Origin of the sequence: Mycolicibacterium gilvum, assembly GCF_900454025.1 — a bacterium.
GTDB classification, from domain to species: Bacteria; Actinomycetota; Actinomycetes; order Mycobacteriales; family Mycobacteriaceae; genus Mycobacterium; species Mycobacterium gilvum.
The window spans coordinates 3,612,931-3,728,273 of record NZ_UGQM01000001.1; the positions used below are offsets into that span (position 1 = coordinate 3,612,931).

Below are 115,343 nucleotides of genomic sequence, written 5' to 3' on the forward strand. Positions count from 1 at the left end.
TCAACGACGGCGCGCAGGAACTCCTCGACGTGACCGGCCCCGCCGTGGGCCGCCCGGTGGATTCGGTCGGCATCGACCCGGCGGTGGTGTCTCTGCTGACACCCGGCCAGGAAAGCGAGTCCGCCATGGACACCGTGATCGCGACGCGCACGCGGGTGCTCGCGCTGAGCCGCCGTCCGGCCACCAGCCAGGGCCGCAGGATCGGTACGGTGACGACGATGCGCGACAGTACCGAACTCGCTGCGCTGCAGGGACAGTTGTCGTCGCACAAGAGTGTGACCGACACCCTGCGCGCGCAGGCGCACGAGTTCGCCAACCAGTTACACACGATCTCCGGCCTGGTGCAGCTCGGTGAATTCGACGCGGTGCGTGATCTGGTGGGCACCCTGACCCGGCGGCGCGCCGAGATCAGCGACGCGGTGACACAACGGATCTCCGACCCGGCGGTGGCGGCGCTGCTGATCGCCAAGACCTCGCTGGCGGCCGAGAGCGGGGTGGCGCTGGATCTGGACCCGGCATCACACCTGGCGGCACTGGATCCCGCACTCGCCACCGACGTGATCACCCTGTTGGGCAACCTGATCGACAACGCCGTCGACGTCTCGGTCGGGTCGACGCCGGCGCGGGTGACCGTCGGCATCGATGACCGTGACGGCCTCTCGATCCTGGTGAGTGACACCGGACCCGGTGTGCCCGAACATCTTCGGGAGGCGATCTTCTCCCGCGGGGTGACGTTAAAGCCGGATGTGCCCGGCGGCCGGGGAATCGGCCTCGCGCTGGTGCGGTTGGTGACCGCCCAGCACGGGGGCACCGTGGAGGTCGCCGACGTCCCCGGTGGCGGGGCACGTTTCGAGGTCCGGCTGAAGGCGGCCACCCATGCGTGACGTGCTGGTGGTCGACGACGATTTCATGGTCGCCGAGATCCACCGCCGCTTCGTCGACCGCATCGACGGGTTCCGGGTGGTCGGGGTGGCGCGCACCGGGGCCGAGGCGCTGGAGGCGACGCGGCAGCTGCGGCCGCAACTGATCCTGCTCGATGTATACCTGCCCGACATGACCGGCCTGGAGGTTCTGCAGCAGCTGCGATCCGGCGGCGACCGGGTCGACGTCATCGTGATCACCGCGGCGCGCGAGCTCGACACCGTCCGCGGGGCGCTCGACGGCGGGGCGGCCGACTATCTGATCAAGCCGTTCGAATTCTCGCAACTGGAGACGAAACTCACCGCGTACGCCGCCCGCGCCGACGCTCTGCAGTCGGCCCGGGGAGCGGATCAGGACCTGATCGACGCGCTGTTCGGCGGTCCGTCGGTCGCTCCGGCGAAAACCATGCCCAAGGGGCTGGGCGCCGAGACAGGCGAGCTGGTGCTCGATGCGGTGCGCACCGCGGGCGAGGTGTCGGCGGCCGAATGCGCTGACCTGGTCGGCATCTCGCGGGTCAGCGCCCGCCGCTATCTGGAGCACTATCTCGGTACCGGCACCCTGGAGCTGCGTTTGCAATACGGGGTGGGCCGGCCGGAGCGCCGGTACCGGATAGCGGGTTAGACGATCGTGCGGTCCCTGATCGTGCCGGTGCCGGAACCATCGGCCAGTGTCGCGCCCGCCGGGCTCGACAGCGTCACCAGGAACGTCTCGTTGCCCTCCATCACCGTGTCTGCGAACACGACCACGGTGATCGTCTTGTGGGTCTCCCCCGGCTGGAAGGTCAGCGTGCCGATCGCCGGCGCGTAATCGCTGCCGGCACCCGCGGTCTGGTTCGACGTGGCGTACTGCACCGTCACCACCTGTGTGGAGGCCGCGGCGAGCGACACCACGAACTGCGCGAGCACGCCCGGGCTGCTGTCGTCGAAATCGAACTGGATGGCTTCCAGGTAGGCCATCTTGTTCGTGTTGACCGTCCTCCAGTCGTCGGCCAGGATTCCGCCGGTGTCCCGGGAATTGGGGTTCCACGACCAGAACGTCCACGACATGTCCTCGGTGCCGGCCGCGATGTCGACGGTGCCGTCGTTGTCGAAGTCGCCGGAGAGGTACGACGTGATGGCCTCGTACCAGACGACGTCCTTGGGATCGCTGAGCCGCGTGCCGAGTTCACCGAGGTAGATCGGGGCGATGTTCTGCTCGTAGATGTAGCCCCACATCTGTTCGAACTTGTCCGGTAGCGCGGCACCGAAGTTCGCGGTCTGGAACCAGGGCTGCGCGTACACCGAGTTCGGATAGTCGTGCGGGGAGTACACGACGCGGTTCGGCGTGTTCAGCACGATCGGGCGATCCTTGACACCCATCAGATTGCCACCCCACCAATAGGAATGCCCCTGGTAGTCGGCCACCCCCTCGACGAAGATGAGCCAGTTCGAATTCACCGACAGCACAGCGTTGCCCGCGCGTTCGGCGGCTGCGGCCCAGTCGGTGGCGCCGCCACCGCCCCAGGTTCCGGCATGAGGCTCGTTGTGCAGATCCGCGCCGATCACCGTCGGGGTGTTCGCATACCGCTGGGCGAGCATCGTCCAGTCGTCGATCCATGCCGCCTCGGTGTAGGAGCCCTCGTACCAGAGCCCGTTGCTGTTCGGGCCCGCGCCCTTGCTGCTGCGGTGGTGGTCGAGGATGACGCGCATCCCGATCTCGCCGGCGTAGCCGACGATCTTGTCCATGATCTGCAGCGCCGACAGTCCCGCGAGGTCCGGGTTCTTTCCGAAGTCGATGCCGTTGGGCGCCGCGCCGGTGTGCAGCATCTCGCTGGAGTACGCGAGTCGGATCGTGTTGAAATCCAACGCCGCCATCTCGTTCATCATCTCTTTGTAGTTGCGGGTCCAGAGGCCGTGTGGCGCAAAGGTTTCGCTCTCCATGCCGAACCAGTTGACGCCGGCGATCTGCACGGGACGTCCCGCCGAGTCGACGATCTGGTTGCCGGAGGTGGAGAACCAGCCCGGCGCGACGCCGACCCCCGGCGCGCCCTCGGTCACCGAGGCATCGGAGATGCTCAACGAGATGTTGGCCGGTACGGCGACGTCGTCGTTGACGATGGTGCCGAGCGCGGAGCCGTCGGATATCGTCGCGCCCGCGGGATTCGACAGCGTCAGGGTGAAGGTCTCGTTCGCCTCCACCGCGGCATCGCCGGTGACCGAGACCTGAATCTGCTGTGACAACACGCCGGGCGCGAACGTGACCGTCCCCGACTTCGCGGTGTAGTCGACGCCGGCCGTGGCCGTCCCGTTCGAGGTCGCGTACGCGACGGTGACCGGACTGGTCGACGATCTGGACAGCGTGACCACGAACGTCATCTGCGTCGTCCCGGAGTTCGATTCGCCGACCGACGCGTCGGCCACCGAGACGGTGGGCGGTTGCGCGGGAGCCGACTGCCCGTTGACCGTGAAGTTCGACGCGGTCGCCGACCCGCCGCCCGGGGACGCCTGGAACCCGAATGTCACGGTCTGGCCGGCGGCGATCTCGGGTTCCACGCCGCGTTGCGCACGACATAGTGATTGCCGACCCGGCTGACGATCTCGGCGTTCCAGATGTTGCCGATCTGCGCCGGGGTGTCGAACTCGACGGTCCAGCCGTTCAGCGCCGACGATCCGGCCTTGACGGTGACGGTGGCGGTGAAACCCGATCCCCAGTTGTCGTTCACGACCATCGTGGCTGACGCATTGCCCGGAGTGGGTGTGGCCACATCGTCGTTGGTGATGGTGCCGATCGCGCTGCCGTCGGCGATCGTCACGCCACTGGGATTCGACAGGGTCACCGTGAACGTCTCGTCGGCCTCCACCGTCGTGTCACCGAGCACCGGCACCGAGATCTGCTGGGAGGTCATCCCCGCCGCGAAGGTCACCACACCCGACGCCGCGGTGAAATCACCACCCGCGGTGGCTGTTCCGTTCGACGTCGCATACGCCACACTCACCGGTGAGGTCGCGGGTTTGTCCAACGTCAGCACGAACACGATGTTCTTCGTCCCGCTGTGGGACTCCACGACACCGGCATCGGCGATCGACACCTTCGGCGGCACCACGACCGGCTGACCGGTCGCCGCACCGTTGACGGTGAAGTTGGTCGCCGTCGCCGAACCGCCACCCGGGGAGGCCTGGAAGCCGAACGTGACGGTCTGCCCGGCAGCCACCTGCGCGTTGTACGACACGTTACGCACCACGTAGTGGTTGCCGACCCGGCTGACGATCTCGGCGTTCCAGATATTGCTGATCTGAGCCGGCGAGTCGAACTCGACCGTCCACCCGTTCATGCCGGACGCCCCGGCGGTGAGCGCGACCGACGCGGTGAACCCGGAGCCCCAGTTGTCGTTGACGGTGTACTTCACCGACGCGTTTGCGCCCGGCGTCGGCGTCACGCCGTCGTCGTCGGTGATCGCGCCGACGGCGGTGGCGTCGGCGATCGTCGCGCCCGTGGGGTTCGACAGGGTCACCGAGAAGGTTTCGGCGGACTCCGCGACGGTGTCACCGAGGATGCCGACGTGCACCGTCTGCGACGTCACACCGGGTGCGAATGTGACAGTGCCCGTGGCCGCCACGTAATCGGTGCCGGCGACCGCCGTGCCGTTCGACGTCGCGTACCGCACCGTTACCGTCTGGGTGGACGGCTTGTCGAGCGTGACGACGAACATCGCGTGCGCGCCGGCGCCGTTCCCTTCGGCCACCGTGAGGTCGGCGATCGAGATCGCCGGCGGCGGACCGGAGATCGGATTGACCGTGCCGTAGTCGTTGAACACGGCGCTGAAACCGCCTGTGGGCGTATTGGTCCCGGACGTGGTCGTGGTCGCCTGACCGATGTTGCCGGGATAGTCGCGGTTGAGCGACCACATCGACAGCATGCCCAGGCCGCGGGCGCGGGCGAAGTCCTCCAGCGCCTGCGAGTCGGCCACCGTGAACACCTCGGTCAGCACGTCGTTGACACCGATCATCGGCGTCACGCCGAGCTGGTTCCACGCGAAGGTCTGGCCGTATCCCGAATACAGGGTGCTCAGCTGCGCGTGGGTGGACTCCGCGGCCTGGATCGCCCAGGCGCCCATGGTCTTTGCGTTGGGTCCACTGGTGGGCGCCGCCGACTCGCCGTAGTCCATCGCCATGATGTTGACGCCGTCGAGCGTCACGCCGGCCTCGATCGCCTTACGCACGACGTTGAGGCCGTCGGCGGTCAGACCGCTGGGCAGCACCGGCAGGGTGTACCAGATCTCGAGGTCGGGCCGAAGCTGCTGAAGAAGGCGCAGCGCCTGTGCGTTCAGCGCGATCGACGCCGGCTCGGCCACCGCGGGACCCTCGATGTCGAAGTCGATGCGGTTGAGCTTGTAGGTGTCGGCGACAGCGGCGTACGCGTCGGCCAGCGCCTGCGGACCGAGGCCGTGCGCCGCATACCACTGGGCGAGGCTGGTGCCCGACGCCCCTCCCAGCGAGATCATCACGTCGCCGCCGGCGGCCTGCAGCGCCGCGATCGACTGGTTGATCGCCCTGGCCTGGTCGAAGTCCGAATCGGGGGTCAGCGCAGACAACCCCGCCCACGCCAGTTTCCCGTCAGGCGTGGCCTGCATGAAGCCCAGGGTGAGCAGCGAGATCCCCCGCTGCTGCGCCAGAGCCAGCAGGTTGGGCACGGGCCAGGCGCCCATGTCCACGTAGGGGGCGAAGAAGGCCTCGCCCCACAGTGCGTCGCCGGGGTTTCCGGAATTGACACCGCCGGTGCCCGGGGTGACGACCGTGTCGTCGTCAGTGATGGTGCCGGTGGCGACTCCGTCGCCGATGGTCGCTCCGGTGGGATTCGTCAGCGTCACGAAGAACGTCTCGTTCTGCTCGACCACGGTGTCGCCGAGGACGTCCACATGCACGAGTTGTGTGGTGACACCGGGCGCGAACGTGACGGTGCCGGTCGTCGCGGCGTAGTCCACACCGGCGGTCGCGGTGCCGTTGGACGTCGCGTACCGCACCGTCACCGTCTCCGTCGACGGCTTGCTCAGTGTGGCGACGAACATGAAGTGGCTGTGGTCGCCGTTGCCCTCGGTCACGGTGAGGTCGGCGATCGACACGGTCGGCGGTGTCGTCGGCGCCTGGTCCACGTCGTCGTTGCGGATCGTGCCGAGACCGGTGCCGTCGGCGATGGTCGCGTTCACCGGGGCGGACAGGGTGAGAGTGAGCTGTTCGTCGAATTCGACCAGCGTGTCACCGTTCACGGTGACGGCGACCGTCTTCGAGGTCTGGCCGGGGGTGAACGTCAGCGTCCCGACAGCCGGGACGTAGTCGCCGCCGGCTGCGGTCGCGCTGCCGTTGCTGGTGCTGTAGCTGACCGTGACCGTGTCGGTGGAGGCCTTCGACATCGTCACCGTGAAGGTGAGCGTCGAGGTGCCGGAGTTCCCCTCGGACACGACCGCGTCAGCGACCGACAGCTTCGGTTGCGAAACCGTCTGTCCGGCACCGTAGATCAGGTTGCTCCACTCGGTGCGGGCGCTGTCATCGAGGGCGATGATGTTGCTCGTCGTGAGCTCGCCGATCGCGACGCCGGCCAGCGTGTAGGTCTGGTTGTTGCCGGCGATGGCGATCTTGGTGGATCCGGCCACCTCGGTGACGTCGAACTCGTGCGCCTTGAACCAGCCGAAGTCCAGCTTGTCCCTGCCGGGATCGAAGTTCAGCGCGGTGTGGCTGCCGTACTGCCACGAGATCTTGGTCGTGGTGCCGGTCTGACCCGTCGGCGGCTGGCCGGTGCCGGCGGTGGTGGGCCAGGTGTCGGTCCCGGCGTAGGTGACGCCCTGCGGCAGTACCTGGGAATCGGGAACTGTGCCGATGCCGAGTTGCTGGTGCAACCGGTCCTCGCGCACCTGTGCGCTGTGGAAGACGAAGTTCTTCGCGGTGAGCTGACTTGTGGTCACTCCCTGCAGGATCAGCGCCTGCCCGGTCCCCGCGTTGGAGATCACGACCCCGTCGGGGGTGTCGGACATGTAGAGCTGTTCGCGGGTGCCGTAGTACCGGAAGTCGACGACGTCGGTCGCCGCGGTGAACGCGACCCGGTCGATCTGTCCGACCTCGTGTGAGCGCGCGTAGACGGTGTTGGCCTTCGGGGTGACTCCCTGCTCCCAGGCCAGTGCCCCGGAAAGGTCCTGGCGCAGATGGTCGTTGATGATCGGCACGAAGCTGTCGACGGTCAGCTGGCTCAGCGAGACGCCCTGCAGGACGGTGGTCTCGCCGGACCAGGGATTGCGGAATCCGACGCCTTCGGCGGTGTCGACGACGATGAAGTTGTGCACCGACACATCGCCGAGGTCGAGTTTGTCTCTGGCGGGATCGAATCCGACGATGTCGGGTCCGGAGGTGGTGATGTGGTGGATCGTCCCGGTCGCCGTCCCGGTCGCGGTCGTGGCCGCCGACGCGGTGGTGGCCCTGGCAGCCCTGGTCGAGATCGTCTGGGTGGCAACGCCGTCGGCGCCGAACGTGATGGTGACCGGAACCTGGGTCCTGGTGGGTGTGACGGAGATCAGGTGGAAGCCGGCGTCGCGGACGCCGATGACGAAGGTGTCGGCACCCGCGGCGGCCGCGGACGTGCCGGCGGTGTAGGTGAACCTCCCGGCGGCATCGACGGTGACGGTCCCCCGCGTGGGGGCTTCGACCACGGAGTAGACCAGGTCGTCCCCCTCGGGATCGGACGCGATCACCGTTCCGGTCACGACACCGGGAGCGGTCTGGCTGGTCGGGCCCAGCACCGCCGACGGGCCGTTGTTGGCGAAGAGCCTGTCCATCTCCCGTCGGATCGCCCCGAGCACCGCGGTGACGACCTCGTAGACGGGCAGTGGAGCCGAGCCGTCGCCGGCCGAGGAGCCGATCCCCAACACGCGCAGGAATGTCGTGACGATGTCGGTCAACCCCGTGGACACCGTGGCGGTCTGCCCGCTCGTCCGTGCGGGGGTGGAGGACACGGTCAGCGTCTGGACGTCTTGGTCGGCCGAGGTCGCCCGGTGCATGCCTCTGTCATCCGACGGTGCCACCGGCTCCGCCGCGTCCGCAGGACGGTCGGACACGGCGATCGCGGCGTCGTCGGGTTCGGCCGAGGGTTCCGTCGGGCCTGCGGCCGGGGTTTCGCGATCATTCTCCGGACGCGGCTCAGCGGAGTCGCCGTCGCGGCGGCTCACCTCGGAATCGGTGGCGTCGGGCACGTCCTCCACGGACGGATCCTCGACGTCGGATACCGGATCCGACTCCTCGTCGAGGGGTTCCCGGTCTCCGGAATCTATCTCCGGATCCTCGGAATCGTCTGTCGGACCGTCGCTGTCGCGGTCGGACCCGGCGGGTTCGCCGGCGTCGTCCGAGCGATCGGCAGATTCGGTCGCGCGCACACGATCGGGCTTTGCCGGGCCTCCCACGTCCGAGCCCCCCGACTGTGCACTGGAGTCGTCTGAGGGTTCTGCGGCAGCAACGGCGGGGACGGCAAGTCCGATCCCCAACGCCACAGCTAACGCACCGACGCGACCAACAAAACGTCCGTAGCCCATCAGCAACTCACTCCTGTCCATTCATCGCCGCCCGACCCATGGGATGTGGCAAACCCGACCCCGCATCACGAATGTGATATTGACGACTACGAAATGCATAGAACACGAGAAATCAATGATCGTCAAGCAAACCGGAATTCCCTGGAGCGCCCGTTGGTCACCCCTCCGAGGCAAATGGCGTGAGAATTACATTGTTAGCCAATCCACCTGTGTAAAGACGCTTTACACCGCGCAGCGGAGATGTCGCAGCGAACTGCGCTGAGAGCCCGTCCCGAGGGCTCCCAGCACACCTTGCACCGACAGCGCGCAGGCATACGCCCACAGCGTCGACATGAGAAACTGTGAAGCACAAACGCCAGACAGCCATACTGCAAACATTCATGCGCGCTCCCTACTTCGCCTGGCCGAATGATCGCAGGATGCGCCCGCAAATATCGGATCTGTGAGACAGGCGGGGGGTGGCATTGCTGAGCAAATGCTCAGACGGTATCTGCCCGCATCTGCCCGTACCTGACCGGCGATGCGGCGACGCGGCGCCCGGCGATAATGGCCCGTGTGACGTCAAAGGTTCTGTTCCTGCTCAACGAGCACATCGCCACCGAAGCGCTGCTCGGTGACGCCTTCGCCGAGCGCGGTTTCGACATCGACACCTTCGAGGTCGTCTCCGCGGCCCGCGCGCACAGCCCGGCCGGCGAGGTGACGTTTCCCGATCCGACGCGCTACGACGTGATCGTGCCGCTCGGCGCGACGTGGGCGGTGTACGACCAGACGCTTCTCGACACCTGGGTCAGCACCGAGATGCAGATGATGCGCGATGCCGCCGACGCCGGGGTCGCGCTACTGGGGGTCTGTTTCGGCGGACAGCTTCTCGCCCAGGCGTTCGGCGGCACGGTGGCGCGAGCACCGCGGCCCGAGATCGGCTGGTGCGAGGTCGCCTCCGACCGTCCCGATCTGGTGCCCGGAGGACCCTGGTTCCAATGGCATCACGACCGGTGGACCCTGCCACCCGGAGCGACCGAGATCGCGAGGACGGCCCATGCATCACAGGCCTTCGTCCTCGGCCGCACACTGGCGCTGCAGTTCCACCCGGAGGTCGACACCGACCTGCTCAAGATCTGGCTGGCGACCGACGACCACGGCGATGTCGACCGTGCCGGACTGACACACGACGAGATGCTTACTCGCACAGAACAACTCGCCGACGACGTGGCCTCCCGGATCCGGGTTCTGGTGCGCGGCTTCCTGACTCAGGTCGCCGGCCGCTCCTTACCGAGCTGATGGGCCAGTGCGTCACCGACGGTGGGGTGCCGGAACGGGTGGCCGAGCGCCAGTAGTTTCGCCGGCACCACGCGTTGGCTGGCTTCAGCCAGCTCACGTGCGCCCTGCTCCCCCAGCAGAATTCGCGGTCCCAACGAGGGCACCGGCACCAGCGCCGGCCGGTGCAGGGTCCGGGCCAGCTCCGCGGTGTACTCGGTGTTGCGCACCGGCGCCGGGCCGACCGCATTGACGGGTCCGGCCAGCGCGTCGTCATAGAGGGCGCGGTGGTAGATGTCGATGAGGTCGTCGAGCCCGATCCACGACAACCACTGTTGCCCGCTGCCGAGACGCCCGCCCACCCCCGCCGCGAACAGAGGTCGCAGCAGCCGCAGGGTCCCGCCGGCAGCCGCCTGAACGATCCCGGTCCGCACCTTCACCACCCGCAACCCGGCGTCCGACGCCGGGGTGGTCGCCGCCTCCCATTCTGCGACCACATCGGCGAGGAATCCGTCACCGCGCGTGCTGTCCTCGGTGAGTTGCGTGTCGCCCCGATCGGCGCCGTAGAAGCCGATGGCCGATGCGCTGACGAACGTCCCCGGCCCGTCGCCGGCCGATGCGGCCGCCGACGCGAGCAGCCTGGTGGGTTCGATGCGGCTGTCCCGGATCGCCGCGCGGTGGGCCTCGGTGAATCTCCCCGCGATCGACGCACCGGCCAGATGAACGACGGCGTCGACCCCGCTGAGCAGGTCCGGAGCGGGTGAGAACGGATCCCAGTGCCGCTCGTTCGCGCCCTGGGCGTCACCCCGGACCAGCCGGATCACCCGGTGACCACCGCTGGTCAGAAACGCCGCAAGGGCAGTCCCCACCAGACCCGAGGCGCCCGTCATCGCAATGACCTTCGGCGCCATCCCCGCGTCGGAGGCTCTGCGGTGCGTCGCGAGATCGTCGGCGATCTGACGGTGCCGGTAGACGAACGTCGGCCGCAACGCGGCCGCCGGGACCGGCGCCTCCACCTGATCGTGGATCCTGGTTCCCGCGCCCGCGTCGAAGAAGGAGTGGGTGTGCCGCCACCGCCCGATCACCCGCGGCGGCCAGGAAGTCGGGCCGCGCGAGGAAAGCTCGTCTGCGAACCGGCTTTCCGGCACGTACGCCGACGGGTCGTGGCGCGCCACCCACCGCAACCCGCCCGGCAGGCCGAGCACCGCGACGCCGTCGGCCAGCGACGCGGCCTCGACGAGTGCCGTCATCGGCTGCCAGGGCGGAACGAGTCGAGGCATCGCGCCCGGGCGGCTGAACCACGCCCACACCTCGCCACGGGGGTGGTCGACGATGCTCTCGTATTCGATGCCCATGATCCTCCTAGGTTTCCGATCAGGATTGCCCGATAATTCACCCGGGTACTCGCGCCCACCCAGGACCCTGCCATGAAAGCCTCCGCACGAACCTTCCCATCGGAGCTCTGGCCGGCGGCGGAGGCGTCGTGCTCAATAACGAACTCATCCGCAGTCTCGGTGTCGGCGAGGACCAGATCCGCGACATCGTCTGCCGCGAGACCGCCGAATTGCACCGGCGCGAGAAGGCCTACCGCGGTGATCGTGGTCCGGTCACGGTGTCGGGCCGGACGGTAGTCCTCGTCGACGACGGCATCGCCACGGGCGCCAGCATGATCGCCGCGGTGCGCTCGGTGCGTGAGGCCGGCGCCCGACGGATCATCGTCGGCGTGCCGGTCGGACCGCGCGCGGCGTGCCGGCTGCTGAGGTCCGAAGCCGATCTGGTGGTGTGTTCAACCACGCCCCCGAACTTCCGGGCGGTCGGCCAGGTGTACGCGGATTTCCATCAGGTCAGCGACGAGGAGGTCCGCGAGCTGCTCGCGGCCGGATGAGGAACGCGCCCTGCGGAGTCAGTTCCTGGGGGGATCTCCGTCGACCGGGTTCTCGCCGGTCCGCCCATCGTCACCGGTGGCCACGTCGACCTCCACCGTGTCCTCGCCGGGGGTCTCGCCGGGGGTCTCGTCGTACTCCTCGACGACGGGCGCCTCGTCGGGGTAGTCCTCGTAGTCGATCTCATCCTCGCCGGAATCCTCGCCGGAATCGGTTGTCCCGGAAACCGTTGTCCCGGAATCGGATTCGCCGGCATTCCGGTTGGAGCGGTCGCGGATCGCGTCGACGATCAGCAGGATGACGCCGACGAGGCTCGCGGCGATACAGACCCACGCGATCATTTCGTTGCTGGTCACGACGGCCAGCACCAGAGCTGCCAGGCCGATGACGGCCAGGACGAGCGCGACGATCAGCATGTGCCTGCTCCGCGATGAGTGAGGCGCACGTGCTTAGTTGTTGCCCCGGTTGAACTGGTTGACGCCACCGTCGTTGTTGGCGCCCGTGTCCACCGGCGCCGCCGACCCGCGCGTGCCGAGCTCCTCGAGCTGGGACTCCAGGTAGGTCTTGAGACGGGTGCGGTACTCGCGCTCGAAGGTGCGGAGCTGTTCGAGGCGACCCTCCAGCACGGTGCGCTGCTGGTTGATGGTGCCCATGATCTCGGAATGCTTGCGCTCGGCGTCGGCCTGCAGTGCGTCCGCCTTCTCCTGGGCCTGGCGCAGCTGGGTCTCCGAGCGGCTCTGCGCGTCGGCGAGCATCGCGTCGGCACGTTGACGCGCCTCGGTCACCGTGGTCTCGGCGGTCTGGCGTGCCTCGGTCACGAGCTGGTCGGCCTGGGCCCTGGCGTCGGCGAGCATCTTCTCCGACTCGGCCTTCGCGCTGCTGGTCAGGCGGTCCGCCGTGTCCTGCGCGAGGCTGAGCACCTTCGCGGCGCGCAGATGCTGGTCCTCGGTCGCCGGCGCAGCCTGCTGCGCCGCGGGCGCCGGGGCCTCGTACACGGGCTCGGGCTCCGGTTCGGGTGCGGGCTCGGGCTCCGGCTCGTAAGCTGGGATGGTCTGCGTCGGCTGGGCCGCCGCACCACCGGCGCGGGCCTGCCCCAGCTCGTGGTCGAGCTCGGAGATCCGCTGGCGCAGATCGGAGTTCTCCTCGATGAGGCGCGACAGCTCGTTCTCGACGAGGTCGAGGAAGGCGTCCACCTCGTCTTCGTTGTAGCCGCGTTTGCCAATGGGTGGCTTGCTGAATGCCACGTTGTGCACGTCGGCAGGAGTGAGCGGCATTGTCTGCCCCCTTGAGGTCTCGACCGTCAACTGATCACGAAGTGTAAAGCCTTGCTGGTACGTAACTGGAGCCCATCCTGTCACACCAGACCCGGCGGTTGCAGGAGAGGTCGACAATTAATGCCGAACGGCAACATTCCGGGCACTCCGCCCGGTGCCGCTCACACACGCTGACGAGCGTCGCCGGGTGGGGATTCCCAGGCTCGGCCGATCAGGACGCGGCAGCGCCGAATGCCAGTTGCATGCCGATGAACGCCAGCAGCAGCAGCACCATGATCGACAGATCGAACCGGATCGCACCTATGGTGAGCTGGGGAATCAGCCGGCGAAGCAGCTTCACCGGCGGATCGGTCAGCGTCATGATGATCTCCAGGATCACCACCGTCACGCCGCGGGGATGCCAGTCCCTGCTGAACGAGCGGATGAACTCGACCACGACCCGGGCGATCAGCAGCAGCCAGAAAATGAACAGCGCGAAACCCAGGATCGAAAAGAACTGCGCCAACGAAGCCGACCTCACTCAGGCAGATGTGTGACTTTGACTACAGGCCGCGAACCGACAGCGTCCGTGCGCCCCAGTCAGCCTACCCGGGCGACGCGCCCGCCCTACTGGTAGGAGTAGAAGCCGGCCTCGGCGATGCGGCGGCGCTGCTCGGCGGTGACGTCGACATCGGCCGGCGACAGCAGGAACACCTTGGTGGCGACCTTGTCGAAGGATCCACGGAGCGCGAACGCCAGCCCGGCCGCGAAATCGACGAGCCGCTTGGCGTCGGCGTTGTCCATCGAGACCAGGTCCATGATCACCGGGGTCCCGTCGCGGAAACGCTCGCCGATCGTGCGGGCCTCGCTGTAGTCCTTGGGGCGCAGCGTCGTGATCTTGGCCAGCGGGCTGCCCGCTTCGAACAACTCGGCCATGCCGCGCGGATCCATCGCGAGCGCACCCCGGGTCGAACCCCTCATCGCTCCGAAGCGCGGCGGGGTGCGGTCGAACTCCCGCGGCGCGCGCATCCGGGCCTCGAACCGGGCGTCGTCGAAACCACCGGGCATACCGCCGGCCAACCCGGCGCGGTACGCCGGCGGCTCGTCGTAGTCGCGGCGACGGTCCTCGGGATGGCCGTCGTATCCGCGGGGGGCATAGCCCTCGTCCTCGAACCGGTCCTCGCGGGGACGGCGGTATCCGCGGGGGGCGGGGCCGCGGTCGTCGTCCTCGTAGTAGTCGTCCTCGTACTCGTCCATCGGCGCCATACCGAAGTAGGCCTTGACTTTGTGCAGTGTGCTCATTGTTCGGACCCTTCTTGCGGTGACGCTGACTCGGGAAAGTCCAGCGGAGGTGTTGTCTGTGATGAAGGTGTGACTCGTGTGACTACTTCCGGTGACGTTAGCGGTCGAGATCCCATTAGCGCGGTACCGACACGCACACACGTGGATCCGTGTCGGACCGCCGCCTCGAGATCGCCGGACATCCCGGCCGACAGCCCCAGGCGTTGCTCGTAATCGCGTTGCACCCGGTCACGCTCCTGCCGCAACCGGGCGAACGCTTCGCCAGGATCGGCCCCCAGCGGCGGGATCGCCATCATGCCGGCGAACGTCAGGCCCCCCGCGCGGTCCATCGCGGCGCACAACTCGTCTACGCGCTCGGTCGCGTCGACGTCGACGCCGCCCCGCGCCTCGTCTCCGTCGAGGCTGAGCTGCGCAAACACCCGCAGCGGTTCGGTGCGCCGGCCCTCCTCGAGCGCGGTGGACGCCGACCGCTCGAGCGCGGCAACCACTTTGACGCTGTCCACCGAATGCGCCGCATACGCCCACTCGGCCACCGAGCGCGCTTTGTTGCGCTGGATCCGGCCCACCATGTGCCACCGGATCGGCGTGTCCTCACGCGAGCCGACCACCCGGGCCACGTCCTCGATCTTCGCCGTCGCCTCCTGGTCCCGCGATTCGGCGAACGCGTCGCAGCCCAGGCGGTACAGCGCGAGAACGTCGGAGGCCGGGAAGAACTTGGTGACCGGGAGCAGTTCGATCTCGGCGACGTCGCGCCCGGCGCTCTCCGCCGCGCGCGCGAGCCGGACGCGCAGCGCGTCGAGCGCAGCGCGCAGTTCGGCCTCCCGTTCCGAGGTCATCACCTGCGCTCCAGCCAGATCAACGACGCCACGCGCCCGGTCGGATTGTCACGGCGGTGACTGAACAGGTTGCGGTCCTCGACGGTGCAGCGCGGGTCGACGTCGATGGCCCGGACGCCGAGTCCCCGCAGTTGTGCGGCGATGCCGGCGCGCAGGTCCAGCCCGGCCGTTCCGCGGCGCGTGGTCGTGCGGCTTCCCGGCAACGCCTCCTCCACCTCGGCGGCCATCGCCTCGGGCACCTCGTAGTTGCGGCCGCTGACCGCGGGCCCCAGCAGCACCGACACGTCACCGGCGTCGGCGCCCGCGTCGACCATCGTCTCCAGCGCCCGCGCGACGATGCCGCCGGCCGCACCCACCCGGCCCGCGTGCACCGCGGCGACGACCCCGGCTCGCGCGTCGGCCATCAGGACCGGGACGCAGTCCGCGGTCACCACCACCAGCGCGAGTCCCGGTCTCGTCGTCACCAGACCGTCGGTGTCGTCCACGGTGTCACCCCCGTGGTCGACCACCGCGACCTCGGTGCTGTGCACCTGGTTCATCCACGCCAGGCCCGAGTCACCCAGCCCGGTGGCGGCCGCGAGCCGACGCCGGTTCGCGGCAACCGCCGCCGGATCATCGCCGACGTGGTCGCCGAGATTGAAGGTCGCGTACGGGGGCTTGGAGACCCCGCCCGCTCGGGTGGTCGTGACGCGCCGGACCCGGAAGCTCACAACGCGAACCTACGGGTCAGTGGCGCATGAACGGAGGCACGTCGACGTCGTCGTCGGAGATGCCGCCGTCGTCCGGGCCGCCGATCCGCACCGTCGCGCCGTTGGTGTTCCCGGCCGGCACCGAGGCCGGATCCGCCGGATCGAAGATCGAGTTCAGCCGGCCGGCCTTGCCCGGTGCGATCGGCTGGCCCGCCGCCGCGGGGGCGGCCGCCTGCTGGGCCTCCCCGGTCACCGGCTTGCGTCCCGGTCCGGCGGCGTCGAAGCCGGCGGCGATGACCGTCACCCGGACCTCGTCGCCGAGCGAGTCGTCGATCACGGTGCCGAAGATGATGTTGGCCTCGGGGTGTGCGGCCTCCTGAACGAGCGAGGCGGCCTCGTTGATCTCGAACAGCCCGAGGTCGCTACCGCCGGCGACCGACAGCAGCACGCCCTGGGCGCCCTCCATCGAGGCCTCCAGCAGCGGGGAGTTGATCGCGATCTCGGCGGCCTTGAGGGCGCGGCCGTCGCCGCGGGCCGAGCCGATGCCCATCAACGCGGTTCCGGCCGAGCTCATGACGCCCTTGACGTCGGCGAAGTCGACGTTGATCAGGCCGGGGGTGGTGATCAGGTCGGTGATGCCCTGCACGCCGTTGAGGAGCACCTCGTCGGCACTGCGGAACGCGTCCATCAGCGACACCGCGGCGTCGCCCATCTGCAGCAGCCGGTCGTTGGGGATCACGATCAGGGTGTCGCAGCTCTCGCGGAGCGCCTGGATGCCCTCGGCGGCCTGGTTGCTGCGCCGCTTGCCCTCGAACGAGAAGGGCCGCGTGACCACACCCACGGTCAGGGCGCCGAGCTTGCGCGCGATCGAGGCGACGACGGGTGCGCCACCGGTGCCGGTGCCGCCGCCCTCACCTGCGGTGACGAACACCATGTCGGCGCCGCGCAGCAGCTCCTCGATGTCGTCCTTGGCGTCCTCGGCCGCTTTCCTGCCGACCTCGGGGTCCGCGCCGGCGCCGAGACCGCGCGTCGAATCGCGCCCGACGTCGAGCTTGACGTCGGCATCGCTCATCAACAGCGCCTGGGCGTCGGTGTTGATCGCGATGAACTCGACGCCTTTGAGACCCTGTTCGATCATCCGGTTGACGGCGTTGACGCCACCGCCGCCGATGCCGACCACCTTGATCACAGCGAGGTAGTTATGCGGGGGGGTCATGGGGTGCCCTTCCTGCCTGGTTGCCTGTCGGATTACGGATAACCGCTGGAGCAAACCCTCAACCTCAACAAGAGGCTTAGAGTTATGTCAAGTTGTTCCGCGCAAACAGAACGGTAGGGCCGGCCACCGGACATGCCCTGCAGGCGCGCCGAAGCGACACGACAAATTCCTCGCGCCGTGCGCCGCTACTTGACCGTCGGCAGATCGGGGCTCGACACGTCGTAGACCCGACCGGGTTGGGTCAGCAGCGCGGCGAGCTTGAGTGCCTTCTCCTCGGTCCGGTCGGTGGTCCCCCACACCACGGTGCGGCCGTCGATCAGCGTCAGCGTGATCGCCGCGACCGACGGCGCCGACACCCGGCCCACCTGACCGGCCACATCCGGGCGCAACGACGTCATCACCTGCAACGCGGCCTCGGTCGCCGGATCCCCGGGCCCGGGGTTCTCGGTGTCCAGATACGGGATCCCCGGCGGCGGCGGACCGGTCGCGAAGTCGACACCGTCCTTGTCGAAGAGGTGCACGCCGTCGGGATAGTCCCGCAGCACCACCGGGACCCGCTCCACGACGGTGATCCGCAGCGTCGACGGGTACTGACGCTGCACCCGGGCCGAAGCGATCCGCCGGATGCCGGCCACCCGTCCGGCGACCGCGTCGGTGTCGACCTGCAACAGCGGCGTGCCCGGCGCGATCTGCGCCGCCGCGACCACCTCGTCCTGGGTCACCGCGCCGACCCCGACCACCACGATGCTGCGCGCCGACATGATCGGCGTGAAGTACAGCAGCAGGCCGAGTCCGACCACGACGACCGCGATCACCGCGGTCCACATCAGCATCTTCAGCCCGCGGACCGCGCCCCGGCCGAGCGTCTTGGTCTGCGGCGCGGGCGTGCCCATCACCTTGCGCTTGGCCTCGCGGCGCGCCGCCTCGATCGCCGTCGCCCTGGCCTGGGCCGCGCGGCGTTCCTCGCGTTCCCGCCTGGCCCGCCGCCGCGGTCCTTCGGCGTCCTCGGCCGTCTCGCCCGTCTCGCCCGGCTCGGCGCTCTGCACCGGTTCGGCGGCCTCGTCGACCGGCGGCTGGGCGGTCGGCTCGTCGGTGGGTTCGGTCATGCGCGCGCCCGTACCTCGGCGAGGATCTCCTGCCCGAGCATCGTCACATCGCCCGCGCCCATCGTCACCACTACATCGCCGGCGGACACGGCCGCGGCGACCCGCGCGGCCACCGCGGAGAAGTCGGCGATGTAGGTCACCGGGGCCGAGACGCCGTCGGCGATCGTCGCGCCGCTCACCCCGGGCAACGGCTGCTCCCGCGCCGCGTAGACGTCGAGGACGAACACCTCGTCGGCCGTGCTCAGCGACGCGGCGAACTCGGTCGCGAAAGTCTCTGTGCGCGAATACAGATGAGGCTGGAACACCGCCACCGTGCGCGCCCCGGGCGTCTGTTCGGCGACCGCGCGCAGCGCGGTGATCGCGGCACGGACCTCGGTCGGGTGGTGGGCGTAGTCGTCGAACACCCGCACCCCGCCGGCGGTCCCGACCAACTCGAAACGCCGCCGCACGCCGTCGAATCCGGCCAACCCGTCGAGGACCGCGTCGATATCGGCACCGGCCTGTGTGGCCGCCAGCAGCGCTCCGAGCGCGTTGAGCGCCATGTGCCTGCCCGGCACCGACAACCGCATGGTGCGCGGCCGGTCCTCGGCGCGCACACTGATCTCGGCGACCGCCCCCGTGCCCAGCTGCGACCAGTCCAGCAACGTCGCATCCAGTCCCGGCGCGCTGCCGTAGCGCAACACCCGGATGCCGAGTGCGGCGGTGCGCTCGGCCAGCGCCGCGGCACCGGGGTCGTCGACGCAGACCACAAGGGCGCCACCGGGTTTGATGCGGTCGACGAACTGGTCGAAGACCGCGGTGTAGTTCTCGACGGTGCCGTAGAAATCCAGGTGGTCGGCCTCGATGTTGGTCACGACCGCGACGTCCGGGCTGTACTCCAGCAGCGACCCGTCACTCTCGTCGGCCTCGGCGACGAACGTCGAACCGCTGCCGTGGTGGGCGTTGGTGCCCGCCTGGCCGAGGTCGCCGCCGACGGCGAACGACGGATCGAATCCGCAGTGCTGCAACGCCACGATGATCATCGACGTGGTGGACGTCTTGCCGTGGGTTCCGGTGACCAGCAGCGAGGTGCGGTCGTCCATGAGCCTGGCGAGAACGGCCGGCCGCAGGATCACCGGGATGCCGCGGCGCCGGGCCTCGACGAGCTCGGGGTTGGTCTTCGGGATCGCGGCGTGGGTGGTGACCACGGCGGTCGGTCCGCCGGGCAGCATGTCCAGTGCGGACGGGTCGTGCCCGATCCGTACCTGCGCGCCCCGGGCGCGCAGCGCGATCAGCCCGCGCGAGTCCTTCGCGTCGGATCCCGAGACCTGCCCGCCCCGGTCGAGCAGGATCCGCGCGACGCCCGACATCCCCGCACCGCCGATGCCGACCATGTGCACCCGTGCCAGCTCGGGAGGAAGAGACGCCGGCTGCTGACCCGTCATCGCCGGCTCCCGGTGCCCCGTGCGACGTCGAGGGCCACCTCGGCGACCCGCCGAGCGGCGTCGGGATGGCCGGCGAGCGCGGCCGCCGCGGTCATCGTCGCCAGCCGGTCCGGGTCGTTGAGCAGTCCGGCAACGGTGCCGGCGACGAATTGCGGTGTCAGAGAAGCATCGTCGACCACGAGGCCGCCACCGGCCTCGACCACCGGCAGCGCGTTGAGACGCTGTTCGCCGTTGCCGATCGGCAACGGCACATACACGGCGGGCAGACCGACCGCGGACACCTCGGCGACCGTCATCGCACCCGAGCGGCAGACCGCGAGATCGGCTGCGGCATAGGCCAGATCCATCCGTTCCAGATACGGCACCGCCACGTAGGGCGGATCGCCCGGCCGCGGGGCGCGCAGGTCGAGCGTGTTCTTGGGCCCGTGCGCGTGCAACACCGAGATCCCGGCGGCGGCAAGGCCTTCGGCGGCACCGGAGACAGCGCGGTTGAGTGACTGCGCCCCCTGCGACCCACCGAACACCAGCAACACCCGGGCGTCGTCGGCGAAGCCGAAATGTGCGCGCGCCTCGGCCCGCAACGCGGAACGGTCCAGCGACGTGATCGCCTCACGCACCGGCACACCCACCACGTCCACGTGACCGAGGCCCGGGTCGGGCACCGCGGACAACACCCGCGTCGCGACCCGCGCGCCGACCTTGTTGGCCCAGCCCGCGCTGGCGTTGGCCTCGTGCACCACCACCGGCACACGCCGCCGGGCGGCGAGGTAGGCGGGCAGCGCGACGTATCCACCGAACCCGATGACGACGTCGGCGTCGACGGCCTCGAACACCGCACGGGTCTCTCGGACGGCCCGCCGTACCCGCATCGGCAGACGCAGCAGATCGGCCGACAGCTTGCGCGGCAGTGGCACCGGGGTGATCAGCTCGAGGTCATAGCCGCGCTGCGGAACCAGCCGGGTCTCCAGACCGCGTGCCGTGCCCAGGGCGGTGATCCGCACGTTCGGCTCCAGCGCGGTCAGCGCGTCCGCGACCGCCATCGCGGGTTCGATGTGACCGGCCGTGCCACCGCCGGCCAGTACGACAGAGATTGCCCGGTCTCCCCGCGCCTGCCCCGCCGGAACCGAAATCCCCGTCACCCGTAACGCTGACCTTCCATTGTGCGGGCCCGACGGCCCTGATTACGCCGTCCATCACCGTAACCGTCCGACGACCGTCCCGACCGCACCGGGTGTCGTGCGCTCTGCGCCGCGCGGGCGCGCGCGGGCTTCTTCTCGGGCCGTTTACCGGCCTTCTTCTTCTCCGGCTTCGTGCGCAGCCTGTCGCGCAGCGCCTCGGTCCGGCTCGGGACATACGGCGCGGGCAACGGCAACCGCAGGATGCGGTTCACCCGGTCGTCGCGGCCTGCGCGCAGCGCGGCGACCGCCTCGGGTTCGTGCCGGGCCGCGTTGGCCATGATGCCGATCATCAGCAGTGTGGTCGCGGTCGAGGTGCCGCCCGAGGAGATCAACGGCAGCTGCAGGCCGGTGACCGGGAGCAGGCCCACGACATATCCGACGTTGATGAACACCTGCGACAGGATCCACAGCGTCGCGGTCGCGGTCAGCAGCCGCAGGAACGGATCGGCCGACCGCCGGGCGATCCGCATGCCCGTGTAGGCGAACAGTCCGAACAACAGCAGCAGACCGACGGCGCCGACGAACCCGAGTTCCTCACCGATGATCGCGAAGATGAAGTCGTTGTGGGCGTTGGGCAGATAGTTCCACTTCGCGGTGCTCTGGCCCAGCCCGTCGCCGAAGAACCCTCCGTTGGCCAGCGCGTACCGGGCCTGCCGGCCCTGATATCCGGATCCCTGGGCGTCGGCGGTCGGGTTCAGCCATGACTGCACCCGCGCGGAGCGGTACCCCTCGGCGAGTGCCAGGATCACGCCCGAGACCAGGACGGCGCCCAGCGAGGTCAGGAACACCCGCAGTGGAAGGCCGGCGTACCAGAGCAGGCCCAGCAGGATCACACCCATGGACAGTGTCTGGCCGAGGTCGGGCTGCAGCACGATCAGCGCGAGTGCGATGACCGCGGCCGGCACCAGCGGCACGAGCATCTCGCGCAGCGACGCGTGCTCCATGCGGCGGGCGGCCAGCAGATGGGCGCCCCAGATCGCCAGCGCGATCTTGGCCAGCTCCGACGGCTGCATCGAGAAGCCGGCGACGACGAACCAGCCGCGAGAACCGTTGGCCACCTTGCCGATTCCGGGGATCAGTACCAGCACCAGCAGCACGATGGAGAACGCGAAGCCGGTGAACGCGAACCTGCGCATCACCGCGACCGGGGTACGCAACGCGACGTAGAACGCGAACAGCCCGATCACCGTCCACAGCACCTGCTTGGTGAACACCGACCACGGCGAGCCGTCCTGGTCGTAGGAGTACACCCCGGACGCCGACAGCACCATCGTCAGGCCCATGGTGATCAGCAGCGCGGTGACCGCGACGATCAGGTGGAACGACGTCATCGGCCGGCCGAGCCAGGCGCCGACCCGGGTGCGCGGCAGGCGCAACGCCGCGTCAGAGGTCGCGGCGGCCCCGGAAGTAACTGTGGTGCCGGTGTCGGCGGCCGGATTCGCGCGGCGGTGGCGCAGCCGGCTCAGGATGTTGCTCACTGGATCCGCCCGCTACCGCAACGCTGCGCGCACCGCCGCGGCGAAGGTGTCGCCCCGGTGCCCGTAGCTGGTGAACTGGTCGAACGAGGCGCCCGCGGGCGCCAGCAGGATCGCGTCGCCCGGCGCGGCGAGGCTGCGCGCAGCACGCACCGCTGCGGCCATCACGGCGTCGGACAGCGATTCCGAGTCCGCTCGAACCACTCGAGTCACACGAGTAACACCTGACTCATCTTTCTCAAGCACCCCAGAATCCTCCCCCGTCACAAGCTCCACAACGGGGACATCCGGTGCGTGTCGCGCCAACGCCTCGGCGACGACCGCGCGGTCGCGGCCGATCAGCACGGCCCCGACCAGGTGATCGGCGCTGTCGGCGACGAGGTCCTCGACCGACGCGCCCTTGAGCATTCCGCCCGCGATCCACACCACGCGCGGGTACGCGTCGATCGAGGCCCGCGCGGCATGCGGATTGGTGGCCTTCGAATCGTCGACATACGTGATGCCGTCGGCGACCGCGACGACCTCGGCCCGGTGCCTGCCGACCTGGAACCCGGCCAGCGCCGTGGCGATCGCTTCGGCCGGCACGTCCACCGCGCGCGCCAGCGCCGCCGCGGCAAGCGCGTTGAGCACACCGACCGGTCCGGCCACCGGGATGGAGTCGACGGCGGCCAGCTCCAGACCGTCGGCGAACGCGTTGTCGATCAGGGCGCCGTCGCGGACCCCGAACTCCCCCGGTCCCGGCGCGCCGAGCCGGAAGCCGACCTTCACCGCGGCCGGCGCCGAGCCCATCAGGCCGGCGGCGATCTCGTCGTCGAGTCCGCCGACGGCGACCCGCCCGGTCAGGGCGCGCGCCTTGTCCGCGGCGTAGGCCGCCATCGAACCGTGCCAGTCGAGGTGGTCCTCGGCGACGTTGAGCACCGCGCCGGCCTCGGGCCGCAGCGACGGCGCCCAGTGCAACTGGAAGCTGGACAGCTCCACGGCGAATACGTCGGCGGGCTGCTCCAGCAGTGTCAGCACGGGGTCGCCGATGTTGCCGCACAGCACCGCGCGCCGGCCGGCGGACTCCAGCATGGCGTGCAGCATCGACGTCGTCGTGGTCTTGCCGTTGGTGCCGGTGACCACGAGCCACTGGCGCGGTGGCCCGAACCTGCCGGACCTGTCCAGCCTCCAGGCCAGCTCGACGTCACCCCAGATCGGGATCCCCGCGTCCGCCGCGGCGGCGAGCACGGGTGCGGTGGGCGGAAAGCCGGGGCTGGTGACGACGAGGTCGAACGCCGCGATCCGCTCGACCGCGGCGGCGGGGTCGAGCACCTCGACCCCCTGCTGGGCGAACGCGGTCAGCGCGGTGGGGCTGTCGTCGGTCAGGGTGGCGCGCGCCCCCAGCGGTGTCAGCGCGGCGAGGATCGCCTGCCCGGTGACGCGAGCGCCGGTGACCAAGACGGAAAGCCCCGCGAGGTCATCCACGTCAGGCCCCGACATCTGTCATCACGTCAGGCCCCGACATCTGTCATCACGTCAGGCCCCGACGGTGGTCAGCCACTCGCTGTAGAACAGGGCCACCCCCAGCCCGCACGCGATCGCGGTCAGCAACCAGAACCGGATGATCACGGTCGTCTCCGCCCAGCCCACCAACTCGAAGTGGTGGTGGAACGGCGCCATCCGGAACACCCGGCGGCCCGTCGTACGGAACGCGAGGATCTGCACCACGACCGAGGTGACCTCGGCGACGAACAGCGCGCCCAGCACGACGGCGAGCATCTCGGTGCGGCTCGTGACCGACAGGCCCGCGATGATGCCGCCCAGGGCCAGCGAGCCGGTGTCGCCCATGAAGATCTTCGCCGGCGCCGCGTTCCACCACAGGAACCCGATGCACGCACCGGCCGTGGCCGCCGCGATGATCGCGAGGTCGAGCGGGTCGCGCACGTTGTAGCAGCCGACCCCGGGAGCGGTCGCGCACGCGTTGCGGAACTGCCAGAACGTGATCAGCACATACGCCGCGCACACCATGGCCATCGCACCGGCCGCGAGCCCGTCGAGGCCGTCGGTGAAGTTCACCGCGTTCGACCATGCGCTGACGACCACGACGCAGAACAGCACGAACACCGCGGGCGCCAGCGTGACCGTCGCGATCTCACGCACGTAGGACAGCTCCGCGCTGCCGGGCGTGAGCCCGTCGGCGTTGCGGAACTGCAGCGCGAGCACCCCGAACAGCACCGCGGCGACCAGGATGCCGACGGTCTTGGCGGTCTTGTTGAGGCCCAGGTTGCGGGCGCGACGGAGCTTGATCAGGTCGTCGAGGAATCCGACGACACCCAAGGAGGTCGCCAGCCCGAGCACCAGCAGGCCCGAGGCCGACGGACCCTTGCCGTCCATCAGCACGCCCACGAGGTGCGTGCCGAAGTAGCTCACCCAGATGCCGGCGATGATCGCGACGCCGCCCATCGACGGCGTGCCGCGCTTCTTGTGGTGACTCGGCGGACCGTCCTCGCGGATCTCGTGGCCGAACCCCTGCCGGGTGAACAGCCGGATCAGCACCGGGGTCAGCAGGATCGCGACCGCCAGAGCGATGGCGACGGCGATCAGGATCTGCCTCATCGGCCGTCCCCCGGGAGCTGTTCGGACACCAGCGCGTCGGCCAGGGCGCCGAGCCCGGCGGAGTTGGAGGCCTTCACCAGCACGACGTCGCCGGGACGCAGTTCGTCCCGCAACAGCGCCAGCGCGGCGTCGGCGTCGGCGACGGGCGTGGCCTCGGATCCCCACGACCCTTCCATCACCGCGCCGTGCAGCATGGCGCTCATAGGCCTCCCGGATCCGACGACGACGAGTCGAGAGACATCTAAGCGCACCGCCAGACGGCCGATGCGGTCATGCTCGGTAATCGTGTCCTCACCGAGTTCGGCCATCTCGCCGAGCACGGCGAAGCTGCGGCTGCCTTCGGGGTTCTGCCGACTCATCCACGCCAGCGCCTTGAGCCCGGCGGTCATCGAGTCGGGGTTGGCGTTGTAGGCGTCGTTGATCACGGTCACGCCGTCGCTGCGGGTGCTGACCTGCATCCGGTGCCGCGACACCGGGCCGGCCGCCGCGAGCGCCCCGGCCACCTGCGTCAGGGTCGCGCCGCACTCCAGCGCGACGGCGGCCGCGACGAGCGCGTTGGACACCTGATGGTCCCCGTGTACCGCGAGGGTGACGGGCACCTGCTCCCCGCCCGCGTGCAGCGTGAACGCGGGCCGCGCCAACGGGTCGAGGGTGACGCCGTCGGCGCGCACGTCGAGCGTGCGGGCGTCGGCGCTCCGCCCGACCCGCACCACCCGCGCGGCGGTCTTGTCCGCCATCGCCGCGACCACCGGATCGTCGGCGTTGAGGATCACCACACCGGACTGCGGAACCGCTTGCGGCAGTTCCGACTTCGTCGCGGCGATGGCCTCGCGGGAGCCGAACTCGCCGAGGTGGGCGGTGCCGACGTTGAGCACCGCGCCGATCGACGGCGGCGCGATACGGGCCAGCGCCGCGATGTTGCCGGGGTGGCGCGCCGACATCTCCAGCACCAGGTAGTCGGTGGACTCGGTGGCCCGCAGCACCGTCCAAGGGTGCCCGAGTTCGTTGTTGAACGATCCCGGCGGCGCGATCACCTCTCCGAGCGGTGCGAGAACCGCGGCGATCAGATCCTTCGTCGAGGTCTTGCCCGACGAGCCGGTGATCCCGATGATCGTCAGGCCGCCCGCGACGAGTTCGGCGGCGACCGCGGCCGCCAGCCTGGCCAGCGCCGCCAGCACTGCCGCGCCGGAACCGTCGGCGTCGTGCTCGAGCACCCCGGCGGTGCCACCCGCGCCGTGCTGCGGGGCCACCGGGTCGACGACGACCGCCGGCACCCCGACGGGCCGGGCCGCCAGTACCGCGACCGCACCCGACGCCACGGCCGTGGCGGCGAAATCATGGCCGTCCGAGCGCGCCCCCGGCAGCGCCAGGAACAGCCCACCGGCGGTCACCGCGCGCGAGTCGAACTCCACGGTGCCGGTGACCCGCAGGCGGTCCGCCTCGTCGGCGCTCACATCGGCCAGCCGGCCGCCGACGATCTCGGCGATCCGGCGCAACGACATCTCGATCACTGCGACGCCCCCGATGTTCCCGATGTCTGGAGCGTCTCCAGCGCTGCCGCGAGCTCGTCGCGGTCGTCGAACGGCCGCGTCCGGCCCTGACTGGTCTGCCCCGCCTCGTGGCCCTTGCCCGCGATCAACACGATGTCGCCCTCCCGTGCCCACTGCACCGCGTGGACGATCGCGGCGCGCCGGTCGCCGATCTCGACCGTCTGCGCACCGGATGCGCCCCGCAGGATCGCCGCGCGGATCACGGCGGGATCCTCTCCGCGGGGATTGTCGTCGGTCACCACGACCAGATCGGCCAGCTCGGCGGCCACCCTGCCCATCGGTTCACGTTTGCCCTGGTCACGGTCGCCACCAGCCCCGAACACCACCGCCAGCCGGCCGGCGCACTGCTCACGCAGCGTCTGCAGGACCGCGGCGAGCGCCCCCGGCTTGTGCGCGTAGTCGACGAGCGCGAGGAACGGCTGCCCGCGGTCGACCGCCTCCAGGCGCCCCGGCACGGTCGCGTCGCGCAACCCCGGCGCGGCCTGCTCCGGCGACACGTCGACGGCGTCGAGCAGCGCGACCGCGAGGAGGCAGTTGGCCACGTTGTAGCCACCGGGCAGGCCGATCTCCAGCGCGTGGTGCACCCCGCCGGGATCGACGGCGAGGAAGTCCTGCACACTGCCGTCGAGCGCACGGACCTCCTGGACCCACCAGTCGGCGTCGCCCGTCGCGCTGACGGTCACGGGCGCGTCCGCCCGCGCGGCCATCGCCCGACCCCACTCGTCGTCGACGCAGATCACCGATCGCGCCGCGTGGGTCGGCGAGGTCGGGTCGAAGAGACGGGCCTTGGCCTCGAAGTAGTCCTGCATCGTCGGGTGGAAGTCCAGATGATCCCGCGACAGATTCGTGAACCCGCCGACGGCGAACGACACCCCGTCGACACGGCCCAGGGTCAGCGCATGGCTGGACACCTCCATGACGACGGTGTCGACCCCCTGCTCCAGCATCACCGCCAGCAGCGCCTGCAGATCGGGCGCCTCCGGTGTGGTGAGCCCGCCCGGCTGCGCCCGACCGTCGATCCGCACACCCACCGTGCCGATCAGCCCCGCGACCCGGCCGGCGGAGCGCAGGCCCGCTTCGACGAGGTAGGTCGTGGTGGTCTTGCCCGAGGTGCCCGTCACGCCGATCACCCGCAGGTGCTCCGACGGCCTGCCGAACACCGCGGCGGCGACCTCGCCCAGCACCGAGCGCGGGGCCGGGTGAACCAGGATCGGAACGGCCGGGCCGCCGTGGGCGGCGATCTCGGACACGCCGTCGGCGTCGGTCAGGACCGCGACCGCGCCGCGTTCGACCGCGTCGGCGGCGTACCGCGCGCCGTGGGCCTTCGAACCCGGCAACGCGGCGAACAGGTCACCGGCCTGCGCGTGCTGACCCCGCAGGGTCACGCCGGTGACCTGCAGGTCGGGCACGGGACCGGCGTCGGCCGGTTCCGCGCAGACCAGATCGGCCAATGCCCCGAGGGGCATACCGACAGGATGGCTGGGACGCAGATTCATGGCGAGGACACAGTACCGATCGTCTGCCGGTCGCTTCGCCGTCGCTGCGGCAGAGTCACCCTGCCTGAAGCGTCAGGGGCGCACCCGGATCCGCCGACAGCGGCACGTTCTCCCGCCGCAGCAGCCAGGACGCGATGTTGTGGAACAGCGGAGCCGCCGAAGAACCCGGCGATCCGTCGGCGGCGCGGTGCGGCGCGTCGAGCATCACGCCGATCACGTAGCGCGGATCGTCGGCCGGCGCCATCCCGGCGAAGGTGATCCAGTAGACGTCGCTGTAGTAGCAACCACACGCCGGGTTGATCTGCTGGGCGGTGCCGGTCTTGCCCGCGATCTGGTAGCCCTCGACCGCGGCCTGCGGTCCGGTGCCCTGCTGGATTCCCCGCGGATCCCGTTGCACCACCGAGCGGAACATGTCGCGCACCGTGCGCGCCGTCTCCGCGGACACCACCCGGATGCCGTCGGGGCGCGGTTCCTCGCTGCGGGTCCCGTCCGGCGCGACGGTCTCCTTGATGATGCGCGGCGGCACGCGGACACCGTCGTTGGCGATGGTCTGATAGATCGCGGTCATCTGCAGCAGCGTCATCGAAAGGCCCTGTCCGATGGGCAGGTTGGAGAACGTGCTGCCCGACCACTGGTCGATCGGCGGAACCAGACCCGAGCTCTCGCCGGGCAGGCCCACCCCGGTGCGCTGCCCGAGCCCGAACATCTCGAGCATCTCGGCGAACTTCTCCGGCCCGAGCCGCTGGGCCAGCATCAGCGTCCCGACGTTGGAGGACTTCCCGAACACGCCGGTCGTGGTGTAGGGCATCACGCCGTGCTCCCACGCGTCGCCGACGGTGACCCCGCCCATGTTGATCGAGCCGGGCACCTGCAGCACCTCGTCGGGGGTGGTCAGCTTGTTCTCGATCACCGCGGCCGCGGTGATCATCTTGTTCACCGAACCGGGTTCGAACGGTGAGGACACCGGCAGGTTGCCCAGCTGACGGTTCTCCTGGCGGCTGACGTCCTGGGCCGGGTTGAACGTGTTGTCGTTCGACATCGCAAGCACCTCACCGGTTTTGGCGTCCAGGACGACCGCCGAGGCGTTCTTCGCACCCGAGGCGTCCTTGGCCAGCTGCACCTGCTGCTGCACGTGGAACTGGATGTCGTCGTCGATCGTCAGCGTCACGGTCGAGCCGTTGACCGCGTCGTGACGGTTGCGGTAGCTGCCCGGGATCACGACGCCGTCGGAGCCCCGGTCGTAGGTCACCGAACCGTCGGTGCCGGCGAGCACCGAGTCCAGCGAATCCTCAAGTCCCAGAAGGCCGTGACCGTCCCAGTCGATGCCGCCGATGATGTTCGCCGCCAGCACGCCGCCGGGGTACTGGCGCAGATCCTGGCGTTCGGCGCCGACCTCGGGGAACTTCTCGATGATGGCGTCGGAGATGGTCGGGTCGACGGCGCGGGCGAGGTAGACGAACGTCTCGTCGCTGCGCAGCTTCTTGAGCACGGTTGCGGCATCCGGCTTGTTGCCCAGCCGTTGCGACACCTCGGCGGCGATGTCACGCAGGCGCGCATCGGGTTCCGGGGCCTCCTCCGACTTGGCCCGCGCCTCTTCGAGTTGCTTGCGTACCCGCACCGGCTGGAACGTCAACGCCCTGGCCTCGATGGTGAAGGCCAGCTTGTCACCGTTGCGGTCGACGATCGAACCACGCAGCGCCGGGTCGATGTCGGTGACCTTGAGTTGCCCGGCCGCCTCGGCGCGCAACCCCTCGGCGCGCGGCACCTGCAGCGTGAACAGCTGCGCCGCTGCGACGACGAGCAGCAGGAAGATCACCGCATTGCCGGTGCGGTGCCGGAACACGAACGACGCACTGCGCAGACCGTTCTGCGGCGCGGGCTGACGGGTGCGCCGGGCGCGGGCCGAGCGTTCCTGGTTCGGGACCTTCGCCAGACTCTTGCCGGGCTTGGCCTGCCGGCTCACGCGCCGGCCCCGGGAACGGGTGCGGGTGCGGGGGCCACGAGGGCGGGATCGGGGGCGGCGGCCGGCAGGACGGGCCCCGGCATCGGAATATCCGCCGAAACCGCGTGCGGCACCTCAGAACCCGGCACCGGCACGAGGCCGGGCACCGGCGCGAGGCCGGGAAGCGGTGCCGGCGCGCCCGGGACCATGCCGGGCACAGCCGGCGGCGTGGCGGCCGACGGAATACGCACCGGGACCTCGCGCGGTTCGACGACGCGCGGCGCCGGGGGTGCGGGCGGGCCCGGTTCGGGCAGCGGTGCGTTCAGCGGTGGCGGCGGAACCCCCTCCGCCGGTTTCGGAGTGCCCACGACCACCCAGTTCCCGGACGCATCCTGCACCAGATGCGCGGTGTCCCGGGACGGGATCATGCCGAGCTCACGAGCCGCCTCGGCGAGCGCGGGAGCGGCCTGGGCCTCCAGCACGTCGCGCTCGAGCGCTTCCTTCTGCTGCATCAGGGCCTGATTGAGCTGACGGGCGCTGCCGAGCTGGTAGGAGCGTTCGGCCGCGTCGGTGGACAACCACAGCGTCACCCCCAGACCCAGACCCAGGGCGGAGATGATGAGGACGACGAACGGCACCCGCGCGGCCAGCCGCCGCGGGTTCAGATCGATCGAGGCCAGCCGGACCAGCAGACGTTCGCGCAGCGGAGGACGGACAACCTTGGGCGCCTTGGCCTTTCGCGCCTTGGCACGCGCCTTGGCCTGCGTGGCACTCTTGGGCCGTGCCGGAGCGTCGACGGGACGTGAGATCGGCGTGGTACGCGGTGCGGAGCGCTGGGGGCGCGCGTCGCGAGTGGTCTTGCGACCGCGGGGCTGCGCGTCGACCGGCGTGCGCTTGGCCTCGCGCGCCGTGCCGCGCTTACCCCCCGCCTTCGGCTTCGTCGTCGTCGCGCGGCTGCGCCCGGACGTGCGCCCGGACGTACGCTCGCTGCGTCGAGCGGGCTCGGCCGCGGCGTTGCGCAATGGCTTCTTCGCCTTCATCGCTACTCTCCCCCAACTTTTTCGACTGCGCGCAACCGGACGGGGGCGCTTCTCGGATTACGTTCGATCTCCTCGGCATCGGCACGTTCTGCGCCGCGGGTCAGCGCGACGAATTCCGGCCCGTGGCCGGGCAATTCGACGGGCAGACCGGGAGGCGTGCGGGATGCGGTGGCGGCGGCGAAGGCCGTCTTGACGATTCGGTCCTCCAACGACTGGTAGGCCATCACCGCGAGGCGTCCATGGGGGCGCAACGCCTGCAGCGCCGCCGGGATCGCGGAACGCAGCGACTCCAGCTCGGCGTTGACCTCGATGCGCAGCGCCTGGAACGTGCGCTTGGCGGGATGGCCGCCCGTGCGGCGCGCCGGCGCCGGGATGGCGTCGTAGAGCAGCTCGACGAGCTCACCGGTGGTGGTGAACGGAGTGACCGCACGTCGGCGCACGATGAACGCGGCGATGCGGCCGGCGAACTTCTCCTCGCCGTACTCGCGGAGCACGCGCGCGAGCGCGCGCTCGTCATAGGAGTTGAGGACCTGGGCTGCGGTCAGATCGGCTCCGGAGTCCATCCGCATGTCCAGCGGCGCATCGGTGGAGTAGGAGAACCCGCGCTCGACCCGGTCGAGCTGCATCGACGACACACCCAGGTCGAACAGGATCGCGTCCACGCTCCCGCCGGCCGCGTCGCGCACCGCGTCGGCGATGCCGTCGTAGCGGGTGCGCACCAGCGTGATCCGGTCCGCGAAGGGGGCGAGACGCTCGCCGGCGATGCGCAGCGCGTCGGGATCGCGGTCGAGACCGATCAGACGCAGACCCGGGAAATCGGTGAGGAAGCGCTCGGAATGCCCACCGGCGCCCAGCGTCGCGTCGACGAGCGTGGCGCCCTCGCGGGTCAGCGCCGGAGCGAGAAGCTCGACGCATCGGTCCAGCAGGACCGGGACATGAGGCTGGTCATCCACCATCGCTGCACTCTGCGGAGTCGGGGCGGCCCCTGCAGTGAGGTCCCTGTCCGAGGTCGCGAACCTGACGTCGGGGAAGTACGTCAGGGCCGGTTCGGACAGAGGCCACACTGCACGGGCCTGCGGGCCGGTGGCCAAATCAGAGGATGTCGCCGAGGGCTTCATCGCTGGCCGCGGAGAAGTTCTCTTCGTGAAGCTCCTGGTATTCCTGCCATGCCTGGGCATCCCAGATTTCCAGGAAGTCGATCGAACCCGTCACCACGCAGTCCTTGGTCAGGTTCGCGTAGCGGCGGTGCTCGGGCGACAGCGTGATGCGGCCTTGTGCATCGGGGTACTGCTCGTCGGTGCTTGCGGCCAGGTTGCGCAGGTACGCGCGGGCCTGGGGATTGCCGCGCTTGGCCTTCGCGGAGATCTCGGCGATCATCTCCTCGAACTCGGCCCGCGGATGGACAGCCAGGCTGTGATCTTGACTCTTGGTGACCATCAACCCTCCTGCCAGCGCGTCGCGGAACTTTGCGGGCAACGTCAGCCGCCCTTTGTCGTCGAGTTTTGGCGTGTAGGTGCCGAAGAACATCTCGCCACCTCGCAGACCTAGCTCAAGCCTTGCCACTCACGGAACCCCGGTCGCTCCGTTGTCCGCCACTTTACCCCACAACGCCCCACTTTGCTCCAAATAGACCCGCGCGTTTCGTCCGATGCCCCATCACCAGGGAGTTCAGCGGAGCGAGCACTTCGGCGCCCCAGCAGTGCTTGCGGCCGATGGTTCGCAAATGCGCTGTTCACCCGACCTTACGGCGCCGAAGTGGGGCCCGGTGGGGGATGTGGGGCTCAGTGGGGCAAAAAAGAAGGGGCAGCCCTATGGGCTGCCCCTGTAACGGGTCGAGACGAGAGCTATTCGTCGAAACGACGCCGGAAACGGTCCTCCATCCGGCTGGTGAACGACCCACCCGAACCCTTCGCGCGCTTCTGACGCTGCGCGGCGAGATCGTTGGGCACCCGCTCTCCCTTGCTGACGCGGGGGCCGGTGATCGCGAAGATGACGCCACCGAACATCACGATGAAGCCGATCACCGACAGCACCGGCAGGCTGCCGATCCAGGTCGCGTTCCATGCCACACCCGCGACGAGCATCGCCAGGCCGAGAACGAACAGCGCCACCCCCTGCAAACGGCGACGGGTGGACGGGGCGCGCAGAGTCCCACCGCGAACGCTCGACGCGAACTTGGGGTCCTCGGCATAGAGCGCGCTCTCGATCTGGTCAAGCATGCGCTGCTCATGATCGGAGAGTGGCATTCGTCCCTCCCTCTTGCCGTGGGGGCGTCGCAGTCGTTCGAAGTCACGGTGCCCGCATGTACGGGCACTTAACAGTAATGATACGAGCTGAAACTGAGCCGTACCACCTTGTTCGCTGCCCGATTCTATGACGTACCCCGTCGGTGGGTATCACCACCTCCGCGTCCCGATAATGGTAGTCGGCCGCACGATCGAATCCAGGAGGGGACGAACACTTGGCGACACGTCTGATCGATCTGTCGCCCAGCGATATGCAGCAGCGTCTCGGCGATGCCCTCGCGGTCTACGTCGATGCGATGCGCTACCCCCGCGGCACCGAGGACCAGCGGGCATCGATGTGGCTCGAGCACATCCGTCGGCACGGCTGGAAGGCCGTCGCCGCCGTCGAGGTATCCGGCGACCCCACCGACGCGGACCATCTTCCGGCGCGCGCGCCGCTACTCGGCATCGCCTACGGCTACTGCGGCGCGCCGGACCAGTGGTGGCAGCAACAGGTCATCTCCGGCCTGCGCCGCAACGGCGCCGACGCCGACCGCATCTCCGAGCTGATGAGCAGTTACTTCGAGCTCACCGAGCTGCACATCCACCCGCGCGCCCAGGGCCACGGCCTCGGCGAGGCCCTGATCCGCCGGCTGCTGCAGGACCGCACCGAGCGCCAGGTCCTGCTCTCGACACCGGAGATCAACGGCGAGGCCAACCGGGCCTGGCGGCTCTACCGCCGCCTCGGCTTCACCGACGTGATCCGCGAATACCACTTTGCGGGCGACCCGCGCGCATTCGCCATCCTCGGACGCCCACTCCCGCTGACCTGACCGCACCCGTCTGGCACGATGACCAGGTGCTGACCCGTCACCGCACCCGCAGACGCCTGCTCGCGATGGTGTTGTTGCTCCTGGTCGTCGCGCCTTCGCTGATCGGTTGCGTGCGCGTCCGGGCATCGATCACGGTGTCCCCCGACGACCGCGTCTCGGGTCAGATCGTCGCCGCAGCCATCCCGCGCGACGACAACGACAAGGGTCCGCAGCTGCTCAACAACCTGCCGTTCGCCCAGAAGGTCGCCGTCTCGGACTACAGCCGCGACGACTACGTGGGCTCCCAGGCCACCTTCTCCGATCTGACCTTCGCCGAGTTGCCCCAGCTGGCCGCGATGAACCGGGACGCCGCCGGCGTGGACATCTCGCTGCGCCGCGCCGGCGACCTGGTGATCCTGGAGGGACGTGTGGACCTCACCTCCCTCAGCGACCCCGAGGCCGACGTGTCGCTGTCGGTCGCGTTCCCCGGCGAGGTGACCTCGACCAACGGGGACCAGATCTCGTCGTCGGTGGTGGAGTGGAAACTGCGGCCCGGCGTGGTGAGCACGATGAACGCCCAGGCCCGCTACACCGACCCGAGCGCGCGCTCGTTCGCCGGCGCGGCGATCTGGCTGGGCGTGGCGTCCTTCCTGGTCGCCGGGATCGTCGCATGGCTGGCCTACAGCAACAGGGACAGGTCGCCGCGCCCCGGCGAACCGCAGGAACAGACGCACTGAACCTTATTTGCTCGCTGCCGACCGCCAGGCTTTACGCTGTGCACTCGGGGCGTGATCGACGAGGAGAAAGGGGCGCCCGCTGAGCGTGGACGCAGCGGCACCGTCAGCCGTCGAGCTGGTGAACGCCGTCAACGAGGAACTGCGCGAGTACCTGCGCGGGCGCCGCCGCGACGCCGCCTACATCGGCACCGACTACGCGGTCCTGACGGAGGCTCTCGAGGAGTTCGTCCTGCGCGGCGGCAAGCGGCTTCGTCCGGCGTTCGCGTACTGGGGATTCCGCGCCGTCGCCGGCACAGAGCCCGAACCGCACATCATGCGGCTGTTCTCCGCACTCGAGCTGCTGCACGCGTGCGCACTCGTCCACGACGACCTCATCGACGCGTCGGCCACCCGGCGCGGGCTGCCGACCGTGCACCGCATCTTCAGTGAGCGCCACCGCAGCAACAACTGGCTCGGGTCCTCCGATCAGTTCGGGCTTTCGGCGGCCATTCTGCTCGGCGATCTGTCGCTGGTCTGGGCCGACGACATCATCGCCGAGGCGCCGATCGACGACGCCGCGCACCGGCGGGTCCAGCGCGTGTGGGCGGCGATCCGCACCGAGGTGCTCGGCGGCCAGTACCTCGACATCGTCAACGAGGCCAGCGGCAGCGAGACGGTCGCGTCGGCACTGACGGTCAACATCTACAAGACCGCGTCCTACACGATCTCGCGTCCGCTGCAGCTCGGCGCCGCCGCCGCGGGCGACCGGCCCGAGATTCTCGAAGCGTTCCACGAACTCGGCACCAGCCTGGGGGTGGCCTTCCAGCTGCGCGACGACGTGCTCGGCGTCTACGGCGATCCGGCGGTCACCGGCAAACCCTCCGGCGACGACCTGCGCTCGGGGAAACGCACCGTCCTGCTGGCCGAGGCCGTTGAGCTCGCCGACCGGCACGACCCGCTCGCGGCCCAACTGCTCCGGACCTCCATCGGCACCGACCTCAGCGACGCCCAGGTCAAGGAGCTCTGCCTGGTCATCGAAGCGGTCGGCGCACTCGCGGCAGTCGAGAGCCGGATCGACACCCTCACCCGCCGCGCCCTCGACATCATGAACTCGGCCCCGATCGACGTGCGGGCCAAGGCCGGGCTGGCGGAGCTCGCCAGATTGGCCGCGAACCGGTCCGCCTAGGAGCATGACGTCGAGCATGTCCCAGACTGCCGCGGCCCCGAACCATCTCCGGCGCCTCAAAGAGTTCACGCTGTCCCGACAGGGCCGCCCCGCCCTCGTCGGCGCGCTCGGCGCCGTCCTGCTCACCGCCGGCGGACTCGGTGCGGGCAGCACCCGCCTGCACGACCCGCTGCTGGAGTCGATGCACCTGTCCTGGCTGCGGTTCGGCCACGGCCTGGTGGTGTCCTCGCTGCTGCTGTGGGGCGGTGTGGCGCTGATGGTCCTCGCGTGGGTGTGGTTGGGCCGGCACGTGATCGACCGCACCGCAACCCAATACACGATGCTGGCCACCACGGCGTTCTGGCTGACGCCGCTGCTGCTCAGCGTCCCGCTGTTCAGCCGCGACACCTACTCCTATCTGGCTCAGGGCGCGCTGCTGCGTGACGGGTTCGACCCCTACGTCGTCGGCCCGATCGAGAACCCGAACTCCTTGCTGGACAACGTCAGCCCGATCTGGACGACGACGACCGCACCCTACGGCCCGGCGTTCATCCTGGTCGCGAAGTTCGTCACGATGCTCGTCGGCGACGACGTGGTGGCCGGCACGATGCTCCTGCGGCTGTGCATGCTTCCCGGTCTGGCACTGCTGATCTGGGCCGCGCCGCGGGTCGCCCGGCACGTCGGCGCCAGCGGGGCGGCCGCGCTGTGGATCGCCGTGCTCAACCCGTTGGTGATCATCCACCTGATGGGTGGCGTGCACAACGAGATGCTGATGGTCGGGCTGATGATGGCCGGCATCGCGCTGTGCTTCGCCGGACGCAACGTCTCGGGCGTCACGCTGATCGCGGTGGCCGTCGCGGTCAAGGCGACCGCGGGGCTCGCCCTGCCGTTCATGGTCTGGGTCTGGGCGCGGCAGTTGCGGGACCGGCGAGGCTTCTCCCCCGCCAAGGCGTTCGCCGCGGCGACCGCCGGTTCGGTGCTCGTCTTCGTCGTCGTGTTCGCGGTGTTGTCGCTGGCCGCCGGCGTCGGGCTGGGGTGGCTCACCGCGCTGGCCGGTTCGGTGAAGATCATCAACTGGCTGACCGTACCGACCGCGATCGCGAACCTGACCAACGCCGTCGTCGGTCTCGTGATGCCGGTGAACTTCTACGCGGTGCTGGAGACCACCCGCATCATCGGGATCGGCGTGATCGCGATCTCCGCGCCCCTGCTGTGGTGGCGTTACCGCCGCACCGATCGTGACGCGCTGATGGGGATCGCGCTCGTCATGGCGGTCGTCGTGCTGTTCGTGCCCGCCGCCCTGCCCTGGTACTACACCTGGCCGCTGGCCGTGATCGCGGCGCTGGCCCAGTCGCGCCGCTCGATCGCCCTGATCGCGGGATTCTCCACCTGGATCACCGCGATCTGGCGGCCCGACGGCGCGCACGGCATGTATTCATGGGCACACGTGCTGCTGGCCACCGCCTGCGCGGCCGCCGCGTGGTACTGGCTGTCGAATCAGCCCGAAGGGGCGGACCGCCCCGAGGATTTCAGTACGCCATCGCCTGCGCGCGACGAACCACCTCGCGGGCCTGATGCGAGTGCAGCGCGTCGACCGGACGCGCGTTAGCCTGCTCCTCGCCGGCGCCGTCGCGGCGGATCGCCAGTGACGGATCCGGGGTGAACAACCACCGCACGATCTCGGTCTCGGTGTATCCGCCGTCGTGCAACACCACCAGGAGCCCGGGCAGGCTCTTGACCACATGCCCGTGGTCGTCGAAGAACGCCTTGGGTACGACGATGGACCGGTTGCGGCGCACCGCGATCAGATGACCGTCGCGCAGGTGCTGATGCACCTTGGAAGCCGGGATGCCCAGAAGCTTCGACACCTCGGAGACCTCGTAGACGGCTTCGTCGGGATCCAGAACGTCCTCGGCAGTCGGAATGCTGCTCATCGCACAGAGTCTAGAGCTCGCCGAAGCCACTTCGCGATCCCGGCTCGTACCATGATCCCGATGGAGACCTACCAGCAGCCAAGCCCACTGACCGGGGTCGTGCTGGACTGTCGCTACCAGGTGGACACCCTGATCGCGGCCGGCGGTACGTCGGACGTCTACCGCGGACTCGACCTTCGGCTCGACCGGCCCGTCGCGCTCAAGATCATGGACTCGCGCTACGCCGGCGACGAGCACTTCATGACGCGGTTCCAGCGCGAGGCCCGCGCGGTGGCGCGGCTCAAGGACCCCGGCCTGGTCGCTGTCTACGACCAGGGCCTCGACGGCCGCCACCCCTTCCTCGTCATGGAGCTGATCGAGGGCGGGACGCTGCGCGAACTCCTGCGTGAACGCGGACCGATGCCGCCGCACGCGGTGGCCGCCGTGCTGCGGCCCGTGCTGGGCGGGCTGGCCGCCGCCCACGCCGCCGGGCTGGTGCACCGTGACATCAAGCCCGAGAACGTCCTGATCAGTGATGATGGCGACGTCAAGATCGCCGACTTCGGCCTCGTGCGCGCGGTGGCCGAGGCCAAGATCACCTCGACGAGCGTGATCCTCGGGACCGCGGCCTACCTGTCACCCGAACAGGTCGCCACCGGAGAAACCGATTCCCGCGGCGACGTCTACTCGGTCGGGGTCATGGTCTACGAGCTGCTGACCGGTCGCACCCCCTTCACCGGGGACTCCTCCCTCGCGGTCGCCTACCAGCGGATGGACCGCGACGTCCCGCCGCCGAGTGCGGCGATCCGCGGCGTGCCAAGGCAATTCGACGACCTGGTGCACTGCGCGACGGCGCGCGACCCGGCGGGCCGGTTCGCCGATGCCGCCGAGATGGCCGACCAGCTCGACGTCATCGTGCGCGAACTCGATCTGCCGCACTTCCGGGTGCCGGCGCCGAAGGTCTCGGCGTCCCACAGCTCGGCGGACACGACCGCGTTGACGGCCCGGACGAACCAGCCGACGAACACCAGGGTGTTCAGCCGCGACGAGCTCCCCGCGTTCGACGACGACACCGACGACGACTCCGAAGCCGACACCGAGTACGACGAATATCCCTCACACACAGGACATTTCGCCGGTGTCGAGCTGGAGCACTTCTACTGGGCGCGCCAGCGCGCGCGCAGGGCCCTGCTGTTCTGGGTCATCGCGGTGATCACGCTGGCAGGGCTGGCCGCCGCCGGCGCATGGACGCTCGGCGCGAACCTGCCCAACCTGATCTAGTCGCGGAGCATCTCCGCTGCGGCCTAATCGCGGAGCATCTCCGCGACCAAGAAGGCCAGCTCCAGCGACTGCTGCGTGTTCAGCCGCGGATCGCACGCCGTCTCGTAGCGCCCGGCCAGGTCGGTGTCCGAGATGTCCTGTGCCCCACCGAGACACTCGGTGACGTTCTCACCGGTGATCTCGACGTGGATGCCGCCGGGGTGGGTCCCCAGCGCCCGGTGCACCTCGAAGAAACCCTGCACCTCGTCGACGATGCGGTCGAAGTGGCGGGTCTTGTAGCCCGTCGAGGACTCGTGGGTGTTGCCGTGCATCGGGTCGCACTGCCAGATGACGCGGTGGCCCGACGCCTGCACCTTCTCGATGATCGGCGGCAGCACGTCGCGGACCTTGTGGTTGCCCATCCGGCTGACCAGGGTGAGCCGGCCCGGCTCGTTGTTCGGGTCCAGGCGCTCGACGTACTCGACCGCAAGCTCGGGCGAGGTCGTCGGCCCGATCTTGATGCCGATCGGGTTGGCGATCACCTCGGCGAAGGCGACGTGTGCGCCGTCGAGCTGACGGGTGCGCTCCCCGATCCACACGTAATGGGCCGACAGGTCATAGAGCTTGGGCTCCGACGACAGAGCGGGGTCGGCCAGGTCACCGGTCTCCATGCGCAGCATCGCACGCTCGTAGTCGAGCACCAGCGCCTCGTGGCTGGCGTAGATCTCGGCGGTGTCGAGGTTGCGGTCGTCGACCCGGCACGCACTCATGAACCGCAGTCCGCGGTCGATCTCGCCGGCCAGCGCCTCGTAGCGCGCACCCGCGGGCGAGGTCCGGACGAACTCCCGGTTCCAGTCGTGCACCTGGTGCAGCGACGCCATCCCCGACGACGTCAGCGCGCGCACCAGGTTCATCGCCGCGCTGGCGTTGGCGTAGGCGCGCACCAGTCGCGACGGGTCGTGGTCGCGCACCGCGGCGTCCGGTGCGAAGCCGTTGACCATGTCGCCGCGGTAGGACTTCAGACCCAGCGCGTCGACGTCCGACGAGCGCGGCTTGGCGTACTGCCCGGCGATGCGGGCCACCTTCACCACCGGCATGCTCGCGCCGTAGGTCAGCACCACGGCCATCTGCAGCAGCGTGCGGATGTTCGCGCGGATGTGCGGCTCGGTGTTGTCGACGAACGTCTCGGCGCAGTCGCCGCCCTGCAGCAGGAACGCCTTGCCCAGCGCGACGTCGGCCAGCTGCCCCTTGAGCCGCTCGATCTCCGACGGCACCGTCACCGGCGGCACGCTCTCGAGCACCTTGCGCATCGCGGCGGCCTGGCCGGCGTCCCAGGACGGCTGCTGCAGCGCCGGCTTGGCCAGCGCGGCGTCGAGACGCTGCCGCAGATCCGCGGGCAGCGGCGGGAGCGCGGGCAGCTGGTCGATGGGTACGTCGACGGTCCAGTTCACGCCGTCAATGGTATTACCGGCCGGTCATCAGGCGATAACGCACCAGGTTGTGCTTGGCGTCGACGAGCGCGTCATGCGCATCCCGCGGGCGCGGAGGCATCCGCGGAGAGCCCCGGTCCTCCCAGAATTGGCGCAGCTCGCGGGTGAACCGGGGAATCGCCGGCGGCAGGTCGGTCATCGGTCCCCACAGCTGGCACAGCACCACATGGTCGTACGCGCCGACCCACGCCCACAGCTCGATCGGCTCGTCGCCGTCGATGCCGAAGAAGTCCTCCAGCTCGGTGCGGATCGTCCGCCGTGATCGCCACAGCGGCGACGCCGGCGACGGCAGCTTCGGCAGCACGTGCTTGCGCACCCAACTGCCGGCCCGCTCCGGGTCGAACTCGGTGGAGATCGCGTAGTACTCGCGGCCGTCCTCGGCGGCGACCCCGATCGAGATCAACTCGATCGTGCGGCCGTTGTCGATGAACTCGGTGTCGTAGAAGTACCGCAATCTAGGAGGCTTTCTGTGGGGCGGGCTCTCGCTCGGCGGGAGCGGGCGCGGCGTGGATCTCACGGTCGAGTTGCTCGTCGACCAGCGCGTCGTCCGGGAACTTCGGCATTCCGGCGATCGCGTCCTGCAGCCACAGTTTGGCCTGCACCACCGGTCGTCGCAGCCAACGTTCCCGCTCCAGCGCCCTGTGCATCTTGCGGGGCCTGCTCGTGTAGCGCCAGCGCGCCCACGGCGCGTGCGGCCGCGACAGCCGGACCGCGCCGATGACGAGCAGCGGCGTGATGAACATGCCCACCAGCCCGGTCCACACCTTGCCCTTCAACAACACGATCACCGCCAGGGCCAGCGTCGCCAACGCAGCCACCACGACGATGGCGCGTGTCGTCACCGACGGGTCGTCCTGCCAGTCCGCGACGTCGAAGAACGACAGCGGATTGAACCCCAGGATCAACAGTCCCGCCACCGCGACGGCGACGAACACCGCGTCGACCGAGGTGCGGCCGTCCTCGGCCCAGTACACGTCCTCGAGATGCAGGATCAGCGCGAACTCGTCGAGGACCAGCGCCGCGCCGACCCCGAACAGGATTGACGCGGCCGTGAACTCGGGTACACCGCCGTCGACCGCGATCGTCACCATCGTGATACCGGAGACCATGACCAGGACGACACCGATCACCACGTGGTGGATGTGCAGCCCGCCACCGGCCGAGATGTTGCGGGGCTGCCACCACTTGCGGGGCGCGTCGCTGCCGGCCTGGCTGCGGATGTACCGCACGATCGTGCGGGTGATGAAGAACGTCAGGATGAAGGCGACCAGGCAGCACACCAGCGGAAGCCGCGACGACGGGATGTGCACGGAGAAGCCGAGGTCGAGGTCGAGGTCCGAGCGCACCCAGAAAACTTACGCCGACCTGCGTGTGTCGAGCGCGGGATACCCGCCGACTCGCGGATCGGCCCCGATAGTCTGGACCCCGACATGAGTAATCGGCGGTCGCCCGGCGGGGCTGGTTGGGGTCCACGGCTCCTGTGGCGGCTGTTCCAGCTGCTGACGCTCGCTGCGCTGGTCATCGCGGCGTCGCGCCTCCTCGGCCACGTCCCGTACCGCATCGACATCGACGTGTACCGGATGGGTGGACGGGCCTGGCTGGACGGCCGGTCGCTCTACGCCGACGGCGCGATGTTCCAGACGCGGGGCGGCCTGGAGCTCCCGTTCACCTACCCTCCGCTGGCCGCGGTCGCGTTCTCACCGTTCGCGATGTTGTCGCTGGAGGCGGCCAGCCTCGCGATCACCGCGACGACGCTGGTGCTGCTGCTCGTCTCGACCGTGATCGTGCTGACCCGCCTCGACGTGTGGCCGACGACCGGGGTGACACGAGAGCCCGCGTGGGTCCGCCGGTGCTGGCTGGCCGCGGCGATCGTCGCGCCCGCGGTCATCTTCTGCGAGCCGATCCGGGCGAACTTCGACTTCGGCCAGATCAACGTCGTGCTGATGACGCTGGTCCTCGCGGACTGCGTACCGCGCCGCACACCGTGCCCGCGGGGCGTGCTGCTGGGGCTGGCGATCGCGGTGAAACTCACCCCCGCGGTGTTCCTGCTCTACTTCCTGCTCCGCCGGGACACGCGCGCTCTGCTGGTCACCGCGGCCTCCGTGGTGGTCGCGACGCTGGCCGGTTTCGCCTTCGCCTGGAGCGACTCCTGGGAGTACTGGACCGAGACCGTCCGCAACACCGACCGCATCGGTACGGCGACGCTGAACACCAACCAGAACATCGCCGGCGCCCTGGCCCGGCTGGGGCTGGGAGAGGACGCGCGGTTCCTGCTGTGGGTCGCGCTGTGCTTCGCGGTCCTCGCGCTGACGGTGTGGGCGGCGCGGCGGGCGCTGAGGGCCGATCAGCCGGTGCTCGCACTGATCTCGGTGGCGATGTTCGGCCTGGTCGTCTCGCCGGTGTCCTGGTCGCATCACTGGGTGTGGATGTTGCCGACGGTGGTGGTCACCGCGGTGCTGGCGGTCCGTCTGCGCCACGCCCTGCTCGGCGCCGTCGCCACCCTCGGGCTGGTGCTGATGGTGTGGTCGCCGATCACTCTGCTGCCCGAGCATCGCGAGACCACCGCGGCGTTGTGGCGCCAGCTCGTCGGCGGGTCCTACCTGTGGTGGGCGCTGGCTGTGATCGTCGCGATCGGCACCGTCACGCTCCACCGCGACACCACGCCCGGCGTGGACGCCCGCGAGCCCGGCGCCGAACCCGGCACCGAGGTGCTCAAGGCCTAACCGGCGGCCGATTCCGGGAGGCGAGTCGGCGGCTTGGGGGCCGCGTCAGCTTTTCCCAGCTTCACATCAGCGGCGTAGAGGTCGACGTACTCCTGTCCCGACAACCGCATCAGCTCGTACATGACCTCGTCGACGACGGCGCGCTCGATGAAGCGGTTGCCGGCCAGCCCGTCGAAACGGCTGAAGTCCATGGGCGGCCCGATCTTGGCCCGGACCCGTCCGAACCGCAGTCCCTTCCCGGGCGGGTTGACCTCGTCGGTGCCGATCATCGCCACCGGGATCACCGGGACCTGGGTCTGCAGTGCAAGCCTGGCCAGGCCGGTCTTGCCCTTGTACAGCCGGCCGTCGGGCGACCGGGTGCCCTCGGGATACATCCCGAGCAGTTTGCCCTGACCCAGGATCCGCTCGGCGGTGGTCAACGCGGCCTGCGCACTGTCGGCGTCGGTGCGGTCGATCGGCACCTGGCCGACGGCGGTGTAGAACCACGCCAGGAACCGGCCCTTGACCCCGGTGCCGGTGAAGTACTCGGCCTTGGCCAGGAAGGTGATGCGGCGGCGCACCAGCAGTGGAAGGTAGAAGCTGTCCATCACCGCCAGATGATTACTGGCCAGGATCGCCGAACCGTCGGCCGGAATGTGCTCCAGCCCTTCGATTTTCGGCCGGGCGATCAAAGCCAGCAGGGGTCCGAGCAGGACGTACTTGAACAGCCAGTACCACATGGACCCTCCGGATCACCCGACCGCGGCGCGGTCAATATGCTCTTCGACAACATTACCCACCGCAGGTGGATGCCACTACATGTGCGCCTGAGTGCTTCTACTCATCGATGTCGACAGGGATGTGCTGATAGCGGCCGGGCGGATCTGGTGGCGCCGGATCCGGCGATCCCGCACCGTCCGGCGGCGGGGTGTCCGGAGTCGGCGGCTCCGGCGCACCGACGGTGGCTGTGCCCGCGTCGTCCATGTCGTCGAGCATCGCCTTGAGCACCGTCAGAAGCGCGACGGAATGATCGGCGACCACCGTCAGAAGGGGGTGCTGTTCGCCGGAGATCAGCGCGGCGAGCGCGCACACCGGGCACCAGACCTGCTGGCACTGACCGGGGACGCCCGCGGACGCCTGTGCGCGCGCGGCCGCCAGCCGGATGACCGGGTCCAGTCTGTCCAGGATCGACTGCGCGAGCGCGCGCAGTTCGGGCCCGAGTTCGGGGTGCGCCCCATTCACCGCGGCCACACCTCCGGATTCGGTCGAAATCGCACCGTCAGCTCGGTGCCGCGCAACTGGGCACCGATGACGGTGCACCGCCGCAACACCGATGCCAGGCGGACCCGGCGCCGCATCCCGCCGGCGCCGATGATCAGGTCGTCGTCGACCCTACCCAACGACAAGGCCGTCGGGTCCACCTGAGGTAGCTCCAACCGCAGCCGATACACCGCGTCCAGGCCGGATCCGGACTCCCGGTCGACGACCGGGCGCACCGGTCCCGGCGGCGCCGACCCGTCGCGGCGGCGGGCCGCGTCGAGCAGCTCCCCGAGCGCCTTGGGGCCGATCGGCTCGCCCGGCAGATGGGGCACCATCACCAGCGCCACATCACCGATGGCGCTGTCGAGGTCATTGAGGACCGCCTGCTGTTCGGAGATCCGTTCCGAGTACCAGTCGAAGGCCGGATGGGCGGGCAGGTTCTGGTACTCGAACGAATCGTCTTGCACCAGCACCTGATTGACGATCAGCTCGGCGACCTGCACACCCATCAGCGACAGCGCGCCCAGCGTGCGGACCGCTTCGGCGGCGACCACGCGCTCGGGAGTCATCACCAGGTGCGCGCTGACCCTCGACCCGTCGGTGAGCAGCCTGCCGAGTTCCTCGGTGCCGGCGCCGACCCGTTCCAGCAGCCCGACCACGACGGCGGTGCGCGCGTCGTCGGCACTGGACAGCCGGCGGTGGCGGGGCCAGGCCCGTTCCAGGTACAGCGCGAAGGTCGCGGGCAGTGTGAGCATCCGCATCGCATCGGCCGTCGACGCGCAGTCGACGACCACGAGGTCCCACTCCCCCGAGTCGGCGAGTTCGCCGACCTCGTGCAGGCCCAGAACCTCCTGGACGCCGGGTAGCGCCGAAAGCTCTTCGGGGGCAATGTCTCCGATGTCGGAATCGGGGAACCGCTCGGCCAGCGGTCGTGCGACCTCGAGCCAGCGGGCAGCCAGCAGCGCCAACGTGTCGAGCGCGAGCGCGTCGAGCGAACCGCCGCCGGAACCGGCCGCGTCGAGATCGGCCAGCACCCGCGTCGGCCGGCGCAGGCCCGTCGGCACGAGGCTCACGCCGAGCACGTCGCCGGTCGAGTGCGCCTGGTCGGTGGACACGATCAGCACCCGCGACCCGGCACGGGCAGCGCGGACCGCGGTCGCGGTCGCCAGCGTCGACTTCCCTACGCCACCCTTGCCGACGAACAGACTGATGCGGGCGGCGGGACCCCGCTCAGTCAGTCTCCACTCGCTTCTTGAGATCCTTCAGGGCCGTGTCCGTCAGCCGCCGCTCGGCTTTGCGTTTGAGCAGGCCGATCATCGGGATGACCAGATCGACCGACAGCTCGTAGGTGACGTCTGTTCCGGATCCCTTGGGCGACAGGCGATACGCCCCATCGAGGGCCTTGAGCAGCGAACTCGACACCAGCGACCACGTCACCGACTTATGGTCGGCGGGCCACCTGTAGGCGAGCACCATGGTGTCCTTGAGCACCGCGGCGTCGAGCACCAGCCGGGCGACCTTCGGGTAACCCTCGGCGTCGGCCTCGAGGACCTCGGTCTCCTTGTACTCGGCGACCCAGTCGGGGTACGAGCCGATGTCGGCGATGACGTCCATCACCGTCGACGGGTCGGCGTCGATATAGATGGTCTGCGCCGTCTTGTCTGCCACTGGAGCCTTCCCCGATCTGGTCTGGTCGCTGGCCAGAAATCTACTCTCCCGACCTGGTATGCCCGCGATGCTTCAGGCCAACCGCGAGACCCCGACGGGCCGTCCCGCCTCAAGCGTGCGCTTCACCTCGAAGGCCATGTCCTTGCCCGCGACCCGCCGTCGATGGTTCATCTTCGGCAGGTTCATCTTCGCCAACTGCCGCGCGGCCACACCCGAGGGCTCGGCGTGCAGGAAGTAATGCACTATGACGCCATCGAGCACCTTCTCCAACCAGACCTCCATGGTCCCGGTCAGAGCGCCGGTCACCTTCCAGCGCTGCCCCGCCTCGCCCCGGTCCTCGACGACCTCCAGCCGGAGGTCCGGCCACCAGCGCGACCAGCTCGACCGGTCGGCGACCGCCTCACCGACGGCGACCGGATCGGCCGCGACGAAGGTTTCGTCGGCGATCTGGATGCTGTTCATGACACAAAGCTTCACACATGCCCGGATACGATCGGGCGCGGGACGACTACGCTGTACACGGCATTGTGGCCTGTAAAGCGAGAGGGCGATTACCCGATGACTGCGCGTGAGTTCACCGTTCCGGCACCATTCACCGTCGAAGAGCGCGACAACATCGTCGGCGCCGTCTTCACCCACGAACGCGACGATCCCGATCACGTGATCTTCCAGCGGCTGGTCGACGGGAAATGGATCGACGTCACCGCGCGGCAGGCCGCCGGGCAGATCCGCTCCGCGGCGCGCGGGCTCATCGCCGAAGGCGTGCAGGCCGGCGATCGCGTGGCCCTGCTGTCCGCGACGCGGTACGAGTGGCCGATCCTGGACTTCGCGATCCTGTCGATCGGCGCGGTCACGGTGCCGATCTACGAGACGAGCTCGGCCGAGCAGGTCCAGTTCGTGCTGGCCGATTCCGGCGCCGTCGCCGCGATCGCCGAGACCGACGCGCACGCCGCGCACATCGAAGCGCAGCGCGACACACTGCCGGCGCTGCGCAGGATCTACGTCATCGACGGTTCCGTCCCCGCGCTCGACGAGCTCGCCGAAGCCGGCGCCTCGGTCGACGCCGCCGCCGTCGACGAGCGGGTCGCGTCCATCAGGTCGACGGACGCGGCCACGCTGATCTACACCTCGGGCACGACGGGCCGACCCAAGGGCTGCCAGCTGACCCACTCCAACCTGCTCTACGAGATCCGCGGGGCCAAGGCGTGCTTCCCCGAGCACCTGGCCAAAGGCGAGAAGCTGCTGGTGTTCCTGCCGCTGGCGCATGTCCTGGCCCGCGCGTTGACCATCGGCGCGTTCAGCAACGGCGTCACCCTCGGCTTCACCAGCGACATCAAGAACCTGGTTCCGATGTTCGCGGTCTTCCAGCCGACGCTGGTGGTGTCGGTGCCCCGGGTGTTCGAAAAGGTCTACAACACCGCCGAACTGAACGCCGAGACCGGCGGCAAGGGCAAGATCTTCACCGCGGCCGCGAACACGGCGATCGAGTACAGCAAGGCACTCGACAGCGGCGGCCCCGGTCTGGTGCTCAAGCTCAAGCACGCGCTGTTCGACAAGCTGGTCTACGGCAAGCTGCGCGCGGCGCTGGGAGGCCGCTGCCACGCCGCGATCTCCGGCGGCGCGCCGCTGGGCGCCCGGCTGGGCCACTTCTACCGCGGCGTCGGCCTGTCCATCTACGAGGGCTACGGCCTCACCGAGACCAGCGCGGCGATCACCGTCAACCGGGTCGGCGACCTGCGGGTCGGTTCGGTCGGCAAGCTGGTGCCCGGCAACAGCATGCGTCTCGGAGAGGACGGCGAGCTGTTGGTCAGGGGCGGTGTCGTGTTCAACGGCTACTGGGGTAACGAGGAGGAGACCCGTGCCGTGTTCACGGACGGCTGGTTCCACACCGGCGACCTCGGCGCGATCGACGACGACGGTTTCCTGACGATCGTCGGCCGCAAGAAGGAGATCATCGTGACCGCCGGCGGCAAGAACGTCGCCCCGGCACAGCTGGAGGACCGGCTGCGCGCGCATCCGCTGATCAGCCAGGCCATGGCCGTGGGCGACCAGCAGCCGTTCATCGCCGCGCTGATCACCGTCGACACCGAGGCGTTCCCCGGCTGGAAGGAGCGCCACCACAAGGCCTCCGACGCCTCCGTCGCCGATCTCGCCGACGATCCCGACCTGCTCGCCGAGATCGAGCTGGCGGTCAAGGACGCCAACCAGGCGGTGTCGAAGGCCGAGGCGATCCGGAAGTTCCGGATCCTGCCGGTCGACTTCACCGAGGACACCGGCGAGCTGACCCCGACGCTGAAGGTCAAGCGCAAGGTGGTGGCCGAGAAGTTCGCGGCCGACATCGAGGCGCTCTACGCGAAGGGCTGAGCTACAGGAGCCTTGCCAGCCTTTCGGCCTGCAGGCTCCACCGCCAGTTGTCCACTGCCCACTGCCGGCCCGCGGCGCCCATCGCCGCGGCCCGTGCCGGGTCGGCGAGCAGCTCACCGACCGACGCCGCTATCGCGCCGACGTCCCATCCGTCGACGACGAGCCCGGTCTCCCCGTCGCGCACCGTCTCCGGGGCACCGCCGGACCGGCCGGCGACCACGGGCACCCCGGTCGAGGACGCCTCCAGGTAGACGATGCCCAGCCCCTCGACGTCGAGCCCGGAACCCCGTGTGCGGCAGGGCATCGCGAACACGTCGGCCATCGCATGATGGGCGGGCAGCTCCTCGCCCGGCACGCCGTCGGTGAACACGACGTGGTCGGCCACCCCGAAGTCGTGGGCCAGACGGTGCAGCGATGTGCGGTACGGTCCGCCGCCGACGATGACCAGCGCCGCGCCGGGCGCGCGCTGACGGATCGCCGGCAGCGCCCGGATCAGCATGTCCTGGCCCTTGCGTGGGACGAGACGTGACACGCACGCGACCACGGGCCGGTTGCCGAGTCGGTACCGGGCGCGCATCTCGGCGCGCGCGACCTCGTCGGGGACGAAGCGGTCGGTGTCCACACCCGGCGGGACGTGTTCGAGTGCGGCATCGGGACCGAACGCCGAGGCGAAGCGCCCGCGGGTGTACGCGCTGATGTAGGTGACGACGTCGGTGTCGTTGCCGATGCGGCGCAACGCGTTTCGCGCCAGCGGCAGCATCGACCACCCCACCTCGTGGCCGTGGGTGCTGGCGATGACGCGCCGGGCGCCGGCGGCGCGGGCCAGCGGCGCCATCAGCGCCAGCGGGGCGGCCGCACCGAACCAGACCGTGTCGATGCCACGTTCGGCGATGATCTTGCGCATGCGCAGCGCAACGGTCGGTTCGGGCAGCATCAGCGTGCCGGGGTGCCGCACGACCTCATATCCGGTCGCGGCGGCGACGGCGTCGTAGTCGGGAGCGCCCTTCCACTTCGGGGCGTACACGGTCAGGGTGTGGTCACCGGACGCGACGAGGTGGCCGACCAGGGCTTCGAGGTAGGACTGGATGCCGCCCCGGCGTGGCGGAAAGTCGTTGGTGACGAGCAGGATTCGTTTCACGAGTCCGCCCACAGCAAGGCCGGCTCCACTCCGAGGACGGTGCGGACCGCGCCGTCGAAGTCGGCGTGACCGTGCCCGCACGCGGCGACGTAGAGGGCGCGCAGCGTGTCCTCGCCGTAGACGCCGGCGACGTACGACGCAAACTCCCAGGCCCGGTCGTAGGCCTCGTCGCGGGCCGGCCCCGGGGCGGCCATCTCCGCGTCGGAGGGGAACCCCCGCGGAGCGGCGGGCGGGGTGGCCGCGGGGGGGCGGGCGACGTAGTCGGCGACGCCTTCGGTGAACCACACCGGCGCGTCGGCGGCGGTGTCCGCGCGGGCGGCGTAGTGGAACAGCTCGTGGCGCACCACGGTGCGCAGATCCGCGTCGTCCATCGCGGTGGCGCCGGGGGCGAACGTGATGCGCTGCGCAGTGGTCGTCGCCGCGATGCCGTCCCCTCCGCCACCCAGCGTCGCGAACTGTCCGGTGGTGCCCGCGACGACGATCGGGATGTCGCGCGGCCACTGTGGCCCCCAGAACGCGGTGACCGCGGCGGTGGCGGACGGCAGTTCGGCGGCGATGCGGTCGAGGAGCGCGCCGCCGCCGGGGGCGCCCAGGTCGGCCAGTTGCGCGGTGCGGCCGTCGGGGGTGGCGACCGTGCGTGTCGAGGGTCCTGTCGGTGCGGGTTGCGGGGAGTGCGTGGCCGGGACCGGAGCCGCGACGGCCGGAACCGGTGCGGACACCTGCGGTCCGGCGATCAGCAGCACCGCGCAGATCAGCTCCGCACCGAACACGGCCCCGAGCCGGCGTCTGTCGACCGAGCGCGGGAGCCGGGACGGGCTAGTAGCGACGGACGTTGTAGATCGGCGCATTGTTCACCGGGGCGACGCGCACCGGTGTGCCGTACGTGGAGGCGTGGACCATCATCCCGTCACCGATGTAGATGCCGACGTGCGACGCATCGGAGTAGTACGTGACCAGGTCACCGGGCTGCATCTGATCCGTCGACACCGGCTGTCCGCCGCGTGCCAGCGCCTGGCTGGAGTGCGGCAGTGCGATGCCCGCCTGCTGGAAGGACCACATCACCAGGCCCGAGCAGTCGAACGCGCCGGGTCCCGAGCCGCCCCAGGAGTACGGGGAGCCGATGCGGCTCAGCGCGGCCTGGATCACCGTCGTGGCGGCCGGCGATCCCGGCGGGGCGATGTCACCGGGCGGAATCGCTCCGGGGACCGGCGGCGCGGGCGGTGCGGCGAGAATGGCCGGGTCCTGTCCCGGAGCCGGCGGAACCGGCAGTGCTGCGGGCACCGGCGGCGGCGGAGGCGCCGCGGCCAGCGTCTCGCGCTGCGTCGGCGTCAGCGCCTCGTACTGAGCCTTGACGATCGCGATCTGGGTCTGCAGTTGGCTCTGCTTGGACTGCAGGTCGGCCCGCACCGCCGCGGCCTGTTCGGCGGCCGTCTTGGCCTCGGTGGCCGAAGCGGCGGAGGCCTGCTCGGCGATCTCGGCCTGCATGCCGGCGTCGCGGAAGGCCGCCATCTGGGACTGCATCTCGGTCGCCATCACGCGCTGCACGGACATCTGGTCGATCAGGCTCTGCGGCGAGGACGCGGTGAGCATCGCGTCGAAACCGGACGCGCGGCCACCCATGTACTGGGCCGCGGCGAGCTTGTCGACCTTGCCCTGGTAGTCCGCCAGCCGATGCCGGGCGGCTTCCACGGCGGCCAGGTCGCCGGCGTGCTTGGACTCCGCGGCCTGCTGGATCGCCAGCTTGCTGTTGAGGTCCAGCTGCGCCGAGTGCATCGCCTCGGTGGTCTGCTCGGCCTGCCGGGACAGCTCGTTCATCTTGGCCAGCGCATCCGCGGCGGGATCGGCGTAGGCCTGACCGGTCAGCACCGCACCGAAGACGGCCAGGCCGGTCATCACGCCGATGAGGGTTTGCCGGTAACGGCGAATGCGCCAATGCGCGCGGTCGAGCGTCAAGATTTTGCGTCCTTCAACTGCCGTGACGAGCCGCCTCGAACTCACTTAGGTCTCAGATAGGTTACGAAACGGCAACGGCCTTGTCCAACGGAAGAGGCAAACTTAACAACCCTTTTTAAGGATCCCTGCCAGGATTCGGGCCGCCGCGTCCGGCGTGTCGCTACGCCACGCCGGTGTCTCGCTGCCGGTGGATCGGGACCAGCCGCAGGCGCGGCGCCAGGCCCACCTCCGCCAGCACCTCCAGCGCCCGCCGCTCATCCATGTGCAGCGTCTCGGGCACCCCGAGCAGGACGCTGACGACGCAGTCCTGACACCCGTGGCCGCGCACAGCGCAGTCGTCGCAGTCGATCTTGACGGTCCCGCCGTCGGCTCCGTCGCCCGGTGGCCGCTGTTGTTGTGTCATCGCACCTGCCCTCTCAATCGCAGTCGCCCGCACGGTATCGACGGCCACCGACAGGTCCGGCCCTGCTTCACCACAGTTGTCACCCACGGCGCTTACGTTTGCGCCATGGGTCAGCTCAGCTTCTCGGATGTGGATCCGCGGGCCGACCCGACGCTGCGCGAGACCACGTTCGTCGTCGTCGACCTGGAGACCACCGGAGGCCGCGCCTCCGGTGACCGCCACGACGCCATCACCGAGATCGGTGCGGTGAAGGTGCGCGGCGGCGAGGTGCTCGGCGAGTTCGCCACCCTGGTCGATCCGGGTCGTGCGATACCGCCGCAGATCGTCGCCCTGACGGGGATCACGACGGCCATGGTCTATGACGCGCCCAGGATCGAATCGGTACTGCCCTCATTCCTCGAGTTCTGCCGCGGAGCCGTACTCGTCGCGCACAACGCCGGCTTCGACATGGGTTTCCTGCGGGCCGCGGCCGAACGCAACCAGGTGCCGTGGCCCAAGCCGCCGGTGCTGTGCACCGTCGCGCTCGCCCGGCGGGTGCTGACCCGCGACGAGGCCCCCAGCGTGAAGCTGTCCGCGCTGGCCCGGCTGTTCGGCGCCTCCACCACGCCGACGCACCGCGCCCTCGACGACGCCCGGGCCACCGTCGACGTGCTGCACGCGCTGATCGAGCGGGTCGGCAACCAGGGCGTGCACACCTACGCCGAACTGCGCGCGTATCTGCCCGATGTCACACCCGCACAACGCCGTAAGCGCCATCTCGCGCACTCGCTGCCGCGCAGTCCCGGCGTCTACCTGTTCCGCGGACCGTCGGCGGAGGTTCTGTACGTCGGCACGGCGGTCGATCTCCGGCGCCGCGTCGGGCAGTACTTCAACGGGGCCGATCCGCGGACCCGCATGAAGGAGATGGCGTCGCTGGCCACGGCCGTCGACCATGTGGAGTGCGCGCACGACCTGGAGGCCGGCGTGCGCGAACTTCGCCTGCTCGCCGCGCACGCCCCGCCGTACAACCGCCGCTCCAAGTTCCCGCACCGGTGGTGGTGGGTGACGCTCACCGACGAGCCGTTCCCCCGCTTCTCCACGGTGCGCACCCCCCGCACCGACAGCGCGGTGGGGCCGTTCCGCTCGCGTGCGGACGCGTTCGACGCGGCGGCGCTGATGGCCCGTTTCACCGGGGTGCGAACCTGCACGAACCGACTGGGCCGCAAGGCTTTTCACGGCCCGACGTGTCCGGAGCGGGAGGTCTCCCCCTGCCCCGCCGTCCGTGACGCCGACGCGCAGGCCTACGCCGCTGCGGTGGCGGATGCGCGCGCGCTGATCGACGGACGCGACGGCCGACCCCTCGCGGCGGCGTTGTCCCACATCGCGGATCTGGCCGAGCGCAACCGCTACGAGACCGCGGCCCGGTTGCGCGACCACGCCGCGGCAACCATCGACGTGCTCTGGCGGGGCCAACGACTACGGGCACTGTCGACCATCCCCGAACTCGTCGCGGCCAAGCCGGACGGCGACCGCGGCTGGCACCTCGCCGTCGTCCGGCATGGTCAGCTCGCGTCGGCGGGGGTGGCGCCGCGCGGCGTACCGCCGATGCCGGTGGTGGACGCGTTGACCGCGGCCGCGCAGTCGGTGTTGCCCGGTCCGGGACCACTCGGCGGCGCGCTCGTGGAGGAGACGGCCCTGATCGCACGCTGGCTCGGCCAGGCCGGGGTGCGGATCGTGCGCGCCGACGCGGGCTACTGCTCTCCGGTCGCCGCGGCGGGCCGCTGGGCGCACTGGGCGGCCACGGCCCGGTCGGCGCGGCTGGCCGCCGAACAGCTCAGTGCCTCACGGCTCGGCTCAGAGCTCCTGGGTGAACCGCACCCAACGCGCGAGCAACTGTTCGGCCGCCCCGGAGTCGATCGCCTCCTTCGCCCGCGCGAGACCGGACTCCCACGCGGGAACCCACTTGGCGTCGCTGGATAGGCCCGCGTGAGCGACCATCGCACCCGCGGCGTTGAGCAGGACCGCATCCCGCACCGGACCCGTGGCGCCGCCGAGCACCTCGCGGGCCGATGCCGCGTTCGCCTCCGCGTCGCCCCCGGTCAGCTCGGACACGTGCGCCCTGGCGAACCCGAACGCAGCGGGATCGAACGTCAGCCGCTCGACGGTGCCGGCCTGCACCCGCCAGATCGTGCTCGTCGTGGTCGTGGTCAGCTCGTCGAGGCCGTCGTCGCCGTGCACCACCAGCGCACTGGAGCCGCGGGTGGCGAACACTCCGGCCATCACCTCGGCGAGATCGCCCCATGCGCACCCGATCAGGCCCGCCCGCGGCTTCGCGGGGTTGGTCAGCGGACCGAGCAGGTTGAACACGGTGGGCACCCCGATCTCCCGACGCACCGCGCCCGCGTGCCGATAGGACGGATGGAATTGCGGAGCGAATGCGAACCCGATGCCCACCTCGGCCACGCAGCGTGCGACGTCGTCGGGGCCGAGGTCGATGCGCAGGCCGAGCGCTTCGAGCGTGTCGGCGCCGCCGGACAGCGACGACGCCGCGCGGTTGCCGTGCTTGACGACGGGCACGCCCGCGGCCGCCACGACGATCGAGGCCATCGTGGACAGGTTGACGGTGTTCGCGCCGTCGCCGCCGGTGCCGACGATGTCGACGGTGTGCGTCCCGATCGTGTCGGTGGGGACCGGAAGCGCGTGCTTGAGCATGATCTCGGCCAGCTCGGTGACCTCCGCCGACGTCGGCCGCTTCATCTTCATCGACACCGCGAACGCGGCGATCTGGGCCGGGGTCGCGACGCCGGTCATGATCTGGTCCATCGCCCAGGCGGTCTGGCCCGGAAGGAGGCTCTGTCCGGTGGTCAGACGGCCCAGGATCATCGCCCAGGTCGGGGTGTCACCAGGGTCGGTCGTCGGTGCTGCGGGCCTGGGCGGAGGAGTAGTCACACACGGGATTATGACGAATTGCTCGACCCGGGTGGAGTTCAACAACTACAAAGCGTCATACTTGCTCCTGTGACGAGCGCTGTTGGGAGTTCGGGAACCGCAATCACGTCCCGCGTGCATTCGCTGAACCGGCCAAATATGGTCAGTGTCGGCACCATTGTCTGGCTTTCCAGTGAACTGATGTTCTTTGCTGGACTGTTCGCGATGTATTTCACCGCGCGCGCGCAGGCGGGGGGTGACTGGCCGCCGGCTCCGACGGAGCTGAATCTCGCGCTGGCCGTGCCCGTCACGCTGGTGCTGATCGCGTCGTCGTTCACCTGCCAGATGGGCGTCTTCGCCGCCGAGCGCGGCGACGTCTTCGGCCTGCGGCGGTGGTACACGCTGACGCTGGCGATGGGCACGTTCTTCGTCCTCGGCCAGGCCTACGAGTACCTCCACCTCGTCGAGTACGGCACCACCATCGCGGGCAGCGCCTACGGCACCGTCTTCTACCTGGCGACCGGCTTCCACGGTCTGCACGTCATCGGCGGTCTCATCGCCTTCGTGCTCCTGTTGCTGCGCACCCGGATGAGCAAGTTCACCCCGGCGCAGGCCACCGCCGCGATCGTAGTGTCGTATTACTGGCACTTCGTCGACATCGTGTGGATTGCCCTGTTCGCCGTCATCTACTTCGTGCGATGAACAAGCCGATGAGAAGGGGTTCGATGACCGACAAGTCGCGCAGAGCCGGACGGCCGGCGACGGTTCGCCGGCGGCGGCTGCGCCGCCGCGCCACCGCAGCACTGCTGCTGCTGAGCGGACTGGTGATGGCCGGTGGCCTGGCGGCCACGCTGACGCCGCAACCCCAGGTCGCCGTCGCCGACGAGTCGGCTTCGGCGATGCTGCGCACCGGCCAGCAGCTCTACGACACGTCCTGCGTGTCGTGCCACGGCGTGAACCTGCAGGGTGTCGCCGACCGCGGACCGAGCCTGATCGGTGTGGGTGAGGCGGCCGTGTACTTCCAGGTGTCCACCGGCCGTATGCCCGCGATGCGCGGCGAGGCGCAGGCGCCTCAGAAGCCCCGCCAGTTCGACGAGGCGCAGACCGACGCGCTCGGCGCCTACATCCAGGCCAACGGCGGCGGCCCCGTCGTCCCGCGTGACGAGAACGGCGAGATCGCGTCGCAGTCGCTGATCGGCAACGACGTCGCCCGCGGCGGCGACCTGTTCCGTCTGAACTGCGCGTCCTGCCACAACTTCACTGGCAAGGGCGGCGCGCTGTCGTCGGGCAAGTACGCCCCCGACCTCGGCACCGCCAACGAGGCCCAGATCTACACCGCGATGCTGACCGGTCCGCAGAACATGCCCAAGTTCTCCGATCGTCAGCTCTCGCCCGAGGAGAAGCGCGACATCGTCGCGTACGTCCGCGAGGCAGCCGAGACACCGACCCCGGGTGGCCTGGGACTCGGCGGCTTCGGCCCCACCTCTGAGGGCATGGTCGCGTGGATCGTCGGAATGGTGGCCATCATCGCCGCCGCACTGTGGATCGGAGCACGGGCATGAGTCAGGGACCTGACGACCGCAACGGGCCAGAGAAGGGCACCGACGTCCCGGGTCACAAGGGTGAACCGGGACAGCCCACCGACGCCGAACTGGCGAAGATGTCGCAGGAGGAGCTCCTCGAACTCGGCGGCAGGCTCGACGGCGTCGAGATCGTCCACAAGGAACCCCGCTGGCCGATCCCCGGCACCAAGGCGGAGAAGCGCGCCGAACGCACGGTCGCGTACTGGTTCCTCCTCGCCGGCTTCTCGGGCCTGGCGCTGCTGCTGATCTTCCTGTTCTGGCCGTGGGAGTACAAGCCGTACGGCTCCGGCGGCGAGTTCCTGTACTCGCTGACCACCCCGCTCTACGGTTTGACCTTCGGCCTGTCGGTGCTCGCCATCGGCGTCGGCGCGGTGCTCTTCCAGAAGAAGTTCATCCCCGAGGAGATCTCGATCCAGGACCGCCACGACGGGCGCTCCCCCGAACTCCATCGCAAGACGATCGCCGCCAATCTCGGTGACGCGCTGGACGGCTCGACCATCAAGCGCCGCAAGATGATCGGGCTCTCGCTGGGCATCGGGTTCGGCGCATTCGGTCTGGGCACCGCTGTCGCGTTCATCGGCGGACTCATCAAGAATCCGTGGAAACCGGTGGTCCCCACCGCCGAAGGTATGAAGGCCGTGCTGTGGACCTCGGGCTGGACCCCGCGCTTCGAGGGCGAGACCATCTTCCTGGCCCGCGCGACGGGCCGGCCCGGCAATTCGCCGTTCGTGAAGATGCGTCCGGAGGACCTCGACGCCGGCGGCATGGAGACGGTCTACCCGTGGCGCGAATCCGACGGTGACGGAACGACCGTCGAGTCCGAGCACCACCTGTACGACATCGTGATGGGCGTCCGTAACCCGGTGATGCTGATCCGCATCAAACCCGGTGACATGTCGCGGGTGGTCAAGCGTCGCGGCCAGGAGAGCTTCAACTTCGGCGAGCTGTTCGCCTACACCAAGGTCTGCTCGCACCTGGGTTGCCCGTCCTCGCTCTACGAGCAGCAGACCTACCGCATTCTGTGCCCGTGCCACCAGTCGCAGTTCGACGCGTTGCACTTCGCCAAGCCGATCTTCGGTCCGGCCGCCCGCGCCCTGGCGCAGCTGCCGATCACCATCGATCAGGACGGCTACCTGGTCGCCAACGGCGACTTCATCGAACCCGTCGGACCGGCATTCTGGGAGCGGAAGTCATGAGCCCACGTCTAGACGCAGCAACCGTCGCCGCCAAACAGGGTGATGCGATCGATTCGCGGTATCACCCGTCGGCGGCGGTGCGCCGGCAGCTCAACAAGGTGTTCCCGACGCACTGGTCGTTCCTGCTCGGCGAGATCGCGATGTACAGCTTCATCGTGCTGCTCCTCACGGGCGTGTACCTGACGCTGTTCTTCGACCCGTCGATGGCACACGTCACCTACGACGGCGTCTACCAGCCGCTGCGCGGTGTGGGCATGTCTCGCGCCTACGAGACCACGCTGGACATCAGCTTCGAGGTCCGCGGCGGTCTGTTCGTCCGCCAGGTCCACCACTGGGCCGCGCTGCTGTTCGCGGCGTCGATCATGGTGCACCTCGCGCGCATCTTCTTCACCGGCGCGTTCCGCAGGCCGCGTGAGGCCAACTGGGTGATCGGATCGCTGCTGCTGATCCTGGCGATGTTCGAGGGCTTCTTCGGGTACTCGCTGCCCGACGATCTGCTGTCGGGCACCGGTATCCGCGCCGCGCTCTCAGGTATCACGATGGGCATCCCGGTCGTCGGCACATGGATGCACTGGGCGCTGTTCGGCGGGGACTTCCCCGGAGAGATCCTGATCCCACGCCTCTACGCGCTGCACATCCTGCTGATACCGGGAATCATCCTGGCGCTCATCGGCGTTCACCTGGCGCTGGTGTGGTTCCAGAAGCACACGCAGTTCCCCGGCCCCGGCCGGACGGAGACCAACGTCGTCGGCGTGCGCGTCATGCCGGTGTTCGCGGTCAAGTCGGGCGCGTTCTTCGCCGTGACCGTCGGCATCCTCGGCCTGATGGGTGGTCTGCTGCAGATCAACCCGGTGTGGAACATCGGGCCGTACAACCCATCTCAGGTCTCGGCCGGTAGCCAGCCCGACTTCTACATGATGTGGACCGACGGTCTGATCCGGTTGTGGCCGGCGTGGGAGTTCTACCCGTTCGGTCACACCATCCCGCAGGGTGTGTGGGTGGCGCTGGCAATGGGCCTGATCTTCATGCTGCTGGGCGCCTACCCGTTCATCGAGAAGAAGCTGACCGGCGACAACGCGCACCACAACCTGTTGCAACGCCCGCGTGACGCACCGACGCGCACCGCGGTGGGTGCTGCGGCGATCGCGTTCTACATCGTGCTGACCTTCGCGTGCATGAACGACATCATCGCGCTGAAGTTCCACATCTCACTGAACGCGACGACGTGGATCGGCCGCGTCGGCATGGTGCTGCTGCCCGCGATCGTGTACTTCGTGACCTACCGGTGGGCCGTCGCGCTGCAGCGCAGCGATCGCGCGGTGCTGGAGCACGGGGTCGAGACGGGCATCATCAAGCGCCTTCCGCACGGTGCGTACGTCGAGCTGCACCAGCCGCTGGGACCGGTCGACGATCATGGCCACCCGCTTCCGCTGGAGTACCAGGGCGCTGCTCTGCCCAAGCGGATGAACAAGCTGGGATCCGCCGGTGCCCCGGGCAGCGGCAGCTTCCTGAAGGCCGACCCGCTGTCTGAGCACGAGGCGATCGCCGAGGCCACACACGCGGCCGAGCACAGGGCGCTGACGGCACTGCGCGAGCACCAGGAGCGCAGCAGCGCCCCCAACGGTTCGTCCGACGGCGCCTCCAACGGGTCGTCCAACGGACATCACTGACAGCTGCTGGAGAACACCAAAGGATCCGCCCCGGCCGTACGGCCGGGGCGGATCTTTTTTGTCTGTGGGCGACGGGTCGCCGCTCCCCTACCCCGGTCGGGCGAGTCCCAGCCGTCACACCTCTGCGCGCAATGCAGGCCTCTACTCACACTTCCGCAGCAGAACGTCACGAAGCGTGACGGGTGGGGCCGAGGCTCAGGGGCCGGGGCTCAGGGCGAGAGTCAGCTGCCCAGCTCGGCGCGCAGCTCGCGCAGGAAATACCACGGAATGGCCACCATGCCGACCGTGACGACGCCGGCGACACCATAGAGCACCCACGACGCGGTCTCGCTGTCGACGGCCATCAGGTACGTCGCCGCCGAGACGAGCAGGGTCGCGGTGCCCATCGCCGCGGCGACCGCGGCGGTGTTGCGCAGCCACAGCCGGTCGACGGCCGGCGAGTCGATGACCGCGGGCGAGACGGGCGACTGCAGGATGCGCGGCAGCCTTCCGCTGTTGGTGTCGACCGGTGGCGGCGGCACCCGCAGCTTCTCGGTCGGCGCGTCGACGGGGCGTGCCGGTGTCTGGGTCCGCTCCGCGGCCTGGCGGGCGAGGCGCTGCTCGACGGGCGTGAGCTCGTCGTCGGGTGCCCGCCGCGCACGCAGCAGCAGCGGCACCGAGGCGACGATCACCGCAGCAGACACCCCGATCACCGTGTAGAGCACCCACGGTGTTCCTGAGTCGGCGCTGGATGTCGCATGCCCGCGGGACAGATCGATGAGTGCCACGACCGCGGCGACGGCCGCGCCGAGCGCTGCCAGCCAGACCACGGCACAACCGCCGAGCAGGAGTCGGTCGGTGCGGTCGAGTGCGGCGGCATCGAATCCGGCGCCGGAGCGGTTCGCAGAATCGGTGAGGTGTGTCATCGGCGTGGGATGGCCTAACAACTGGTCTGGGCGGCGTTACCGGTGTTGGACGACAACACCTGTCCGTCGCTGGTGGTGATCGAGCAGTTCAGCTTGCTGACCAGAAACAGGCTCGACGCCTGCACGGAGCCGACCTCGGACTGCGAGATCGGAGTGACGGTGAGCGACCACGGGATGTAGACGTTGCGCTGGGTGCGGCTTCGCCCCGAGGCGTCGATGTAGGTCACGGTGATGATGTCGCCCGGCGCCTTCGTGCCGGTCACCGAGTACGTCACCTGGCGGGGACCCGCGGGGGTGGTCGTCGTCGGTGGAGGTGGCGGGGCCTCGGTGGTCTGGGGCGGAGGTGGCGGCGGCGCCTCGGCCGGTGGCGGAGGAGGCGGCTGGGTCACCGTCACCGTCTCCGGTGGGGGCGGCGGTGGCGGGGGTTCCGTCGTGGGCGGCGGTGGCGGTGGGGGCGGCGGCGTCGTGGTCAGGATCTCGTCCTGGACCGGCGGGGCCTGCCTGGTCGTGGTCTCCGGCGTCGCGAGGTTGTCGGTGTCGGTGCGGGTCACCAGAACCGACACCGATACGACGAGGGCTACCGCGGCGACGATCGCGACGACGCCGACGACCCAGGGCCAGCGCGGCGGAGGCGCGAACTCGGCGGGTTCGTCGGCGGCGTCGTAGCTGTCGTAGTCGTAGGGAACGATGTCGGCTGCGGAGTACGCGCTGACGAACTGTTCGGACTCGGGCGCCGAGTATGCACGGGAGTAGAAGTCCGTCTGACCCGTGTCGGGGTTGTCGGCGGCGTTATCCGGCTCTCCAGGATTCGGCCCGCTCATCTACGTCTGTCCTTCTCGACTGCTTCTCCGGCGTCGGTAGGCGCCGCGGCGGCTCATGACGCCTCGGCAACACTACCCAACCGCAGCACCCGAACGGATCCCTGGACGCGGGTTACCGGGCAACTCATGCCTGATTGTGACCTTGCAGCCCGATCAGTGCTTCTCGGGTCCCGTGTAGTACTCGAAGACCAGTCCGCTGACCGTGGTCAGGATGAAGCACACGCCCGCAATGATCAGCCAGGGAAGCCACATCGCCATGCCGACCGCGGTGATCGAGCCCGACAGCGCGATCATGATCGGCCACCAGCTGTGGGGGCTGAAGAAGCCGAGCTCACCTGCGCCGTCGGCGATCTCGGCGTCCTCGTAGTCCTCGGGACGGGTGTCGAGACGGCGCGCGACGAACCGGAAGAACGTACCGGTGATCAGGGTCAGGCCGGTGGTCAGGAACAGTGCGGTGGTACCCGCCCATTCGACGCCGCCGGTGGCGAACATCGCGGTCAGCACCGCGTACACGACCGCGCACAGCGCGAAGAACGCGGTCAGGAATTCGAACAACCTGGCTTCGATATGCATCTGCTGTCCTTACCGGGTCGCCGCGGGAACCTGGGGCGCCAGTTCTCCGCGCCGGGTGTCGAACGGTTTGGTGGTGACGGCCAGCGGCTCCTGGTTGATCGCCCGCAGGGCTTCGGCGTTCGTCTTGCCGGCCTCACGCTGGGCGAGGTAGGCCTTGAAGTCGTTGGGCTCCACGACGCGAAGCTCGAAGTTCATCATCGCGTGGTAGGTGCCGCACATCTCCGTGCAGCGGCCGACGAACGCACCGGTCTGCATGATCTCGCTGACCTGGAAGATGTTGTCGGAGTTGTTCTCCTTGGGGTTCGGCAGCACGTCCCGCTTGAACAGGAACTCGGGAACCCAGAAGCCGTGGATCACGTCGGCCGAAGCGATCTGGAACTCGATCCGCTTGCCGGACGGCACGACGAGCACCGGGATCTCGGTCGACGAGCCCAGCGTCTCGATCTTGTCGAAGTTCAGGTAGGTGCGGTCTTCGGGACGCTTGCCGGCGATCGCGCCGATCTGCTCGATCCCGTGCTCGTCGGCACCCTCGGGGGCCGAGGTCATCGCCTCTTTGCGCTCGTTGTCGACACCGTCGTAGGACATCGTGCCGTCGGCGAACTCGACCTTCTGGTAACCGAATTTCCAGTTCCACTGGAAGGCGGTGACGTCGATGACGACCTCGGGGTTGGGCTCCTTCTTCAGCATCTCCTCCTGCACGACCACCGTGAAGTAGAAGAGCACCGAGATGATGATGAACGGGATGACCGTGAGTGTCAGTTCCAGCGGCATGTTGTAGCCGAACTGGCGGGGCAGTTCGGTGTCGGTCGCCTTCTTGCGGTGGAAGATCGTCGTCCAGAACGTGAGGACGTAGACGATCCCGCCGACGACGAACGCCGCGATGACCGAACCGATCCACAGTTCACGGTTCGCGTGAGCCTCGGGGGTGATGCCGTTGGGCCATCCCAGACCGAGCACCTCCGACCAACTGCATCCGCTGAGCAGCACCGTCATCCCACCCAAGAGCAGGGACAATGCCACCAACTTCAGGCCGCGAGCGGACACGTTGGCGCCTCCTTGAAGACAATCTGTAGACGACGGAACCGCTGCGCGGTCCCACGGCTGCACTGAATACTACGCAGCGTAGACCACGCCTGGGAGGCTGCGCGAAGGGACCGCCGCGATTAGGCATACTGGCGCCGTGTGCGGACTTCTTGCGCTGGTGACCGACCCCTCGTCTGAGGTCTCCTCCGACCTCGTCGACGCGATGTCAGGGGCTGCCGCGCAGATGCGCCACCGGGGTCCCGACGAACCGGGGACCTGGAACGACGACCGTGTGGTCCTCGGTTTCAACCGGCTGTCGATCATCGACATCGCGCACAGTCACCAGCCGCTGCAGTGGGGGCCCGCCGAGGCGCCGCAGCGCTACACGTTGGTCTTCAACGGCGAGATCTACAACTACCTGGAGATCCGCGAGGAGTTGCGTTCGGCACACGGCGCGGTGTTCCACACCGACGGCGACGGCGAGGCCATCCTGGCGGCCTACCACCACTGGGGCGCCGAGTCGCTGCACCGCTTGCGGGGCATGTTCGCGTTCGCGCTGTGGGACACCGTGGAGCAGGAGCTGTTCTGCGCCCGGGACCCGTTCGGCATCAAACCGCTCTACCTGGCGACCACGCCGGGCGGGACGATGGTGGGCAGTGAGAAGAAGTGCCTCCTCGACGTCGCGGGACAGCTCGGCGTCGACCTGACCATCGACGAGCGCGCCGTGCAGCACTACACGGTGCTGCAGTACGTGCCCGAGCCCGAGACGCTGCAGCGCGGCATCCGCCGGTTGGAGTCGGGCAGCTATGCGCGGGTGCGGCCCGGCGCGCAGCCGCAGATCACCCGGTACTTCCGGCCCCGCTTCGCGGCGGTGCCGTTCAAGGCCGGTGAGGAGCAGGCCCGCTACGACGAGATCACCGCGGCGCTCGAGGATTCGGTGGCCAAACACATGCGCGCCGACGTCACGGTCGGCGCGTTCCTGTCCGGCGGCATCGACTCGACCGCGATCGCCGCGCTCGCGATGCGGCACAACCCGCGCCTCATCACGTTCACGACCGGTTTCGAGCGCGAGGGCTTCTCGGAGGTCGACGTCGCGGTCGCCTCCGCCGAGGCGATCGGTGCCCGCCACGTCGCCAGGGTCGTCGGACAGGAGGAGTTCGTCGCGGCACTGCCCGAGATCGTCTGGTATCTCGACGAACCGGTCGCCGATCCGGCGCTGGTGCCGCTGTACTTCATCGCCAAGGAGGCGCGCAAGCACGTCAAGGTCGTGCTGTCCGGTGAGGGCGCCGACGAGCTGTTCGGCGGTTACACCATCTACCGCGAGCCGCTGTCGCTGAAACCGTTCGACTATCTGCCGCGGGGACTGCGCAGGTCGGTGGGCAAGATGGCCGGTCCGCTTCCCGAGGGGATGCGCGGTAAGAGCCTGCTGCACCGCGGATCGCTCACGCTCGAAGAGCGCTACTACGGCAACGCCCGCAGCTTCTCCGACGCGCAGCTGCAGGCCGTGCTGCCCCGGTTCCGCCGCGAGTGGCTGCACACCGACGTGACCGCGCCGGTGTACGCCAAGTCGCAGGGGTGGGACCCCGTCGCCCGGATGCAGCACATCGACCTGTTCACGTGGCTGCGCGGCGACATCCTGGTCAAGGCCGACAAGATGACGATGGCGAACTCGCTGGAGTTGCGGGTGCCGTTCCTGGACCCCGAGGTCTTCGCGGTCGCGTCCCGGCTGCCCTACGACGAGAAGATCACCCGGTCGACGACGAAGTACGCGCTGCGGCGCGCGCTGGAGCCGATCGTGCCCGCGCACGTGCTGCACCGGCCGAAGCTCGGTTTCCCGGTGCCGATCCGGCACTGGCTGCGTTCCGGCGCACTGCTCGACTGGGCGCACCAGACGGTGTCCGGGTCGGGCGCCGGCGACCTGATCGACCTCGCCGCGGTGCGCACCATGCTCGACGAGCACCGCGACGGGACCACCGATCACAGCCGCCGGCTGTGGACGGTGCTGATCTTCATGCTGTGGCACTCGATCTTCGTGGAGAAGACCGTGCACCCCGCGATCAGCGAACCGACCTACCCGGTGCAGCTCTAGAGCGCTGCGGAGTTTTTACAGGGCGGCGGAGCACTCTGTCGGCGCTAAAGCGCCTCTGCGATCTCGTTGCCGGCGTCGGCGCCGTAGGCCTCCGAGAGGCGCCGCACAGCCGCATCCTTGTCCCAGTGCCATTCCTGCGGACCCGGCGCTTCGAGCACCAGAGTGGCGACCAGCGACGCCAGCTGTGCGGAACGCTCCAGCGACAGACCGGCGTCGCGGCCGGTCAGGAAGCCGGCGCGGAACGCGTCCCCGATGCCGGTCGGGTCTTCCTTGTGGATCTCGGGCACGACGTCGACGTGGACGAACGTTCCGTCGCGTCCGACGAGGTCCACACCCTTCTCCCCCAGCGTCGTGACGCGCAGCTGGATCTGGTTCATCACCTCGGCTTCCGACCATCCGGACTTCTGCAGCAGAAGGTCCCATTCGTAGTCGTTGGTGAACAGGTAGGTGGCTCCGTCGATCAGCTTGCGGATCTCGTCACCGGACAGGCGTGCCAGCTGCTGGCTCGGGTCCGCCGCGAAGGGCAAGCCCAGCGCGCGGCATTCCTCGGTGTGGAGGAACATCGCCTCGGGGTCGTTGGCTCCGATGATGACCAGGTCGGGGGTCCCGGTCCGCGTCACGATGTCGGCCAGCTTGATGCTGCGGGCCTCCGACATCGCGCCCGGGTAGAAGGACGCGATCTGCGCCATGTCCTCGTCGGTGGTGCACACGAAGCGGGCCGTGTAGGCGTTCTGCGAGACGAGCACGCCGTCACAGTTCACGCCGTGGGAGGTCAGCCAGGTGCGATAGTCGTCGAAGTCCTCGCCGACCGCGCCCACCAGCGTGGGGTTGCCTCCCAGGACGCCCATCGCGAACGCCATGTTGCCGGCGACGCCGCCGCGGTGCATCACGAGGTCGTCGACGAGGAAGCTCAGCGACACCTTCTGCAGGTGATCGGCCAGCAGCTGCTCGGAGAACTTCCCCGGAAAGCGCATCAAATGGTCAGTGGCAATCGATCCGGTCACCGCGATGGTCACGCAGTCCCACCCTTCTTGTCATCGGTATGTCGGGTCCGTGTCGGCAGCTTCGCCCGCAGGTTCGCCGGCGGAGTCGGCGCCCGGTTGTCGTGGCAGTGTTGCGCTAACCTGCCTACTAAGTGCCTGCCCGGTCACTGTAGATGCCGCAGGATCCGCCTCACCTCCCGGGAGCAAATCTATGACTGGTCCGTACCCGCCCCCATACGGCGCTGGACCAGCAGGCCCTCAGATGTATCCGGAGCCGTATCCCCAGCAGTCCTATCCGCCGTATGCGGCGCCCTACCCGGACGGTGGCCCCGGTCCGGTCTATCCGGGCGCGCTGCCGCCACCGGTGCAGTATCCCAAGCGCAGGCGAGGCCCGTGGATCATCGTCGCGGTCGCTCTGGCCGCCGTCGTCGCCGTCGGCGCGGTGATCACCGGGGTCACGCTCGCAGCGGGCCGCGAGGATCAGGGCGCCACCGGCGCGCTGACGGAGACCTCGGCGAGGGCGGCCATCCAGGATTATTTGGACGCGCTGACCGACGGGGACGACGAGCGGGTCGCCCGTCACACGTTGTGTGGGCTGTTCGACGCCGTCAAGGAGCGGCGGTCGGATCTGGCGCTGGCGAACCTGTCCAGCGATGCGTTCCGCAAGCAGTACGACAGCGCCGAGGTGACGTCGATCGACAAGATGGTGCGGTCGTCACCGACTCAGGCGCAGGTGCTGTTCACGATGCGGGTCGTCCCCGCCAGCGGTTCGTCGCGCAACGCACCGCAGGAGGCCGACGAGCAGGCGGTCGCCCAGGTGCTGTCGATCGACGACGAGGTGCTGGTGTGTTCCTACCTGCCGAGGACGGCGGGCCAGTACTAGACGCCCGCGCGTCGGCTCAGTTGAACGAGTCGCCGCAGGCGCACGAGCCCGTCGCGTTGGGGTTGTCGATCGTGAAGCCCTGCTTCTCGATGGTGTCGACGAAGTCGATGGTGGCGCCCTGGACGTAGGGGGCGCTCATCCGGTCCACGGTCAGCACGACACCGCTGAAGTCGACGGTCAGGTCGCCGTCGAGCGTGCGGTCGTCGAAGAAGAGGTTGTAACGCAGGCCGGCGCAGCCGCCGGGCTGGACGGCGATACGCAGCGCGAGGTCGTCACGACCCTCCTGGTCGAGCAGGGCCTTCGCCTTCGCGGCCGCGGCATCCGACAGGGTCACGCCGTGCGCAGCCTCGGTGGTCTGGCCAGCCTGCACAGCCGACTCGTCCTGAACAGTCATGGAATCTCCTGTGTGGATGTATTGGGGTGGGACCGGTCTCCCCCTGCGATCGGGGCGGGCCCACCTCCTCAACGGTACCTGGTTCCGCTGCTATTCCTCACCTCTGCCGCTCAGCTGCCGCCGCCGCCGTGCCACCCGGCCGCCACCTCCGCGGCCAGGGCGGTCAGTAGGTCGGCCGCGTCGTCGATCGCCTTCTGCACCGAGCCGGCGCGGTCGGTCAACGAATGCGCCGCCGCGATACCCGCGGCCTGTAGCGCCTGCTGCGGCAGCGTGACCTGGCCGGCGAGCACCAGAACCGGGATGCCGCGGGCCCGGGCGGCGCCGGCCAGCGCGCTGACGACCTTGCCGTGCAGCGACTGGTCGTCGAACCGTCCTTCGCCGGTGATCACGACGTCGGCGGCGGCGACGTCGTCGGCCAGACCGGTGTGTTCGGCGATGACGGCGGCGCCCGGCTCCCGGCGGCCGCCCAGCGCGAGCAGCGCCGCTCCGAGGCCGCCGGCCGCACCGGCGCCCGGATCGTCGCTGACCATCCGGCCGGCCGCGGTGTCGAGGTCGTCGGCCCACGCCGCAAGCCGGCTTTCGAGGAGGTCCACGGTGTCGGGGTCCGCGCCCTTCTGCGGACCGAACACCCTGGCTGCGCCCATCTGCCCGAGCAGCGGGTGTTCGACGTCGGTGGCGGCGATCAGCTCGACGTCGGCGAGCAGGTCCCGTGCGGCGTCGAGCCCGCCCAGCGCCTCGACCATCCCCCGACCGCCGTCGGTGCAGCTGCTTCCGCCGAGCCCCACCACGATGCGGCCGGCTCCGGCCGCCCTCGCCGCCGCGATGAGCTGTCCGACTCCCCTGCTGTGCGCCTCCAGCGCGGTGCGCACCGTCGGCGGGCCGCCCAGCAGCGTCAGACCGCACGCCTGCGCGCATTCGATGTACGCCGTGACCGGCGGGTCGGCGTCGAGCACCCATCGGGCCGCGACCTCCGCGTCGAGCGGCCCGCTGACCGTCAGGGTGCGGACCTCGCCGAGGCGACTGGCCAGCACCTCCACGAATCCCGGGCCCCCGTCGGACTGGGGCGCCAGCCGCACCGTGTCGGCGGGACGCGACGCGCTCCATCCGCGGGCGATGGATTCGGCCGCCTGCACGGCGGTCAGGCTGTCACCGAAGCAGTCCGGGGCGATCAGCACGGTTGCGCCAGGGGACTCGGTGGCCGTCACTCCGGTGAGACTAATCTGGGAGCCGTGAAATTGCTGGGCCGCAGGAACGATGACGCCAGGGATCCCGACGAACCGGACTCCACCGATGCCGGTACCGAGATCGCCGCGCCGGTCGAGCGGACAGCCACCGCCCCGAAGGGCAAGCCCACCCCGAAGCGCAGCGAGGCGGCGCGCCGTCGCGGCCCCGTCGCGCCGGCGCCGATGACCAGCGCCGAGGCCAGGAAGCGGCGCAAGGAGCTGCGCGGGCCCAAACTGTCCCGCGAGGAGCGCAAGGCCGAGCGGGCCGAGCGGCGCGCCGAGATGGGCGAGCGCCGCGAGCGGATGATGGCCGGCGAGGACGCCTATCTACTGCCCCGCGACCGCGGACCGGTGCGTCGTTACGTGCGCGACATCGTCGATGCGCGGCGCAACCTGCTGGGGCTGTTCATGCCCGCGGCGCTCGGCATGATCTTCATCATGTTGGCGGTGCCCTCGGTCGAGGTGCAGGCGCTGATCTCCCCGGCGATGCTGGTGCTGGTGCTGATCATGGTGGTCGACGGCTTCTTCCTGGGCCGCAAGGTCAACCGGATGGCCGACGCCAAGTTCCCGGACAACACCGAAACCGGTTGGAAGCTCGGCTTCTACGCCGCGAGCCGGGCCTCGCAATTGCGCCGGATGCGTGCGCCCCGACCTCAGGTCGAACGCGGCACTCCCGTGGCGTGACGCCGCAGGTGGCCTATTTTCCCGACGTACCCGCCCCTGATCCCGAGGCTGCCGCGGCGGCCAGGGACCGTCAGGCGATCCTGACCAAACCCTCCGGCGCCCTGGGCCGGCTGGAGGACCTGTCGGTCTGGGTGGCGTCCTGCCAGGGCGTCTGCCCGCCGAAGCAGTTCGAGCGCGCCCGGGTGGTGGTGTTCGCCGGTGACCACGGTGTGGCCCGCGCCGGGGTGTCGGCGTACCCGGCGGAGGTGACGGCCGCGATGGTCGCCAATTTCGCCGCCGGTGGCGCCGCGGTCAATGTGCTCGCCGAGGTCGCCGGGGCGAGCGTCCGGGTGGTCGACATGGCCGTCGACGTCGCCGAACCGCTGTCGCCGGCCATCGGCGCCCACAAGATCCGTCGCTCCAGCGGCGACATCGCCGTCGAGGACGCCCTGACTCCCGATGAGGTGGTGCGGGCGATCGACGCGGGCCGCCGGATCGCCGACGAGGAAGTCGACTCCGGCGCCGACCTGCTGATCGCGGGCGACATGGGCATCGGCAACACCACCCCGGCGACGACGTTGGTCGCGGCGCTGACCGACTCCGAGCCGGTGGTGGTCGTGGGCCGCGGCACCGGGATCGACGACGCGGGCTGGATGCGCAAGACCGCCGCGGTCCGCGACGCGCTGTACCGCACCCGCCGGCTGTCGGCGGATCCTGTTGCGCTGCTACGCATCTGCGGCGGGGCGGACCTCGCGGCGATGACCGGGTTCTGCGCCCAGGCCGCCGTACGCCGCACCCCGGTGCTGCTCGACGGCATGGTGGTGACGGCAGCGGCGCTGGCGGCCGACACGCTCGCGCCCGGCGCGAGACAGTGGTGGCAGGCCGGTCACCGGTCCACCGAGCCGGCGCACTCACTGGCATTGCAGCGCCTGGACCTGACGCCGCTGCTCGAACTCGACATGCGGTTGGGTGAGGGATCCGGCGCCGTCGTCGCGCTGCCGGTGCTGCGTGCCGCGGTGGCCACCCTGGCGTCGATGGCGACGTTCGAGGAAGCCGGAATCGGCGCCGAACAGACGTGATCGCCGCCGTGACACGCTCGCTGGCAGGTGCTTTCGCGTTCGCGACGGTGATGCCGGTGCCGTCGCGGCGCGCGGCGATCGCAGGTCGCGGCGTGTTGACGGCACTGCCGGTGGTGGGCCTGGTGCTCGGCTCTGCCGCCGCTGCGGTGTGCTGGCTCGGGACGCGCGCGTTCGGCTCCGGCAGCGTGCTGGCCGGGGCACTGACCGTGGCCGTGCTGCTGCTGGCCACCCGGGGGCTGCACATCGACGGCCTGTCCGACACCACCGATGCGCTCGGCTGCTACGGCCCGGCGGAGCGTGCCCTGGCGGTGATGAGGGACGGCCGGGCGGGGCCGTTCGGAGTCGCCGCGGTCGCGGTCACCGTGGTCATTCAGTCGGTGGCGTTCTCCCAGGCGGGGTGGGCCGCGGTGCTGGTGGCGGTCGCGGCGGGCCGGGTGGCCGTCGTCGTCGCCTGCCGCCGCGGGGTGCCCGCCGCGGAGGGCAGCACGCTCGGTGCGCTGGTGGCCGGCACCCAGCCGCTCTGGGTCGCCGCGGCGTGGCTGGTCGCGATCGCGGGGCTGGCGACGCTGGCCGGCGAGCGCGCATGGCAGGGCCCGCTGGCGGTGGTGGTCGCCGTCGCGTGCAGCGTGGTAATGGTCGCGCATTGCGTGCGCCGGTTCGGCGGGATCACCGGTGACGTGCTCGGCGCGGCCGTCGAGGTGACGACGACGGTGACGGCGCTGGGCCTGGCGATCGCGTAGGAGCGACCAGGATCAGGACAGCTTGGTCATCCAGCCGTGGGTGTCGGCGAAGGTGCCGCGCTGGATACCGGTCAGCGTGTCGCGCAGCGCCATGGTGATCTCACCGGGCTCACCGTCGGCGATGGTGAACTCACCGTCACCGTGCTTGACGTGCGAGACCGGGGTGATCACGGCGGCGGTACCGCAGGCGAACACCTCGGTGATCTCCCCCGCGGCGGCCTTCTTCTGCCACTCGTCGACGTCGATCTTGCGTTCCTCGACCGTGAAGCCGGCGTCGGTTGCCAACTGCAGCAACGAGTTTCGGGTGATGCCGGGCAGCAGCGAGCCGGACAGCTCGGGCGTCACCAGGCGGGCGGTGCCGCCGCTGCCGAAGACGAAGAACAGGTTCATCCCGCCCATCTCCTCGACGTAGCGCCGCTCGATCGCATCCAGCCACACCACCTGGTCGCACCCGTGTGAGGCCGCTTCGGCCTGCGCCAGCAGCGAGGCCGCGTAGTTGCCGCCGAACTTCGCCGCGCCTGTGCCGCCGGGCGACGCCCGCACGTATTCGTGAGACAGCCACACGCTGACCGGCTTGATGCCGCGGGGGAAGTACGCACCGGCCGGGGAGGCGATCACCAGATAGCGGTACTCGTCGGAGGGGCGGACACCGAGGCCGGGTTCGGTCGCGATGACGAACGGCCGCAGATACAGCGACTCCTCACCGCCGGCGGGCGGCACCCACTTCTCGTCGACGGCGATCAGTTGCCGCAGCGACTCGATGAACAGCTCGTCGGGCAACTCGGGGATCGCGAGTCTGCGCGACGACGCCCGCAGCCGCGCAGCGTTGGACTCCGGCCGGAACGACACGATGGACCCGTCCGCCCAGCGGTAGGCCTTCAACCCCTCGAAGACCTCCTGCGCGTAGTGCAGGACGATCGCCGACGGGTCGAGCTCGATGGGCCCGTACGGGGAGACCCGTGCGTTGTGCCAGCCCTGGTCGGCGGTGTAGTCGATGGCGACCATGTGGTCGGTGTAGAACTTGCCGAAGCCGGGGTTGGCCAGGATGCCGGCCCGTACCTCGTCGCTCGCCGGATTCGCGGTGCGATCGACGGTGAACTCGAGGCCAGTAGTCATGCCAGCGATTGTATAACCGGCTGGCCAACGGTTTTTCGCTACCGTGTCAGCGCGTACGGGTGTTGACGAACGGCGGCTTGACGACCTCGCACTCGACCCGGCGCCCGCGGACGTCGACGGTGACGTGATCGCCGTCGGCGATGCCGGCCGCGGTGTCGATCAATGCCAGTGCGATCCCGACTTTCAGTGTGGGAGAGAAGGTTCCGGATGTGGTGAACCCGACGGGGGTGTCGTCGGTGAGTACGGAGAGGTCGGCGCGCAGCACGCCGCGCCCGACCGCCCGCAGTCCGCGCAGGGTCCGGCGCGGCCCGGCCTCCTTCTCGGCCAGCAGCGCGTCGCGGCCCCAGAACGCGTCCTTCTTCCATCCGATCGCCCACCCGCAACGGGCCTGCAGCGGTGAGATGTCCAGGGACAGCTCGTGGCCGTGCAGCGGGTAGCCCATCTCGGTGCGCAGCGTGTCGCGGGCGCCGAGTCCGGCGGGTTCGCCGCCCGCGGCGCGCACCGACTCGACGAGCGCGTCGAAGACGACCTCGGCCTGGTCCCAGGCGGGCAGCAACTCGTAGCCGTGCTCACCGGTGTATCCGGTGCGGCACACCCGGGTTTCGACGCCGCCGACCTCGCCATCCGCAAAACCCATGTAGTCCATGTCGGTCGGCAACCCGAGGCCGCCCACCACGTCGGCCGATCTGGGCCCCTGGACCGCGAGCACCGCGCGGGACCTGTGCTCGTCGGTGATCGTGATGCCGTCGGGGGCGCGGTCCTGCAATGCGGCGACGACGGCCGCGGTGTTGGCGGCGTTGGGCACGAGGAAGATCTCGTCGTCGGAGACGTAGTAGGCGATCAGGTCGTCGATGACTCCGCCGTCCTCGGTGCAGCACAGGGTGTACTGCGCCTTGCCGGGGCCGATGCGGCGAAGATCGTTGGTGAACGCGGAGTTGACGAACTCGGCCGCGCCGGGGCCCGTTACCAGCGCCTTGCCGAGGTGGCTGACGTCGAACAGACCGACGGTGGTGCGGGTGGCGGTGTGCTCGGCGACGGTGCCGGCGTAGGACACCGGCATCGACCAGCCCCCGAATTCGGCGAACGTCGCGCCGAGTTCGCGGTGACGGTTCTCCAGGGGCCCGGCCAGCAAGTTGTCGCTCACGACGATCCACACTAGTAGCGCGCACCGATGTGGGCACCGATGACTAGGGTGAATCCCCGTGAGCACCTCTGTCGGTTACCAGCCCCCCGCCGTCGCCGTCGCCGGTGCGCTGCCCAAACGCCCCGTCCAGTCGTCGGTCCTGATCGTGCCGGTCGTGTCGGGAGACGACGGCAACGGCGCCACCGTGGTGGGCAACCCGTATCTGGACGCCGAGGCGACCGGCGAGATCGAGGTGGCGCTGCGCGCGCTCGGCGCCAAGGGCGGCAATGAGCAGCTGACCAGGGTCGTGGTTCCCGCGCTGCCGGTGAGCAGTGTGCTGGCCGTCGGGCTGGGCAAGAGCCGCGACGAGTGGTCGGCCGAGACGATCCGGCGCGCGGCCGGTGCGGCGGCGCGATCGCTGTCCGGCGTCGAGAACGTCTTCACGACGTTGTCCGACCTCGACCTGGAGGCCGCGATCGAGGGTCTGCTGCTGGGGGCCTACCGGTTCACCGAGTTCCGCAGCACGAAGACCGCGCCCACCGACGCCGGCATCCGCAAGGTCACCGCGCTGACCCCGGACACCAGGTCGGCGACCAAGGATGCCGCCGCGCGCGCCGAGGCGATCGCGGTCGCGGTCGCGACGGCCCGCGACTTCGTCAACACTCCGCCCAGCCATCTGTTTCCGGCCGAATTCGCCGAGCGGGCAAAGACTCTGGGCGAGCAGGCGGGCCTGGAGGTCAAGATCCTCGACGAGAAGGCGCTGGCCCGGGACGGCTACGGCGGCATCATCGGGGTCGGCAAGGGTTCGTCGCGACCGCCGCGCCTGGTGCGGCTGGCCCATCGCGGCGGCGGCCGAAAAGGGAAGAAGGTCGCCCTCGTCGGCAAAGGCATCACGTTCGACACCGGCGGCATCTCGATCAAGCCCGCGGCCAACATGCACCACATGACCTCCGACATGGGCGGGGCGGCGGCGGTCATCGCGACGGTCGTGCTCGCGGCCCGGCAGAAGCTGCCGATCGATGTCGTCGCCTACGTGCCGATGGCCGAGAACATGCCGTCGTCGACCGCGCAGCGTCCCGGTGATGTGCTCACCCAGTACGGCGGCATCACCGTGGAGGTGCTCAACACCGACGCCGAGGGCCGGCTCGTGCTCGCCGACGCGATCGTGCGGGCCTGCGAGGACAACCCGGACTACCTGATCGAGACCTCCACGTTGACCGGCGCGCAGACCGTCGCGCTGGGCTCGCGCACACCGGGCGTGATGGGCAGCGACGAGTTCCGGGACCGCGTCGCGGAGATCTCGCAGGAGGTCGGCGAGAACGCGTGGGCGATGCCGCTGCCCGAAGAGCTCAAGGACGATCTGAAGTCGACGGTGGCCGACCTGGCCAACGTGAGCGGGTCGCGCTTCGCAGGCATGCTCGTCGCGGGCACCTACCTGCGGGAGTTCGTCGCCGACGGGGTCGAGTGGGCGCACATCGACATCGCGGCGCCGGCCTACAACTCGGGCGGACCGTGGGGTTACACCCCGAAGGGCGGCACCGGTGTGCCGACGCGCACGATGTTCGCGGTGCTGGAGGATATAGCGGCCAACGGCTGAAACCGGTTGGCGCTACACGAAGTTCCCACCGCGCGCGGTGCTGCGCAGCACCTGCGGCAATGCGTGCGCGACGCCGTAGACGAAGCGGGCCTCGGGGGCGACGGGCCGGATCGCCTTGTTGGTCCTGACGGCGTCGACGATGGCGTCGGCGACCTTCTCGGGTCCGTACTTGCGCGCCGAGAAGCCTTTCTGCGCCCGTCCGCGCAGCACGTCGACGTCGTCGTCGCGGCCCTGCGCGAGCGAGAACCGCGTGGTGTCGACGATGTTGGTGCTGATGAAGCCGGGGCAGATCGTCGTGAGCCCGATCCCGAACGAATCCAGTTCTGCGCGTAGACAATCGGAGAACATGAAGACCGCCGCCTTGGACGTGCAGTATGCGTTCATCACGTTCACCGGGGTGTAGGACGCCATCGATGCGACGTTGACGATGTGGCCGCCGACCCCGCGGTCGGCGAGGCGCTTGCCGAACGAACGGCAACCGTTGACCACGCCGCCGAAGTTGATGTCGAGCACACGGTCGAACTCCTCGGCAGGCGTGTCGAGGAAGAACCCGGCGTGCCCGACGCCGGCGTTGTTGACGACGACGTCGGGGACGCCGTGCTCGGCGCACACCTGCTCGGCGAAGGCCTCCACTGCCGCGGCATCGGCCACGTCGACGGTGTAGGGGTACGCGTGCACGCCGGCGGAGGTGACCAGACGAGCGGTCTCGTCCAGACCGGCGGCGTTGACATCGCTGATCACCACGTCGGCGCCGTGGTGGGCGAACGCCAGGGCGGTGGCACGGCCGATGCCGCTGGCCGCTCCGGTGACCGCGACCAGGGTGTCGCCGAACGCCTTGCGGGGGCGGCCCACCTGCGCTCGCAGGAGTTCGCGCGCGGCCGGTGCGCCGTCGAGGTGGTCGACGAGTTGGGTGAGCGCACGGGCGAGGATTCCCGGGTGCGAGGTCGGCGTCACGTGCCCGGCCTTGACGTCGCGGCGCCACAGCCGCGCCGGCCGGCCGGCCCTGTCCTCGAAGAGGTGCGGGTCCGGGTACGGGTCGGCGCTGCCCACGATCAGCTGCACCGGGATGTCGACGTCGTGTGCATCGCCGCCGGAGGAGACGGGAAACAGGTTGGCGCGCAACGTCTTGTCGGTCATCGCGCGCGGCGCGGCGGCGGCGAGCCGAGCGAGGTGGCCGAGCCCGCCGGCGAAGCGCACGGGATGCTGGGGTCTGGCCAGGGTGTCGCGCAGATAGCGCGCGACGTGCTCGGGCGCCGGTCCTGACACCGAGGTGAACGACGCGAGCCGGCCGCGCGATTCCGGGCGGGCCAGATACCGCCACACTCCGGCCGATCCCCGGTCGTGGGCAAGCACGTGGACAGGTGCCTCCACCGATACCTCGTCGAGTACCGCGGCGAGGTCGTCGGCGTAGCGCTCCAGTCTGAAGCCCGAAGTACGTTGGGGCGCAGCGGATCGGCCCGCTCCCCTGGTGTCGTAACGGACGATCCGGAATCTCGCGGCCAGCAGGGCCACCACCGCGTCCCACGCTTCGTGGGTGTCGGCGTGACCGTGCACGAGGACGACCGTCGGTCCGTCCGCCGCGCCCTCTTCGTAGACGGCGATCCGGACGCCGTCTCTACTTTCGACGAATCGCTGCGAGCTCATCAGCGGACAGTACCCAAACGGTCAGCGGTCGAGTTCCTCGCGGGCTGCGCGCTTGCGCTCGATGCGTTTCCGGGCGTCGTAGTCGCGCATCCGCTGGGGGTATCCGACCTTCTGCACGTCGTAGACGGGAATCTGGAGCCGGTCGGACAGCTTGCGCGCACCGGCGTCTCCCCCGGTGCGGCGCCGGGTCCATTCGCCGTCGGCGGCGACCAGCACGACGGTGAGCTCGGTGACCGTCGTCTTCGGCTCGATGAACGCCTCCACACCGTGGTGCTCGGCGACCCACTGCTGCAGATATCGAAGATCTGCCGCCGGGTCGCGGTTCGCGGATGCGCCGCCACGGCGGCGGCTGCGAAGCTTGTCGAACAGTCCCACCTGGGCTTGCTCCTTCCGGGCGCCCCCGTCCACGGTCTCGTAATTCGATAGTGCCAGAGCACTCAGTCGGCCCGTCCGCGGCGAAACGTCTCAGTGGACGTGACAGGATGGTCTACGACACCTCAGATCCTCGATCGACCGTGCAAGGGAGCCACGAGAACTATGGCAATCTCCGTCCAGATGCCCGCACTCGGAGAGAGCGTTACCGAGGGGACCGTCACCCGCTGGTTGAAGCAGGAGGGAGACACGGTCGAGGAGGACGAGCCACTGCTCGAGGTGTCGACCGACAAGGTCGACACCGAGATCCCGTCTCCGGCATCAGGTGTGTTGAAGAAGATCGTCGCGCAGGAGGACGACACCGTCGAGGTCGGCGGAGAGCTCGCCGTGATCGGCGACGCCGACGACAGTGACTCCGACGACAGTGACTCCGACGATGCCGGCGACAGTGACGACAGCGAGGCCGAGGACAGCGGCGACGAGGCCGAACCTGCCGCCGAGGAATCCGAGCCCGAGCCCGAGCCGGAACCCGAAGACGAAGACGAGCCCGAACCCGAGCCCAAGAAGAAGTCCTCGGGCGGATCCGGGTCCTCCGGATCGGGGACGTCGGTGACGATGCCCGAGCTCGGCGAGTCGGTCACCGAAGGCACCGTGACGCGGTGGCTGAAGGAGGTCGGCGACACCGTCGAGGTCGACGAGCCGCTCGTCGAGGTGTCCACCGACAAGGTCGACACCGAGATCCCGTCGCCCGTCGCCGGCACTCTGCTGTCGATCACGGCCGAGGAGGACGACACCGTCGAGGTCGGCGGAGAGCTCGCCAAGATCGGTGACGCGGGCGCCGAGGAAGAATCCGAGCCGGAACCGGAACCGGAGCCCGAACCCGAGCCCGAACCCGAGCCTGAACCCGAGCCCGAGCCGAAGCAGACGAAGCCCGAGTCCAAGCCCTCCGAGGAGGCGGCACCCGAGCCCAAGTCCGAGTCCAAGCCCGAAGCCGAGTCCAAGCCCGAGCCCAAGCCGAAGCCCGAACCGGAGCCCAAGCGCGAGTCGAAGCCCGAAGCCGAGTCGTCGGGCGACAGCCCCTACGTGACGCCGCTGGTGCGCAAGCTGGCCGGTGAGCACGGCGTCGACCTCGCGTCGGTCAAGGGCACCGGTGTCGGGGGACGCATCCGCAAGCAGGACGTGCTCGCGGCCGCCGAGAAGAGCAAGGCGCCCAAGGAGGACGCCCCGAAGGCGGAACCGGCCGCCGAGGCTCCGGGCAAGACCACTCAGGCACCGGCGCCGGAGGGCGCGCTGGCCCACCTGCGCGGCACGACGCAGAAGGCCAACCGGATCCGGCAGATCACGGCCAAGAAGACCCGGGAGTCGCTGCAGACCACGGCACAGCTGACCCAGGTCCACGAGGTCGACATGACCAGGATCGTCGCGCTGCGGGCCAAGGCCAAGGCGGGCTTCGCCGAGCGCGAGGGTGTCAACCTGACCTACCTGCCGTTCATCGCCAGAGCGGTCATCGACGCGTTGAAGCTGCATCCGAACGTCAACGCCAGCTACAACGAGGAATCCAAGGAGATCACCTACCACGAGGCCGAGCACCTGGGCATCGCCGTCGACACCGAGCAGGGCCTGCTCTCCCCGGTGATCCACAACGCCGGCGACCTGTCGCTGGGCGGGCTGGCGCGGGCCATCTCCGACATCGCCGGGCGTGCCCGCTCGGGCAACCTCAAGCCCGACGAGCTGTCCGGCGGCACGTTCACCATCACCAACATCGGCAGCCAGGGCGCGTTGTTCGACACACCGATCCTGGTCCCGCCGCAGGCGGCGATGCTGGGTACCGGTGCGATCGTCAAGCGCCCCCGCATCATCGTCGACGAGTTCGGTAACGAGTCGATCGGTGTGCGCTCGGTGAGCTACCTGCCGCTGACCTACGATCACCGCCTCATCGACGGTGCCGACGCGGGACGGTTCGTGACCACCATCAAGCGGCGTCTCGAAGAAGGTGCGTTCGAGGCCGACCTGGGGCTGTAGCACCGGTGTCGATGCGTTCGGATTCGGTCGTCGCGATCGCCGGATCATCTGGGCTGATCGGCACGGCGCTGGTGTATGCGCTGCGCGCCACCGATCACCGGGTGATCCGCATCGTGCGGCGGGCGCCGTCGAACGCCGACGAGGTGTTCTGGAACCCGGACACCGGCGAGTTCGACGCGACCGCGCTGGACGGCGTCGACGCCGTGGTGAACCTCTGCGGGGTCAATGTCGGTCAGAAGCGGTGGTCGGGCGCCTTCAAACAGAGCCTGCGCGACAGCCGCATCGGCCCGACGGAGGTGCTGGCCAACGCGGTGGTCGAGGCGCAGGTGCCGGTTCTGGTCAACGCCAGCGCCGTCGGCTTCTACGGCGACACCGGGTCCACCCCGGTCGATGAGACGGCCGGCCCGGGCCAGAACTTCCTGGCCCGCCTCGCGATCGACTGGGAGGCGGCGACGACGGTGGCGTCGCAGTCGGGTGTCCGCGTGGTGCTGACGCGCACCGGGCTGGTGATGGCGCCGTCGGGCGGCATGCTCAGCCGGCTGCGACTGCTGTTCTCGCTGGGGCTGGGGGCGCGACTGGGCAACGGTCGGCAGTACCTGTCGTGGATCAGCCTGGAGGATCAGGTGCGCGCGCTGCTGTTCGCGATCTCGCACGACGAGATGGCCGGGCCGGTGAACGTGACCGGTCCCGCACCGGTCACCAACGCCGAGTTCACCACCGCGCTGGGGCGGGCGCTGAACCGGCCGACCCCGTTGGCGGTCCCGGGTTTCGTGCTGCGTGCCGCGTTGGGCGAGTTCGCCGACGAGGGCGTCCTGGGCGGCCAGCGGGCGATTCCGGCGGCGCTGGAGCGGGCCGGTTTCCAGTTCCACCACCACACCATCGGTGAGGCACTGGCGTTCGCCACGGCACCGCAGCGTGAGTAGCGTCGAAGGCATGGCGCAATCGATCCGGTCGGGCACCGAGCCGGTGCGGGTGCAGTGGCTGGGCAGGATCGACTACCAGGCGGCGTGGGATCTGCAGCGCGAACTCGCCGAGGAGCGGATCGCGGGCGGGCCCGACTCGCTGCTGCTGCTTGAGCATCCCGAGGTGTACACCGCGGGGCGGCGCACGCTGGCGCACGAACGGCCGGTCGACGGCACACCGGTGATCGACACCGACCGTGGCGGCAAGATCACCTGGCACGGCCCCGGCCAGCTGGTGGGCTATCCCATCATCGGTCTGGCCGAACCGCTCGACGTCGTGAATTTCGTTCGCCGACTGGAAGAGTCGCTGATCTCCGTGTGCGCGTCGTTCGGGGTCCAGACCGGTCGTGTCGAGGGCCGATCCGGGGTCTGGGTGGCAGGCGACGGCGGCACACCCGACCGCAAGATCGCGGCGATCGGCATCCGCGTGGCGCGGGCCACGACACTGCACGGTTTCGCGATCAACTGCGACTGCGATCTCGGCGCGTTCGGCTCGATCGTGCCGTGCGGCATCGCCGATGCGGGCGTGACGTCGCTGACCGCCGAGCTGGGCCGCACGGTCGGGGTGGCCGAGGTGATCGACCGGGTCAGCGAAGCGGTGCTGGACGCCCTGGACGGCCGCATCGCGCTCGGTGTCGCGTCTTCGCCGGGCGTAGACTCGGCCCAGTGAGTATCGCCCCTGACGGCCGGAAGCTGTTGCGGCTCGAAGTCCGCAATGCCGAGACGCCCATCGAGCGCAAGCCACCGTGGATCAAGACGCGGGCGAAGATGGGGCCGGAGTACAAAGAGCTCAAGGGCCTGGTGCGCCGTGAGGGTCTGCACACCGTGTGTGAGGAAGCCGGCTGCCCGAACATCTTCGAATGCTGGGAAGACCGCGAGGCGACGTTCCTGATCGGTGGCGAGCAGTGCACCCGTCGCTGCGATTTCTGCCAGATCGACACCGGCAAGCCCGCGGATCTCGACCGCGACGAGCCGCGCCGTGTCGCCGAGAGTGTGCAGGCGATGGGCCTGCGCTACTCGACCGTCACCGGGGTGGCCCGCGATGATCTGCCCGACGGCGGCGCGTGGCTCTACGCCGAGACGGTGCGCCAGATCAAGGCGCTGAACCCGAACACCGGCGTCGAGCTGCTGATCCCCGATTTCAACGCCGACCCCGACCAACTGCGGGCGGTGTTCGAGTCCCGGCCGGAAGTGTTGGCGCACAACGTCGAGACGGTGCCGCGCATCTTCAAGCGGATCCGTCCGGGGTTCCGCTACGAGCGCAGCCTGGCGGTGATCACCGCGGCGCGCGACTACGGGCTGGTGACCAAGAGCAATCTGATCCTCGGCATGGGCGAGACGCCCGAGGAGGTGCGCGCCGCGCTGCACGACCTTCACGACGCCGGCTGCGACATCGTGACGATCACCCAGTACCTGCGCCCGTCGCCCCGCCACCATCCGGTGGAACGCTGGGTGCACCCCGACGAGTTCGTCGACCACGAGCGCTACGCGAACGAGATCGGCTTCGCCGGTGTCCTCGCAGGTCCGCTGGTCCGGTCTTCGTATCGGGCGGGCAAGCTGTACGCCCAGACGGTGGCCAAGCGATCGGCCGTATCCTTGTCCAATGGCGAAATCGCGTAAGCCCGCGCAGGATAAAGAGGTGGCCAATCGCGCTGCTAAAAAAGAGGCCAAGGCGGCCCGCAAGGCGGCATCCAAGCAGCGGCGCAGTCAGCTGTGGCAGGCGTTCCAGATCCAGCGCAAAGAGGACAAGCGGCTTCTGCCGTACATGATCGGCGCGTTCGTGCTGATCGTCGGGCTTTCCGTGGTGGGCGGCATCTATGCCGGCGGCTTCACCACCTACATGTTGATCCCGCTGGGCATCGTGCTCGGTGCGCTGGTGGCGTTCATCATCTTCGGCCGGCGCGCGCAGAAGTCGGTCTACAAGAAGGCCGAAGGGCAGACCGGTGCGGCTGCGTGGGCCCTGGACAACATGCGCGGGAAGTGGCGGGTGACGCCGGGCGTCGCGGCGACCGGACATTTCGACGCCGTGCACCGGGTGATCGGCCGCCCCGGTGTGATCTTCGTCGGCGAAGGGGCGGCCAACCGGGTCAAGCCGCTGTTGGCGCAGGAGAAGAAGCGCACCGCCCGCCTCATCGGTGACACCCCGATCTACGACATCATCATCGGCAACGGCGAGGGCGAGGTCCCGCTGTCGAAACTGGAGCGGCACCTCAACAAGCTGCCCGCCAACATCACGGTCAAACAACTCGACGCGCTGGAGTCACGGTTGGCTGCGCTGGGGTCCAAGATCGGACCGGCGGCCATGCCGAAGGGCCCGCTGCCCGCGCAGGCGAAGATGCGCGGCGTGCAGCGCACGGTGCGCCGGCGCTGACCCCGGCGCATGTGCACCGCGTGTGAATGGGCGCCCCACTTCGCGGCCTACGGACGTCGCAACCCGGTGACCCGCAGGACCGCGTTGCGCGCCGCGGCCGTGACCGCGCTTGCCGTCACCGCTGCGGCCTGCGCGACCGGGCCGGATTCGGACACCTCGGTGACCTCGGCCGCTTCCGGGGCCGAGGCTCCGGACTTCGTCTTCCACAACGGGCGCGTCTACACCGTCACCGAGTCGGCGCCGTGGGCCGAAGCCGTCGTCGTCACCGGAAATTCGATCACCTTCGTCGGCGACAACGCCGCGGCGAGGGCACTCGCCGGGCCGGACACCGAGGTGATCGACCTCGCCGGCAAACTGCTGATGCCCGGGTTCGTCGAGGGTCACATTCACCCGTTCCTCGGTTCGTTCCTGTCCACGGGCGTCGACCTGCAGGTGCCGACCCGCCAGGACGCGCTGAACGCCATCGCCGCCTACGCGACAGACAAAGCGGACGGCCCGGTGCGCGGTTTCGGTTGGCGCGTCGACATGTTCGGACCCCAGGGACCGACGCGCACGGAGCTGGACTCGGTGCTGCCCGACCGTCCGGGGTTCTTCTTCGCGATCGACGGGCACAGCATGTGGGCCAACAGCAAGGCCCTGGAGATGGCCGGGATCAGCCGAGACAGCGAAGACCCCATTCCCGGGTTCAGCTATTACGTGCGCGACGAGAACGGTGAACCGACGGGCTATGTGCTCGAGGTCGACGCTGTTCTCGGGCTGGTGAACGCCATCGAGCCGATCTCCACCGATTCGATGGAGCAGCTGCTAAGGGCATGGTTGCCGAAGGCTTCCGAAGCGGGCATCACCTCGGTCTTCGACGCCGGCGTGCCGCCGATCGGCGGCGACCAGGGTGCGCTCATCGAGCTGTACACCAACGTGGAGAGCCGCGGCGAGCTCCCGTTCCGGGTGGTCGCGTCCTACAGCGTGAAGTCACCGCCGGTCGACGACGCGGTGGCCGAGCTGACCGGCATCCGCGACCGGATCTCGTCGGATCTGGTGCAGGTCAACGTGGTCAAGATCATCGGTGACGGTACCCAGGAGGGCTATACGGCCTGGCTGCTGGAACCGTATGCCGACAAACCGGATTCCATCGGAGGGTCGCCGTTCACCGACGATCAGTGGCGACAACTGGTGCGGGAGGTTGACGCCGCCGGCTTCGACGTGCACATCCACGCGTGCGGTGAGCGCACCGCCCGTACCGCGCTGGACTCGATCGAGGCGGCGGCCAAGGTCAACCCTGCGCGCGAGCGCAGGCACACGGTGGCCCACCTGGTCTACCTCGAGGAACCGGACAGCCGCCGCTTCGGCGACCTGGGCGTCATCGCGGAGTTCAGTGCCAACTGGTTCTCCGCCGACCCCGACACGGTGATCAATCTCGCCGCGCGGTACGGCGCCCCGCGAAAGGACAACCTGTACCGCATCCAGGACGTCCTGAGTTCGGGCGGACGCGTCTCGCTGGGGACCGACTGGCCGGCGGCGGGCTACTTCTCGACCTACAAGCCGCTCGATTCGATCCAGATCGGGGTGACGCGCCAGCTCATCGGTGACCCCGCGGCCGAGGTGCTGTCCCCCGCCGACCAGAAGCTGACCGTGGAGCAGGCCGTGCACGCCAACACTCTCGGCGCGGCGTATCAGCTACGGCTGGACGGCCTGGTCGGCTCGGTCGAGACCGGCAAGCGTGCCGATCTGATCGTGGTGGACCGCAACATCTTCGAGATCGATCCGCACGACATCCACAGCGCCGCGGTGACGTTGACGATGATGGACGGCGAGATCCGCCACCGGGTGTAGCTCAGCGTCGGACGACGGCGGTCTTGGTGGCGAGATCGTGCAGGCCGCGCTGGTCCGAGTCGGTGAACAGCGCGGGGATCACCAGCGCGATCAGCAGGCCACGGGCCAGGGCGCGTCCGGAGCCGACATGCATGCGGTTGTCGACCGCGATGACCTTCAACCCGAGCAGGAGCTGGCCGGGGGTGAATCCGAACAACCGGACCGACACCACGCCGAGCACCAGCCAGACGAGCAGCACCGCGGTGGACTGGAACCCGACGCTGATCCAGCCGAACGCCACGGCCAGGGCGGTCAGCCCGTAGCACGTCAGCCAGTCGACGAGCAGCGCCGCGATGCGGCGGCCGAAGCGGGCGATCGAGCCGGATCCGTGCTCAGGTAGTCCGAGACGTTCGCCGGGATAGGTGGAGGCCCGCTGCCCGGAGTCGTCGGATTGCGACGGTCCCGACAGCCAGGACCCAATGCTGCGGGCCATGCGGCAAGGATATGCGGCGGCCGATAGTGTGCTGTACCTGACGCCGCCGTGATGCGTAACGTCCACGCAACATGCGGTTGACTGCCGTGCAACATGGTGTCCATACCGTCACCGGCGGGCTACCAAGTCAAAGGAGAGCAATAAGTGGCAGAACAGACCGCCGACGACATCATCAAGCTGATCAAAGACGAGAGCGTCGAGTACGTCGACATCCGTTTCTGCGATCTGCCCGGCGTCGTCCAGCACTTCTCGATTCCTGCATCGGCGTTCGACGAGAGCGTGTTCGAGGACGGCCTCGCGTTCGACGGTTCGTCGGTGCGCGGCTTCCAGTCCATCCACGAGTCGGACATGATGCTGCTGCCCGACCCCGCGACCGCACGCATCGATCCGTTCCGCGCCGCCAAGACGCTGAACATGAACTTCTTCGTGCACGACCCGTTCACCCGCGAGGCGTACTCCCGCGATCCGCGCAACGTCGCCCGCAAGGCCGAGAACTACCTGGCCAGCACCGGCATCGCCGACACCTGCTTCTTCGGCGCCGAGGCCGAGTTCTACATCTTCGACTCGGTGACCTTCGACTCGAAGATCAACGGCACCTTCTACGAGGTCGACTCCGAGTCGGGCTGGTGGAACACCGGTGAGCCGTTCGAGGCCGACGGCAGCGCCAACCGCGGCTACAAGGTGCGCCCCAAGGGCGGTTACTTCCCCGTGGCGCCGTATGACCACTACGTCGACCTGCGCGACGAGATGGCCACCAACCTTCAGAACGCCGGGTTCGTGCTGGAGCGCGGTCACCACGAGGTGGGCACCGCCGGTCAGGCCGAGATCAACTACAAGTTCAACACGCTGCTGCACGCGGCCGACGATGTGCTGCTGTTCAAGTACATCATCAAGAACACCGCGTGGCAGAACGGCAAGACCGTCACGTTCATGCCGAAGCCGCTCTTCGGTGACAACGGTTCGGGCATGCACGCCCACCAGTCGCTGTGGAAGGACGGCAAGCCGCTGTTCCACGACGAGTCGGGCTACGCCGGGCTGTCGGACATGGCGCGCCACTACATCGGCGGCATCCTGCACCACGCGCCGTCGCTGCTGGCGTTCACCAACCCCACGGTGAACTCCTACAAGCGTCTGGTGCCGGGCTACGAGGCGCCGATCAACCTGGTGTACAGCCAGCGCAACCGGTCCGCCTGTGTCCGTATCCCGATCACCGGCAACAACCCGAAGGCCAAGCGCCTCGAGTTCCGTTGCCCCGACAGCTCGGGCAACCCGTACCTGGCGTTCGCGGCGATGCTGATGGCCGGCATCGACGGCATCAAGAAGAAGATCGAGCCGCTGGCCCCGGTCGACAAGGACCTCTACGAGCTGCCTCCTGAGGAGGCCGCGAATATCCCGCAGGCGCCGACGTCTCTGTCGGCGGTGATCGACAAGCTCGAGCAGGATCACGAGTACCTGACCGAGGGTGGGGTGTTCACCACCGATCTGATCGAGACCTGGATCTCCTACAAGCGGGAGAACGAGATCATGCCGATCCAGATCCGTCCTCACCCGTACGAGTTCTCGCTGTACTACGACGTGTAAGTCGGCTCGCCGACGCGACGTGTAAGTCGGCTCGCCGACGCGACGTGTAAACCAGCAACGAGAAGCCGGGCACCTGCGGGTGTCCGGCTTTTTCGTTGTTGCATTGCATGCCCCGGGTGGGTATTCATGGGCAATGACCACCTTCGACGCCCGTCTTGCGAGCTATTCCTCGCCGATGCTGAGCATCTTCCGCATCATGTTCGGTGTGCTGTTCACGCTGCACGGCACGATGAAGCTCTTCGGTTGGCCGCTGGGCGCGGCGGTGCCCGTCGGCACGTGGCCGTACTGGTTCGCGGGGCTGATCGAGGTGGTCTGCGGGATCCTGATCACCGTCGGGTTCTTCACGCGCATCGCCGCTTTCATCGCCGCGGGGCACATGGCGGTGGCCTACTTCTGGCAGCACTGGGGCATCATCGGCGGCGAGCCGAAGAGTTTCTGGCCTCTCGGCGGTGACGCCGGTGGCAACGGCGGCGAGTTGGCGATCCTGTACTGCTTCGCGTTTCTGCTCCTGGCCACCCTCGGCGCCGGCGCGTGGTCGGTCGACGGTCGGCGGCAGGTCGCGGGAGGTTCGGGCGTGCGACGCGGTCGGGTGGTCACGGGGACCGCTGCTCCTCCGGTGACCGCGGCTCCGGCCGCGCAGCCCGTGCGGCGGGGCGGTCTCCTCAGCCGATTCCGGAGGAATCGGTACTAGCTCTACGCGAACGCAAATATCTTCAAACCTCCGACGTAGACCGCCCCCAACCCCTTACGATCACGTCACTCATTGACAGCGGAAGTATTTCTTCGGGGGGAGGAATGCCGTGCGGCATTCTGCGTGCATCGGTCGTATCGGCGCTCTGGCGTTTGCCCTGGGGGTGGGGATCGGCCTGGGCGCCACGCCCGCCGTCGCGCTCGCAGACGAGACAGCATCCAGTTCCGCCTCGTCCGAGGGCGGGCCGTCGAAACCCCAACGCCCGGCAAGTGAATCGTCCGGTGCCGAATCCGATAGCTCCGACACCGACACAGGCGCGTCCCACGACACCAACGTCGACACGGACGCCGACGCCGAGGACCGAGCAGCCGATGACGATGACGATGCCGATGCCGATGCCGATGTCACCGAGGTAGACCCCGAGGACTCCACGCGCGCCACCCCGATCAGTGTCCAGGACGAAGCCACCGAAGTCGACGTGGCCGAGGAGCCGGAACCGGCCGACAGCGCTCCGGCCCTTGGTGTCCCGACCGAAGCACCCTCCCCCGCACCGGAACCCACGAATCCTCAGGCTGAGGCGACCGTCGACATCCCGGCCCCGCCCTCCGAAGAGCAGACCCCGGCACCGATGCCGGCGCCCACGGCGGTGACCCTGTCGAGCATCCTGTCCTCTCTGCTCACGCCCACCGACACCCCGAACACCCCTGCCGAGTCACCATTGTGGCTCGTCGCGGCGGCTGCCCTGCGTCGCCAGATCGATCCCGCCACCACTTATCAGGCCACCGCCAACTCCACTTCACTGACCGCCGAGCAGGCCGACGCCATCCGCCGACTCGGCGAGATCCTGCTCGACGGTCCCCCGACCGCCATGGTCGCCACCGACACCCGCGCCTACCTCGCCCACGCCGGCAGCAAGTCGATCACGGTGATCGACACTCTCAAAGGCGCTGTGCTGCAGACTATTTCGCTGCGCTACACCCCGACCAACCTGGCCGTGACCCCCAGCGGCAACCGGCTCTACATCTCCAACGGCATCGCCGGAACGGTCTCGGTGCTCAACACCGCCACCGAGTCCGTCATCAAAACGATCCGCGTGGGCAGGACCCCGACCGCGCTCGCGGTCAACGCCAACGGCAGCCGCGTGTACGTCGTCAACAGCGACGACGGCACGGTCTCCAAGATCAGCATGCTGACCAACACCGTGGTCGGCAAGGTCTACGGTGTGGCCGAGGGGGTTTCGGAGATCACCATCAGCCCCGACGGTTCGACGATCTACACCCTCAGCAGCACCACCGGCCAGGTCTCGCGCTTCTCGTCCACCGCGCTGCGCGCCCAGCAGACGGTGGCCGTGACACCCGCATCGCAGGGCATCACCTTCAGCGCCGACGGGTCCCGGGTGTTCGTCGCCGATATCGCCGGCAGCATCCGTGTCCTCGACGCCGCGACGGGCCAGCAGGTCGACAGCATCGCCGTCACCGCCGGCGTGCCGTTCGACATCGCCGCAAGTCCCGACGGGACGACGCTGTACGTGGCACGCAGCGAGGACGGCAAGCTGTCGGCCTACGACATCGCCACCAAGACCGAACTCACCTCGGTCATCGCCAACCCCTACGAGGTCGACGGTCCCCCTCTGATCAGCGTGAGCCCCGACGGCACCCAGCTGTACTGGGCCGAGTTCGGCGGCACCCGGGTCAACGTCATCGCCCTCGTCCCCGACAACGCCGATCCCGTCGCACAGGCACCGGTTGTCAACGCCCCCAACACCTCCGGTGAGGTCACCGGTTCGGTGACCGTCACCGACCCCGAGGGCAGGCCGCTGACGTACGAGGTGATCACAACGGACAAGGGCTCCGTCACCGTGACGCGCGGTGCCGACGGGGCGTTCGCCTTCACGTACAAGGCCACGTCGGCTGCCCGCCACGAAGCGGCCGCCGACGACGCCGCTCCCGAAACCAAGCAGGACACCTTCGTCCTCACCTTCACCGACGGGCAGCGCGGCGTGGTGTCGGTGCCGATCACCGTCACCATCCCGCCCGCGAACGCCGCGCCCACCGCCACCGTGCGCTCCAGCGTGTCCTGGCTGAGTGCGAAGGTTCTCGGCACGATCACCGCCAGGGACGCAGACAGGGACACGCTGACCTACCTCGCGTCTCCGACGGCCAAGGGCGGAACCGTCACGATCGGGAACGACGGCAGATTCACCTACACCCCGACCGCGGCCGCACGGCACGCCGCCGCCAACGCGAACGCCACCGAAGCCGACAAGCAGGACACCTTCGACGTCGTCATCAACGACGGGCACGGCGGACTGACCACCCTCACGGTGACCGTCACGGTCAAGCCGGGCAACGACGCTCCCGACGCGCGGGTGCGCACCACCGCGTCGTGGTTCGGCCCCGAGGTGTACGGCACGGTCGTCGCCAGAGACCAGGACCGCGACGATCTGACGTTCACCGCTTCGGATACCGCCAAAGGTGGTGTCATCGTGATGGATTCGCGCGGCCGGTTCACCTATACCCCCGCCGAGGCTGCCCGGCACGCCGCGGCCGCCGCCGAGGCGACCGCAGCCGACAAACAGGACACCTTCGACATCACCGTCGACGACGGGCACGGCGGGGTCACCACCGTCGCCGTCACCGTCAGGATCAAGCCCGTCAACGCGGCGCCGAGCGGCGCGTCGGCGGCAGAGTTGTTCACCAATCCGAACAGCGGCCTGACCACCGGGAAGATCACCGCCGTCGACGCCGACGGCGACTCGCTCACATACCGGGTATCCCCCTCCACCGGAAGGGGAATCGTCGACGTCGCCGCCGACGGCACGTTCACCTACCGGCCCACCGAAGCGGCCCGCGAGGCCGCGTCCCGCCCGTTCGCCCCGTCCTGGGTCAGGACGGACCGGTTCCGGGTGACCGTCGACGACGGCCACGGCGGCACCACCACGCTGACCGTGCGAGTTCCCATCGCGCCGACCGGGTACGTCAACCAGGCCCCGACCGACGGGAATTTCTCTGTAGGGCAGCCCAATCCGAGTAGTGGCAAGGTCAGCGGCACCGTCACCGCGGCCGATCCCGACCGCGACGATATCTACTACCTCGGCTCCGGGCAGACCGCCAAGGGCGGAACGGTCGTGGTCGAGCGGGACGGGCGGTTCGTCTACACGCCGACGGATGCGGCAAGGCAGCAGGCTGCGTCACCGGACGCGAGCGATGAAGACCGGCAGGATTCGTTCGTCGTGACCGCGATCGACCAGTACGCCGCGACTCTCGCTGTCCCGGTGACCGTGTCGATCCTGCCGTGGGCGGCGTCGATCGCGGGCCTGGTCTAGTCCAGGCCCAGATCCTCACGGAACCGGCGCATCCCGTCGATCTTCTGATCCAGGGATGCGTCGGGTCCGCTGTAGAACATCCACGGCATCGTGATGATCCCGGTGATACCACCGGCGGCCGCCCGCGCGTAATGCTCCGGGGTGAAGGCATCGGTCAGCGGCGTGATCACCTCGAAACCATCCATCCCCAAACCGTTCTCGGCGCGCAGAGCGCGAACCGCCGAAACCCGTCCCAGCGCCCGGTCCAGCGAGATGAGGTCACCGATCCAGCCGTCGTGCCGCGCGGCGCGGCGCAACGCGATGTCCGACAGCCCGCCGACATAGACCGGGATCGGCGGCGGTGTCGGCTCCATCTCCAGGCGCGGGGCGGTGTAGAACTCGCCGGAGAACTCGGTCCAGCCCGGCGACCACAGCGCCTTCATCAACTCCAGCATCTCGTCGGTGCGCTTGCCGCGGCGCTCGAACTGCTGGCCGAGCAGCTCGAATTCCTCACGGCACCAACCCACCCCGATGCCGAGCTCCAACCGACCCGATGCCAGTACCGCTGCGGTGCCGATGGCCTTCGCCGCCGAGTACGGGTCGCGCATCGCGGGCAGATACACCGTCGTCACGAAATGCAGTCGGGATGTCACGAGCGCGACCGCCCCGATCATCACCCACGGATCCGGCCAGTCGGTGAACGCCTCCCACCGCCGCGCGCCATCCTTGGTGTACGGGTACGGCGTCTGCAGCGTCTCCAGGTTCACCACGTGGTCGGGGATCGCCATCCCGTGGTAGCCGAGATCATCGGCGGCCCTGGCGATCTCGACCGCCTCACGGGTGTCCAGGAACGCGGTCGACACGTAGAACTTCATCCGGCGTCGCGCGCCCACGCCGGCGTGATGAACACACCCTCGGCCTCTACGGTCACACCGTCGGCGTCCATCAGATACCCCTTCGCGAACGTCTTGGCCCCTTCGGTCCGTTCCACGAAGGCTTCTGCGCGCAACGGTCCCAGCGGGGTGCCGCGCACGTAACGCAGGCTGATCGTTCCGGTGAACCGGGCCTTGCTCAGACTATCGCTGGCGACCTCGCCGAGTATCTGGTCGAGCACCAGTGCGGACACCCCGCCGTGCACCCATCCCGGTGGCCCCTCGTAGACGGGCCCGAGCGTGAACTCGCTCCAGCACCGGCCGTCGCCGTCGTGTTCGACGACAATCGGGGGGCTGATCGCGTTGCGCAGTCCCACCGCAGGGTTGCCCCAGGTGACCGGGCGACCGGTATCCGCATGGCGCAGCACCGGCCGGTCCTCGCGCAGCCGCTGCTGCAGCAGCGCGGTGGCCGCTTCCAGGTGCACGAGTGCCTCACGCACGGTCGCGTCGTCGACGTCGGTGTGGACGCCGACGTCGACGAGGGTGCGCAGCGCGTCGGTCAGCGGCTCGTAGCGGCCGCGCAGCCGGTCGTAGTCGTCGGCGCTGATCTTGTCGTACTCGAACACTCAGCCTCCGAAAACCTTGCGCACCACGGCCTTCGCCCGGCGCGTCACCCGCAGATAGTTGTCCAGGAACTCCCCGCCGTCGCCGTCGGGCCACCCGGCCGCCACCGCGACCGCGTTGAGCAACTTGCCCGGCCCGGGCAGTTGATCGGTCGGCTTGCCCCGCACGAGCACGAGCGCGTTACGTGCCTTCGTCGCGGTCAGCCAGGCTTCGCGCAGCAGCTCGAGGTCGCCCTCGGCGATCAGTTCCGCGGCGCCGATCGCGTTGAGCGTGTCCAGCGTCGAGGTCGTGTGCAGCGCCGGGATCTTGTGCGCGAAGCGCAGCTGCAGCAGCTGCACGGTCCACTCGATGTCGGCCAGCCCGCCGCGGCCCAGCTTGGTGTGGGTGTTGGGATCGGCTCCGCGCGGCAACCTTTCGGCGTCGACGCGGGCTTTGATCCTCCGGATCTCCTGCACCGTCTCCGCCGACGCACCGCCGGCCGGGTACCGGATCTTGTCGATCATCAGCAGGAACCGCTCCCCCAGCTCCAGATCGCCGGCGACCCGGTGGGCCCGCAGCAGCGCCTGCACCTCCCAGGGCTGCGCCCACTGCGCGTAGTAGGCCTCGTAGGAGGCCAGCGTGCGCACCAGCGGACCGTTACGCCCTTCGGGGCGGAGGTTGGTGTCGACCTCCAGCGGTGGATCGGAGCTCGGTGTGCCGAGCCGCGCGCGCACCTGCTCGGCGATCGTCACCGCCCACTTCACCGCCACCGATTCCTCGACGCCGTCGGCGGGTTCGCACACGAACAGCACGTCGGCGTCCGACCCGTAGCCGAGTTCGCCGCCGCCGAGGCGACCCATGCCGATGACCGCGATCCGGGCGGGCACCCCCGCCTCGGGCGTGTTCGCCCGCGTCAGCGCGTCCAGCGCCGCCTGCAGCACGGCCACCCACACCTGGGTGAGCTGCTTGCACACCTCGGTCACGTGCAGCATGCCGAGAAGATCGGCCGACGCGATGCGCGCCAGCTCCCGGCGCCGCAGCGATCGTGCGGCCGCGATGGCCCGCATCGGGTCCGCATGGCGTGCAGCCGAATTCACCAGAGATTTCGCCGCACTCTCGGTGTCGACGTCGCACAGCTTCGGCCCGTTGGGTCCGTCCGCGTAGAGCTGGATGACCTCGGGGGCCTTCATGAGCAGTTCGGGCACGTACGCCGAGGTGCCCAGGACGTGCATCAGCCTCTTGGCGACGGCCCCCTCGTCGCGCAGCGTGGCGAGATACCAGCGCGCCTCGGCGAGTTCGTCGCTGATGCGGCGGTAGTTCAGCAGTCCCGCGTCGGGATCGGGGGTGTCGGACAGCCAGTCGAGCAGCGTCGGCAGCAGCACCTGCTGTACGCGCGCCCGCCGTCCCGAGCCGCCGGTCAGTGCCGCGAGATGCGTCAGCGCGCTCTGCGGACCCTCGTATCCGAGTGCCGCGAGCTGTCGTTCGGCGGCGTCGGTGCTCATCACATCCGAAAGACCCACGGAGGCTTGGCCGACGGACTCCAGCAGCGGCTGATAGAACAGCTTCGCGTGCAGCCGCGAGACACGGTGGCTCTGACGCTTGAGCTCCTCGCGCAGGACCCCCAGCGCGTCGTGGCGGCCGTCGGGGCGCATGTGCGCGGCGCGGGCCAGCCAGCGCATCGCCTCTTCGTCGTCGGCCTCGGGCAGCATGTGGGTGCGCTTGAGCCGCTGCAACTGCAGCCGGTGTTCGAGCAGACGCAGGAACTCATACGACGCCGTCAGGTTGGCGGCGTCGTCGCGCCCGACGTAGCCGGCCTGCCCGAGGGCCGCCAGCGCGTTGACCGTCGAGGCCACGTGCAGCGAGTCGTCGTTGCGGCCGTGCACCAGCTGCAGCAGCTGCACGGCGAACTCGACGTCGCGCAGACCGCCTGTGCCGAGCTTGATCTCGCGGGTACGCACGCCGGCTGGCACGAGTTCCTCGACCCGCCGGCGCATCGCCTGCACCTCGGGGACGAAGTCCTCACGTTCCGACGCCGTCCACACCATCGGCATCAGCGCCTCGATGTAGCGGTTGCCGAGTTCCATGTCCCCGGCGCACGGCCGCGCCTTGAGCAGAGCCTGGAACTCCCACGTCTTGGCCCAGCGTTCGTAGTAGGCGATGTGCGATTCGAGGGTGCGGACCAGTTGGCCCTGCTTGCCCTCGGGCCGCAGCGCGGCGTCGACTTCGAAGAACGCGTCGGAGGCCAGCCGCATCATCTCCCCGGCGATGCGGGTGGCCAGTGCGAGGCTGCTGTGCGAGCCGTCGTCGGTGACGAAGATGACGTCGACGTCGCTGACGTAGTTCAGTTCCCGCGCACCGCATTTGCCCATCGCGATGATGGTCAGCGCCGGTGCGGGCGTGTCCCCGCACACCGACGCGGTGACGACGCGCAGCGCGCCGGCCAGGGCGGCGTCGGCGAGGTCGGACAGGTGTTCGCCGACGACGGTGAACGGCAGCACCGGCTCGTTCTCGACGACGGAGGCGACGTCGAGGGCGCCCAGCACGAGCAGCCGGTCCCGGTAGAGCGTGCGCAGGGGCGGCACCGCGGCGGCCGTCGGACCGGTCGCCTTGTCGGCCTCCTCGGCGAACATGTCCCGCAGCTGCTGCGGATCGGGCAGCGTGACGGAGCCCGCCAGGAGGCGCCACGACGCGGGGTGGGCGATCAGGTGGTCACCGAGGGCCAGCGACGATCCCAGGATTCCGAACAGCCGTCCGCGCAGCCCGCGGTCTTTGAGCAGTGCGGCGTCGACCGCGTCCCACTCGGCGTCGAGAGCCTCGGCCAGCCGCACGATCGCCTTGAGCGCCTTGTCTGCGTCGGGGGCGCGCGACAGCGCCCACAACAGTTCGACATGGGCGTCGGTGTTCCAGCCGAGCCGGTCGAGATCGGCCTGCGCCGTGGGCTCTACGAGCCCGAGCCGGCCGACGCCGGGCAGCTTGGGTCGCTGCGTCGCAGGTTTCGCCACGCCCATCAAGGTAGCGCGGCCGGGCCCCCGCTAGAGCGACAGGTAGTTCTTCAGCTCGAACGGTGTCACGTGGCTGCGGTAGTTCTCCCACTCGCGGCGCTTGTTGCGCAGGAAGAAGTCGAAGACGTGCTCGCCGAGCGCCTCGGCGACCAGCTCGGAGTTCTCCATGTCGGCCAGCGCGGCCCCGAGGCTGCCGGGCAGCTCCTTGTAGCCCATCGCGCGGCGTTCCTCCGGCGTCAGGCTCCAGACGTTGTCCTCGGCTTCGGGTCCCAGCACGTAGTTCTTCTCGATGCCGCGCAGCCCTGCTGCGAGGAGGACCGCGAAGGTCAGGTACGGGTTGCACGCCGAGTCGGGGCTACGCACCTCGACGCGCCGCGACGACACCTTGTGCGGCGTGTACATCGGCACCCGCACCAGCGCGGAGCGGTTGGCCGCACCCCACGAGGCTGCCGTCGGCGCCTCCCCGCCGTGCACCAGACGCTTGTAGGAGTTCACCCACTGGTTGGTGACGGCGCTGATCTCGTTGGCGTGCTCGAGAATGCCTGCGATGAACGATTTCCCGACGGCGGAGAGCTGCAGCGGGTCGTCGGGGCTGTGGAACGCGTTCGAATCGCCCTCGAACAGGCTCATGTGGGTGTGCATCGCCGACCCCGGGTGCTCGGCGAACGGCTTCGGCATGAACGAGGCCCGCACGCCGTCGCCGAGTGCGACCTCCTTGACGAGGTAGCGGAACGTCATCACGTTGTCGGCCATCGACAGCGCGTCGGCGTAGCGCAGGTCGATCTCCTGCTGGCCGGGTGCGCCTTCGTGGTGGCTGAACTCGACCGAGATGCCCATCTGCTCGAGGGCGTCGATCGCGTGGCGGCGGAAGTTCGGCGCCGAATCGTGCACGGCCTGGTCGAAGTAGCCGCCGTTGTCGGCCGGGGTCGGCGGGCTCCCGTCGTTGTCGCCGGGCTTGAGCAGGAAAAACTCGATCTCGGGGTGCACATAGCAGGAGAACCCGAGGTCGCTGGCCTTCGAGAGCTGGCGGCGCAGCACGTGGCGCGAATCGGCCCAGGACGGCGAGCCGTCGGGCATGGTGATGTCGCAGAACATCCGCGCGGAGTGGTGCTTGCCCGAGCTGTCCGCCCACGGCAGCACCTGGAACGTCGACGGATCGGGGCGGGCGACCATGTCGGCCTCGGACACACGCGCGAAGCCCTCGATCGAGGAACCGTCGAAGCCGATGCCCTCTTCGAACGCGCCCTCGAGTTCCGCGGGGGCGATGGCGACGGATTTCAGGTATCCGAGGACGTCGGTGAACCACAGCCGGACGAAGCGGATGTCGCGTTCCTCCAGCGTGCGCAGCACGAATTCCTTCTGCCGATCCATGGTCGAAGCCTAGGTCGGACCTGTTAAATCCGTGTTACGGGCGGCGAACCGGCAGCGGGTCGCGTGTCCGTGCCAAGATCGGTGCCCGTGAGGCTCTACGAACAACCGTGGCCCGAGGGCGATTTCCGCTTCTTCCAGCTCGGTCACGTCGTCGACGATGTCGTGGCTGCCGCCGCGCGGTGGGCCCGGACCTTCGGCATCGGACCTTTCCATGTGCTTCCGACCGTCGAGCAGCACACCGACTATGGCGGACAGATCCGCCCGGTGCGAATCCAGGTCGCGGTCGCCCAGGCCGGTCCGGTGCAGATCGAGCTGATCCAGCAGCACTGCGACACGCCGAGCATCTACTCGGAGTGGAGTCGCGGCGGGACCAGCTCCTTTCATCAGATCGCCACGCTGACATCCGGTTACGACGCCAAGACGGCGCACTTCGCCGCGCTCGGATATCCGATCGCGGCACAGAGTCACGGCGGGGGGTTCCGGGTGGCCTACATCGACACGGTGGCGGACTTCGGGTTCTACACCGAGGTGGTCGACGCGCCACCGGCGTTCACCGATCACGTCCGCGCCATCGCCGCCACCTGCGCCGACTGGGACGGCAGCGACCCGGTGCGCATCCTGACCCGCGACGGCTACCGGGTGCCGTGATGGTGGCCGATCTGTCGGGCCCGCTGGCCGGGTCCCCCCTCGAGACGTCGGTGCTGGAGTCGCTCGACATGCTCGAACGCGCCCTGAGCCTGCAGCCGACGGGGCACCACCGCTTCCGGGCGGGCAACGAACGCGACCGGTTCGGCCGGCTCTTCGGCGGCCAGTTGCTCGCGCAGGCCGTCTACGCCGCGGCACGCACCGTGGAATCTCACCCGCCGCATTCGGTACACGCCTACTTCGTGCAGACCGGCGCCTCGGATACGCCGGTCGACATCGCCGTCGACGTGGTGCGTGACGGCCGGTCGATGGCGACCCGGCAGGTCACCATCGCCCAGGGCGAGCGCACCCTGCTCACCGCGATGGCGTCGTTTCACACCAACCCGGACGAACCCGAGCTCGCACGCCCGCACTCCGAGGTCCCCGCCCCCGAGGACGTGCCGCTGCTGCAGCACTGGGTGCCTCGCGCCGGGGCCGAGTTCGGCGCGCACGCACAGAACTGGATCGACGTGCCGCCGGCGCTGGAGATGCGCATCGCGGAACCGACCGGCTTCCTGGGCGGCGACCAGACACCGGACCCACGCTCACATTGGATGCGCCTGCCCCGGCCCATCGCCGACGATCCCGCCCTGCACACCGCGATGCTGGCGTACGCGAGCGATTACCTGTTGTTGGACATGGCTTTACGCAACCATCCGCACCGGGTGGACTACTCGTCGATCGCGGCGGTCAGCCTTGACCATTCGTTGTGGGTGCACCGTCCGGTCCGCTTCGACGACTGGCATCTCTACACCCAGGAGACGGTCGCCCTCGCCGGACACCGCGCACTGATCCGCGGGACGATCCGCGACCTCGGCGGCCACACGGTCGCCAGCACGTCACAGGAGGTGCTGATCCGACCCACCGGCGCGCGCACCTCGCCGATGTCCTAGCACCGCAGGCCCGACGGCGGCGGCGTCGAGTTCGTCAGGAAGGCGACCACCGCGGTGTCGACGCATGCGTCGCCGTTGAACACGACCGTGTGCTGGGTGCCGGTGAAGCTGATCAGCTGGGCGTCCAGCTGGTCGGCCAGCGCGATGCCGGCCTCGTACGGCGTCGCAGGGTCGCCGGTCGTGGACACCACGACCACCTTCCCGGGGCCGGGTGAGGTCGCCGCGCCGACCACCGACGTCGGCGGGACCGGCCACATCGCGCAGACGTCGCGGGGGGCGAACCCGGTGAACTGTCCGTAGGCCAGGAACGGCACGGCGGCGCGTGAGCGCCGGTCGGCGTCGGCCCAGACGGCCGGATCGGTCGGGAACACCGCATCGACGCAGCGGATCGCGGTGAACGCGTCCTGCTGGTTGGAGTAGTGCCCGTCGCGGTCGCGCCGCTGGTATTCGTCGGCGAGCAGCAGCAGATCGCCGGGGTCGGTGCCGCGCTGCAGGCCGAGCAGCCCGCTGGTCAGATACGGCCAGAACCGTTGGGAGTACAGGGCACTCACCGTGCCGGTGATCGCGTCCTGGTATCCGAGCCCGCGCGGGTCCGACGTCGCCGCGGGGCGCACCGCCAGCGGGTTGACGAGCTGGTGGAAACGAGCGACGAACTGTGTCGGATCGGTGCCCAGCGGGCAGCCCGCGGATTTCGCGCAGTCGGCGGCGTAGCGCTCGAACGCGCGCTGGAAGCCCGTGTTCTGGGTGAGACTCTCGGTGATCGGATCGAGCGTGGGGTCGACGGCGCCGTCGAGGACCATGGTGCGCACGCGCTGCGGGTAGCGCGACGCGTAGACCGCGCCGAGCTGGGTGCCGTAGGAGAATCCGAGGTAGTTGATCTGGTCTTCGCCCAGGGCTTCGCGCACCACGTCCATGTCGCGCGCGGCGGTCGCGGTGCCGACACCGGCGAGAAACTCGGGGCCCATCCGGTCCAGGCAGCGCGCGGCGAACTGCCGCAGCACGTCCTCGATGTGCGCGACCCCGGCGGGGCTGTAATCGACCATCGGCTCGGTACGGAACGCGTCGAACTCGGCATCGGTGCGGCACCGCAACTGGGGTGTCGAGTGACCGACCCCGCGTGGATCGATGCCGACGAGGTCGAAGCGGCGCGCGATCTCGGTCCCGGCGAGCGCGGCGCCCATACCGGCCACGGTGTCGACCGCTGATGCGCCCGGACCGCCGGGGTTCACCACGAGCACGCCGATGCGGGGCCCGGTGGCGGGAACGCTGATGACCGCCAGGTGCGCTTGGGCACCACCGGGATCGGCGTAGTCGACCGGCACCGCGACGGTGCCGCACCGCGCCGTCGGAACGGCGGAGGCGTCGGCGAGGACGGTGGTGCACGAATCCCACACCGCGGCGGCGGTATACGGCTCGGCCGAGGTGCCCGGCGCCGCGGAGGCGGTCGGGCTCAGCGCGGCAGAGATCAGCGCCAGCGCCGCGATCATCGGTCCGGCGCGCAGCATGGCAGTCATCGTTGCACGGCGCCGCGGTGCCGTCGCCCCCTGGAACGCAACGGTGACCGTGCTGTTATCAGGTGCCCAGTTCGTAGGTGAGCCAGACGGACTTCTCGGCGCCGATCCCGTCGTAAAGCCGTTGCGCCGTCGCGTTGTCCGGCGAGGTTTCCCACACGAGCTTCTCGGCGCCCCGCTCGTGGCACATCTGCATGCCGCGCGCGATCAGGGCCCTTCCGGTGCCGGCCCCGCGCGACCGCGGTGTGACGTAGAGGTCGTTGAGGACGCCGACGCGCGCGGCGTACAGGGTCTGCCACGTCCAGAAGATCGTCGCGAATCCCACCGTCTCCCCCGACGCGTCGCGCGCGATGAGTTGCACGCCCTCGGACGGGTCGGCGATCAGCGCCCGGCACATCGCGTCGAGTTTGTCGCCGGGCGGGTCCACCTCGTAGAAGTCGCAGTAGCTCCGCAGCATCGGCGCCAGGTCGGCGAGGTCGGCCTCGCCGACGATGGTGATGGTCAGCACCGGGTGTCCGGCGGCGGCACCGAACCGTCGATCAGGTACGGGACCACGATGTCGTCGACACACGAATCCCCTTGCAGCGCAACGGTGTGCTGGGTCCCCTCGAACGTCACCAGCGCGCCACCGAGCTGGCGGGCCAGGTTGACGCCCGCCTGATAGGGCGTCGCCGGATCGTTGGTGGTGGACACGACCAGGATCGGGGGCAGCCCGGTCACGCTGATCTCGTGGGGCTTGCTGGTCGGCGGTACCGGCCAGAACCCGCAGGTCGGCATCGGTGCGAGTCCGGTGAACTCGCCGTAGGCCATGAACGGCGCGGCGTCGCGCACCCGGCGGTCCTGCTCGACGAGAGTGGCGCGGTCGGTGATCGCCGGCTTGTCCACGCAGTTCACCGCGATGCGCACATCGGTGCTGTTGGTGTAGCGACCCTGGGCGTTGCGCTCCATGTACAGGTCGGCCAGCGCGAGCATGGTGTCGCCCTTGCCCTCTTTGACCTCGCCGAGCGCCTGCGTGAGATGACGCCACAGCGCGGGCGAGTACAGCGGCAGGATGGTGCCGACGACGGCGTCGTTGTAGCTGAGACCGCGCGGATCCGACGTCTCGGCCGGTTCGTCGACCAGCGGCCACACCAGCGAGTGGTACACCTCGACGGCCTTGGCGGGATCCGTACCGAGCGGGCAGTCGTCGTCGATGGCGCAGTCGGCGGCGTAGTCGTCGAACGCCTGCTGGAACGCCGCGGCCTGACGGACGTCGGCTTCCAGCGGGTCGGCGTTGGGGTCGATCGCGCCGTCGAGAACCATGGCGCGCACGTTCTGCGGGAACTGTTCGGCGTAGGAGGCGCCGATGCGGGTCCCGTAGGAGTACCCCAGATACGTCAGCTTCTCGTCGCCGAGGGCGACCCGCAGCGCGTCGAGATCCTTGACGACGCTGGCGGTTCCGACGTTGGCGAGGAAGTCGGTGCCCATCTTGTCGACACAGCGCTGGATGAACTCCTTGGTCAGCGACTCGAGGTGCGCGACGCCCTCAGCGGTGTACTCGACGACGTTGTCGGCGCGCAGCCGGTCGTTGTCGGCGTCGCTGTTGCACCACACCGCCGGGTTGGAGTTCGCGACGCCGCGTGGGTCGAACCCGACGATGTCGAAGCGCTCGAGCACCTCCTCGGGCAACGTCGAGACCATCGCCGCGGCCGCCTCGACACCCGACTTCCCGGGGCCGCCGGGATTGACCACCAGCGATCCGATCCGGTCGCCGGTGGCGGGAACGCGCAGCACCGCCAGCTGCGCGACGTCACCGTCGGGGTCCTCGGGGTTGTCCCAGTCGACGGGGACCGAGAGCATGCCGCACTCCGACCCGGGCGGGATGCGCTTCTGGTCGGACGGGCCCGTCTCGCACGGGGACCAGTCGATCGGGGTTCCCGGGCGCGGCACCGAGACCAGCGCGTTTCCGTCCACCACCTTGCTGCAGCCGGCCACCAGCAGTGCCGACATCGCGAGGAGGAGGCCGGATCGTCCGATCCCGGTCGTGAGCTTCATGGCACCACATGCTGCCATGCGCGGGCATCGGCGCTGGCGAGGCGCGTGCCGGGGAGCGGATGTGAGGAAATCCACTTAACACGGTGTTCACCTTCCGGTGGCCCGGTGGCAGACTGGCCGTGTCAGCGAACCCGGGGACCATTTCCTGGCCACGAGGCTTCGAACCGACTGAACCCGATGAGGGGACAACGATGTCTGAGCAGTCCGTTTACGGTGCCGGCGCCGAGACCGCCGTGTCGTCCGCGCCGCGCGTGAAGGTACGCACGCACCACCTGCACAAGTGGAAGTCAGAAGGTCACAAGTGGGCCATGCTGACCGCCTACGACTATTCGACCGCCGCCGTGTTCGACGAGGCGCAGATCCCCGTCCTTCTCGTCGGCGATTCCGCCGCCAACGTGGTGTACGGCTACGACACCACCGTCCCGGTCACCCTCGACGAGTTGATCCCGCTGGTACGCGGCGTCGTCCGCGGGGCCCCGCACGCACTCGTCGTCGCGGACCTGCCGTTCGGCAGCTACGAGGCCGGTGCGCAGCAGGCGCTGGCGACCGCCACCCGCATGCTCAAGGAGACCGGCGCGCACGCCGTGAAGCTCGAGGGCGGCGAGCGGGTCGCCGAGCAGATCGCCGCGGTGACCGCCGCCGGCATCCCGGTGATGGCGCACATCGGCTTCACCCCGCAGAGCGTCAACGGTCTCGGCGGTTTCCGGGTGCAGGGTCGCGGTGACGCCGCCGAGCAGACCATCCACGACGCGATCGCGGTCCAGGAGGCCGGCGCGTTCGCGGTGGTCATGGAGATGGTGCCGGCCGAACTGGCCACCCAGATCACCGGCAAGCTGACGATCCCGACCGTCGGCATCGGTGCCGGCCCCAACTGCGACGCCCAGGTCCTCGTGTGGCAGGACATGGCCGGCATGACCAACGGCAGGACGGCGAAGTTCGTCAAGCGATTCGGTGCGGTCGGCGACGAATTGCGCCGCGCCGCCACCGAATACGCGCAGGAAGTGGCCACCGGCGTGTTCCCCGCCGAGGAGCACTCCTACTAGCCGCCGGGGCTGAACTCCGGCTTCCGCTTGGCCAGGAAGGCATCGACACCTTCACGGCCGTCGGCGGATTCCGCTCGCTGGGCGATCAGCCGCCCTTCCAGTTCCATCTGCTGTTCCAGGCCGTTGGAGAACGTGTCCAGCAGCAGCGCCTTGACTCCGCCGTTGGATCCGGCTGCCGTGGCCGCCATCTGGCCGGCGAGCGCGTCGGCGCGCGCTGCGAGTTCGTCGTCGGCGACGACCTCGGTGACCAGACCCCAGCGTGAGGCCTCGTCGGCCGACAGCACGCGGTTGGTCAGCATCAGCTGTTTGGTCTTGGCGATGCCGATGAGCCGCGGCAGGTAGTAGGAGGCGCTGCCGTCGGGGCTGAGTCCGACCTTCGTGTAGGCCATGGTGAACGATGCCGACTCCGCGGCGAGAACCAGATCGCCGCTCACCGCGAGCGAGAACCCGGCGCCCGCGGCGGTGCCGTTGACCACGGTGATCACGACGGCGTCCATCCGCGCGAACGACGAGATGGCACGGTGCAGGTCGTCGGCGACGCCTTTGACGTGCTGCCCTCGGCTCGGTGCGGACGCGAAGTCCTTCAGGTCGCCGCCGGCGCAGAAGAACCGGCCCGCGCCGGTGAGGACGACGACCTTGGTCGCCGGGGTGTCGCAGCGGGCCGCGGCATCGGCGAGTTCGCGAGTCATGGTGCCGTTCATGCCGTTCGCCGCTTCGGGGCGGTTCAGCGTGATCCGGGCGACGGGTCCGCTCTGCTCGAGGGTGATGGTCTGGTAGTCAGTCACACCCGGGACTGTAACGTCCGCCGTTCTACAGGGTTCCGTCCAGATAGCTCGCGCGGCATGAGCGGCGGGCCAGCTTGCCACTCGTCGTGCGCGGAATCACCCCGGAGCGAACGAGTTTCACGTCTCGCACCGGTATCGCATGCTTGCGAGAAACCTCGGCGCGGATCGCTTCCTGGATCGGGGCGGCCTCGGCGCGGCCCGCGCCGGGGGCGCGCTCGGCGACGATGACGACCTCTTCGCGTCCTTCACCGGGAACAGAGAACGCCGCGACGAATCCGGCGCGCACCGACGGCGACGCCGCCGCGGCGGTGGCCTCGATGTCCTGCGGGTAGTGGTTGCGGCCGTCGACGATGATCAGGTCCTTGATGCGGCCGGTGATGTAGAGCTCACCGTCGAGGTAGACACCGAGATCCCCGGTGCGCAGCCACAGCGCGGAGTCGGCGGAGCGCTCGGCGTGACTGCCGCGCGCCAACCGGGACTGCAGCTTGTTGCGGAACGTCAGTTCCGTCTCCTCGGGACGCTCCCAGTAGCCGTTGCCGATGTTGTCGCCGTGCAGCCAGATCTCCCCCACGCAGCCGTCGGGAAGCTCGCAGTCGGTGGCGGGGTCGACGATCACGGCCCACTGGCTGCGGGCGACGTTGCCGCACGACACCTGGACGGTCGCGTCGGGGTGATCGGAGTCGACGATGACGGCGCGACCGGCGGTGAGCTGTTTACGGTCGACGTAGACCGCCTTGAGCGCCGAGTCGGGAGGCGTGGTCGATACGAACAGGGTGGCCTCGGCCATGCCGTAGGACGGCTTGATGACCGTCTGCTTGAGTCCGTACGGCGCGAACGCGGCGTTGAACGCCTCGACCGCGGCGACGCTGATCGGCTCCGAGCCGTCGATCAGGCCGGCGACGTTGCTCAGGTCGAGCTCCTCGCCCTCGGGCGGCAGTCCGCGCTGGGCGGCCAGCGCGAACGCGAAGTTCGGGGCGGCCGCGAACATCGGGCGGTCGTCGGCGCCGAGTTCCTTGATCCACCGGTACGGCCGGCGCACGAACGCGACCGGCGACATCAGGGTGAGGTAGCCGCCGGCCAGGGCCGGGAACATGATCATCAGCAGACCCATGTCGTGGAACAGCGGTAGCCAGCTGACGCTGTTGATGTCGGGGTCGAGACCGACCGACAGGACCATCTGCACGACGTTGGTGCACGCCGACCGATGGGTGATCTTCACACCGGCGGGTGCCCGGGTGGACCCGGAGGTGTACTGCAGGTAGGCGACGTCGTCGGTCTGCAACGGAGCGCGCTGAAAGCCCACACCGACGGAGTCGGGCACGGCGTCGACCGCGATGAGCCGGGGGCGCCGGTTGTGGGGCAGGGCGCGCAGGAACTCGCGCACCGGCTCGGCCGTCGCCGTGGTGGTGAGGACGACCGACGGTTGGGCGTCGGCCAGCACCGCGTGCAGACGCTCGCTGTGGCCGGGCAGTTCGGGAGCGAAGAGCGGCACGGCGATCGCACCGGCCTCGATGGCCGCGAAGAAGCCGATGACGTACTCGACGCCCTGGGGCGTGAGGATGGCGACGCGATCCCCGGGCCGGGTGACCTGCTGCAGGCGGGCGCCGACCGCGTCGAGGCGGGTCCGCAGCTGCGCCCAGGTCAGTTCGATCGTGCGATCGTGCTCGAAGTCCAGATACCGGTAGGCCGGGGTGTCGCCGAATTCGGCAGCGTTACGACCGAGGAACGAGGTCAGCGTGGTGCCGGGCGGGATGACGATATTGCCCTCGTGGTCGAGGTAATCGTCGAGCCTTAACTCTGGACTCATAAGAGCATCCTAAGAGAACCCGGTACCAAAATGGGTAATCCGGCACGGGCGCGCCGGGCACCAATATGACGTCGGGCGCTCCGGGCCGCGCGTTCATCTGGATATGGCACGCTGATGTCCCCGATCCTGCCCGGAGCAGCGCACGAGAACAAAGGTGACCATGGCCGCCAAATCCCCCGAAACCTCCAGGTATACGGAAACCGAGCGCAAGTTCGAGGTCGTCGACTCGACCGTCTCGCCGTCCTTCGAGGGGCTGTCGGCGGTCGCTCGCGTCGAGCGGTCACCGTCACAGTCACTGGCCGCTGTGTACTTCGACACCCCGGGCCGCGACCTCGCCCGCCACAAGATCACGCTGCGGCGGCGCACCGGCGGCACGGACGCGGCCTGGCATCTGAAGCTGCCCGCCGGCGCCGAGACCCGCACCGAGATCCACGTGCCGCTCGGCGACGATGAGCCGGCAGACGACCCGACGGTGCCCGAGAGCCTGCGGGATGTGGTGGCCGCGATCGTCCGGGACCGCCCGCTGGCACCGGTCGCCCGGATCAACACGACCAGAATCGTCGAGAACCTGCTCGGTCCCGGCGGGGCGGGCATCGCCGAGTTCTGCGACGACCACGTGACGGCCAGTGCGGTCGGGGGTGACGAGCTGACATGGCGCGAATGGGAGCTGGAGTTGCAGCCCGGCAGTGACGCCGCCGTGTTCGACAGGTTGACCAACCGCCTGCTCGACGCGGGCGCCGAGCCGGCAGGACACGGCTCGAAGCTGGCACGGGTGCTGGCGAGCGCGCCGGATGCCGGTGACGACGCCCCGAAGACGTCGAAGGCGGCCGCAGGAGATCCGGCCCGCCGCGCCGTCGCCCAGCACATCGCGGAGCTGATCGAGTGGGATCGGGCGGTGCGCGCCGACGAGTGGGATTCGGTGCACCAGATGAGGGTGACCACGCGCAAGATTCGTAGCCTGCTCCAGTCGTCGGAGGGGTCTTTCGACATCGCCGACCACGAGTGGGTCCTCGACGAGTTGCGCGAGCTCGCCGCGGTGCTCGGTATCGCGCGCGACGCCGAGGTACTCGCCGAACGCTACGAACGGGCGCTGGATGCGCTGCCGGAGACCAACGTCCGCGGGCCCGTGCGGGAACGTCTCGTCGACGGAGCCAAGAAGCGCTATCAGACGGGATGGAAACGGTCGCTGACCGCGATGCGGTCACAGCGCTACTTCCGCCTGCTCGACGCGCTCGAGGAGCTCGTCGCCTCCGATCCCCCGCAATCGGCCGCGGGCGAAGAGCCGCAGCAGCTGAACATCGGCTCGGCGTACAAGCGGGTTCGCAAGGCCGCCAAGGCCGCTCGGGCCGCAGCGGAGGACGCCGAGACGGGGACGGACGAGTCGAACGAGGCTCTGCATCGAATCCGCAAGCGCGCGAAGGCTCTTCGTTACACGGCGGCGGCCACCGGTGCGTCCAAGGTCGCCGACCGCGCCAAGGTGATCCAGTCTTTGCTCGGAGACCACCAGGACAGCGTGGTCAGCCGCACGCACCTGAGCCGACAGGCCGAGGTCGCGCACGCCGCGGGCGAGGACACCTTCACCTACGGACTGCTGTACCAACTCGAAGACGACCTCGCCCGGCGCTGCGAGGAGCAGATCGACGACGCCCTGAAGGCGCTGGACAAGGCGGTCGCCAAGTCCTAGCGTCTGGTCGCTGTTATGCGACCGCCTAGTTATCGATGCGCGGATGCGGGGACTCGTAGCGCGTGAGGTACTCCTCGACCAGTTGCCGCGTCCTGCCGTGGCCTGTCGTGATGCCGAGCCCGGTTTCGATGGTCAGGGTCCGACCGATTCCGGCGATGAGCACGGACACCACTTCCGGATGCAGGACATCGTCGGTCCCGTGCTCTCGCAGGATGAACGTCAGCGCGGCGATCTGGGCCTCGCGGAAGCGCTCAGCCCCGGCGGCCAGTTCTTCCCGGATCTTCTCGCGATGGTTGCCCAGCGCCATGAACTCCATGGTCAACCGTGACCCGTGTGGGTCAACGGTCATGTCCCACAGGGCATGAAGAGGGTTGTCCGAGGACAGGGCCGCGCGTTGGGCGTCGAGATTGGCCTCGGTTCCCCGCCGGAGAACCGCGAGATAGAGGTCGTCCATCGTCGGGAAGTAGTAGTAGACGACCGCCCGCTGGACTCCGACCTTCTCGGCGACTCGTCGGGAGGTCGCAGCGGCGTAGCCCTCGGCCAGCATGATCTCGGCGGTCGCGTCGAGGATCTTCTCCCGTGTGCCGGTATCACGTTTCCCGACGCGCTTCGGTGTCGCCATTGCCGACGTCCTGTTCTCCCCGTGGCGGGCGGCCAGCACGGTCTCGACCTCTTGACCAGACCACCCTCGGATGGTAACCCTATAGCCAACCAATTAGCTAGGCGATCGCCTAATTAAAAGGCCGAGGCGGAGATGCCGCGAAAGGGCTGGACATGACTGATGAGGTCGCCGGGTTGAACATCTTCACCGACGAGGACGTGATCAACGATCCGTACCCCTACTTCACCGGTCTCCGTTCCCGGTGTCCGATCCAGTCGATCGCCCAGCCCGGCGTCCTCGCGGTCACGGGCTACGACGAGGCAGTCGAGATCTACCGCAACGACGAGGTGTTCTCCTCCTGCAACGCGATGGGTGGCCCGTTCCCGCCGTTCCCGGTCGAGCCGGGCTGCGACGACATCACCGAACAGGTCCAGAACAACCGCGAGCACTGGGTGTTCCACGAATTCATGGTCACCCAGGACGGCATCGCGCATGAAGCAGAGCGGTTCCTGTTACGCCGCCTGATGACACCGAAACGGCTCAAAGAAAACGAGTCGCAGATGGCGGGTCTCGCCGACGCATGCATCGACACCTTCCTCGCGTCGGGAAGCTGCGAGCTGGTCCGTGACTACGGCAAGCCGTTCACCACGATGGTGATCGCCGATCTGCTCGGCGTTCCCGAGGACGATCGTGAGCACTTCCGCAAGATCTTCACCGGCCAGCACGTCGCCACGGTCGGTGGCGACTCGCCGCTACCGGAGAATCCGCTGGAGTACATGTACGAGACGTTCGGCGGCTATATCGAGGACCGTCGTCGCGAGCCCCGCGACGACGTCCTCACCGCCCTGGCCACCTCCACCTACCCCGACGGGACGCTGCCGGAGACCGAGGCGGTGGTGCGGCTGGCCACCTTCCTCTTCGGGGCCGGGCAGGACACCTCAGCGCGGCTGATGTGCGCGGCACTGCGATTCCTGGCCGACGATCAGGAGCTGCAGGCTCGGCTGCGCGCCGACCGCCGGCGGATCGGCGATTTCATCGAAGAGGTGCTGCGGCTGGAGAGTCCGACGATGAGCGACTTCCGGATGACCCAGAAGACGGTCCGGGTCGGTGACGTCGACATTCCCGCGGGGACGACCATCATGCTGCATCCCGGCGCCTCGAACCGCGATCCGCGCAAGTTTCCGGAACCCGACGAGTTCGACTTGGATCGCCCGAATCTGCGCGAACACATCGCCTTCGGGCGTGGTGTGCATTCCTGCCCCGGCGGACCGCTGGCCCGTGCCGAGGGACGCGTGACAGTGGAGAGGTTCCTCGACCGGACGTCGTCGTTGACGCTCTCCGAGGAGCATCACGGACCCCCCGGACAGCGGCGATTTCGGCACGATCCGACCTACATCATCCGCGGTCTGTCCGACCTCCATCTCGAATTCACGCCCGCATGAACGCCACCGTCACCCCCATCTCGGCGTCGATCGGCGTGCACGTCAGCGGAATGACGAGTTCGGACTTCGTCACCGCCGACGCCGCCGACATGTGCACGCGACTGCTGGCCGAGCATGGCGTCGTCGTCTACCAACAGGCTCACATCAGTGACGCCGACCTGGTCACGTTCAGTCGACTGCTCGGTGACGTCGTGACCGCCTCCGCCGGAGCGCATCCCGATCATCCGGAAATCTCCCCCGTGACCATGGATCCCGCCAAGAGCGCACTGGCCGGATTGCGGCGCAGCACCATCTTCTGGCACACCGACGGCCTGATCGACGAAGTCCCGCAGAAGGCCACGCTACTGACCGCACGCGAGGTCGCCGATGACGGCGGCGACACCGAATTCGCCAACACCTACGCCGCATTCGAGGCGCTGCCTGCCGACAAAAAGGCCCAGTACGAGACCTACCGCGTGGTGCACAGCGTTGCGGCATCCCAGCTACTGCTCACCCCCGACCCCACACCCGAGCAGCGGGAAAAGTGGAATCGTGCACCCTCACGCGAACATCCGCTGGTCTGGAAGCATCGCGACGGCCGCAAATCCCTGCTGATCGGCGCCACAGCCGGCGACATCGTGGGCATGGACCACGAGCAGGGCCGCGCCTTCCTCGACGAGATCCTCGAATGGTCCACCCAGCCCCAGTTCGTCCTGCACCACACGTGGACGGTGGGCGATCTGGTGGTGTGGGACAACACCGGCATGCTGCACCGCGCCATCCCGTATGAGCCCACCTCCCGCCGCTTGATGCACCGCACCACCCTGGTCGGGGAAGAGGCCATCGCGTGAGCCACAACGACTTTCGGCGGAACCTCGCCGTCAACGGCGGAAGGACGATCGGCTGACATGGCACGCATCGAGCCCCTCAAACCTCGCGACTTTCCACCGGAGATGCGGGATGCCCTCGCCGCACTGCGGCCACCCAACCCCCGTCACGAGCCTCTCGCCGCGACCGACCGGCCCAAGGCGCTGCACGTCTTGGGCGCCATGGCGCACCATCCGGACCTGGCCCGTGCCTATTTCACCTTCAACGGCCATCTGTTGTTGGGCACCACACTCAGCGAGCGCCACCGCGAACTGCTCGTCATGCGGGTCGCCGCCGTACGCAAGTGTGGATACGAATGGGCGCAGCATCTGTTCGTCGCACGCGACGCCGGACTGACCGATGAGGAGATCGGGCGTATCGCCTACGGTCCGGACGCCCCGTTCTGGAGTCCGCTGGAAGCGGCGATGCTGAGCGCCACCGACGAACTGATCGATCCCGGTGCGATCAGTGAGACCACCTGGCAGACACTGGCGGCTGAACTCGACACGCAGCAGATGCTCGACCTGATCTTCACCGTCTGCGGGTACGACCTGCTGGCACGAATGTTCAGCTCGCTGCAGTTGACGATCGACGACGACATCGCCGGGCTGATGGACCGCTACCACGAGCTGTTCTGATGACCGCACGCGAGACGCCGTTGGTGGCTGTGGTCACCGGAGCCAGCAGAGGGGCCGGGGCGGGGATCGCCCACGCGCTGGGCAGCCACGGCGCCACCGTCTACGTCACCGGGCGCACACACAGGGCCGGCGACTCGACAGCAGCAGGCACCATCGACGAGACCGCCGAACGCGTCACCGCGGCCGGCGGCCAGGGCATCCCGGTGCGCGTCGACCACGGCGACGACGCTCAGGTGCGTGGTTTGTTCGACCGCATCGCTGACGAACGCGGTCACCTCGACATCCTGGTCAACAACGCCGCCATCATCCGTGACGAGATGATGGGACGCACGAAATTCTGGGAGGAACCGCTCAACGTCATCGACACGCTCGATGTCGGAGTCCGCAGCAGCTACGTCGCGACCGTGCTCGCTGCTCCCCTGATGCTGCCCCAACGCCGGGGCCTGGTCGTGTTCACCTCCTCGTCCGGAGGCGTGCACTACGCGTTCGGCCCCGCCTACGGTGTGCCCAAGGCCGCGGTCGACAAGATGGCCGCCGATATCGCCTACGACTTCCGCGAGTTCGGAATCGCTTCCGTGTCAATCTGGATGGGAAGCCTGCTGACCGATCGCGTCCGATCCATCGTCGCCGCCAATCCCAAAAAGCTCGGGCATATCCTCGACTCCGCCGAAACCCCGGAACTCACAGGACACGTCATCTGGGCGCTGTATCACGATCCTGACCTGTTGAGCGTCAGCGGTAAGACTCTCATCGGAGCGGAACTGGCAGGCCTGTACGGGATCACCGACGAGGACGGGCGCCAACCACCCTCCTACCGTGACCTTTTCGGTGTGCACCCGTATCCGCAGTTCGCACACACCATGCGCTGACCGTGCAGCACGGTCGCTAGGGGCGGATGAGCCGGCCTGTAAGCCGGATTCTGTTCCTCGACGCCATCTCTGGCGAGGAGGCGGCGACCATCCATCTGGGCACACCGTCGCCGGGTACCTCGAGCGGCCTACCCGCAGGCTCGGGCGAGCAGCCCTCGAACGCCTGCGCGACCGCAACCAGGTTGCGGCCTTCTTGGCCTTGCTTCGGGTGGGGTTTACCAAGCCACCCCGGTCACCCGGGATGCTGGTGCGCTCTTACCGCACCTTTTCACCCTTACCTCCACGGTGTCCGAAGACGCGGTGGGGGCGGTCTGTTTTCTGTGGCACTTTCCCGCGAGTCACCTCGGATTGCCGTTAGCAATCACCCTGCTCTGTGAAGTCCGGACTTTCCTCGACGCCCAGAAACCTGGGTGCCGCGGCCGCCCGGCCAGCTCATCCGCCCTCTTACGGTAAAGGAGGCGATACTGGGAGCGTGACGCAGGCTCCGCCGGCCCGCTATCTGATGCGGGCCAGAGATCTCGTCGACGCGCGGTACTCCGAGCCGATCACCGTCGACGATCTGGCCGCCGCCGGATTGTCACGTGCTCACTTCAGCAGGATGTTCACCCGCACCTTCGGAGAGTCGCCCCGCGCATACCTGCAGACGCGCCGGCTCGAGCGGGCGGCTTCTCTGCTGCGCCACACCGACAGGTCAGTGGCCGATATCTGCGTGATGGTCGGCCTGCACAGTGTCGGGTCCTTCACCACGAGCTTCGCCCGCACCTACGGGATGCCTCCCGCGGCGTATCGCGCCTCGATGCCACCGGCCGCGGTGCATGCCCGGATCCCCAGCTGCATCCTGAAACGCGATACCCGCCCGAAGGCCGACAGCCGGGTCAAGACAGCACACGGGGAGAAGACGGACGCCACGGCATCTCCGTAACGTCGTGCCCATGATCACGATTGCAAGCGCCCACCTCTGGGTTCACGACCAGGAAGTCGCCCTGAGATTCTGGACCGAGAAGGTCGGTATGGAAGTGCGCCAAGATGTTTCGCTGCCCGATGTGGACGGCATGTTCCGTTGGCTCACCGTCGGACCGCGCGGCCAGGACGACGTCTCGATCGTCCTGATGGCTGTCCCCGGCGAGCCCGTGATGGACGAGCCCACGCGAAAGCAGGTTCTCGATCTCACCGCCAAGGGATTCGCCGGCACCATCTTCCTGACGACCGAGGACTGCCACGCCAGCTACCGCGAGCTTCAGGCTCGCGGCGTGGAGTTCAGCGAGGAACCCCACGAGATGCCGTACGGCATCGACTGTGGCTTCCGCGACCCGTCCGGAAACAGCGTGCGGCTCACCCAGCTCGCCGAGCTTCCGGCGTTCGGATAGTCGGCGTCAGGCGGCGTCGGGTTTGTCGAAGGTGATGAGGTCGATGCTGAGTCGGCCTTCGGTGTCGCTGATGCGGCGGCGCACCGGTGGGCCGGGCAGGGTCGGGGCGATCGAGTAGTGCACCGCCCCGGTCGGGGTCACCCACCGCGCGGTGTGTGACCCGTCCTGGGTTCCGGCGCTGACCTGCCAGCCGGGCGCCTCTTTGGCGTAGTTACACGCCGCGCACTCACCGAGCCCGTTGTCCGCACTCGTCACACCCCCCGCACGGGCCGGTGTGGCATGATCGTGATGCCGTATCGGGGCATCACAGTAGGGCGTGCGGCAGCTCTGATCACGCCGATCGATCAACGTGGCCAACCCCTTCGGAAACAGCCGCGCCCGCGACTCCATCGCCACCAACTGCCCCGACCGCGGATGCCGATACAACCGCCGCAACGTGGCCTTGGCCTCGGCGTCGGTGACCGCGTCGCCGGTCAGCGCGCGGCAGAACCCCGCCGGCACCGGCCCATACCCGTCGAGCCACCCCGGGCAGTCGTCATCACCGGCCAGCGTGGTGTCGGCCATCACCAGGTTCACCTCGACCGGCACCGCGGTCCCCGCTGAACGCCCGGTGATCCGCTCGAACGCGGTATCGGCCATCACCTGACCACGGGAACGCCCATCAAAGGTCGTGTCGGCCTCCCGCCGCAGCGCGGCATACATTCCGATGCCCTGCGCCAGCGGCAAAAGCACCGTGAAATACACCATCCCGTTCGGTGCGGGGCGACAGCTGACCCGCGCCTGAGCCGCCGCCCTGTCGGCGCGCTCCACCACCGCCGCGACATCCAACCGGGCGGCGATCTTCTTCGCCTCGGCCTCCACCCGCTTGTTGCCCCACCCCTCCAGCGTCGAGACATCGGCGCACAACTCCTCATCAAGGAGCCGACGATCCTCGACACTCAGACACGCCGATTCCCGCACGATCAGCGTCGCCCGCCATTCCGAGAGCGCACCGCACTCCAACGCCGCCCACGTATGCGGCATCTCGTCCACCAACGCCTTCGCAAACCCCAGATGCTGACCACCCTTGACCGGGGCATCCCGGCGAGCCAACGCGACCTCCGAGGCCAACCCCTTACCCCGCCGACGCACCGGCACCCCCGCAGCCTCCTCAGCAGCAGCACGCTTAGCCGCCCACAACGCGGTCGCGCGCGCCTGAGCCGCCGCAGCCGCCGATTTCAACCGCTCACACCGCTCGACCACCGCCCGCAGCTCGGCCTGCGACGCCCCCTCATCAATATCGAACAAACTTGGCGCTCCTAGTGTTCTAGTGGGCGCGTTTCTGCTGTTCAGCAGTGTTTTCGGTTGGTGCGGTGAGGGTTTCGGCGTGTCAGCGCCGAGATGAAGGACGCGCACGTGGTCGAACCTCTAGGTTTCGGGGTTACCACACCAACCTCAACCGCGAGGACGACCCACGTGCGCGTCAGTACTGCATTTAACCGTCTGTTGGCGATCCCGGGGGCATCGGTGACCGATGTCGTCATCGGTGAACGTGATGTCGAAGTAACCCTGCGCCCTACTGCCCGTCTCTTGACCTGCCCGTGCGGCAAACGCCAGCCCAGCGTCTATGACCGCCGTCGCCGACGCTGGCGCCACCTCGATCTCGGGGTCAAGCGGTTATGGCTGGTTAATGAGATCCGCCGCCTGAATTGCCCGGACTGCGGGGTCATCACCGAAGCGGTGCCTTGGGCGCGGCCCGGATCCAGGTTCACCCGCGACTTCGAAGACATGGTGCTGTGGTTGGCCCAACGCAGCGACCGCACCACCGTCTCGACACTGATGCGCTGCGCCTGGGAATCGGTCACCGCGATCATCAACCGCGGCGTCGCCGAACTGCTCGACAAGCGGCGCCTGCAGACGCTGTATCGGATCGGTGTCGACGAGATCTGCTACCGACACCCGCACCGCTATCTGACCATCATCGGCGACCACGATACCGGCACCGTCGTCAACATCCGACCCGGCCGCAGCGAGCAATCCTTGACTGATTTCTATACAGCTCAACCTGATTCGATGCTCAAGCAGATCCAAGCCGTCAGCATGGACGTCAGCAAGCCCTACATCGGCGCCACTCGCTCGAAGGTGCCCGAGGCGATCATCTGTTTTGACGGCTTCCACATCATGCGATGGATCAACCGCGCCCTCGACGCCGTCTTCTCCGAGGCGGCAGCCGGCCCCGACAAAGTCCACATGTCCTCAGCGCAATGGCGCACCACCCGATGGGCGCTACGCACCGGCGAGAACAGACTCACCGACACCAAACGCGAACTGGTCAACCAGATCGCCAAGCAGAATCGACGAGTCGGACGAGCATGGGCCCTCAAGGAACAGGCCCGCGATCTCTACCGCTACGACCACCAACCCGGCGTCGCCCGTGCACTGCTCAAGGCCTGGATCACCGCTGCCAAACGCTGCCGCATCCCCGCATTCGTCGCGCTCGGCAAACGACTCGCGGTCTACTTCGATGGCATCCTGGCCGCCATCGAACTCGGCATCTCCAACGCTCTCGCCGAGAGTATCAACGCCAAGATCCGCCTCATCAACGCACGCGGCTACGGCCACCACACCGCCGAAACACTCACCTCGATGATCTACCTCTGCCTCGGCGGACTGCAGGTGAAACTACCCACGAGAACCTGAGTAGCCGCACAAACTTTCGAACATGCCACCGAAGCTACCCCACCCCACCGACATTCAGCGGCCTACGTGGACCGCCGCAGCACGATCAGGTTGTCGCTCAACACACCCGACTGCCCGTCCGGACCGGTCGCGTCGCGTTCGACGACATCCGCACGCAAACGCTCCCATGAACCTTCGCCGAGGTCGATCGTGGCGAGGACCTCGTCGACCGTCGAGAACCGATGCTCGTGGACCTCCGGTGGCGCCCACGGCGGCGCGGCCGCGTGGTCGACGACGATCAGCACCCCGCCGGGCGCCACGGCACGAGCCGCGGCCGCGAAGGTGCGCTCGCGGTCCAGATGCACCATCGACTGCAGGAACTGCGCCGACACCAGATCGAACACACCGTCGGGGAACGACGCCGACAGATCCGTCTGCCGCAACTGCACCCGGTCGGCCAGCCCGCGCTTGTCGGCCTCCTCGGCGGCGCGCCGCAGGGCGGTGTCCGAGATGTCCACCCCGACCACCTCCCAGCCGTGTTCGGCGAGCCACAGCGTGTCGCCGCCCTCGCCGCACCCGAGGTCCAGCGCCCGCCCGGGCTTCAGCGGTGCGGCCACCTCGGCCAACCAGCGGTTCACGTGCCCGCTCCAGATCCGGTCCCGTTGCGAGTACCGCTCTTCCCAATGTTGTTTGACGTCAGTCATTTCTCCTCCTCCAGGAAACTCGCCACCACCGATGCCGCAGCACCTGAACCCGCCGCGATCGCGGCGGCCACCTGCGGCATCCGTGCACTCACATCACCCGCGGCGAAGACCCCGGGCACAGTCGTCCGATACATCGCGTCGACGTCGACGGCCTCGGCCGTGACCGGGCTCGGCGCCGCGAACGCGACCCCCAGTTCGGCCGCCAGAGACGACCTCTGGTGCAGCGTCGTCGCGATCAGCAACCCGCTGCGCGCGATACCGGAGCCATCGGCGAACACGACCTGCGCCAGTTGCCCGTCGGCAGAGACCAATTCGGCGACCGCGCGCTCGTCGA

The 115,343-nt window shown here is 69.1% G+C and carries 102 protein-coding genes, 1 other RNA gene and 2 pseudogenes (2 of these 105 only partly in view); 42 read left to right on the top strand and 63 right to left on the bottom strand.

Annotated elements, in window-relative coordinates; all coding sequences use genetic code 11:
• Positions 1–884: the 3' portion of a sensor histidine kinase gene (locus tag DYE23_RS16915; protein ID WP_235660437.1), read on the top strand. Its footprint begins 790 nt before the window's first position; 884 of the gene's 1,674 nt are visible here — the last part of the coding sequence; its start codon lies off the left edge, out of view; the stop codon is at positions 882–884.
• Positions 877–1,542, top strand: a complete 666-nt coding sequence (locus tag DYE23_RS16920) for a response regulator (RefSeq protein WP_011893880.1) — start codon at positions 877–879, stop codon at positions 1,540–1,542. Before DYE23_RS16915 ends, DYE23_RS16920 begins: the two co-directional genes overlap by 8 nt.
• Here DYE23_RS16920 and DYE23_RS31460 read toward each other — a convergent pair.
• Complete coding sequence (locus DYE23_RS31460) at positions 1,539–3,452, bottom strand: cellulase family glycosylhydrolase (protein ID WP_235660438.1); 1,914 nt, start codon at positions 3,450–3,452, stop codon at positions 1,539–1,541. The two genes, DYE23_RS16920 and DYE23_RS31460, sit on opposite strands and share 4 nt — an antisense overlap.
• Positions 3,419–8,314, bottom strand: coding sequence for a Calx-beta domain-containing protein (locus tag DYE23_RS16925; RefSeq protein ID WP_235660439.1), 4,896 nt, complete (start codon positions 8,312–8,314; stop codon positions 3,419–3,421). Before DYE23_RS16925 ends, DYE23_RS31460 begins: the two co-directional genes overlap by 34 nt.
• A 702-nt stretch (positions 8,315–9,016) precedes the next feature.
• On the opposite strand from DYE23_RS16925, the gene DYE23_RS16930 reads away from it, so the two are divergent.
• A complete protein-coding gene (locus DYE23_RS16930; protein ID WP_013471470.1) occupies positions 9,017–9,748 on the top strand; it encodes a type 1 glutamine amidotransferase in 732 nt (243 codons plus the stop codon).
• Here DYE23_RS16930 and DYE23_RS16935 read toward each other — a convergent pair.
• The gene (locus DYE23_RS16935; RefSeq protein WP_115327715.1) at positions 9,718–11,079 is read right to left on the bottom strand and encodes a TIGR01777 family oxidoreductase; all 1,362 of its coding nucleotides are present in this window, start codon (positions 11,077–11,079) and stop codon (positions 9,718–9,720) included. The genes DYE23_RS16930 and DYE23_RS16935 overlap by 31 nt on opposite strands.
• 92 nt (positions 11,080–11,171) lie before the next feature.
• On the opposite strand from DYE23_RS16935, the pseudogene DYE23_RS16940 reads away from it, so the two are divergent.
• Positions 11,172–11,609, top strand: a pseudogene (locus DYE23_RS16940) (phosphoribosyltransferase); the annotation flags it as partial.
• Positions 11,610–11,627: 18 nt separating this feature from the next.
• On the opposite strand, the gene DYE23_RS16945 reads toward DYE23_RS16940, so the two are convergent.
• The 20 genes from DYE23_RS16945 to DYE23_RS17040 form a co-directional block, all read right to left on the bottom strand.
• Positions 11,628–12,023, bottom strand: a complete 396-nt coding sequence (locus tag DYE23_RS16945) for a phage holin family protein (RefSeq protein WP_011893875.1) — start codon at positions 12,021–12,023, stop codon at positions 11,628–11,630.
• A gap of 33 nt (positions 12,024–12,056) precedes the next feature.
• Complete coding sequence (gene wag31, locus DYE23_RS16950) at positions 12,057–12,881, bottom strand: DivIVA-like cell division protein Wag31 (RefSeq protein WP_011893874.1); 825 nt, start codon at positions 12,879–12,881, stop codon at positions 12,057–12,059.
• A 211-nt stretch (positions 12,882–13,092) separates the two neighbouring features.
• Positions 13,093–13,386 (bottom strand): YggT family protein, encoded by a 294-nt coding sequence (locus DYE23_RS16955; RefSeq protein WP_011893873.1) that lies wholly within the window; start codon positions 13,384–13,386, stop codon positions 13,093–13,095.
• A gap of 101 nt (positions 13,387–13,487) precedes the next feature.
• On the bottom strand, positions 13,488–14,162 hold the full coding sequence (locus DYE23_RS16960) for a cell division protein SepF (RefSeq protein ID WP_011893872.1): 675 nt from the start codon (positions 14,160–14,162) through the stop codon (positions 13,488–13,490).
• The gene (locus DYE23_RS16965) at positions 14,159–14,998 is read right to left on the bottom strand and encodes a YggS family pyridoxal phosphate-dependent enzyme (protein ID WP_099961635.1); all 840 of its coding nucleotides are present in this window, start codon (positions 14,996–14,998) and stop codon (positions 14,159–14,161) included. The genes DYE23_RS16960 and DYE23_RS16965 overlap by 4 nt, the downstream gene beginning before the upstream one ends.
• Positions 14,998–15,708: a peptidoglycan editing factor PgeF gene (gene pgeF / locus DYE23_RS16970; RefSeq protein ID WP_099961634.1), complete on the bottom strand. Its 711-nt coding sequence runs from the start codon at positions 15,706–15,708 to the stop codon at positions 14,998–15,000. The genes DYE23_RS16965 and pgeF overlap by 1 nt, the downstream gene beginning before the upstream one ends.
• A gap of 16 nt (positions 15,709–15,724) precedes the next feature.
• Positions 15,725–16,903 carry a cell division protein FtsZ gene (gene ftsZ / locus DYE23_RS16975; RefSeq protein ID WP_011893869.1) on the bottom strand — a complete coding sequence of 393 codons (1,179 nt, stop codon included), beginning with the start codon at positions 16,901–16,903 and terminating at the stop codon, positions 15,725–15,727.
• Positions 16,904–17,088: 185 nt separating this feature from the next.
• Positions 17,089–18,009, bottom strand: a complete 921-nt coding sequence (locus DYE23_RS16980; RefSeq protein WP_115327716.1) for a cell division protein FtsQ/DivIB — start codon at positions 18,007–18,009, stop codon at positions 17,089–17,091.
• Entirely contained in the window at positions 18,006–19,433 is a 1,428-nt protein-coding gene (murC, locus tag DYE23_RS16985; protein ID WP_115327717.1) for a UDP-N-acetylmuramate--L-alanine ligase, read from the bottom strand. The genes DYE23_RS16980 and murC overlap by 4 nt, the downstream gene beginning before the upstream one ends.
• A complete protein-coding gene (gene murG, locus DYE23_RS16990) occupies positions 19,430–20,572 on the bottom strand; it encodes an undecaprenyldiphospho-muramoylpentapeptide beta-N-acetylglucosaminyltransferase (protein ID WP_013471463.1) in 1,143 nt (380 codons plus the stop codon). Before murG ends, murC begins: the two co-directional genes overlap by 4 nt.
• Positions 20,569–22,089 carry a putative lipid II flippase FtsW gene (ftsW, locus tag DYE23_RS16995; protein ID WP_115327718.1) on the bottom strand — a complete coding sequence of 507 codons (1,521 nt, stop codon included), beginning with the start codon at positions 22,087–22,089 and terminating at the stop codon, positions 20,569–20,571. Before ftsW ends, murG begins: the two co-directional genes overlap by 4 nt.
• Positions 22,090–22,101: 12 nt before the next feature.
• Entirely contained in the window at positions 22,102–23,565 is a 1,464-nt protein-coding gene (gene murD / locus DYE23_RS17000; protein ID WP_115327719.1) for a UDP-N-acetylmuramoyl-L-alanine--D-glutamate ligase, read from the bottom strand.
• A 36-nt stretch (positions 23,566–23,601) separates the two neighbouring features.
• A complete protein-coding gene (gene mraY / locus DYE23_RS17005) occupies positions 23,602–24,681 on the bottom strand; it encodes a phospho-N-acetylmuramoyl-pentapeptide-transferase (RefSeq protein WP_011893863.1) in 1,080 nt (359 codons plus the stop codon).
• Positions 24,678–26,192, bottom strand: coding sequence for a UDP-N-acetylmuramoyl-tripeptide--D-alanyl-D-alanine ligase (locus DYE23_RS17010; protein ID WP_115327720.1), 1,515 nt, complete (start codon positions 26,190–26,192; stop codon positions 24,678–24,680). Before DYE23_RS17010 ends, mraY begins: the two co-directional genes overlap by 4 nt.
• A complete protein-coding gene (locus tag DYE23_RS17015; RefSeq protein ID WP_115327721.1) occupies positions 26,189–27,727 on the bottom strand; it encodes a UDP-N-acetylmuramoyl-L-alanyl-D-glutamate--2,6-diaminopimelate ligase in 1,539 nt (512 codons plus the stop codon). Before DYE23_RS17015 ends, DYE23_RS17010 begins: the two co-directional genes overlap by 4 nt.
• A 55-nt stretch (positions 27,728–27,782) precedes the next feature.
• On the bottom strand, positions 27,783–29,690 hold the full coding sequence (locus DYE23_RS17020; RefSeq protein ID WP_011893860.1) for a peptidoglycan D,D-transpeptidase FtsI family protein: 1,908 nt from the start codon (positions 29,688–29,690) through the stop codon (positions 27,783–27,785).
• A complete protein-coding gene (gene ftsL, locus DYE23_RS17025; RefSeq protein WP_115327722.1) occupies positions 29,687–30,709 on the bottom strand; it encodes a cell division protein FtsL in 1,023 nt (340 codons plus the stop codon). Before ftsL ends, DYE23_RS17020 begins: the two co-directional genes overlap by 4 nt.
• Positions 30,710–30,711: 2 nt before the next feature.
• Positions 30,712–31,827 carry a 16S rRNA (cytosine(1402)-N(4))-methyltransferase RsmH gene (gene rsmH / locus DYE23_RS17030; protein ID WP_011893858.1) on the bottom strand — a complete coding sequence of 372 codons (1,116 nt, stop codon included), beginning with the start codon at positions 31,825–31,827 and terminating at the stop codon, positions 30,712–30,714.
• The gene (locus tag DYE23_RS17035; RefSeq protein WP_011893857.1) at positions 31,802–32,236 is read right to left on the bottom strand and encodes a division/cell wall cluster transcriptional repressor MraZ; all 435 of its coding nucleotides are present in this window, start codon (positions 32,234–32,236) and stop codon (positions 31,802–31,804) included. Before DYE23_RS17035 ends, rsmH begins: the two co-directional genes overlap by 26 nt.
• A gap of 317 nt (positions 32,237–32,553) precedes the next feature.
• The gene (locus DYE23_RS17040; protein ID WP_011893856.1) at positions 32,554–32,955 is read right to left on the bottom strand and encodes an SCO2097 family morphological protein; all 402 of its coding nucleotides are present in this window, start codon (positions 32,953–32,955) and stop codon (positions 32,554–32,556) included.
• A 215-nt stretch (positions 32,956–33,170) separates the two neighbouring features.
• Here DYE23_RS17040 and DYE23_RS17045 point away from each other — a divergent pair, with 215 nt between their 5' ends.
• The 4 genes from DYE23_RS17045 to DYE23_RS17060 all read left to right on the top strand — a co-directional run bounded on the left by DYE23_RS17045 (position 33,171) and on the right by DYE23_RS17060 (position 37,236).
• Entirely contained in the window at positions 33,171–33,767 is a 597-nt protein-coding gene (locus DYE23_RS17045; protein ID WP_011893855.1) for a GNAT family N-acetyltransferase, read from the top strand.
• 26 nt (positions 33,768–33,793) lie between these two features.
• Positions 33,794–34,483, top strand: a complete 690-nt coding sequence (locus tag DYE23_RS17050; protein WP_011893854.1) for an LppM family (lipo)protein — start codon at positions 33,794–33,796, stop codon at positions 34,481–34,483.
• Between the two features lie 85 nt (positions 34,484–34,568).
• Positions 34,569–35,648 (top strand): bifunctional (2E,6E)-farnesyl/geranyl diphosphate synthase, encoded by a 1,080-nt coding sequence (gene idsA2, locus DYE23_RS17055; protein ID WP_115327723.1) that lies wholly within the window; start codon positions 34,569–34,571, stop codon positions 35,646–35,648.
• Positions 35,649–35,652: 4 nt separating this feature from the next.
• A complete protein-coding gene (locus DYE23_RS17060) occupies positions 35,653–37,236 on the top strand; it encodes an alpha-(1->6)-mannopyranosyltransferase A (protein WP_115327724.1) in 1,584 nt (527 codons plus the stop codon).
• On the opposite strand, the gene DYE23_RS17065 is transcribed toward DYE23_RS17060, so the two are convergent.
• Positions 37,157–37,561 (bottom strand): Rv2175c family DNA-binding protein, encoded by a 405-nt coding sequence (locus DYE23_RS17065; protein WP_013471457.1) that lies wholly within the window; start codon positions 37,559–37,561, stop codon positions 37,157–37,159. The genes DYE23_RS17060 and DYE23_RS17065 overlap by 80 nt on opposite strands.
• A gap of 51 nt (positions 37,562–37,612) precedes the next feature.
• On the opposite strand from DYE23_RS17065, the gene DYE23_RS17070 reads away from it, so the two are divergent.
• A complete protein-coding gene (locus DYE23_RS17070; RefSeq protein ID WP_115327725.1) occupies positions 37,613–38,821 on the top strand; it encodes a protein kinase domain-containing protein in 1,209 nt (402 codons plus the stop codon).
• A gap of 23 nt (positions 38,822–38,844) precedes the next feature.
• On the opposite strand, the gene DYE23_RS17075 is transcribed toward DYE23_RS17070, so the two are convergent.
• The 3 genes from DYE23_RS17075 to DYE23_RS17085 are packed head-to-tail and all read right to left on the bottom strand — an operon-like array spanning position 38,845 to position 41,636.
• A complete protein-coding gene (locus DYE23_RS17075; protein WP_011893849.1) occupies positions 38,845–40,251 on the bottom strand; it encodes a class II 3-deoxy-7-phosphoheptulonate synthase in 1,407 nt (468 codons plus the stop codon).
• A 13-nt stretch (positions 40,252–40,264) separates the two neighbouring features.
• The gene (locus DYE23_RS17080; protein WP_011893848.1) at positions 40,265–40,744 is read right to left on the bottom strand and encodes a polyadenylate-specific 3'-exoribonuclease AS; all 480 of its coding nucleotides are present in this window, start codon (positions 40,742–40,744) and stop codon (positions 40,265–40,267) included.
• A gap of 1 nt (position 40,745) precedes the next feature.
• Positions 40,746–41,636, bottom strand: coding sequence for a hypothetical protein (locus DYE23_RS17085; protein WP_011893847.1), 891 nt, complete (start codon positions 41,634–41,636; stop codon positions 40,746–40,748).
• 84 nt (positions 41,637–41,720) lie between these two features.
• On the opposite strand from DYE23_RS17085, the gene DYE23_RS17090 reads away from it, so the two are divergent.
• On the top strand, positions 41,721–43,013 hold the full coding sequence (locus tag DYE23_RS17090; protein ID WP_011893846.1) for a glycosyltransferase 87 family protein: 1,293 nt from the start codon (positions 41,721–41,723) through the stop codon (positions 43,011–43,013).
• On the opposite strand, the gene DYE23_RS17095 is transcribed toward DYE23_RS17090, so the two are convergent.
• The 5 genes from DYE23_RS17095 to DYE23_RS17115 form a co-directional block, all read right to left on the bottom strand.
• Positions 43,010–43,732: a lysophospholipid acyltransferase family protein gene (locus DYE23_RS17095; protein ID WP_115327726.1), complete on the bottom strand. Its 723-nt coding sequence runs from the start codon at positions 43,730–43,732 to the stop codon at positions 43,010–43,012. The two genes, DYE23_RS17090 and DYE23_RS17095, sit on opposite strands and share 4 nt — an antisense overlap.
• Positions 43,733–43,829: 97 nt before the next feature.
• Positions 43,830–44,234, bottom strand: a complete 405-nt coding sequence (locus DYE23_RS17100; protein WP_011893844.1) for a hypothetical protein — start codon at positions 44,232–44,234, stop codon at positions 43,830–43,832.
• Positions 44,231–45,490, bottom strand: coding sequence for an ArsA family ATPase (locus tag DYE23_RS17105; RefSeq protein ID WP_013471455.1), 1,260 nt, complete (start codon positions 45,488–45,490; stop codon positions 44,231–44,233). Before DYE23_RS17105 ends, DYE23_RS17100 begins: the two co-directional genes overlap by 4 nt.
• Positions 45,483–45,920, bottom strand: a complete 438-nt coding sequence (locus DYE23_RS17110) for an SRPBCC family protein (RefSeq protein WP_011893842.1) — start codon at positions 45,918–45,920, stop codon at positions 45,483–45,485. The genes DYE23_RS17105 and DYE23_RS17110 overlap by 8 nt, the downstream gene beginning before the upstream one ends.
• Before the next feature lie 72 nt (positions 45,921–45,992).
• A complete protein-coding gene (locus DYE23_RS17115) occupies positions 45,993–46,382 on the bottom strand; it encodes a polyketide cyclase / dehydrase and lipid transport (protein ID WP_115327727.1) in 390 nt (129 codons plus the stop codon).
• A gap of 96 nt (positions 46,383–46,478) precedes the next feature.
• Here DYE23_RS17115 and DYE23_RS17120 point away from each other — a divergent pair, with 96 nt between their 5' ends.
• Positions 46,479–48,284: an AMP-dependent synthetase/ligase gene (locus DYE23_RS17120; protein ID WP_011893840.1), complete on the top strand. Its 1,806-nt coding sequence runs from the start codon at positions 46,479–46,481 to the stop codon at positions 48,282–48,284.
• A gap of 1 nt (position 48,285) precedes the next feature.
• Here the strand turns inward: DYE23_RS17120 and DYE23_RS17125 are convergent, their stop codons facing one another.
• The 4 genes from DYE23_RS17125 to DYE23_RS17140 form a co-directional block, all read right to left on the bottom strand.
• A complete protein-coding gene (locus tag DYE23_RS17125) occupies positions 48,286–49,422 on the bottom strand; it encodes a glycosyltransferase family 4 protein (RefSeq protein ID WP_172527928.1) in 1,137 nt (378 codons plus the stop codon).
• On the bottom strand, positions 49,419–50,270 hold the full coding sequence (locus tag DYE23_RS17130; RefSeq protein ID WP_115327728.1) for a basic secretory protein-like protein: 852 nt from the start codon (positions 50,268–50,270) through the stop codon (positions 49,419–49,421). Before DYE23_RS17130 ends, DYE23_RS17125 begins: the two co-directional genes overlap by 4 nt.
• Entirely contained in the window at positions 50,239–51,375 is a 1,137-nt protein-coding gene (gene ripC / locus DYE23_RS17135) for a peptidoglycan hydrolase RipC (RefSeq protein WP_115327729.1), read from the bottom strand. The genes DYE23_RS17130 and ripC overlap by 32 nt, the downstream gene beginning before the upstream one ends.
• 160 nt (positions 51,376–51,535) lie before the next feature.
• A complete protein-coding gene (locus tag DYE23_RS17140; RefSeq protein ID WP_013471452.1) occupies positions 51,536–51,778 on the bottom strand; it encodes a hypothetical protein in 243 nt (80 codons plus the stop codon).
• A gap of 105 nt (positions 51,779–51,883) precedes the next feature.
• Here DYE23_RS17140 and DYE23_RS17145 point away from each other — a divergent pair.
• A pseudogene (locus DYE23_RS17145) lies at positions 51,884–53,674 on the top strand (DEDD exonuclease domain-containing protein); the annotation flags it as partial.
• Here the strand turns inward: DYE23_RS17145 and trpD are convergent.
• On the bottom strand, positions 53,612–54,706 hold the full coding sequence (trpD, locus tag DYE23_RS31135; protein WP_011893835.1) for an anthranilate phosphoribosyltransferase: 1,095 nt from the start codon (positions 54,704–54,706) through the stop codon (positions 53,612–53,614). The pseudogene DYE23_RS17145 and the gene trpD overlap by 63 nt on opposite strands.
• A 69-nt stretch (positions 54,707–54,775) precedes the next feature.
• Between trpD and ctaE the strand changes: the two genes are divergently transcribed.
• The 4 genes from ctaE to qcrB are packed head-to-tail and all read left to right on the top strand — an operon-like array spanning position 54,776 to position 59,134.
• A complete protein-coding gene (gene ctaE, locus DYE23_RS17155; protein ID WP_115327731.1) occupies positions 54,776–55,387 on the top strand; it encodes an aa3-type cytochrome oxidase subunit III in 612 nt (203 codons plus the stop codon).
• 23 nt (positions 55,388–55,410) lie between these two features.
• Positions 55,411–56,247, top strand: coding sequence for a cytochrome bc1 complex diheme cytochrome c subunit (qcrC, locus tag DYE23_RS17160; protein ID WP_011893833.1), 837 nt, complete (start codon positions 55,411–55,413; stop codon positions 56,245–56,247).
• Entirely contained in the window at positions 56,244–57,464 is a 1,221-nt protein-coding gene (qcrA, locus tag DYE23_RS17165) for a cytochrome bc1 complex Rieske iron-sulfur subunit (protein ID WP_011893832.1), read from the top strand. The genes qcrC and qcrA overlap by 4 nt, the downstream gene beginning before the upstream one ends.
• The gene (gene qcrB, locus DYE23_RS17170) at positions 57,461–59,134 is read left to right on the top strand and encodes a cytochrome bc1 complex cytochrome b subunit (protein WP_011893831.1); all 1,674 of its coding nucleotides are present in this window, start codon (positions 57,461–57,463) and stop codon (positions 59,132–59,134) included. Before qcrA ends, qcrB begins: the two co-directional genes overlap by 4 nt.
• Positions 59,135–59,355: 221 nt before the next feature.
• On the opposite strand, the gene DYE23_RS17175 is transcribed toward qcrB, so the two are convergent.
• The 4 genes from DYE23_RS17175 to ctaC all read right to left on the bottom strand — a co-directional run bounded on the left by DYE23_RS17175 (position 59,356) and on the right by ctaC (position 62,477).
• Positions 59,356–60,039: a DUF2561 family protein gene (locus DYE23_RS17175; protein WP_013471448.1), complete on the bottom strand. Its 684-nt coding sequence runs from the start codon at positions 60,037–60,039 to the stop codon at positions 59,356–59,358.
• A 14-nt stretch (positions 60,040–60,053) separates the two neighbouring features.
• A complete protein-coding gene (locus DYE23_RS17180) occupies positions 60,054–60,860 on the bottom strand; it encodes an MmpS family transport accessory protein (RefSeq protein ID WP_013471447.1) in 807 nt (268 codons plus the stop codon).
• A gap of 153 nt (positions 60,861–61,013) precedes the next feature.
• Positions 61,014–61,433 (bottom strand): cytochrome c oxidase subunit 4, encoded by a 420-nt coding sequence (locus DYE23_RS17185; RefSeq protein WP_013471446.1) that lies wholly within the window; start codon positions 61,431–61,433, stop codon positions 61,014–61,016.
• A 9-nt stretch (positions 61,434–61,442) separates the two neighbouring features.
• On the bottom strand, positions 61,443–62,477 hold the full coding sequence (ctaC, locus tag DYE23_RS17190) for an aa3-type cytochrome oxidase subunit II (protein ID WP_011893827.1): 1,035 nt from the start codon (positions 62,475–62,477) through the stop codon (positions 61,443–61,445).
• 136 nt (positions 62,478–62,613) lie between these two features.
• Between ctaC and asnB the strand changes: the two genes are divergently transcribed.
• Positions 62,614–64,545 (top strand): asparagine synthase (glutamine-hydrolyzing), encoded by a 1,932-nt coding sequence (gene asnB, locus DYE23_RS17195; RefSeq protein ID WP_115327732.1) that lies wholly within the window; start codon positions 62,614–62,616, stop codon positions 64,543–64,545.
• Positions 64,546–64,589: 44 nt separating this feature from the next.
• Here asnB and DYE23_RS17200 read toward each other — a convergent pair whose 3' ends face one another.
• On the bottom strand, positions 64,590–65,561 hold the full coding sequence (locus tag DYE23_RS17200) for a carbohydrate kinase family protein (RefSeq protein WP_115327733.1): 972 nt from the start codon (positions 65,559–65,561) through the stop codon (positions 64,590–64,592).
• Positions 65,562–65,739: 178 nt separating this feature from the next.
• On the opposite strand from DYE23_RS17200, the gene DYE23_RS17205 reads away from it, so the two are divergent.
• Positions 65,740–66,411 (top strand): Rv0361 family membrane protein, encoded by a 672-nt coding sequence (locus tag DYE23_RS17205; protein ID WP_115327734.1) that lies wholly within the window; start codon positions 65,740–65,742, stop codon positions 66,409–66,411.
• Positions 66,412–66,427: 16 nt separating this feature from the next.
• Here the strand turns inward: DYE23_RS17205 and DYE23_RS17210 are convergent, their stop codons facing one another.
• Together DYE23_RS17210 and DYE23_RS17215 are read right to left on the bottom strand one after the other, a co-directional pair.
• Complete coding sequence (locus DYE23_RS17210; RefSeq protein WP_011893823.1) at positions 66,428–66,805, bottom strand: HesB/IscA family protein; 378 nt, start codon at positions 66,803–66,805, stop codon at positions 66,428–66,430.
• 110 nt (positions 66,806–66,915) lie between these two features.
• Positions 66,916–68,010: a glycerate kinase family protein gene (locus DYE23_RS17215; RefSeq protein WP_115327735.1), complete on the bottom strand. Its 1,095-nt coding sequence runs from the start codon at positions 68,008–68,010 to the stop codon at positions 66,916–66,918.
• Positions 68,011–68,034: 24 nt separating this feature from the next.
• Between DYE23_RS17215 and DYE23_RS17220 the strand changes: the two genes are divergently transcribed.
• From DYE23_RS17220 to DYE23_RS17230, 3 genes are read left to right on the top strand one after another with little or no spacing between them, the layout of a single operon-like run.
• Complete coding sequence (locus DYE23_RS17220; protein WP_013471441.1) at positions 68,035–68,712, top strand: DUF3043 domain-containing protein; 678 nt, start codon at positions 68,035–68,037, stop codon at positions 68,710–68,712.
• Entirely contained in the window at positions 68,709–69,770 is a 1,062-nt protein-coding gene (gene cobT / locus DYE23_RS17225) for a nicotinate-nucleotide--dimethylbenzimidazole phosphoribosyltransferase (protein ID WP_013471440.1), read from the top strand. The genes DYE23_RS17220 and cobT overlap by 4 nt, the downstream gene beginning before the upstream one ends.
• A gap of 8 nt (positions 69,771–69,778) precedes the next feature.
• A complete protein-coding gene (locus DYE23_RS17230) occupies positions 69,779–70,510 on the top strand; it encodes an adenosylcobinamide-GDP ribazoletransferase (protein WP_011893819.1) in 732 nt (243 codons plus the stop codon).
• A gap of 12 nt (positions 70,511–70,522) precedes the next feature.
• Here DYE23_RS17230 and DYE23_RS17235 read toward each other — a convergent pair whose 3' ends face one another.
• Positions 70,523–71,626, bottom strand: a complete 1,104-nt coding sequence (locus DYE23_RS17235; RefSeq protein WP_011893818.1) for a branched-chain amino acid aminotransferase — start codon at positions 71,624–71,626, stop codon at positions 70,523–70,525.
• 46 nt (positions 71,627–71,672) lie between these two features.
• Positions 71,673–72,770 carry a glycine cleavage system aminomethyltransferase GcvT gene (gene gcvT / locus DYE23_RS17240; RefSeq protein WP_115329009.1) on the bottom strand — a complete coding sequence of 366 codons (1,098 nt, stop codon included), beginning with the start codon at positions 72,768–72,770 and terminating at the stop codon, positions 71,673–71,675.
• 58 nt (positions 72,771–72,828) lie between these two features.
• On the opposite strand from gcvT, the gene DYE23_RS17245 reads away from it, so the two are divergent.
• Positions 72,829–74,346 (top strand): leucyl aminopeptidase, encoded by a 1,518-nt coding sequence (locus DYE23_RS17245; RefSeq protein ID WP_115327736.1) that lies wholly within the window; start codon positions 72,829–72,831, stop codon positions 74,344–74,346.
• A 12-nt stretch (positions 74,347–74,358) separates the two neighbouring features.
• On the opposite strand, the gene DYE23_RS17250 is transcribed toward DYE23_RS17245, so the two are convergent.
• Complete coding sequence (locus DYE23_RS17250) at positions 74,359–75,990, bottom strand: SDR family oxidoreductase (protein ID WP_115327737.1); 1,632 nt, start codon at positions 75,988–75,990, stop codon at positions 74,359–74,361.
• 21 nt (positions 75,991–76,011) lie between these two features.
• Positions 76,012–76,365, bottom strand: a complete 354-nt coding sequence (locus DYE23_RS17255; RefSeq protein ID WP_011893814.1) for a hypothetical protein — start codon at positions 76,363–76,365, stop codon at positions 76,012–76,014.
• 162 nt (positions 76,366–76,527) lie between these two features.
• Between DYE23_RS17255 and sucB the strand changes: the two genes are divergently transcribed.
• Genes sucB through DYE23_RS17285 form a run of 6 tightly spaced genes read left to right on the top strand, consistent with a single transcriptional unit; the run spans position 76,528 to position 83,547 of the window.
• The gene (gene sucB / locus DYE23_RS17260; protein ID WP_115327738.1) at positions 76,528–78,384 is read left to right on the top strand and encodes a 2-oxoglutarate dehydrogenase, E2 component, dihydrolipoamide succinyltransferase; all 1,857 of its coding nucleotides are present in this window, start codon (positions 76,528–76,530) and stop codon (positions 78,382–78,384) included.
• Between the two features lie 11 nt (positions 78,385–78,395).
• Complete coding sequence (locus DYE23_RS17265; protein ID WP_013471435.1) at positions 78,396–79,307, top strand: TIGR01777 family oxidoreductase; 912 nt, start codon at positions 78,396–78,398, stop codon at positions 79,305–79,307.
• A 10-nt stretch (positions 79,308–79,317) separates the two neighbouring features.
• Entirely contained in the window at positions 79,318–80,016 is a 699-nt protein-coding gene (gene lipB / locus DYE23_RS17270) for a lipoyl(octanoyl) transferase LipB (protein WP_013471434.1), read from the top strand.
• Complete coding sequence (lipA, locus tag DYE23_RS17275) at positions 80,013–80,966, top strand: lipoyl synthase (protein WP_115327739.1); 954 nt, start codon at positions 80,013–80,015, stop codon at positions 80,964–80,966. The genes lipB and lipA overlap by 4 nt, the downstream gene beginning before the upstream one ends.
• The gene (locus DYE23_RS17280; protein WP_115327740.1) at positions 80,950–81,717 is read left to right on the top strand and encodes a DUF4191 domain-containing protein; all 768 of its coding nucleotides are present in this window, start codon (positions 80,950–80,952) and stop codon (positions 81,715–81,717) included. Before lipA ends, DYE23_RS17280 begins: the two co-directional genes overlap by 17 nt.
• 9 nt (positions 81,718–81,726) lie before the next feature.
• On the top strand, positions 81,727–83,547 hold the full coding sequence (locus tag DYE23_RS17285) for an amidohydrolase (protein WP_011893808.1): 1,821 nt from the start codon (positions 81,727–81,729) through the stop codon (positions 83,545–83,547).
• A 1-nt stretch (position 83,548) separates the two neighbouring features.
• On the opposite strand, the gene DYE23_RS17290 is transcribed toward DYE23_RS17285, so the two are convergent.
• Positions 83,549–84,019, bottom strand: coding sequence for an RDD family protein (locus DYE23_RS17290; protein ID WP_011893807.1), 471 nt, complete (start codon positions 84,017–84,019; stop codon positions 83,549–83,551).
• A gap of 144 nt (positions 84,020–84,163) precedes the next feature.
• Between DYE23_RS17290 and glnA (DYE23_RS17295) the strand changes: the two genes are divergently transcribed.
• The 3 genes from glnA (DYE23_RS17295) to DYE23_RS17305 all read left to right on the top strand — a co-directional run bounded on the left by glnA (DYE23_RS17295) (position 84,164) and on the right by DYE23_RS17305 (position 89,616).
• Positions 84,164–85,600 carry a type I glutamate--ammonia ligase gene (gene glnA, locus DYE23_RS17295; RefSeq protein WP_011893806.1) on the top strand — a complete coding sequence of 479 codons (1,437 nt, stop codon included), beginning with the start codon at positions 84,164–84,166 and terminating at the stop codon, positions 85,598–85,600.
• 133 nt (positions 85,601–85,733) lie between these two features.
• Positions 85,734–86,291: a DoxX family protein gene (locus tag DYE23_RS17300; protein ID WP_011893792.1), complete on the top strand. Its 558-nt coding sequence runs from the start codon at positions 85,734–85,736 to the stop codon at positions 86,289–86,291.
• Positions 86,292–86,400: 109 nt separating this feature from the next.
• On the top strand, positions 86,401–89,616 hold the full coding sequence (locus DYE23_RS17305) for a cadherin-like domain-containing protein (RefSeq protein WP_115327741.1): 3,216 nt from the start codon (positions 86,401–86,403) through the stop codon (positions 89,614–89,616).
• On the opposite strand, the gene DYE23_RS17310 is transcribed toward DYE23_RS17305, so the two are convergent.
• Genes DYE23_RS17310 through glnA (DYE23_RS17325) form a run of 4 tightly spaced genes read right to left on the bottom strand, consistent with a single transcriptional unit; the run spans position 89,613 to position 95,443 of the window.
• Positions 89,613–90,470, bottom strand: a complete 858-nt coding sequence (locus DYE23_RS17310; protein WP_115329010.1) for a TIGR03619 family F420-dependent LLM class oxidoreductase — start codon at positions 90,468–90,470, stop codon at positions 89,613–89,615. The two genes, DYE23_RS17305 and DYE23_RS17310, sit on opposite strands and share 4 nt — an antisense overlap.
• The gene (locus DYE23_RS17315) at positions 90,467–91,093 is read right to left on the bottom strand and encodes a PaaI family thioesterase (protein ID WP_011893789.1); all 627 of its coding nucleotides are present in this window, start codon (positions 91,091–91,093) and stop codon (positions 90,467–90,469) included. Before DYE23_RS17315 ends, DYE23_RS17310 begins: the two co-directional genes overlap by 4 nt.
• The gene (locus DYE23_RS17320) at positions 91,094–94,078 is read right to left on the bottom strand and encodes a bifunctional [glutamine synthetase] adenylyltransferase/[glutamine synthetase]-adenylyl-L-tyrosine phosphorylase (protein ID WP_011893788.1); all 2,985 of its coding nucleotides are present in this window, start codon (positions 94,076–94,078) and stop codon (positions 91,094–91,096) included.
• A 24-nt stretch (positions 94,079–94,102) separates the two neighbouring features.
• Positions 94,103–95,443 carry a type I glutamate--ammonia ligase gene (gene glnA, locus DYE23_RS17325; RefSeq protein WP_011893787.1) on the bottom strand — a complete coding sequence of 447 codons (1,341 nt, stop codon included), beginning with the start codon at positions 95,441–95,443 and terminating at the stop codon, positions 94,103–94,105.
• 81 nt (positions 95,444–95,524) lie between these two features.
• On the opposite strand from glnA (DYE23_RS17325), the gene DYE23_RS17330 reads away from it, so the two are divergent.
• Together DYE23_RS17330 and DYE23_RS17335 are read left to right on the top strand one after the other, a co-directional pair.
• A complete protein-coding gene (locus DYE23_RS17330) occupies positions 95,525–96,091 on the top strand; it encodes a VOC family protein (RefSeq protein WP_115327742.1) in 567 nt (188 codons plus the stop codon).
• Entirely contained in the window at positions 96,091–97,020 is a 930-nt protein-coding gene (locus DYE23_RS17335) for an acyl-CoA thioesterase (RefSeq protein ID WP_115327743.1), read from the top strand. Before DYE23_RS17330 ends, DYE23_RS17335 begins: the two co-directional genes overlap by 1 nt.
• Here DYE23_RS17335 and DYE23_RS17340 read toward each other — a convergent pair.
• The 3 genes from DYE23_RS17340 to DYE23_RS17350 are packed head-to-tail and all read right to left on the bottom strand — an operon-like array spanning position 97,017 to position 100,565.
• The gene (locus DYE23_RS17340; RefSeq protein WP_011893784.1) at positions 97,017–98,534 is read right to left on the bottom strand and encodes an alpha/beta hydrolase; all 1,518 of its coding nucleotides are present in this window, start codon (positions 98,532–98,534) and stop codon (positions 97,017–97,019) included. The two genes, DYE23_RS17335 and DYE23_RS17340, sit on opposite strands and share 4 nt — an antisense overlap.
• Before the next feature lie 58 nt (positions 98,535–98,592).
• Positions 98,593–99,039 (bottom strand): GNAT family N-acetyltransferase, encoded by a 447-nt coding sequence (locus DYE23_RS17345; RefSeq protein ID WP_041800057.1) that lies wholly within the window; start codon positions 99,037–99,039, stop codon positions 98,593–98,595.
• Positions 99,033–100,565 (bottom strand): alpha/beta hydrolase, encoded by a 1,533-nt coding sequence (locus DYE23_RS17350; RefSeq protein ID WP_085981129.1) that lies wholly within the window; start codon positions 100,563–100,565, stop codon positions 99,033–99,035. The genes DYE23_RS17345 and DYE23_RS17350 overlap by 7 nt, the downstream gene beginning before the upstream one ends.
• Before the next feature lie 191 nt (positions 100,566–100,756).
• Between DYE23_RS17350 and panB the strand changes: the two genes are divergently transcribed.
• A complete protein-coding gene (gene panB, locus DYE23_RS17355; RefSeq protein ID WP_011893781.1) occupies positions 100,757–101,608 on the top strand; it encodes a 3-methyl-2-oxobutanoate hydroxymethyltransferase in 852 nt (283 codons plus the stop codon).
• On the opposite strand, the gene DYE23_RS17360 is transcribed toward panB, so the two are convergent.
• Positions 101,605–102,393: an enoyl-CoA hydratase/isomerase family protein gene (locus DYE23_RS17360; RefSeq protein ID WP_011893780.1), complete on the bottom strand. Its 789-nt coding sequence runs from the start codon at positions 102,391–102,393 to the stop codon at positions 101,605–101,607. The two genes, panB and DYE23_RS17360, sit on opposite strands and share 4 nt — an antisense overlap.
• 25 nt (positions 102,394–102,418) lie before the next feature.
• Positions 102,419–104,200 carry a fatty acyl-AMP ligase gene (locus DYE23_RS17365; RefSeq protein ID WP_115327744.1) on the bottom strand — a complete coding sequence of 594 codons (1,782 nt, stop codon included), beginning with the start codon at positions 104,198–104,200 and terminating at the stop codon, positions 102,419–102,421.
• A 160-nt stretch (positions 104,201–104,360) separates the two neighbouring features.
• Between DYE23_RS17365 and DYE23_RS17370 the strand changes: the two genes are divergently transcribed.
• Positions 104,361–105,884, top strand: a complete 1,524-nt coding sequence (locus DYE23_RS17370) for a CYTH and CHAD domain-containing protein (RefSeq protein ID WP_115329011.1) — start codon at positions 104,361–104,363, stop codon at positions 105,882–105,884.
• Positions 105,885–105,909: 25 nt separating this feature from the next.
• Here DYE23_RS17370 and DYE23_RS17375 read toward each other — a convergent pair whose 3' ends face one another.
• The gene (locus DYE23_RS17375; protein ID WP_115327745.1) at positions 105,910–106,506 is read right to left on the bottom strand and encodes a TetR/AcrR family transcriptional regulator; all 597 of its coding nucleotides are present in this window, start codon (positions 106,504–106,506) and stop codon (positions 105,910–105,912) included.
• 152 nt (positions 106,507–106,658) lie between these two features.
• Here DYE23_RS17375 and DYE23_RS17380 point away from each other — a divergent pair, with 152 nt between their 5' ends.
• From DYE23_RS17380 to DYE23_RS17395, 4 genes are read left to right on the top strand one after another with little or no spacing between them, the layout of a single operon-like run.
• Positions 106,659–107,927 (top strand): cytochrome P450, encoded by a 1,269-nt coding sequence (locus tag DYE23_RS17380; protein ID WP_115327746.1) that lies wholly within the window; start codon positions 106,659–106,661, stop codon positions 107,925–107,927.
• Positions 107,924–108,757: a TauD/TfdA dioxygenase family protein gene (locus DYE23_RS17385; protein WP_115327747.1), complete on the top strand. Its 834-nt coding sequence runs from the start codon at positions 107,924–107,926 to the stop codon at positions 108,755–108,757. Before DYE23_RS17380 ends, DYE23_RS17385 begins: the two co-directional genes overlap by 4 nt.
• Positions 108,758–108,814: 57 nt before the next feature.
• The gene (locus DYE23_RS17390; RefSeq protein ID WP_115327748.1) at positions 108,815–109,411 is read left to right on the top strand and encodes a carboxymuconolactone decarboxylase family protein; all 597 of its coding nucleotides are present in this window, start codon (positions 108,815–108,817) and stop codon (positions 109,409–109,411) included.
• Positions 109,411–110,280, top strand: a complete 870-nt coding sequence (locus DYE23_RS17395; protein ID WP_115327749.1) for an SDR family NAD(P)-dependent oxidoreductase — start codon at positions 109,411–109,413, stop codon at positions 110,278–110,280. Before DYE23_RS17390 ends, DYE23_RS17395 begins: the two co-directional genes overlap by 1 nt.
• A gap of 23 nt (positions 110,281–110,303) precedes the next feature.
• Here the strand turns inward: DYE23_RS17395 and rnpB are convergent.
• An RNA gene (rnpB, locus tag DYE23_RS17400) (RNase P RNA component class A) lies at positions 110,304–110,715 on the bottom strand.
• 37 nt (positions 110,716–110,752) lie between these two features.
• Here rnpB and DYE23_RS17405 point away from each other — a divergent pair.
• Both DYE23_RS17405 and DYE23_RS17410 read left to right on the top strand, forming a co-directional pair.
• Entirely contained in the window at positions 110,753–111,202 is a 450-nt protein-coding gene (locus tag DYE23_RS17405) for a helix-turn-helix transcriptional regulator (RefSeq protein WP_115327750.1), read from the top strand.
• A gap of 10 nt (positions 111,203–111,212) precedes the next feature.
• Entirely contained in the window at positions 111,213–111,647 is a 435-nt protein-coding gene (locus DYE23_RS17410; protein ID WP_115327751.1) for a VOC family protein, read from the top strand.
• 6 nt (positions 111,648–111,653) lie between these two features.
• Here the strand turns inward: DYE23_RS17410 and DYE23_RS17415 are convergent, their stop codons facing one another.
• Positions 111,654–112,934, bottom strand: a complete 1,281-nt coding sequence (locus tag DYE23_RS17415; protein ID WP_172527798.1) for a 13E12 repeat family protein — start codon at positions 112,932–112,934, stop codon at positions 111,654–111,656.
• Between the two features lie 168 nt (positions 112,935–113,102).
• Here DYE23_RS17415 and DYE23_RS17420 point away from each other — a divergent pair, with 168 nt between their 5' ends.
• Positions 113,103–114,326, top strand: coding sequence for an ISL3 family transposase (locus DYE23_RS17420; protein ID WP_013470473.1), 1,224 nt, complete (start codon positions 113,103–113,105; stop codon positions 114,324–114,326).
• Positions 114,327–114,388: 62 nt separating this feature from the next.
• Here DYE23_RS17420 and DYE23_RS17425 read toward each other — a convergent pair whose 3' ends face one another.
• Positions 114,389–115,009 (bottom strand): class I SAM-dependent methyltransferase, encoded by a 621-nt coding sequence (locus DYE23_RS17425; RefSeq protein WP_115327752.1) that lies wholly within the window; start codon positions 115,007–115,009, stop codon positions 114,389–114,391.
• On the bottom strand, positions 115,006–115,343 hold the 3' end of the coding sequence (locus DYE23_RS17430; protein ID WP_115327753.1) for an NAD(P)/FAD-dependent oxidoreductase. 580 nt of this gene lie beyond the right edge of the window; 338 of the gene's 918 nt are visible here — the last part of the coding sequence; its start codon lies beyond the right edge, outside the window; it ends in the stop codon at positions 115,006–115,008. Before DYE23_RS17430 ends, DYE23_RS17425 begins: the two co-directional genes overlap by 4 nt.

Bases quoted from the DNA above. Each gene is read 5' to 3' on its own strand.
- DYE23_RS17060 (WP_115327724.1), top strand. From the start codon at position 35,653: ATGACGTCGAGCATGTCCCAGACTGCCGCGGCCCCGAACCATCTCCGG.
- DYE23_RS17140 (WP_013471452.1), bottom strand. From the start codon at position 51,778: ATGACACAACAACAGCGGCCACCGGGCGACGGAGCCGACGGCGGGACC.
- DYE23_RS17250 (WP_115327737.1), bottom strand. From the start codon at position 75,990: ATGAGCTCGCAGCGATTCGTCGAAAGTAGAGACGGCGTCCGGATCGCC.
- DYE23_RS16920 (WP_011893880.1), top strand. From the start codon at position 877: ATGCGTGACGTGCTGGTGGTCGACGACGATTTCATGGTCGCCGAGATC.
- DYE23_RS17235 (WP_011893818.1), bottom strand. From the start codon at position 71,626: ATGACTACTGGCCTCGAGTTCACCGTCGATCGCACCGCGAATCCGGCG.
- DYE23_RS17180 (WP_013471447.1), bottom strand. From the start codon at position 60,860: ATGAGCGGGCCGAATCCTGGAGAGCCGGATAACGCCGCCGACAACCCC.
- ftsL (WP_115327722.1), bottom strand. From the start codon at position 30,709: ATGAAGGCGAAGAAGCCATTGCGCAACGCCGCGGCCGAGCCCGCTCGA.
- qcrB (WP_011893831.1), top strand. From the start codon at position 57,461: ATGAGCCCACGTCTAGACGCAGCAACCGTCGCCGCCAAACAGGGTGAT.
- DYE23_RS17390 (WP_115327748.1), top strand. From the start codon at position 108,815: ATGGCACGCATCGAGCCCCTCAAACCTCGCGACTTTCCACCGGAGATG.
- DYE23_RS17185 (WP_013471446.1), bottom strand. From the start codon at position 61,433: ATGCATATCGAAGCCAGGTTGTTCGAATTCCTGACCGCGTTCTTCGCG.
- lipB (WP_013471434.1), top strand. From the start codon at position 79,318: ATGGCGCAATCGATCCGGTCGGGCACCGAGCCGGTGCGGGTGCAGTGG.
- DYE23_RS16935 (WP_115327715.1), bottom strand. From the start codon at position 11,079: ATGGGCATCGAATACGAGAGCATCGTCGACCACCCCCGTGGCGAGGTG.
- DYE23_RS17395 (WP_115327749.1), top strand. From the start codon at position 109,411: ATGACCGCACGCGAGACGCCGTTGGTGGCTGTGGTCACCGGAGCCAGC.
- DYE23_RS17385 (WP_115327747.1), top strand. From the start codon at position 107,924: ATGAACGCCACCGTCACCCCCATCTCGGCGTCGATCGGCGTGCACGTC.
- DYE23_RS17130 (WP_115327728.1), bottom strand. From the start codon at position 50,270: ATGCGCCGATCTACAACGTCCGTCGCTACTAGCCCGTCCCGGCTCCCG.
- DYE23_RS17265 (WP_013471435.1), top strand. From the start codon at position 78,396: ATGCGTTCGGATTCGGTCGTCGCGATCGCCGGATCATCTGGGCTGATC.
- DYE23_RS17175 (WP_013471448.1), bottom strand. From the start codon at position 60,039: ATGACACACCTCACCGATTCTGCGAACCGCTCCGGCGCCGGATTCGAT.
- panB (WP_011893781.1), top strand. From the start codon at position 100,757: ATGTCTGAGCAGTCCGTTTACGGTGCCGGCGCCGAGACCGCCGTGTCG.
- qcrC (WP_011893833.1), top strand. From the start codon at position 55,411: ATGACCGACAAGTCGCGCAGAGCCGGACGGCCGGCGACGGTTCGCCGG.
- DYE23_RS17335 (WP_115327743.1), top strand. From the start codon at position 96,091: ATGGTGGCCGATCTGTCGGGCCCGCTGGCCGGGTCCCCCCTCGAGACG.
- mraY (WP_011893863.1), bottom strand. From the start codon at position 24,681: ATGAGGCAGATCCTGATCGCCGTCGCCATCGCTCTGGCGGTCGCGATC.
- DYE23_RS17320 (WP_011893788.1), bottom strand. From the start codon at position 94,078: ATGGGCGTGGCGAAACCTGCGACGCAGCGACCCAAGCTGCCCGGCGTC.
- DYE23_RS17370 (WP_115329011.1), top strand. From the start codon at position 104,361: ATGGCCGCCAAATCCCCCGAAACCTCCAGGTATACGGAAACCGAGCGC.
- DYE23_RS16960 (WP_011893872.1), bottom strand. From the start codon at position 14,162: ATGAGCACACTGCACAAAGTCAAGGCCTACTTCGGTATGGCGCCGATG.
- DYE23_RS17300 (WP_011893792.1), top strand. From the start codon at position 85,734: ATGACCACCTTCGACGCCCGTCTTGCGAGCTATTCCTCGCCGATGCTG.
- glnA (WP_011893787.1), bottom strand. From the start codon at position 95,443: ATGGATCGGCAGAAGGAATTCGTGCTGCGCACGCTGGAGGAACGCGAC.
- DYE23_RS17115 (WP_115327727.1), bottom strand. From the start codon at position 46,382: ATGAACAGCATCCAGATCGCCGACGAAACCTTCGTCGCGGCCGATCCG.
- DYE23_RS17310 (WP_115329010.1), bottom strand. From the start codon at position 90,470: ATGAAGTTCTACGTGTCGACCGCGTTCCTGGACACCCGTGAGGCGGTC.
- DYE23_RS17375 (WP_115327745.1), bottom strand. From the start codon at position 106,506: ATGGCGACACCGAAGCGCGTCGGGAAACGTGATACCGGCACACGGGAG.
- DYE23_RS17380 (WP_115327746.1), top strand. From the start codon at position 106,659: ATGACTGATGAGGTCGCCGGGTTGAACATCTTCACCGACGAGGACGTG.
- DYE23_RS17015 (WP_115327721.1), bottom strand. From the start codon at position 27,727: ATGAATCTGCGTCCCAGCCATCCTGTCGGTATGCCCCTCGGGGCATTG.
- DYE23_RS17340 (WP_011893784.1), bottom strand. From the start codon at position 98,534: ATGACTGCCATGCTGCGCGCCGGACCGATGATCGCGGCGCTGGCGCTG.
- DYE23_RS17425 (WP_115327752.1), bottom strand. From the start codon at position 115,009: ATGACTGACGTCAAACAACATTGGGAAGAGCGGTACTCGCAACGGGAC.
- DYE23_RS17210 (WP_011893823.1), bottom strand. From the start codon at position 66,805: ATGACTGTTCAGGACGAGTCGGCTGTGCAGGCTGGCCAGACCACCGAG.
- DYE23_RS17410 (WP_115327751.1), top strand. From the start codon at position 111,213: ATGATCACGATTGCAAGCGCCCACCTCTGGGTTCACGACCAGGAAGTC.
- wag31 (WP_011893874.1), bottom strand. From the start codon at position 12,881: ATGCCGCTCACTCCTGCCGACGTGCACAACGTGGCATTCAGCAAGCCA.
- murD (WP_115327719.1), bottom strand. From the start codon at position 23,565: ATGTCGGGGCCTGACGTGGATGACCTCGCGGGGCTTTCCGTCTTGGTC.
- rsmH (WP_011893858.1), bottom strand. From the start codon at position 31,827: ATGAAGCCCTCGGCGACATCCTCTGATTTGGCCACCGGCCCGCAGGCC.
- DYE23_RS17095 (WP_115327726.1), bottom strand. From the start codon at position 43,732: ATGTGGTACTGGCTGTTCAAGTACGTCCTGCTCGGACCCCTGCTGGCT.
- DYE23_RS17205 (WP_115327734.1), top strand. From the start codon at position 65,740: ATGACTGGTCCGTACCCGCCCCCATACGGCGCTGGACCAGCAGGCCCT.
- DYE23_RS17350 (WP_085981129.1), bottom strand. From the start codon at position 100,565: ATGAAGCTCACGACCGGGATCGGACGATCCGGCCTCCTCCTCGCGATG.
- DYE23_RS17365 (WP_115327744.1), bottom strand. From the start codon at position 104,200: ATGAGTCCAGAGTTAAGGCTCGACGATTACCTCGACCACGAGGGCAAT.
- DYE23_RS16945 (WP_011893875.1), bottom strand. From the start codon at position 12,023: ATGCTGATCGTCGCGCTCGTCCTGGCCGTCATCGGCCTGGCAGCTCTG.
- DYE23_RS17120 (WP_011893840.1), top strand. From the start codon at position 46,479: ATGACTGCGCGTGAGTTCACCGTTCCGGCACCATTCACCGTCGAAGAG.
- DYE23_RS17040 (WP_011893856.1), bottom strand. From the start codon at position 32,955: ATGCCACTCTCCGATCATGAGCAGCGCATGCTTGACCAGATCGAGAGC.
- DYE23_RS16965 (WP_099961635.1), bottom strand. From the start codon at position 14,998: ATGACCTCGGAACGGGAGGCCGAACTGCGCGCTGCGCTCGACGCGCTG.
- DYE23_RS17285 (WP_011893808.1), top strand. From the start codon at position 81,727: ATGTGCACCGCGTGTGAATGGGCGCCCCACTTCGCGGCCTACGGACGT.
- DYE23_RS17290 (WP_011893807.1), bottom strand. From the start codon at position 84,019: ATGGCCCGCAGCATTGGGTCCTGGCTGTCGGGACCGTCGCAATCCGAC.
- DYE23_RS17070 (WP_115327725.1), top strand. From the start codon at position 37,613: ATGATCCCGATGGAGACCTACCAGCAGCCAAGCCCACTGACCGGGGTC.
- DYE23_RS17090 (WP_011893846.1), top strand. From the start codon at position 41,721: ATGAGTAATCGGCGGTCGCCCGGCGGGGCTGGTTGGGGTCCACGGCTC.
- qcrA (WP_011893832.1), top strand. From the start codon at position 56,244: ATGAGTCAGGGACCTGACGACCGCAACGGGCCAGAGAAGGGCACCGAC.
- ftsZ (WP_011893869.1), bottom strand. From the start codon at position 16,903: ATGACCCCCCCGCATAACTACCTCGCTGTGATCAAGGTGGTCGGCATC.
- DYE23_RS17280 (WP_115327740.1), top strand. From the start codon at position 80,950: ATGGCGAAATCGCGTAAGCCCGCGCAGGATAAAGAGGTGGCCAATCGC.
- sucB (WP_115327738.1), top strand. From the start codon at position 76,528: ATGGCAATCTCCGTCCAGATGCCCGCACTCGGAGAGAGCGTTACCGAG.
- DYE23_RS16980 (WP_115327716.1), bottom strand. From the start codon at position 18,009: ATGACCGAACCCACCGACGAGCCGACCGCCCAGCCGCCGGTCGACGAG.
- DYE23_RS17035 (WP_011893857.1), bottom strand. From the start codon at position 32,236: ATGTTCTTCGGCACCTACACGCCAAAACTCGACGACAAAGGGCGGCTG.
- murC (WP_115327717.1), bottom strand. From the start codon at position 19,433: ATGACGGGTCAGCAGCCGGCGTCTCTTCCTCCCGAGCTGGCACGGGTG.
- DYE23_RS16930 (WP_013471470.1), top strand. From the start codon at position 9,017: ATGGCCCGTGTGACGTCAAAGGTTCTGTTCCTGCTCAACGAGCACATC.
- DYE23_RS17065 (WP_013471457.1), bottom strand. From the start codon at position 37,561: ATGAGCAGCATTCCGACTGCCGAGGACGTTCTGGATCCCGACGAAGCC.